A 115343-nucleotide genomic window follows, 5' to 3' on the forward strand; every position below is an offset into this window, starting at 1 on the left:
AGAAGCGCCGTCGCTTCGAGCAAGTGCTGGAAGCCGAGTGGGATCTGCTGGTTGTCGACGAAGCGCACCATCTGGAATGGAGTGAAGAGGCGCCGAGCCGCGCCTATGAGATGGTGGAAGCGCTGGCCGAACAGGTGCCGGGCGTGCTGCTGCTGACCGCCACCCCGGATCAGCTGGGCCACCAGAGCCACTTTGCCCGTCTGCGCCTGCTCGATCCCGAGCGTTTCTACGACTACGAGGCCTTCCTCGCCGAGGAGCAGGCCTATGGTCAGGTCGCGAGCGCCGCGCAAGAGCTGCTGGATGGCGAGACCCTGAGCGATGAAGCCAAACAGATCCTCGCCAGCCAGCTGGAAGGGCTGGACTTGAGCGATGCCGCCGCCCGTCAGCAGGCGGTCGCCAAGCTGCTGGATCAGCATGGCACCGGCCGGGTGCTGTTCCGTAACAGCCGCGCCAATATTCAGGGCTTCCCCGAGCGTCACCTCAACGTCTACCCCATGCCGCTGCCGGAGCAGTACAAGACTGCCATCAAGGTGATGGGCATGATGGGTGGCAACGGTGGCGATCTGCAGACCCGCGCCCTGCGCTACCTCTATCCCGAGAAGATCTTCCAGCAGTTCGAAGGCGACAACGCCACCTGGACCCAGTTCGACCCACGCGTTGAATGGTTGCTGGAGCTGCTGCTCTCTGCCCGTCAGCAGAAGGTGCTGGTGATCTGCTCCGAAGCAGCAACCGCCATCGCGCTGGAAGAGGCGCTGCGCACTCGTGAAGGGATCCGTGGTGCCGTGTTCCACGAAGGGATGTCGATCCTCGAGCGGGACAAGGCCTCCGCCTATTTCGCCCAGCAAGAGGGTGGCGCCCAGGTGCTGCTCTGCTCCGAGATCGGCTCAGAAGGCCGCAACTTCCAGTTTGCCAGCCATCTGGTGCTGTTCGATCTGCCCCTCAACCCGGATCTGCTGGAACAGCGGATCGGCCGACTGGATCGTATCGGTCAGCAGAACACCGTCGAGATCCATGTTCCCTATCTGGAAGGGACTGCCCAGCGCGCCCTGCAGCTCTGGTATCACGATGGTCTGGACGCGTTCGAGCAGACCTGCCCGACGGCCCGCCCGGTATTCGAAGCGGTACGTGAAGAGCTGTTCGAGCTGCTGGCTGCCAACACCGGCGATCAGGCAGCCCTCGACGCCCTGCTGGTCAAGACCCGCGAACTGCACGAGCCGCTCAAGGCTCGACTGGAGCAGGGCCGCGATCGCCTGCTGGAGATCCACTCCAGCGGTGGCGCCGCCGCCCAGCAGCTGGTCGACAAGCTGGCCGCTGAAGATGACGACACCGGCATGATCTCCTTCGCTCTCAAGATGTTCGACGAGATCGGCGTCAATCAGGATGACCGTGGCGAGAACGCGCTGGTGCTGACCCCCGGGGATCACATGCTGGTCTCCAGCTTCCCGGGCCTGCCGCAAGACGGCATGACCATCACCTTCGATCGCAACACTGCCCTGTCGCGGGATGACATGGCGCTGCTCTCCTGGGATCACCCCATGATGCGCGGCGGTATCGACCTGATCCTGGGCTCCGAGATCGGTGCCACCTCGGTCGCACTGCTCAAGAACAAGGCACTGCCCATCGGCTCCATCCTGCTTGAGCTGATCTTCGTTGCCGAGTCTGCGGCCCATCCCCAGCTCTACCGCTTCATGCCGCCGACGCCGATCCGTCTGCTGATGGACAAGAACGGCCAGAATCTGGGTGAGAAAGTGGCGTTCGATGCCTTCAACCGCCAGCTGACGCCGGTCAATCGCCACCTCGGCAGCAAGCTCGTGACTGCATCCCAGCCGGTGATCCACGGTCTGATTGGCCAGGGCCAGGCAATTGCCGAAGAGCTGAAAGCCGGGATTGTCGACAAGGCCCGTGCCCAGATGGCGCAGACCCTGCAGCAGGATCTGGATCGTCTGGAAGCGCTCAAGGCGGTCAACCCGAACGTGCGAGACAGCGAACTGGATTATCTGCGCAATCTGCAGGCAGAATTGCACCACCTGATCGATCAGACCCAACTCAAGCTGGATGCCATCCGCTTTATCGTGGTCACCCATAACTGACAAGCGAGTGAAGTGGCATGACCGGCTCACGCGGGATCTCATGCCCTTTATGATTGTGGTTATCTATAACTGATGGGGCTTGCCCCCACCTTCTGATGCGAGACATTTATGTTTGAATACTCACCGCCTCTGGAACCCTGGCTCGATATCCTGTTCAAGGACAAGGACATCATGGTGGTCAACAAGCCCACTGGCCTGCTGAGCGTCCCCGGGCGCGGCCCCGAGAATGAAGACAGCGTCCTGCATCGGGTGAAGCAGCAGCACCCCAAGGCGGCGGCGGCTCATCGCCTCGACATGTCCACCACTGGCGTCATTGTCATTCCCCTCAATCCCAACTCTCATCGGGAGCTGAGCCGGCAATTTCGCGAGCGGGAGACCGAGAAGCACTACCTCGCCTGGGTGTGGGGCGAGCCGGAAGCAGAGTCGGGACAGGTTGACCTGCCGCTCTGCGTCGACTGGCCCAACCGCCCGAAGCAGAAGGTGGATCACGAGGAGGGGCGTCACGCTCTGACCCTGTGGCAGAAACTGAAAGTGGAGAACGGCAACAGCCTGATCAAGCTGACTCCCATCACAGGTCGCTCGCACCAGTTGCGCATCCATATGCTGGAGCTGGGGCATCCGATCCTGGGTGACAACCTCTACGCCCATCCGGATGCGCTGGCGGCGGCACCCCATCTCTACCTGCATGCGGCCATGCTGACCATCAGCCACCCCCGTAGTGGCGAGCGGATGACCTTCGAGGCGCCGGCTCCTTTCCCGGTCTGATCCCGCAAATCGCAGAGATAAAAAAGCCCCCATCGCGAGATGGGGGCTTTTTCATTAGGGTCAGACGCGAATATCGATCTTGCTTCCCAAAGAAGCGCTGGCCGATGTCGGTGTAACCGGCGCTGATTGCGCTGCGTTTTGCAGCAGCTTCAGCGCAGCTTCGCCCTCTTGGGTCTGCTGTTTCTTGGCCAGACTGGCCGTCATCAGAGCAGAACCAAACGACGCATTTGCAGAACTTGATATATCCATAGGGTTCCTCCTGCACTCAACAGTATCGACCAAGCGGCCCCGAACATAAGCACTGAATGCAAAACAATCTGAAATTCGCTTTTCTATCAATCAGATAGCAATAGCATTCATGGTCCCTGTTCACCGCTGGATGACGCCTTCAAGCTCCTGTGCCGTCATCGGCCGAAGCACCTTGCAAGGGTTACCAGCCGCCACCACGTTGGCGGGCACATCTTTGGTCACCACCGAACCGGCACCGATGACGCTGTTGTCACCGATAGTCACACCGGGGCAGATAACCGTGCTGCCGCCCATCCAGACGTTGTGACCGATCCGCACCGGCTTGCCGAACTCGACACCCTTGATACGTGGCGCCACCGCCACCGGGTGAGCGGCGGTGTAGATCTGCACCCCGGGCGCCAGCAGCACGTTGTCGCCGATGTGCACCTCGCAGACGTCGAGGATGGTGCAGCCCACGTTGGCGTAGAAGTTCTCGCCGACGAAGATGTTGGCGCCATAGTCGCAGAAAAACGGCGGATTGATGGCGCACTCCTGGCCGCGGCTACCGAGCAGTTCATGGAGCAGGGCATCCCGCGCCGGTTTCTCCTGCCAGCGGGTGTTGAAGGTGTGGTAGAGCCGGCGGCAGCGCTCGCGCTCCGCTTTCAGCTCAGGGTCGCCCGCATCATAAGGCTCCCCCGCCACCATCTTCTGCCACTCGGCACCGCGCACCACCTTCTCCATTACCTACTCCATCAGCCAGATCAGGGATTCATAAGGGCGCAGCATACCCGATTGCGGTCGGGCCGGGCTATCCGGGTAGTTGCCGAGCAGCAGCCGACCTTGCCCGCTTTGCAGCTCGGCAGGCAAGGCAAACTCCACCGGCTCGCCGTAGAAGTTGCTCACCACCAGCAGGGTCTGACCGTTGGCGCGGCGGGCATAGGCCCAGATCTGCGGGTGCCCGGTCAGCAGCTCCTGATAATCCCCCTGAGTGAAGATGGGGTGCGCCTTGCGAAGGGCGATGAGATCCCGATAGTGCCAGAACACCGAGTGCTGGTCGGCCAGCGCCGCCTCGGCATTGATCTCGGGATAGTTGGCGGCTGGCTTGAGCCAGGGCGTCCCGCTGGTGAAACCGGCGTTCGGGGCGGCGCTCCACTGCATCGGAGTACGGGAGTTATCCCGGGACTTGGCACCGAGAATGGCGAGGATCTCGGCCTCGCTCATCCCCTCCGCCTGCTTGATGGCGAAGATGTTGCGACTTTCCACATCCTGATAGTCATCGATGCGCTGATAGCCGGGGTTGGTCATGCCGATCTCCTCCCCCTGATAGATGTAGGGGGTGCCCTGCAAACCGTGCAGCGTGCTGGCCAGCATCTTGGCGGCTACAACTCTATGCTCGCCCTCATCGCCGAAACGGGAGACGATGCGCGGTTGGTCGTGATTGCACCAGAACAGCGCCGACCATCCCTTGCCTTGCATACCGCTCTGCCAGTGGTTGAAGATGCGCTTGAGTTCGAGGAAATCGAACGGTGCTTTCGTCCACTTGTCGCCGTTGGGGTAATCCACCTTCAAATGGTGGAAGTTGAACACCATGGAGAGCTCTGAGCCGTCCAGCGCGCCGTAGCGCTGGCAGTGTTCCAGCGAAGTGGAGGACATCTCCCCCACCGTCATGGCGCCCACCGGGGCAAAGACGTCGCGGCTCACATCCTGCAAGAATTCGTGGATGCGCGGCCCGTCGGTGTAGAAGCGGCGGCCATCGCCAATCTCGTCGTCCGGGAACGCCTGATCCTTGGAGATGAGGTTGATGACATCGAGGCGGAACCCGTCCACCCCCTTCTTGGCCCAGAAGTGGATGATCTTTTTCACCTCGGCGCGCACTGTGGGATTTTCCCAGTTGAGATCCGCCTGCTCGCGGGCAAACAGGTGCAGGTAGTACTGACCGGTAATCTCATCGAGCTCCCAGGCGCTGCCACCAAACTTGGATTGCCAGTTGTTGGGCACGCCGCCATCCACCGGATCGCGCCAGATGTAGTAGTCGCGGTAGGGGCTGTTCTTGTCCCCCAGCGCAGACTTGAACCAGGCGTGCTCGGTGGAAGTGTGGTTGACCACTATATCCATCACGATGCGGATGTCGCGCGCGTGGGCGGCGGCCAGCAGCGCCTCGAAATCTGCCATGGTGCCGTAGGCGGGATCGATGGCAAGGTAGTCGGCGATGTCGTAGCCGTTGTCCACCTGTGGGGAGACGTAAACCGGGGTCAGCCAGAGGGCATCGACGCCCAGGGTCTTGAGATAGTCGAGGCGGGCCATGATCCCCTTGAGATCACCGGTGCCACGGGCAGCGGAATCCTGAAAGCTCTTGGGGTAAATCTGGTAAATCACGGCACTCTGCCACCAGGGTGTTTGGCTCATGGGTCTTTCTCTTGTCTCGAATAGAAAATGGAGAGGGCGACCCACGGGTCGCCCTGATAATCAGTGTCAGGCGCTGGCTTGGGCCAACTTGCCTGCGGCTTGCTGGCGCTTGTAGACCAGCAGGGTCAGCACCACCGGCACCACGATGGCGACCAGCATGGCGATGGCAAACACCGCCCAGTATTGCGGCTGGATGGAGAGGATGCCGGGCAGGCCGCCTACCCCGATGCCGTTGGCCATTACCCCGGCGAAACCGCAGATAAGGGCCGCAAGGCTGGAGCCCACCATGGCGCACAGCATGGGGAACTTGTACTTGAGGTTGATACCGTACATGGCCGGTTCGGTCACCCCGAGGTAGGCGGAGATGGCGGCAGGCACCGAGATCTCCCGTTCGTTCTCCTTGCGGCTAATCAGAATGATGCCGACGACTGCAGAAGCCTGAGCGATGTTGGAGAGGGCGATCAGCGGCCAAATCGGGGTGCCCCCCATGCTCTGCATCAGCTGCAGATCCACTGCGTTGGTGGTGTGGTGGATACCGGTAATGACCAGCGGTGCATAGAGGAAACCGAACAGGGCAGCACCGATGGGAGCGAAGGAGCCGGTCATCGCAGCCTTGGCCGCGAAACCGACGCCATCACCAATCCAGCGACCGAACGGGCCGATAAAGGCGTGGGCCACGATCACTGCCAGCAGCAGCGAGACAAACGGCACAATCACCAGATAGAGGTAAGCCGGAATGATCCGCTTGAGGTTGGTCTCAACCCAGGCCAGGAAGACACCCGCCAGCAGCGCCGGAATGACCTGGGCCTGATAACCCACCTTCTGGATCACGAACAGGCCGAAGTCCCACACCTCGGGAGTCTGCTGGCCGATGCCGTAGGCGTTCATCAACTGCGGCGACACCAGCGTGATACCGAGCACGATACCCAGGATCTCGGAGCCACCCATCTTCTTCACTGCAGACCAGCAAACACCGACCGGCAGGAAGTGGAAAATCGCCTCGCCCAGCAGCCAGAGGAAGGCGTGTACCTGAGCCCAGAACTGGCTGATCTCGGTGAGGGTGTGAGTACCATCGTCGAACATCTTGATGTCGCCGATGACGTTGCGAAAGCCCAGGATCAGACCGCCGGTGATGATGGCGGGCAGCAACGGTACGAAGATCTCCGCCAGATGGGAGATGCCCCGCTCCAGCGGGTTCATGTTCTGGCGCGCCGCCTGCTTGGCGGTCTCCTTGCTGCCACCGCTAACGCCGAGCTGCTCGGTCAGCGCCTTGTACCACTGCTCTACCTCGTTGCCGATCACCACCTGGAACTGACCGCCCTGGGTGAAGCTTCCCTTCACCGCCGGGATGGTTTCGATGGCCTTGCTGTCGGCCTTGGCCGGATCGTTCAGGACGAAGCGCAACCGGGTCAGGCAGTGGCTGACGGTGGCGATGTTCTCCTTGCCGCCGATCTTGTCGATCAGGGTGGCAAGCTGCTGTGCGTTGATCTTGGACATGGGTCTTCCCTCTGTGACGCCATTGAATAGTGGTCTGTATCGCCCTTTTGAGCCAGTCTGTCGGCCGGAGCGTTTTTGGTATCGTTCCCATTTAGCATGCCGACAATCTGGCCAGATCGAAATGGGAACGTTCCCAATTCATGGCCAGCATCACAAAAAGCGTACTTTTTGTTCAGTCCGGAGTGATGGGGCTCACAGGGTTCGACAGGGGGCGATTGTCACCAGCGGAGGCTGATCCTGCTCAATCTGGTCGAGCAGCTGACGCGCCGCCTGCTCCCCCGCCCCTTTGTAACCAAGATCGAGACTGAGGGCGTTTGGGAAGAGGAAGCTGAGCATGGGATTGTTGCCAAGTCCGGTCACAAGCACATCGCTACGCCCTTGTTCTTGCAGATATTTTGCCGCACCGATGGCGAGGGTATCGCTGGCGCAGACCAGCGCCTGGGTGGAGGGCGTCAGCAGCTCGGCCGCCAGCCGGTAGCCGCTCTGCAGGCTGAGATCACCGAGGGCACTGCGCGGGCGCAACCCCTGCTCTGCGCAGTAAGCGAGATAAGCATCTAGGCGGCGCTGGCCTGTGGTGAGATCCGAGGTATCCACCCCCAGATAGGCGATGTCGCGGGCGCCACGGCTTGCCAGCTGCGCCAGCATGGTGCGCACCGCACCGGCGTCGTCGAAGCAGACCGAGGAGAAACCGGGGTATTCACGGGCGACCAGCACCAGCTTCTCTTGCAGCGGCGCCATGGCGGCATAGTCCAAGTCATTGAAGGCGAACAGGATAATGCCATCCACCCCGCGCCGCTCCAGCACCGCCAGATGCTCCTGTACCTTGGCGGGGGAGAACTTGCTCTCCATCAGCACGGCATCGTAGCCACGCAGGTAGAGGGTCTCCAGCATGCCGCGCACCGCCTGATTCTCCGAGCTGGAGTCGAGCCGCGAGACGATGATCCCCACCACCTGCTGGCTCTGGCTGCGCATGGCCCGCGCCGATTTGCTCGGCACGAAGCCGTGTTCGGCGATGATCTGCTCCACCCGCTCGCGGGTCTCCTGCTTCACCTTGGGATCCTGATTAAGCACCCGGGAGACGGTCGACTTGCCGACGCCACTCAGTCTGGCGATATCGAGGATGGTCAGTTTCTTGTCCATGAATTGGCTCACAGGAGGCTAGGCGGTGGAATTGCCCACATTGTTGTGATTAACCCCTGTGAATACAAGCCCATGGCGTTAGAATGCCCTTTTTGCCCCGCCGTCAGGGTGTGTGGGCACAGCACAGGATGCCCATCATGGATCTGCTGGCCAGTCTGCTCTTCTCCCTCTCCATCACAGGCCCCATCTGCGTGGTGCTGCTGCTCGGCATCTTGCTCAAGCGGTTGGGGCTGCTGCCGGATCCCTTTACCGAATCCGCCTCGCGACTGGTGTTTCAGGTCACCCTGCCCGCTCTGCTCTTTCTCAGTATTCTGGGTACCAACTTCGCCACCATGCCGAGCCTCTGGTTTATCGGCTATGGCCTGCTCGCTACCGTTATCAGCTATCTGGTGCTGGAACTGCTGGCCGGACGTTTTATCGGGGAGCAGCGGCTGCGCGGCATCTTCGTGCAGGGGAGCTTTCGCGGCAACAGCGCCATTATCGGGCTCGCCTATGTGCAGAACGCCTACGGCCACGAAGGGTTGGGGGCGGCAGCCTTCTATGTCGGTGCGGTGACCGTGCTCTACAACATTCTCGCGGTGATCACCCTCACCCGCAGTCTCGGCGGCGCCACAGGCATTCGCCCCATCCTGCTCGGCATCATCAAAAACCCCCTGATCATCGCCATTGTGGCGGCGCTGCCGTTTACCCTGCTCGGTATCAAGATGCCGCAACTGCTGCTCACCACCGGCAGCTACTTCGCCAACATGACGTTGCCGCTGGCGCTGCTCTGCACCGGCGCCTCCCTCAGCCTGGATGCTCTGCGTGGTGGTGCAGCCATTGCCGGGTGGGCCAGCATCATGCGGCTCTGTCTCATTCCAGCAGCTTTTACCCTGGGGGCGGCTCTGCTCGGCTTCAGCCATCTGGAGCTGGGTATTCTGTTCCTCATCAGCGCTACCCCGACTGCCGCCGCCAGCTATGTGATGACCCGTGCCATGGGGGGCGACAGCGTGCTGGCCGCAAACATCATCGCCACCACCACCCTCGGTTCGCTGGTCACTACCAGCCTCGGGGCAACTCTGATGAACTACCTAGGGTTGATGTACTAACGGCTTGACCTTGCCGGAGGCGGCAGCTTTAGGCTGGCGCCCATCAACAGAGGAGATATTCCATGACCATCGAACTCACAGTGTCCGGCATGTCCTGTGGTGGCTGCGCCGCCAGTCTGCAAAAAGCCCTGCTGGCCCAGCCTGCAGTCACTACCGCGACCGTCGATTTCGCCAACAGCAAGGCCGTCATCGAGAGCGAGCTGAGCAAGGCCGAGCTGATCGCCCTGATCGAAGCCAAGGGTTTCTCTGCGAGTTAAATTATCTCCATAGAGGTATAAAACAGGTTAAAAATCTGTACTCACCTGTCTTTTGGTGAGTTTTATCACAGACCCAGGTTATTAAACGGGCAAACTTGCTGCGATTATTCCAACCATAAGGATTTGCAGCATGACCCTACCGATCCGCAAGACCCTGCTCGCCGCCGTCGTCGGCCTGACCCTCTCCCCCATGGCGATGGCCCTGCCCAACGTCCATATTCTGGCAACCGGCGGCACCATTGCCGGGGCAGGCCAGTCGGCTACCCAGTCCAACTACGAGGCTGGCAAGGTGGCCATCGAAACCCTGATCGCCGCGGTGCCCGAGATGAAAAACGTGGCCGATGTGCAGGGAGAGCAGGTGGTGAAGATCGGCTCCCAGGACATGAACGACGAGGTGTGGCTCAAGCTGGCCAAGCGGGTCAACGAGCTGCTGGCCAAGGATGACGTGGATGGCATCGTCATCACCCACGGCACCGACACCATGGAAGAGACCGCCTACTTCCTCAATCTGACCGTCAAGAGCGACAAGCCGGTGGTATTGGTTGGCGCCATGCGTCCCTCCACCGCCATGAGTGCCGATGGCCCGCTCAACCTCTACAACGCCGTGGTGACCGCCTCCGACCCCGCCTCCAAGGGCCGTGGCGTGATGGTGGCGATGAACGACACAGTGCTGGATGCCCGCGACGTCACCAAGACCAACACCACCGGGGTGCAAACCTTCGCCTCCCCCAACTTTGGCCCGCTCGGCTACATCCACAACGGCAAGATCGACTATCAGCGCAGTCCGGCTCGCCTGCACACCAGCAAGACCCCGTTTGATGTGAGCAAGCTCGACAAGCTGCCACAGGTCGGCATCGTCTACAGCTACGCCAACGCCACCGATCTGCCGGCCAAGGCGATGGTGGATGCCAAGTTCGACGGCATCGTCAGCGCCGGGGTGGGCAACGGCAACCTCTACCACACCCTGTTCGACACCCTGGCTAAGGCGAGCAAGGACGGCATCCGGGTAGTGCGCTCCGCCCGCGTACCGACCGGCTCCACCACTCTGGATGCCGAGATCGATGATGCCAAGTACGGCTTCGTCGCCGCCGAGACCCTCAACCCGCAGAAGGCGCGGGTGCTGCTGATGCTCTCCCTGACCCAGAGCAAGGATCCGGCCCAGATCCAGCGCTGGTTCCAGCAGTTCTGATAAGGGTTGTCTGACAAGTGATAAGCAAGGGCGGGACTTCCCGCCCTTTTCACTCCTGCAATGCTGCCTCGCCCATTACGCCGTTTGGCGGGGTCGTCCCTCTCTTTTCCGGCCATCTTTTTCAGCCATCGCAAAGCGCTGTCATCAAATTAGCGAGCCGGATCACCCGCTTTCACAAGCGCATCGCCGCCAAATTCATTACACTGCCAGCGATCTTATCCACTCAAGGAGTGCTGTTGCTGTATGGAAATATTGATCCTGCTGGGATTGATTTTGCTTAATGGCGTCTTCGCCATGTCAGAAATCGCCATCGTCACCGCACGCAAGGCTCGCCTCGGCAAGCTTGCCTCTGAAGGCAACCGCTCCGCCGCCATTGCCCTCAAACTGGGCGAAGACCCGACCCATTTTCTCTCTGCCGTCCAAATCGGCATTACCAGCATAGGTTTGCTCAACGGTATCTACGGCGAATCCCTGCTGGCCCAGCCCTTCTCGCTCTGGTTGCAGGAGTGGGGACTATCCCCCAAGAGCAGCGGCCTGATCGCCACCGTCATAGTAGTGGTGGTGGTTACTTACCTCTCCATCGTGGTGGGGGAGCTGGTGCCCAAGCGGCTCGGCCAGCTCAATGCCGAGCGCATCGCCTGTCTGGTCGCGCGCCCCATGCACTGGCTCGCCACCCTGACCCGCCCCTTCGTCTGGCTGCTGTCGGCCTCTACCAATGCCAGCCTGCGGCTGCTGCGGGTCAACCAGAACGGCAGCGCCAACGTTACCGAGGAGGAGATCCACGCCATGCTGGTGGAGGGCTCTGAAGCCGGGGTGATCGAGGATCATGAACACACCATGCTGCGCAACGTCTTCCGTCTCGACGAGCGCAGCCTCTCCTCCCTGATGGTGCCGCGCAGCGATATCTGCTATCTGGATCTGGCGCTGCCGCTGGAGACCAACCTGCAGCGGCTGGTGGAGTATCGCCACAGCTATTTTCCGGTCTGCGACGGCAACCTGTCAGAATTGGTGGGTATCATCAATGTCAGCAAGGTGCTGCACGCCTATATCAAGGGGGAGCCCATCGATCTGGTTGCCCTGACCCAGGAGGGCAGCCTGCTGCCCGAGACCCTCAACGGCGTCGAGCTGCTCAACCACTTCCGCACCCACAGCGAACAGATGGCGCTGGTGGTGGACGAATATGGCGAGTTGCAGGGACTGGTCACCCAGCAGGATCTGCTGGAGGCGCTGGCGGGGGATTTCCAGCAGGAGGATGGCGAGGACAACTGGGCATTCCGGCGCGCCGACGGCAGCTGGCTGCTCGATGGCCTGATCCCGCTGCCCGAGTTGAAGGACTGTCTGGAGCTGGTTCGTCTGCCAGAAGAAGAAAAACATCACTATCACACCCTCGGAGGGCTTATCATGCTGCTCCTTGGTCGTGTTCCACAAACCGGAGACCTGGTGACACTGGAACAGTGGCAACTGGAAATTGTTGACATGGATGGCCTGCGCATCGACAAGGTGCTCGCCATGCCCTTGACCGATCAACCCAGCTAACCTGCGGAGTTTGCAAGTATGGAGCAGTTTTACCAACTGGCTCACGCCTTTATGAATCACGATCTGAACACACTTTCCGATCCCAAGATGGCCTTCATGATCTGTGGTGTGATTCTGACGTTTCTGGTACTGGAAAACGGATTCATCCCTACCGCCTTTCTGCCCGGTGACAGCCTGCTGATCCTCACCGGCGTGCTCATCTATCAGGATGTATTGTCTCTCGGGGTGATCCCGCTGTTGATCATGGCTACCTTTGTCGGCACCTGGCTCGGTTACATGCAGGGGCGCTTTCTCGGCCACACCCAGCTCTACCATCGGCTGATGTCCCATGTGGAAGAGCGGCACCAGCAGAAGGTCTACCACCTGCTGGACAAGTACGGGATCATCACCCTGATCACCGCGCGCTATATCGCCTTCGTGCGCACCGCCTACCCCTATATCGTGGGTGCCACCGAGCTGCCCCAGGGGCGCTTTCTCATTGTCAATCTGATCAGCTCCATCATGTGGATCTGCCCGTTGGTCGGGTTTGGCTACTACCTGAGCCACACCAAGTTGGCAGCCGAATACCAGACCCAGTTCTTCAACATCATCATCTATCTGCCGGTGGCCCTGCTGGTGGGTGGCATGGTGGCGCTGGTCTGGCGCTGGATCAGCAAACGCAGGGCCGCGCAGCCGCGGGATTGACCCCTCGCCCAACGCCCGACCCGAAAGCCCTCGCCAGAGGGCTTTTTTGATCGCCAATTTCACGCAAATAGCAGAAATAGTCCCGCACCACCCTTGTAAAGCCGAGGTAAAAATGAGTGAATCTAGCGCCTTTTTTTGGATGGGAATGGAGTCGGTTGTATGTGGTGTCGGATTCGCGCAGCAGCGCTGGTTGTCGGGTTGATGGGAATGCTGGGATTGCCTGCGGTCAGCGCGGCACCTAACCCAGCCAAACTGGAAGTACGCTCGAGCAGCGCTCTGGTCGTGGATGTAAAAACGGGCAAGACGCTCTACCAGAAGAATGCCACCAAGGTGCGTCCCATCGCCTCCCTCACCAAACTGATGACAGCGCTGGTGGTGCTGGATGCCAAACAGAATCTGAACCAGACCATTACGGTCGACAAGAACGATCTGGATCGGGTCAAACACACTCACTCCCGCATCCGCATGGGCACCAAGGTGACCCGCCGCGACGCCCTGCATCTGGCGCTGATGTCCTCCGAAAACCGGATGGCCTCGGCACTGGCGCGTCACTATCCGGGCGGTCGCAGCGCCTTCGTGCGGGCCATGAACAACAAGGCCAGACAGCTGGGTATGCGTAATACCCACTTCTACGACTCCACCGGCCTCTCCACCCGCAACGTCTCCACCGCCCAGGATCTGGGCAAGCTGGCCGCCGCCGCCTATCGCCAGCCGCTGATCCGCCAGTTCACTCAGGATGAGAACCGGGAGATGCGCTTCAGCGCCCCCGCCTACAGCCTGATGTTCAACAACACCAACCCGCTGGTGAAAAACCCGGATTGGGACGTGCGCCTCTCCAAGACCGGCTTCACTGACGAAGCGGGTCGCTGTCTGGTGATGCGCGCCAAACCGGACAGCCGCGAGCTCGCCATCGTGCTGCTCAACTCGGTGGGCAAACGCACCCCCATCGGCGATGCCAACCGCATTCGCAAATGGCTGAAAAGCTGAGTAAATATCTCAACACAAAAGGATGCTGCGGCATCCTTTTTTATTGCCCGCAGAACGCCTCTGCAGGCCTTGCAGGATGTCGGTTAGCAAACACAGGGGGATGAGCGGCGTGGCATCTGCCGTTGCAACAGCAGGCATACAGCGCGCCTATAGATGAGGCAAAGGGTGGCAAGGGGTTGCACCGTTCAGAAGAACTGTGCGCAATCACAGAAAGGGGAAGAAATGAGGACAAGAACAGCCAGGTAAACGGGCGATCCACCCGCAACAGCGCACGGGGATCCGCACCAAAAGCTAAATATCGCCCATAAAAAACAGCCCCGACCGAAGTCGAGGCTGTCTGTATGGTGCGCCCGAGAGGATTCGAACCTCTGACCACCTGGTTCGTAGCCAGGTACTCTATCCAGCTGAGCTACGGGCGCTCATAAACTTTTGGTACTGCTTGAAATATGGTGCGCCCGAGAGGATTCGAACCTCTGACCACCTGGTTCGTAGCCAGGTACTCTATCCAGCTGAGCTACGGGCGCTCACAAACTTTTGTGTACTGCTTGAAAAATGGTGCGCCCGAGAGGATTCGAACCTCTGACCACCTGGTTCGTAGCCAGGTACTCTATCCAGCTGAGCTACGGGCGCTCATAAATCGTTGTGTCGTTTTAAATGGTGCGCCCGAGAGGATTCGAACCTCTGACCACCTGGTTCGTAGCCAGGTACTCTATCCAGCTGAGCTACGGGCGCCCTGTTTTAAAACGATAAAAAAAGCTTACTTATCAGTAAGCCTTTTCCAAAGTGTCGACTTGCTGATGGTCAACACATGACTCTTGCTTGAGTCGTAATATGGTGCGCCCGAGAGGATTCGAACCTCTGACCACCTGGTTCGTAGCCAGGTACTCTATCCAGCTGAGCTACGGGCGCAAATGGCGGAGAAGGGGGGATTCGAACCCCCGATGCGGGTATAAGCCGCATACTCCCTTAGCAGGGGAGCGCCTTCAGCCTCTCGGCCACCTCTCCGTTTGCGGGGCTGATAATACTTCACAGGGATTTTTAGTCAAACACTTTTTTGGAGAAAAAAGTGCGTTCGCTCAGCATTTGGTCAAAGCGTGGAATATTCAAACAATATCGGCACTTATCCCGCAGATTCGCGCCCTGCAGGGCGATTTCCGGGGGCCGGAAAAAACAAAAGGCGACACATAAGGTGTCGCCTTGTCACAGCCATGAAAGTGGCTTAGAAGCCCGGTTGGCCCGGAACTTTCTCGGCCTGGATGCGCTGGTAGATCTCTTCGCGGTGTACGGAGACCTCTTTCGGCGCGTTAACACCGATACGGACCTGGTTGCCTTTAACGCCCAGTACGGTGACAGTCACTTCATCACCAATCATCAGGGTTTCCCCAACACGACGAGTCAAAATAAGCATTCGCTTGCTCCTGTATCCTGTTTTGTTTTTATATCGATATGCGACATTATCTAACAAAGATACCGATATGGTAAATGGTTGAAACTAAATCAATCAGAGATTGTTAGCCCAAGGGCTGCTCTTGCGGTGCCTGATCCAACCCGAAAGCCGCGTGCAGGGCCCGCACTGCCAGCTCCAGATACTTCTCGTCAATCACCACAGAGATTTTGATTTCAGAGGTCGAGATCAACTGCATGTTGATCCCCTCCTCGCCCAATACCTTGAACATGGTGCGCGCAACACCGGGATGGTTCCACATGCCGACACCGACAATGGAAACCTTGGCAATTTCGCCATTTCCCTGCACGCAGGAGGCGCCAAGTTCGGTGGCGGTCTCCTCCAGCAGTGCCCGGGCGCGGCGATAGTCGTCACGATTCACCGTGAAGGTGAAGTCGGCGGTGCCATCTCCCAGGGTGTTCTGCACAATCATGTCGACATCAATGTTGGCGTCGCTGATCGGATTCAGGATCTGCGCGGCAACGGTTGGTCTGTCCGGCACGCCCAGAATGGTCAGGCTGGCCTCGTTGCGGTTAAAAGCGATCCCGGATACCAGGGGAGCTTCCATCCTATCACCTCCATATGTGATTAAGGTTCCCTCTCCATCGATAAAGCTCGACAGCACCCGCAGCGGGACGCGGTACTTGCCCGCAAACTCCACCGAGCGGATCTGCAACACCTTGGCGCCGAGACTTGCCATCTCCAGCATCTCCTCGAAGGTGATGGTGTCGAGACGACGCGCCTTGGGCTCGATGCGCGGATCCGTGGTGTATACCCCATCCACATCGGTAAAGATCTGGCACTCATCGGCCTTGATGGCCGCCGCCACAGCAACCGCCGTGGTATCCGAACCGCCGCGGCCCAGGGTTGTGATGGCGTTATGCTCGTCACGGCCCTGGAAACCGGCGATCACCACCACCTTGCCCGCAGCCAGTTCGGCATGAACCAGCTCGGTGTCGATGTGGGTGATGCGCGCCTTGCCATAGGCGGAATCGGTATGAATCCGCACCTGATCACCGGTCATTGAGACCGCGGGACAACCGCGTTTGTTCAACGCGATCGCCAGCAGCGCTATGGTGACCTGCTCACCGGTGGAGACCAGTACATCCATCTCCCGCCGGTTGGCATCAGGATCCAGTTGCTGGGCCATGCCCAGCAGCCGGTTGGTTTCGCCCGACATGGCGGAGACAACCACCACCACGTCGTGTCCCTGGGCGCGGGTCTGCTCGACCCGCTCAGCTACCGCCTCGATCCGCTCCAGTGTGCCGACCGAGGTGCCGCCGTACTTCTGTACATAGAGTGCCACAGATCACCTCGCCCGATTACAGGCGCTCTTCCAGCCAGGAGTGAACGGATTGCAGCGCTGCCGGCACCGCCTCAGGCTGGGTACCACCCGCCTGTGCCATGTCCGGACGGCCACCGCCCTTGCCACCCACCTGCTGGGCAACCAGATTGACCAACTCACCGGCCTTGACCTTGCCGGTCAGATCGTTGGTGACGCCCGCGATCAGGTTAACCTTGCCATCGGCACAGGTGGCCAGCAGCACGACACCGGACTTCATCTGGTTCTTCAGCTCGTCCAGCATGCCGCGCAGGGATTTCGGATCGGCCCCTTCCAGCGCTGCAACCAGCACCTTCTGACCGTTGATCTCGATCACCTGACCCAGCAGATCGTTACCAGCCTGAGCGGCCAGCTTGGCCTTGAGCTGCTCCAGCTCGCGCTCCATCATCTTGGCCTTGTCCAGCATCTGGCGAACCTTGTCGGCGATGCAGAACTGGTCACCTTTCACCAGTGCAGCAGCCTCTTCGATCTGCTCGCCAACCTGATGCATGAAGTCGATGGCGGCTTTGCCGGTCACCGCTTCGATACGGCGCACGCCAGCTGCGATACCGCTCTCGGCGATGATCTTGAAGAAGCCGATATCACCGGTGCGCTTGGCGTGAGTACCGCCGCACAGCTCGGTGGAGTAATCGCCCATGCGCACGACACGCACGTCGTCTTCATATTTCTCACCAAACAGCGCCATGGCACCGGCGGACTTGGCTGCTTCCAGATCCATCAGCTGGGTGGTGATTTCGTGGTTGGCGCGGATCTGGTTGTTGACCAGCTCCTCGACCCGGCGAATGGTCGCCATGGTCAGCCCCTCGAAGTGGGAGAAGTCGAAACGCATGCGCTCGGCTCCAACCAGAGAACCTTTCTGGGTGACGTGCTCGCCCAGAGCCTGACGCAGGGCAGCGTGCAGCAGGTGAGTCACGGAGTGGTTCAGGGCGATGGCCTGACGACGATCGCCATCAACCACGGCTTCCACTTCGGCGCCCTTCTCCAGGGTGCCCAGCTCCATGTAGCCCTTGTGGATGATCGCCTTACCCGCTTTCAGGGTGTCGGTCACGGCAAAGATGCCGTCGTCCACTTTCAGGGTACCGCTGTCGCCGATCTGGCCGCCGGACTCGGCGTAGAAGGGGGTCTCTTCCAGCACGATGACCGCTTCGTCACCGGCGATAAGACCGCTCACCTCTTCCACACCCTTGTAGATACCAACCACGCGGGTACGCTCGGTCAGGGTCTTGTAACCGGTGAAGGGGGTCTCGAAGTCGAGCTTGAGCATTTCGTTGTAGTTCACACCGAAGCTGGAGGCCTCTTTGGCGCGAGCACGCTGCTTCTCCATCTCAGCCTTGAAGCCCTCTTCATCGATGCCGATCTCGCGCTCGCGCACCACGTCGGCAGTCAGGTCGGCCGGGAAGCCGTAAGTGTCATAGAGCTTGAACACCACCTCGCCCGGAATAACCTTGGCATCACCCAAGTTGGCCAGAGCGTCTTCCAGCAGCAGCAGACCGCGATCCAGCGTGCGGACGAACTGCTCCTCTTCGATGCGCAGCACGCGCTCGACCAGCGGCAGCTGGGCGATCAGCTCGGCAGCGACATCCTTCATCTGCACTGCCAGCTCGGCAGCCAGTTTGTAGAAGAAGACATCGGTCGCGCCCAGCTTGCGACCGTGACGCACGGCGCGGCGGATGATGCGACGCAGCACATAGCCACGACCTTCGTTGGACGGCATCACGCCATCTGCCACCAGGAAGGCGCAGGAGCGGATGTGGTCAGCGATGACGCGCAGGGACTGGTTGCTCAGATCGGTGGTGCCGACAATCTCGGCCGCTTTCTTGATCAGCGCCTGGAAGATGTCGATTTCGTAGTTGGAGTGGACACCCTGCATGATGGCGGAGATACGCTCCAGACCCATACCGGTATCAACAGACGGACGCGGCAGCGGCTCCATGGTGCCGTCAGCCTGACGGTTGAACTGCATGAAGACCACGTTCCAGATCTCGATGAAACGGTCGCCATCCTCTTCCGGTGAGCCGGGACGGCCACCCCAGATGTGATCGCCGTGGTCATAGAAGATCTCGGTGCAGGGACCGCACGGGCCGGTATCGCCCATCGCCCAGAAGTTGTCAGAAGCGTAAGGGGCACCCTTGTTGTCACCGATGCGGACGATGCGATCGGCCGGCACACCGACCTCTTTTTCCCAGATATCGAAAGCTTCATCGTCAGTCGCGTAGACGGTCACCAGCAGGCGATCTTTCGGCAGCTGCAGCACCTCGGTCAGGAAGCCCCATGCAAACTTGATGGCATCCTGCTTGAAGTAGTCACCGAAGCTGAAGTTGCCCAGCATTTCAAAGAAGGTGTGGTGACGAGCGGTATAGCCGACGTTTTCCAGATCGTTGTGCTTACCACCGGCACGCACGCAACGCTGGGAAGTCGTCGCGCGATTGTAGGCACGCTTGTCTGCGCCAAGGAACACATCCTTGAACTGGTTCATACCCGCGTTGGTAAACAACAGGGTAGGGTCGTTATGCGGTACCAGCGAGCTGGAGGAGACAACCTGGTGCCCCTGGGAACGGAAATACTCGAGAAACGCAGCGCGAATCTCTGACGTGGACATATACATGGAAAATCCTGCTTGATTCGAATACGGACTTTTAACCGCATTAATGTAAGTTTTCTGCGGGGTAAAGTAAAACGGACAGGGCCGCCACGGGCGAAAAAGCGCACATAAACGGGCCAGAAAAGAGCGCCACTGCTCACAGTGGCTTTTTCCACTGTCGAGAGGCAAAAAAGCAGCGCATAAAGAGGGATGAGATGAACAAAAGGCGGCTTTTTCGGGATTGCTTACGCAAGCTACTGAGCGGGCAGGGAAAACCTGCCACAAGGAGAGGTGAAACGACGTTTGTCACGCAGTGGCGTTACTCCTCCCGCTCCTGCAGGGCAGAGATGGCATAACGGGCCTGATCCTGGGTAAAGCCGCGCCCCAGCAGATACTTGAGCCACTTCATCCGCAGCTTGAAATCCGCCAGATCGGCCACCCGGGCGCGCCGTTCGAGCAGGGCAAACGCCAGTTCGAACCAGTCCAGCTCCGGCTGATCGAATGCGGCATCAATCTGCATATCGTCGAGCCCCTTGCGGCGCAGATCGAAGCGGATCTTGATGGGGCCATGGCCCTTGGCGGCACCGGCACGTACAGCCATTCCGCCGTAACGTTCGTCATTGACCCAGTTGTAACCGCGGCAGTAGTCGACCACCGCCTCGATCACCTCTTCATTGAAACCCTGCTGGCGCAGCCGGTTGGCCAGCTCCGACTCGGCGCTCTCGCGACGGGCCAGACTGCGCATGGCAAAGGCGCGGGCGGCGACAAGCTGCTCTGCAAAGGTCGGTTCGGCAGGCTCGACCGGTTCGGTAACGGATTCATCAACCATCATAAATAACAAGGCCGGGTATCTACCCGGCCTTCCTTTGTTCCTTATTCGAACTCTTGTTCACTTTCGGCATCGAACTCGTCTGCCTCAACCGGTGCAGCCTTGTCATCGACTGGCACGGCACCGGAGAGCAGCAGCTCGCGCAGGCGGGCTTCCACTTCACCAGCCATCACCTTGTTCTCGGCGAACAGCTTCATCACGTTGGCCTTGCCCTGGCCGATCTTCTCGCCGTTGTAGCTGTACCAGGCGCCGGCCTTGTCGATCAGCTTGTGCTTGACACCGAGATCCACCAGCTCGCCCTCTTTGGAGATACCGGCACCGTAGAAGATCTGGAATTCGGCCTGCTTGAAGGGCGGGGCAACTTTGTTCTTGACCACTTTGACGCGAGTCTCGTTACCGACCACTTCGTCGCCTTCCTTGATGGCGCCGATACGACGGATATCCAGACGCACGGAGGCGTAAAACTTGAGCGCGTTACCACCGGTAGTGGTCTCCGGGCTACCGAACATGACGCCGATCTTCATCCGGATCTGGTTGATGAAGATGCACAGGCAGTTGGCGTTCTTGATGTTGGCGGTCAGCTTGCGCAGCGCTTGGGACATCAGACGGGCCTGCAGGCCAACGTGGGAGTCACCCATCTCCCCTTCGATTTCCGCTTTCGGCGTCAGGGCCGCCACGGAGTCGACGATGATGACGTCAACCGCGTTGGAGCGAACCAGCATGTCGCAGATCTCCAGCGCCTGTTCACCGGTATCCGGCTGGGAGATAAGCAGGTCGTCGACGTTGACGCCCAGCTTGGCGGCATAGATGGGATCCAGCGCGTGCTCCGCATCGACGAAGGCACAGGTCTTGCCCTTCTTCTGGGCTTCGGCGATCACCTGCAGGGTCAGCGTGGTTTTACCGGAAGATTCCGGGCCGTAGATCTCGACGATACGACCGCACGGCAGACCACCGATCCCCAGCGCCACGTCCAGAGAGAGGGAGCCGGTGGAGATGGCTTCGATATCCATGGTCTTGCTGTCGCCCAGACGCATGATGGAGCCTTTGCCGAACTGCTTTTCAATCTGACCCAGCGCAGCCGCCAGTGCCTTCTGTTTGTTCTGATCCATGCCAATCTCCGCTGGAAATCGTGAGTAAGAAGTGAAGTTGGGCTAAGTATACTGTCTATTCATACAGTATCAAGCCCAATTTATCTGAGCAGGGCCAACAGACCCGACAAGGCCTGTCTCACCGCCTGCTGGCGTACCTGTCGGCGATCCCCGTCGAAGCGGGCGAGCAGGGAGTGGTGACGACCGTTGCGGTCGGCCCAGGCGAACCAGACGGTGCCGACTGGCTTGCCCTCGGTGGCGCCGCCGGGGCCGGCGATGCCACTGATAGCAACGCTGATGGAGGCAGACGAGTGGGCCAGCGCGCCGCGTGCCATCTCTAGCACCACGGCTTCACTCACTGCACCGTGCTGTTCAAGGCTATCGCTGCTCACCCCCAACATCTGCTGCTTGGCCTCGTTGGTGTAGGTGACAAATCCGCGATCGAACCAGCCGGAGCTGCCCGCGATGTCGGTGATGGCGCTGGCCACCCCGCCGCCGGTGCAGGATTCGGCGGTCGCCGCCAGCCAGCCCCGCTGACCGAGGGCCCGTCCCAGCTCGATGGCAAGGTGCTCTATCTCTGCATCCAGTTTCATCACGACTCCTTCTGATCCGCTCAAGAGGCACATTATGCGATCCCGCTAGCGCCGCCCGCAACCACGGCAGACCGCCCTTGCCTGCCGCAATGTGAGGTGCCGCACCTGTGCCATGTCTTCAATAGTGCAGAACAACCGCGCCCGGAACACCCGCTCCCCCGCCGCGGCGCTTATGTGTAGAATGGCGCCATCAAGCTCAAGGCTAATCACCGCAGACACTGGCTCGCAGAGGCCCCTTCTGGAACAGAACATGACCGCACAACACCAAGCCAGCGGCGCCACAAGCTCCGCTCCCGGCGCCAATCTGAGCGCCCACACGCCCATGATGCAAGGGTGTTTACATTTTGATTTTAATGCGTTTTTTTTGAAATTCATTTACCTACCTACGCTTTAACCTACGCTATAAACACCCTTCATGATTGAGCCTCTTTTACCAATCCTGCACCCACATCTCCAATGAAGGGCATTGTCCAAACATAAAAACCTGTATGCTGCTTAACAGCACACACAAATAAAAACACGACTACATCCTATTCAATAAACTTTCAAACCTACATCACCTCCATGAGTTAGCAGGCTGATGTCTGCATTTCACAATTCCTGGAGGAGATATGGCTCACCTGATTGACACCATGGCCTACACGGGCCAAACCCCTTGGCATGGCCTTGGCAATGTTTTGCCCCCGCAACAATCTCTCGATATCTGGCTACAGGCAGCTGGGATGGATTGGACCATCGAGCAGAGCGACGTGATGTTTAACGTCGCCTCCGATGCGTTGCATATTCGCCCCTACAGCGACAGCAAGGTGCTGTATCGCTCCGATACCCTCGCCCCCCTGTCGGTGGTCTCAAGCCGCTACAACGTGGTACAGCCTCACGAGGTGCTGCACTTCTATCAAGATCTAGTGGAAGCCGGTGGCTTTGAGCTAGAGACCGCGGGCTCGCTCAAAGGTGGCCGCAAGCTGTGGGCTCTTGCCAAAACAGGCCAGGATCTCAAACTCAAAGGCAATGACTTGGTAAAGTCCTATCTGCTGTTGGCGACCAGCTGCGACGGCACACTCTGCACCACGGCGCAGTTCACCTCGCTGCGAGTAGTCTGCAACAACACCCTGCAGATGGCACTGCGCAGCGCTACCGGAGCCATCAAGGTGCCCCACTCCACTCAGTTCGATGCGGCGACCGTCAAAGAGTCGCTCGGGCTGGGGCTCTCCCATTGGGATGAGTTCAAGGCACAGACCAAGGCGCTGGCACAGCGGCCCGTCGCCCCCGAAGAGGCGCTGCGCTTTTTCAGCGATCTGTTGGCGCAACCGCTCGATGAGGAGAACATCGTTCTCACCAAGCCGGTACAACGACTGCATGAGCTCTATCAGGGCGCAGGCATGGGCTCAGAACTTACGAGCTCCCGCAATACCGCCTGGGGGCTGGTCAATGCGGTCACTGAATACGTGGATGTGCGACGTGAGGTCGCATAAATAACTGATTTGCACATGAGGATTAGCCTCAAGACAAATCCTGCGGTTCCTCCCGCAGTAGCCTAGGAGTGCAGGCGTTGCTGGTAACGGCGGGGTCTGAAGCCACTCTGACAATGTAGCCCATCCCTGTAAGGGTGAAACTGACCCCGTGAGGGCAAGGTGGAACTGCGAGCATCACGCGGTGGGGAGCTAGGCTTGGAAGTATGGTGAACACATGTGAATCGATGGTAAACCTCGTGAATTCGAAGAAGCCAAAGATGCTGGGCTTCAGCCAAAATGGCACGCAGACTGGTACTGGATCTGTCGACTATCCAGTCGAGGACTTTGTTCTGCCGGGGGAGTATCGACACCTAACCTTCCGACGTTATTTATGTGAAACACGGTAAACCCGTATCTTCGCCTAACCGGGCAGGCAGACCGTAAGGAACGCTGTTGGAGGTGCGGGCATAGGATGCCGGAAAAAGCGAATGTCGGCCTGTAATGGGCCGGATAGGGATTGAGGGGTCACCCGATATTATCCCGCCCGAAAGGGAGCAGACTTCCGGCGGGTCTCTCTTTGCAAGAGAGTTTGTGGAACCCTCTACACGGAGGACAGGCAAATGATGACTGCATCGTCAGTTAGTGCGGCCTCCGGCTACGTTACATGGCACCAGATCGAATGGTCAGGTGCTCATCGCGTGGTTGGAAGGCTGCAAGCACGTATTGCAAAGGCGGTTCGGGAACGGCGCTGGGGCAAGGTGAAAGCCTTGCAATGGCTCCTGACCCACTCGTTCTCTGGACGAGCAATTGCTGTCAAGCAAATCACTGAGAATCAAGGTAAGAAAACACCTGGGGTAGACAAGGTAACTTGGCAGACCCCAGAAGCGAAAGCCCAAGCTATAGGGTCGCTCAGGCGCAAGGGGTACACCCCCCAGCCTCTGAGAAGGGTATTCATCCCAAAAACGAACGGAAAGCTACGTCCTCTGGGTATTCCCACGATGAAGGATCGGGCAATGCAGGCGCTACACCTGCTAGCTCTGTCGCCCATCGCGGAAACTCAGGCAGACTCAAACTCATACGGCTTCAGGGTCGGAAGAGCAACGAGAGACGCCGCTGGGCAATGCTTCATCGCACTGGCAAAACGCCACTCACCGCAGTGGGTGTTGGACGCAGATATCTCCGGTTGTTTTGACCATATAAGCCACGAATGGATGCTGGCCAACATTCCTGTTGATAAAGCCATTCTCCATAAGTGGTTAAAAGCTGGTTTCGTCTGGCAAGGCGGGTTGTTTCCAACTGACGAAGGGACGCCGCAAGGCGGCATAATCTCTCCGACACTGGCAAATATGACACTGGACGGTATTGAAGCGCTGCTACACAACCGTTTTAATGTTCGTTTGCAAGGGACAAGGAAAAGCAACCCGCACAAAGTGCACCTGATCCGATATGCAGATGATTTTGTCGTCACCGGGGCGACAAAAGAAACGCTGGAAACAGCCAAAACGACGATTGAGAATTTCCTACAGGAGCGAGGCCTTAAGCTCTCTGCCGAGAAAACTCAGATCGTGCACATCGAGGACGGCTTTGACTTTTTGGGTTGGACCATTCGCAAGTTCGATGGGAAGCTTCTCATCAAACCGGCGAAGAAGAATGTGAAAACATTCGTCCAGAAAATTCGAAAGGTCATTGAGACACACAAAGCGGCGAAACAAGAGGCGGTGATCACCAAGCTCAACCCGATGATTCGGGGCTGGGCGTACTATCATCGCAACCAAGTAGCAAAGGAAACCTTCTCAAGGGTTGATTTCGCTATCTGGCAAAAGCTATGGCAATGGGCTCGCCGGAGACATCCCAACAAATCCAGTTCTTGGGTGAAATCTCGCTACTTCATCCGGCTCGGGATGCGTGATTGGGTATTCAGCTGCGAGGTACAGAACGAGGATGGTTCAACGCGAAGGCTGGCTCTGGCATTTGCCAACAGCATAGCGATTGAACGTCATATCAAAATCAGAGGGGAGGCCAATCCCTTCGACCCCGCTTGGGCGACATACTTCGAGGATAGGCTTGCTCTAACCATGAAGAATACCCTGACGGGCAAGAGACGGCTATTTCACCTCTGGACCAATCAGGCTGGCCGATGCCCGCACTGCAGAGCGCTGATCACAAAGGAAACGGGTTGGCATTTGCGCCACATCGTTCCAAAAGCACTCGGTGGAACGGATATCTCCTCCAACCTGATCTTGATGCATCCGACCTGCTATCGGCAGATCCACCACCTTGATTCGAAACAAACCGCCGGCTCTACCTAAGGTAGGGCTTTGAAGAGGCCTGAGCCGTATGCGGGGAAACTCGCACGTACGGTTCTTCGGGGGAAGTGGAGTAGTAATGCTCTGCTTCTACCCTACCACCATCGCCGTGCCCGCAGCCAGGATCACCGGCTCGATTCTGCCTGGTTCGGTCAGGGTGCCCAACTCAAATCCCAAGCCCTGAATCAGGCACTCAATTTGTTGCAGTAATAGCCGCATCGATTGAAAGAGCGGCCTGTATCCGTTTACTGTCATGGCATACTGAGTGTCACTATTTGAGACAACGACGGCGTTTCGGCGTCTCACGATTAGACATAATAGCTATCAGTTAATTCGATCACCTCGCTCCACACAAAGGAAAACCGTAAAGGGAAAATTAATGGCACCAAAATTTGTTTCGATCCAAGGGCACTCCATTCGTTTATCAAACGTTAAGTCATTTGGCATTAGCGAAGCCGACCCAGCGCTTGACCCATTAACAGCAGCTGAAACAGCCAAGAAAATTGAGGATGAAAAGAAAAAGCAATACGAGCAAAAACTAAATGGAGGAAGTTGGCTTGTACTTGGTATAGCTCTTCTAGATAAATATCTAGAGAGTAAAAAGCCTCCAGAACCATCAAAACCTGCACGCTATTACTTTTATGTTACATCGTTCCAAGACGACAATTATCGTTTCTATGGTTACAAGACTGAAGTTGAGCGTTACCAGAAGATCGTAGAGGATGCCTTAGCGTCAGCCTAGTGAGAAAAGTCGATGAGGGTCAATCATAGGTACTGGTCCACCGCGGATATAGTCACCAGTCGCCAACTGCTGTATGCAGCAGTTGCGCTGAGAAGCCTTCCTCTTCCGGTGAGCAATGCTCTCAGTGTCAGCCTGCCGTTGCCATAGAGCAACATGGCAGTGAGATCAAGCTCTCCACATCGAAGTGATGGGCAGCAAACTTTGTGTGGATGTTGAAGTACCAGTTGAACAACAAAACCTGTAAATAATTCTGTGTAACTGCCCCACATCAGATTCGACATCTGACGGCGTTGCGATAACCCGATAACAAACATCTAGCGATTTGACTGCCCCCTTATGGGACTGCGTTTGTAGCCTCTTCTCATTTCATCAGATAGCAAAAATACCTTACCCGAACTGGTGCAAGCCAGTCCGGGCGTAGGTGTTTATGCCGTCAACAAGGAATAGTCATGAAAGCAAAAGCCAAATATGGCCAAGCCCTGCGGCTGGCATCCACTACCCAATTAACCCGCGAGCAGTGGCTCGCTATCCGCAAACTCGGCATTGGCTCCTCCGATGCCGCCGTGGCAGTAGGGCTCTCTCCCTACAAATGTCCGCTCAGCCTGTGGTTGGAGAAGACTGGTCGTAAGGAGCCGGAAGATATCTCCCACAAAGAAGCGGTGCTGTGGGGCATTGAGCTGGAGCCGGTGTTGGCGCAGGTCTACGCCAAACGCACCGGCTACAAGGTGCGCCGGGTCAATGCGGTACTGCAAAACCCCGAGCAACCCTTCATGCTCGCCAACCTCGACCGGGAGGTAGTCGGCCATCCCGATGGGCCGGGCATTCTGGAGATCAAAACCGCCAGCTATCACAGCGCCCCCCAGTGGGAGGAAGGGGTTCCGGTGGCTTACCAGTGTCAGGTGCTGCATCAACTGGCTGTTACCGGCCATGCCTGGGCTGAGGTAGCAGTGCTGATCGGCGGCCAGGATTTTCGGGTTTACCGCATCGAGCGCGATGAGGAGAAGATCCAAGATCTCACCGAGCGGGAAGCGCAGTTCTGGCAGATGGTGCAACAAGATCAGCAACCTGAACCTGACGGATCCAGTGATGCCGCCAACGCCCTGAGCTGGCTGTTTCCCCGCGATGATGGCCAGACGGTGGATCTCTCCGATTCTCCCGAGTTCAACAAGCTGTTTGGCGAGCTGCTGCGCTTGCGACAGCAAAAGGAAGCCGTCGAGCTGCAGGAGTCGCAGCTCAAGCAGCGGTTGCAAGCCACTTTGGGTGAAGCGACAGCCGGGCTGTTTGCCGATGGCAAGATCACCTGGAAGCGCAGCAAAGACAGGCTGGCACCTGATCTGGATAAGCTCGGTCAGGATCATCCCGACCTGCTCACCCGTTACGTCAAACCGGTACCCGGCGTGCGCCGTTTCACCATTCAACCCTTGAGGCAAACACCATGATCAAAGGACTGGCGATTACCCCGCCCGTGATCGGGCGGATCTGCATCGGCAAGCTGGTGCAAAAACAGGATAAATGGGTACCGGAGAAGGACGACAGCTTCACCCTCACCACCCAGGTACAACAAAAAGGGGGATGGTTACTCCATCCCCTGCATCAACACTACTCATCGCAAAAGAGTGGCCAAGGGCAGGAACAAACCAAGATCCGCGCCATTCCGGTGCGGGTGCTGTTCAACGATAGCGACTTGAATCTACGGGCGGAATACAGCGCGTTTGACCGGCAAACCGGCAGGCCGCTCTGTGTCGGGAATGGGGAGGTGGCAAGACGTGTGGGGGCACAAGGCATGGAGGAGGTCAGCTGCCCTGGACCTGAGCGCTGCGCCTTTGCAGGCCAACAGGGTTGCAAGCTGTACGGACGACTGAACCTGTTTGTGGAGGGGCAAGGGGATGAGTTGGGTAGCTTTATCTTCCGCACCACCGGCTACAACTCGGTGCGCACTCTGGCTGCTCGGCTGAAGTACCTAGAGGCTTTGAGCGGGGGCCATACCCGCTATCTGCCGCTCACCCTACGGTTGCGGGCCAAGAGCACGGCGCAATCCTACCGCACACCGGTCTACTACGTGGATTTGACCTTGCGGGAAGAGACCAACCTGACCGAGGCAGTCAGACAGGCACAGGAGGCCGCCCAGCGTGACCAAGAGGCTGGCCTTGCCATCGACCAGATGGAGCAGGCTGCTCGTGATTTGCTGCGTAACGGCCAGTTTGAGGATATCGATGAAGAGGTGCCGATGCTGCTGGAGGAGTTCTATCCCGAAGCCTGCAGCGACGAGACGGCGAATAGTCACGCTGGTACGGAGGCGACTACCTCCCTTAACGCCCCTCAAAGCCAAGCAACCAGAACGCCACCGAAGCCGCAACCAAGAAGGAGCCCGCTCACCAATAAATTGGGGAAAGGGAACCCGCCCCCTCCCCAGTGAATGGTGGATGCTCAGCGGGGACGCGCCAACCGCTCCACCAACCGTTCTACCGTTTCCAGCAACAGGGTCCGGTCAGCAGCATCAAGCCGGGCCAGTTGCTGGCTCAGCACAATGCCCTGCTCGGTGGGCCGGTTACTGGTCTCACGCAGAAAATCCGCCAGCTCACAACCAAACAGCTGATCGAGCTCCGCCAGCCGCACCACGGTCGGCACCACAATTCCTCGCTCCATTCGTGAGACGGCTTCCATCCCGATACTGAGGTGTTCAGCCACATGCTCTTGCGTGAATCCGGCTTGAGTGCGCTTGTGGCTAATCGCTTTACCCACGCTCTTGGCTAACAGCTCAAGGTTGATATCTGTCATGGGTCCTCCAGTCAACGTCATGGTTGACCATGGACCCATTGACGATAAGGACTCAAAAGATAAACTAACGATTCAATGAGTCCACTCAACAGCAATTTTGCAGATTTGACAGAGATGTGAGGCCCTCGGCCAATAAATCATCGTGACCAACTCGCAACAGGTGGGCTCCATAAGACGCTTTCACTACACAACCAAGGAAACAAAACATGGAAAGACTGACTTATGAAGACCTGGATACTGACAAGCTGGCCTCACTGATCCGTGCACGAAAATCTTTCGAAGTCGTGGGGCTGTCGGGGCGAATGAGCGCCGCTGTCACAAAACTTGAAAACACCATCGAACCTGCCGGGTTGAAATGTCGGGTCTATACCAAGGGCCGGATCGCCGCTGCAGGAGCCAGCATCTTTGGCGGTATTACCGGTCTGGCCGGGATCGCATCAGCCGTCACCATCGCGGCACATAATCTCGCCACTTACAATCCAGACTATGAAATCGTCAAGCACTTGGTGGATAACTCCCTCAGCGTGCTTTACCAAAAATAACCATTCTAATGGCTCATCTAAATCCTTGAGCCTTCAGGAGTCACAGGGATGAACAAACTCTTCATTACCTCAACAGCACTGCTGCTGTGCGGCAACGCCCTGGCCTACGGTGAGGCCGGGCGCTGGAGCCGTGGCTGGGGTCAGGGCACCAGCGAATACACGGCGGTGGTCAACGAGAAAAACAACCTCTATATCGCCTGTAATGACACCCGCAAGGTCAGCATGACGGCCACCGTGCAGGGCAAGGAGTACGGCTCTTATGCCGGGCAGGCTTTCTCCATCGTCGTCGATGGCAGCCAATACGATGCGCCCTATGAGACCGCGTCCCGTGTCGGTGAGAACAATTTCTTCGACATGTGGGGCAAGCTACGTAAGGCCAAGTCGATCCGCATTTTGACGGCTGATGGCAAGCAGCTCGCACTGCCGACCCAAGAGGTCGCATCTGTGCTGCCAGCCACCAACACACCCGAGTTTGACTGCTTGATGTGGGACCAATAGGTCACACCCATTCCCATCCAAGAGGAGGCATTTGCCTCCTCTTTTTATTTCTGTAATTCACCCACCCGTGAAGGAGACGCACTATGCCCCCCTGCATTCCCCCCGAATGCGAGCCGTTCGATCACCAAGGTTTTTGGCACAAACTCTGGGCCTTTGCCAAACGTGCCGGTCGGCCCTTTATCGAGACCTGCCTGTTGCTCTACTACACCAGCCAGAAGGATGATCTGCCGCTTTGGGCCAAACTGCTGATCTACAGTGCGCTGGCCTACTTTATATCGCCCATTGATGCGATCCCGGATGTGTTGCCGATGGGACTCACCGATGACATCGCGGTACTGAGTGCAGCTCTCGCCAGTATTGCCGCCTTTATTGATGAACAGATCCGTGCCCGTGTGGCCAGAAAAATGCGCGAGCTGTTCGGCCAAGATTAACCCCCACAAGGAGTACACCATGACCATTCCCTTTTTCCGGGACGGCTTTGCCATGCCCGTTGCACAAGCATTGCTGGTTCAGCTTAACCAGGAAGTCGCTAAAACCGAGCTCAATCTTGAGCGCTTAACCCAACTGACCTTCAACTTTCGCAACCCCGGCTACAGTGCCGAGCAAGGCGGCGTGCACCCAGTCGAGATCCGCCTGATCCGTGGGCTCGATGGCTGGCTGTTCGATTACGTCACCGACTTCAGTTATCAAGGGCTGGGGCAGGATGCCGAGCTCTGCAAGGAGCTCGATTTCAACTTCCTCGATGGGGAACACACCATGTTGGGCTGGGGGCCACTGCGACTGGCCGAAGCGCGGGAGCTGTTCGATATCTGGCAGAGCAACTTCATTGCCTACTGCCGGTTGGAGTGTTTCAGCGCCACGGTCGCAGGAGATTAGGAGGACACGATGAGCCAAGAATTAGCGCTCTCCCACTACTCACGTCAGTGGTTGGGACGAGTCGCCACCAGCGCCAAGCTAACCCCCACTCGCAGTAGTCAGCGTTGGCTGCTGCACCTGACACCGGATAGCCCACCAGCCCGCACAGTCACCTTACAAGTGCGTTGGTCTGGCGTGCAGTGGCAACTGCTCTCCCTCACTAATGCTGAGGACTGGCACACCATGAGCCAGCCGAGAGATGAGATCTGCATCGACCCCAAACGCAATTGCTTCTGGCATTGCCAAGCAGGGCCGGTGCCGCTCACCGAGCAACCCCGCGTGCTGGCAAGCTTCTTGGCTGACCTGCAACGCATCTGCATCCATCGCGGCTATGCCGTGGAGAGTGACCCCATCCCTGACAAGGAGACCGAAGATGATTAACGCCGTGATCGCTATCGAGCTGGAGGCTTACCTTGAGCACAATGGCCAAATTGAAGTGGTGCATGACCAAGGCCAGCCGGTGAACGGTTATGCCCTCTACCTGCGCTATGAAAACGAACGGGGCGACGCCCTGGCACAATGGCTGTGCGACCACCCGGATCACCGCTGGCTAACCCAGTTCGGCACCCTGCTGGCGACCAGTTACCACGTTCCGTTGCACGACTACACCCCGCACACCTTGGCGGCCTGAACACAGCCAACCAAGCCTGCGGTCACACCCCATTCAGTAACCCATTAACCAAATAGCTCGCCTACCCTGCTGCATCCAACGCGGTGGGGCGATGGCGTATGGAGCCTAATCATGTTGCATCACAAACTGATCGCCGGGGAGACCCCCGGCACCTACCGGGTGACTGACCTTGTCACCGACGATGATTTGCTCACCATCGCCCAAGCTGTTGCCCGGCAGAAACTGGCCAAGGGAGAAGCTATTACCGATAAACACTTGGCCCATCAGGCCCTGCAAGGGCTGCTGCAAACACGGGATCGCGAAGTTTTTGCGGCACTGTTCCTTGATAACCAGCACCGAATCCTGACCTACGAGGAGCTGTTTCTTGGCACCCTATCTGCTGCAACCGTCTACTCCCGTGATGTCGTCAAGCGGGCTCTACACCACAATGCTGCCGCCCTGATGCTGGTGCATAACCACCCGTCAGGATACCCGGAACCCAGCCGAGCAGATATCGAGATCACCCACCGTCTGCAGAGTGCGCTGGAGCTGGTCGAGATCCGGCTTCTAGATCATCTGGTGGTTGCCACAGAGGGAATTGTATCGCTTGCGGAGAGAGGGTACTTGGGTTAAGCGCTGTGGTTCTGTCACCATTTTTGCTAGAATCAGTCGTTTGATTTCTACCAAAATATCCGATTATGAAACTGTTAAACACCTACGATGACAAAGATGAAGCTGAAGAAGCGCTGACCAAGCTCCTCGGTGAAAAGCGCCTAGCCAGTGAACGAGATAGCACTGTGGTGATCTACAACCTATTTGGCCAGCCTACCTGGGGCAACTTCCATCGTCTTGGTATGTTCAACCTACCGGAGCTACAGATGATGCTTGAGCAGCGCAAGGCTGGGCATGTCATCGATCAAGCACGGCATAGCGAAATGTTGAGCATGCTACGGTATGCAGCCCGGTCGTTCGAGCTCACCATTCCCGAACATTGGGTGTAAAAAGGCCGGAAGATCCGGCCTTTTTTGAGCTGTAGAAGATGTTGTCATCCGTCGATTAAGAATGGTTTTTAAACAAATCATCCAATTGAGGATTACCGTTAATCAGCAAAAGCTTCTTAATCATAGCTGTTTGATTGATCTCTAGACGAGCGAAATGTTCTCCGCCCGCAGAGGTCATTTTTCGGATTAACTGAATACGCCCGAACTGCGCTCCGTGCTTCTCCGCAAACTTAGCTAGACCAACAGCTTTCTCAAAGTTATCGCTCAAACTAGGATCATGAGGCTCCAAAATATCGATCTCAAACTTGCAGCCAACTTTCCTGACTACAACAAGGTCAGGGAACATAGACCGCACGCTCCCCCCTGTTTCATACGGAATCTCTAGTGACCATAACTTTCGATCCAAATTTCGCAACCAGCCCACCACATCAGGTTTAGCAAGCTCCTCTTTCAATACTTCTGCTTCCCAGCTGCCTAACTCGGCACGGAACAGACCATTATTTTCAACATAGAGATGGCGTTCCCACACAGGGTCAGTCTGCTGACGCTTGAAGTCAATGGATGCAGGCAAATGCCAAGGCACCTCGGTGGGTTTAGCTGTTGCCAGACGTAGCTTATCGTAGCTTGAACGACGCTGCTCCTTAAGTTGGTAAATCGCTTTTTTATGCAGATCATAAAGATTGTCGAAAGCAGACTCCGCCTTTGACTCCAATGCCGCCATTTCAGCAGAATTACGCGCCAAGACAATTACCTCAACCTTGACTTCCTGCGCATCTCGCTCCGCGTTGGTTCGCCAGTACTCCATTTGCAAACCATTACTGAAAACTCGTCCGGCCTCTTCAAAAAGCCGGTCAATATCAACACTCGTCGCATCAATGTTGTAATCAGCTGTAGGCTCTGCAATGCCGGTACCATTGTTTACAGTCAGGGTGCGCAAACCAACTTGAGTTATCGTGTTGGCAGATACATTAAACTGGTCGGCAGTCTTGATCGCTATAATCCTTTCGCCCATCCACTCGACAATCTGACGTTTGGCGACAGCCCATGCGCGGTCATCAATCTCATCAAGGGTCAAGCTGCGTGAAATCGCCATTAAGCGTCGTAAAGGGCTTTGTGCGCGAGCAGCATTCACGCGGTAGGTTACTGTTTCAACTAGCGAGTTAAAAATATCCTCTGTCCCTTCGCGCCGCTTCAGTATCACCAGATTGTGACTAGAACCAGTCTCAGCAGGTGGCACATCTTCGGCATTGTGTAACGAGGCAACCACACTTTTCACAGCATTCGTATCGAAGTATGGAAGAAACAGGTGAACGTCGTTTAACGCTGCATCTTTCTCGATCCGACGAGCCAATGGCGTGCGCACCATTCTGCCCAACAGCTGAGCAATATAGGTGTGGTCTTCCGCTCGACGGAATGACATCATCACCTCAGCACGTGGGCAATCCCACCCTGTGGATAAACTGGTCTTGAAAAAAACAACACCAATATTCTTATCCGCATCTATGCGTGAAGCATCCACCTTTCGCACACGGCGGCCACCAATATCCAGATCTCCAGTATCATGCATCGCATGAACGACCTCGCCTTCATTAAGACGACGGCCGATCGCACTCTCGATCACTGTTAGCGCAGCGCCAAGATCAGTCTTGGTCAGTTGTCTGTCTGAACCGTTTTCGACCTGAACCACCAACACTGGCCAAACAAATTGTTCATTTTCTTCATGACAATAAGTACTCCATGAAGTCGTCATCTGACCCCATCGCCGAGCAGCCTCTTCCAACAGCGCCATCTCAGCTGTCGTAGCAGTCTCAGGATGATGAATTAGAATGCGGTCTTTCAACAAACCTGACTTACGCACTTCTTCTGCAGGGACTGCAACCTTGTGCGTGGTCACAGAATGCTCAGCTGCGGCAATTAAATCTAGAAAACGTCTGGGCGTAGCCGACACACCGATCACCATCGGCATCTTAACCAAACCCGAGTCAGGATGACCTAACAAGAAACGTTGCATCAAAGTCTGAGCCGCTTGAGCCCCTCTACCCGAGATCATACCGCGGTGAGCCTCATCAATGACCACATAAAAACGATCAGGGATGGCCCTAGCTGTGTTGGTAAGCGTTTCCCAAATCAGATGCTGACGGCCATCACCACGGTTAGTCAGCGGTTGATTAACCGCCAACTTTTGTGTGTTGATGAAATAGATACGCCCGCCATCCAGCCGGGGTGCATCGAAATGTGCATCAATTGTAATAAGTTGATTAACCCGGTACACCCTGTCTGACTTGCTCTCGATCTTGAGCTTGGTCTGCTCGTTCAGTTCTGGCATATCAGATACCCACAAAATCACAGCATCTGGTTGTGGAACCCAGTCAAGTGGCCAAGCCAGTTGATCGTCAGGCTCATCAAGAATAGCCTCAAACAAGGCCGTCATCATGATCGTCTTACCGCTACCAGTAGCAGCCGAGAAAGCAACCACATGCTGATCGTCAGACGACACCCCTTGGCGTGCTTTCACCAACGCCTTGCGCAAATCGTTCAACGCATCTTTCTGAAAATCAAATAGTGTAACCTTCATACCCGATCTCCCAGTACCGCAGCCTGGCCGGCTGCTCGGTCCTGGTTTTTGTTAATCATGAAATTGAGCAGGTAATCCCGATATAGCTGCACTACCTGCAACTCAGGGTTTTCCTTGCCCGCGACCTCGTGTACATTCTGAGCCATTGTTTTGAAAGACTCGTCCGCATCAGTAACGATGAACACCTGCGACACGCTGGTTCGACCTTCCAGCGACTTTAGCAAGCGGGCTATGCAGGTCTCCTCAAGCAACACAACGAAATTGCTGCCTTCCGGCATAAACAGGGCTGGCTCAGGCTCACCTTGTTTCAACTCAGGACGTGGCCCAATGGCGCCAGCCTTCAACCACAATAGCGGTAAAATCTCGCTGAAGGCTTTGCGGAGCGATACACGCTCCCGATCTAAAAAGTCCAGTTTGAAGTAGGCGAGGTTGGCGGCAAAACCAGCGCTCATCGGCCGTTTTTCTTCCTCTGGCACCAGGATCGGCCCGAGCAACTCCGCCACATGCGCCTTCAACTGGTCGAACAGGCGTTTGATGGGCGTGACGATGTAGAAGTCGGTGATGTGCACTTGTCCGTCCAGCGCCTCCATCCAATCCTCCGCGGCAGCCGGATCAAACAGCACAGTGGCCTTGTGGTCCTCCGACACGATGAAGGTACACGGGTCTTTCACCAGCGTTTGAGGCAATCCATCGATCAGCGCCACCACCTGTTTCTTTTTGGCGCTCGTATCGAGTTGTGCCGGATCGACAAAGCCGATCTGCGTGAAGCTGCGCGCTTTCTCACGCTCCACCGTTTTGCCGGTCAGGTATTCACCCGACAGCACCGAGCCATCATCACGCTGGCCGAGGATGGTGTACTTGCTGCGCGGCCAGGTCACCGAGCGGCAGATACCCTGTGCTTCCCATTCCACATCACCGGGTTGCAGGCCACGGGCGCTCAGGGTTGCGGCCTCCTCTGCGGAGACTTCGTTATTAGTGACCAGAATGCAGCGCCGCTGGCCGCCGTCGGTAGCGTTGAGCAGGTTGACGGCATTTAGCGTGGTGCCACTGCCGGCGAAGAAATCTACGACTAGGGCGGTGGGTTTTTCTTCCAAGTAAAACCTGATCGTGTCCCGCACTGCATAGAGGCTTTTCGGAAATGGGAATCGCCGGTCAGGAAGAATATCTCCAAGCAACCGTGATCCATATTGGGTTGCATCATGACTCGAAATACGCCACTGGCTTCCAGGCACGGCAATCACAAAGCTTGCATCGGCATCATCGACGATGATGGAACCATCTGCCGCACGTCCTGCCTCTTGAAATTCACCGCGCTGAATTTTGGCGTACTCTCCGTCCTTCAAGATGTAAATGACGAAACCACGTTTTTCGTTGCCTCCAACTCGGACACGTCCAAGTGCCATGCGCCCCTTGAACGTGTCAGGCGACCACTGCCAGTTGCCTTCACTCCCGTTCTTTCTAATTGGCAGAACTGCTACCAGCCCTTTCATTTTCGGTGCTGCGGACTGCCCAGCAGGCAAGGGATCTCCAATATGCTCAATTGTTTTCTTTTTCGGGTCCACGTAGATCGGATAAAAACACCCAGGCGAATGGCTCCGTTCGGCATTTGTCCCTGAGCGCCGCAGCAAATCCCAGCGGATATTCCCAGTGTGAGTCCGCCCCTTGCCTGAAACCCACTCCCGACCGAGGCGAAGTCGACTTGGAGCTGCTGTGCCCAACATCACCACGAATATGTACTCATCACTTCGACCAAATCCGCCAACCCTGGCAACACTTGCTGGATTGATCATCGTGCTGATCATTTGAATACGTGCATCCGGGAACCCCTGCTCAAGCAACATACCTAGATGCAGATACTCTTTTTCATCGATGGTTACGATCAGCACTCCTGTGTCCGGCTTGAGCAGCCGCTTCGCCAGCTTCAGCCGCTTTTCCATAAAGGCCAGCCACTTGCTGTGCCGCCAGCCATCGTTGCCATCCACGTAGTCGTTGTTGTATTTCCAGTCGCGCGCGCCGGTGTTGTAGGGCGGGTCGATGTAGATGCAATCCACCTGACCGGCATACAGGTAATCCAACAACTGCAGCGCGTGGTAGTTGTCAGCCTCAATCAATGTGTGCCATGGCGCATCCTCAGCACCGTTTGCCACTGCATCCACCGGTATCAACGCTGGAAAGATTGGCTCGCCAAACTCACGCACCACCAGCAGTTCATCCATCGAAAATTGCACCGGTTCAACTACAGCGCGAGTGGGTTCACTGGGGTGTGCCTCGTTACTAGGTTTCACACAAGTGGCGATACCAGCATGGATGGACTTGATTTGCCACACATCTTTCAGCGCCCCCTGACGGCGACACACCAGATCGCCCTTGCGGGGTTTGGCACCGTAGAGCGGCAACAACTCGGGCAGGTGGTCTTCGAACACTAGGCCGAATTTCTTTTCTTTGGCAGCATTTGCCCACTCGGCAGCTAAACGCTCACGTAGACGGGGATCGCTAACTTGAGCAATCAAGTCGTGTATAGCAGACAAGGTATATTCTCCTCAGCCTTCCATTCATCTGGAAAAGACCGGCAACTAAAGGTGAGACCCGAAGCCCCTTTTTGGTTAAAAAGCAATCACCAGCCATAAACGTTTTGTTGTTTGGAAGACTAATGACAAAGAAGCCGATTGGCCCAGCTACAGCCCGGCTTTTACGGGTGATTAGACAGCAGCAACAGGATAACGAGGTCTTGCTGTGCTAACGCATCCTGTTCAGCAATGTGGTGTTCAAGTTTACTGACTTGATGCAACGTCGACTAGGAGTTAACTCACATTGAAAGCTAAACATTGAGTATCTGGGCAGCAATCACTCAATTGTTAGGCCGTATTGCTAGCACTGATGTCGTATATCAGCCAGCATCACCAAAAAAGTGGTGATGCTGAACGAGCTTCCCGACGGGCAACAACAGGCCGACCTGTTTGTCCCGCCATCTGCTCAATCGGATACGCTGATGGCCGTGATGGACAAGATCAAAGCCAAGAGGTTGGGGCGCGTAGGCTTTGCCAGTCAAGGCACGAGGTCTGCCGAGTAGATGATGTGACAAGAGCACCTGAGCCGTTGAACGCCATATCAACAATCTTGTCTTTGACGCCAGGCTTGCGGGCTTCATAGGTGTAGGTGAGCTGAAACACGTGCGGACAGACGGGGCAACGATAGCGAACATGGCCAGCAGGGGTCTTACCATGGCGATATACGTGGTCAGAGTTGCAACGAGGACAGTGAACGGGGATGGATGCCATGAAGCTGTCGGTCTCAAAAGAGTTCATCATATCAACTCAACCGATCGGATGCATCACCCACAAAAGCAAGCAGACCGAGCGATGGTTGAAGAAGAACCCCAAGTTCTGCTTGGTGTTCCAGCCAGTTTACAGCCCTTGGGTTAATCACATAGAACGGCTGTGGCACAAGTTACATGAAACCATCACGCGCAATCATCAATGTAGAGGAATGGCCAGCCTGCTGGCCCGAGTGAAACACTTCATGGATACCGTGTCTCCTTTCGCCGGGAATGGCTATGGCACAGCGAAGGTGTTTAGGGAGGGTGCGAATAAGCACCCTCCACAACGAAACTGAAAAATTTAGTTTATTAAATTCAAATGCTTACAAGGGCGCATTTTTATGTTTGGTGACTTATTCGCACCTTCCTTAGAGCCCATGAATTAAGTGTAAACATTACCTTATCAGTTGACTACGCCCGAAATTACGCTCACCTCGTACTTTCGAACGTAATTTAAATAAATACGCAGTCCTCTCCAAGAATTTATAAAAATTCTCGTTGTGTAGGTCAGCATCTCGGCGATCAAATCGATACTCTGCATCATCAGGGAAATGCACCAAAGATGCATAATCAGGGTATGCGAGCCTCAATGCACTACACCAAGCTTTACGGATACGCGTAGCCATGTTATCTCCATCGAAATTAGAGTAATCCCCAAGATGACCGTAATCATCTCTGTTAAATAGTAGCACCACGTGATAATGAGGGTACTGGCTTGTTACTTGCTCCTTCACCCAGATAAATCCAAAGAAGAATGGTTTACCCGTCTTACCCTTACGGTGACGTGCCGCCTGTATTTGGCTTTTTAGTGAAGCTATAAAGCGCTTAATAACCTTTTCCTCCTCTACCTCCGGTGGAAAACTTGTCGGCATGTCCGGATCATCCATAACTGGTATCTGGGGAAAGCGTAGGTCAACACGCACTGCAAACACTCGTGGGTGTTTATTCAAGAAGTTAGCGATTACCTCCACGGATGTTTTCAACTGCTCAAAAGATATTGAACCATACTTAGCCTCAGCCACAACTCGTAAGTTTTCTAGCTCGTCGGCTATTAAATGATACCCGACTTTTGATTTCATATAAGTTCCTATAGCTCGCATGGAATACCTATAACCGTTGGTTAGATACTCAGGTGACCCCACTTATCGTAAGTAATTAAGATTGCTACGTAAAACTTTACGGACAACTGATACTGTTCTCTCTTATCAAACCACTAGGTTGATATACCAACCTGCATTTAGCACTCTGTGCATTACATATACTTTGCTATGCAGATCTATACAGCTAATGGCTTATATCTGATGTACAAGCCTGATGTGCATCTGATTTGTATACACGATGTGTATATATCACATATTCTCGTTCACATACCCTGTGATACACTCTGATGGTGTATCACTCTCACCCTCGATATATCTCCTACCCCCTCTGCCTTGTTATACACCTTGTGTGTATATGTAATACTATTACCGAACTAAGTAGCCGACTAAATCACCGAAAAGAATCGTAGGTATTTTCGATAAGGTCTCGATAATACCGAGCATTAGAATAAAAAACTTACTCTGAACTTAGCCTCAACGATCAAGCAATTATTCTATGCCATAAACTTAATCTGCACAGCAGATTGACAGCCTTCATTTACTGGCTCCAAATAGACCATAATGAAACCATTAAACTTAAAAAACAGCTCCCAAAAAAGGGAGCCAAGATATTATTAGTTATGATTTTTTCGCTCCATTACCAATTTGCGAATCCAGTCTTCTACTTCTGATTTTTCCCATGCTACCGTCTTTGGCGATGTTTGGAGTTGTGAAGGGAACTTCCCTGCCTTGATTAGCCGATAGATTGTTGGGCGAGATAGCTTAGTCATCGCGATCAATTCATTTATTTTAATGAGACCCATTTTACTCTCCTTAAGTTTTTTCATACCTAAGGTGCTCTGTGTTCATTTTTACATATCCCAGACTCCATCATCACAGCAGCTTCATTGCCCCACCATTTATACTCAATAATCCACAGCCAATACCAAATCATCAACGACTCATCGATGCTACTACAGGTCTTCACATACAAGCTCTCTGTAAAAAACAATGATGAACAGACTCACACCAATCACGAGCCCCCAGTGGCAGGGGAGTTGTCGCCTGATTTTTTCACTGGGGGACGAGAGGCTACACACAACACTCTCTAACTCATAAAAAATGCATACATATCAATGAAAATCGACAAAACACTGGGCTGGGAGCCCATAAAAAACACTATTTATAGACTAGAAAAACCCTATAAAAACCCTACAATGACACTTGACTGACACTAGAAAAACACTAGTATCAAATTTAAACAATATTTAACGCGAGTGGATTTATATGAAATTACCAAGCCATGGGCTACCAATAGAAAATGAATCTAAATACCCATGGGGCGATCGCTTCAATAGACTGAAAGCTACGGAGGAAATGAGAAGATTTGCAGAATATACTCTGTATCAACTACATTTTGACACCATCAACACTGATTCCGACTCAATTTTATTAATTTTTAATGACTATTTCAAAACCAAACAAGATTATGTTGTCGCAAACTACATTCGGAAAATAGATAACGCCATCCAGTTAGAGAACACTGACGCAATCGCAGAATTTCTATTCAAACAGTTCAGTAGAAGCTGTCTAGAAATGGAGCACTTTTGCTGGATACAGGTAACGAACCAAAGAGTGTGTAATTTTGCATTCGCTATAATCAATAATTGGAGTTATTTTTTTGATAAAGACAGTGACCTTTACAAAAAAACCATCCCAAATCTTAGTCAACCAGGGCCAGCTTATTTTAGAAGCAATTCTTTTGAAGATGCAATATCATTAAGTCACATGCGTTTTACCAATAGCCACCCAAGAGCCAAAACCTCTCGTCAAAAAAAAGAAAGGGTAATTGAGTATTTTGATCGCTTAGACGATGGCATCGCTATAAAGTCCAAACACCTTCAGTTTATTGAATTGCTTTGGAGTAAAATAATTAAAAAACAAAAACCTAAAAGCTGGTTGAACTTTAAAGGATTAGATAATGAAGATTTGTTATGGATAAAAGACCAGATAGATCAAGATGACATTTTTTTAAAAATAATTGACGGCAATAGCAATGATGATATTTCTGAAGCCATTACAACTTACTTTGATTTACTCTTCATATTTAAAGAAAGTGACTGTATAGTTAAATTTGATAGACTTAAAAAATCCCTAACCCAAAAAAAATACAGAAAAAACAATCCAGACAGCAAACAATATAATTTTATCATGAGTGTAGACATTGAAAGAAAATTAAAAGAAATTACAAAGGCAAAGGGAATAAAAAGAAATGCAGTCATAGAAAAACTAATTAACGATGCGTACTGCAGTATCAATCCTGATGGGTAGTTACATCAATGTTTAAGCTAGCTATAAAAATTGTATGTTACATGGGGGCACTTACGCCCCCACGGAAAACTATATTTAATCGAGGAAAATCATCTATATCGCAGTTAATCTGTCTAAATGATCCGCCCACTTTTGCAACCACTCTTTGCACTCATCATTGTATCTGTGGAGGTTGTATGTTCCTTCTATGCCCTTTGGGGCATGACCTAATATTGCCTCTGCAATATCACTTGGACATTTCAGCTTTGCAAGCCCTGTTCTAACGGTACGCCGAAGGTCATGTGGTGTCCACGAAGGTATATCAATCATTACATTGTCTTTGCGCAGTCGCCACGCAGTTTCAGTTAACAATTTTTGAGGTATCGGCTTTTTAGTCAAAAGCGATGGAAATAAACAATCACCTGTAATTAATTTCAGTGAATGAAGAAAGTCGATAGCTTGTCTTGGAAGCTGAACATATCGCTCGGTATCAGTTTTCGTTTCTTTTAAATGGAATGTGCCATTACTTAGATCAATATCTCGCCAATAAGCACCACAGATTTCTCCGGTACGACATCCTGTCCATAACGTCATTCTGAGCACGTTTTTCTGTGGAATAGTAAAACCAGAACTTGGTAACCAGAGAAGAAATTTTTTTAGCTCTTCATCACTAAAAATTCGAGTTCCTTTTTGACATGTTAAACGCACTTTCGCTAATTTTAATCTTTTCTTTGCGTTCGTAACTGGGTTTACAAAGTGCTCATCCAGTTTGCCCGTTCCAATTGCATAATCGAAAGCAGCTGACAGCTCACGCAGAACACTACCAGCTTGCACATTCGCTCCCCGCGCAACAATCTCCATGACCAAAGCCACGATATCGTTAGCTGGCACCTCTGTGGCTAACCTCTCTCCGAATGCACGCACAGGATCGTTATAGAGAGTCCTTCGTGTTTCTGCTTGCCCTTTGGGTTTACGGGCTCCAAGTAAAATTCCTCCTTCCTTGGCATGCCGATCTTCGATGTGCTCAGTCAGGTAAAGCTCGATCATGTCAGTGATGGTAAACGGTGCAACGACTTCAGATTCTTGGTCGCGCTTGACTTTAACTGCGCTCAGCTCTGTAGCCGGACAGACACCTTGATGCCTCATGAGCTTCAATTCCTTGAACTTGGTCCTGGCCTCCTCCAAGGACATGGCAGGAAAGACACCTAAGGTGACTTGCTTTTGCTTACGCGGATTCAAAGGGTCGTTGTAGCGATAGTAAAAGCTTTTCTTTCCCGTTTTTCCACACGCTACTCGCAATCCTCGGTAATCACCGACGTCGACTTTATCTTTGTCTCCTGGCTTCATCGACTCAATTGCCTTGTAAGAAAGCGGTTTGCTATTCTGGGGCGCGGCCATCACTTACATCCTTTCATATCGTTTTTTATGAGAGCAAAAGCGTAGGTTTTCATTTCAACCACGTTCATCATCACATAAACCTACGCTTTGACCTACGCTTTAAAGCAAGATTTAGTGAGCTTTGATGAGACAAACTGAACCATGCTGAGCCTTAACAATGAAAAAGATAAGTGCAATAACAGCAACTTAATGGCGAACAGACATTGATAACAATAGAAAATTTACACCAGCACACACCTATGATGCAGCAGTACCTTGGCCTCAAGGCCGAGAACCCGGAGATCCTGTTGTTCTACCGGATGGGCGACTTCTACGAGCTGTTCTATGACGATGCCCGCAAGGCCTCCCAGCTGCTCGATATCTCCTTGACCAAACGCGGCCAGTCGGCGGGCAGCCCCATCCCGATGGCGGGTGTTCCCTATCACGCTATCGAAGGGTATCTGGCCAAGCTGGTGCAGCTCGGCGAATCCGCCGCCATCTGCGAACAGGTGGGGGATCCCGCCACCAGCAAGGGGCCGGTCGAGCGCAAGGTCATTCGCATCATCACCCCGGGTACCGTCTCCGACGAGGCTTTGCTCAGCGAGCGGCAGGACAACCTGATCGCCGCCGTCTATCACGATGGCCGCCGCTTCGGCTACGGCACCATGGACATCGGCTCCGGCCGCTTCTTCATCAATCAGTTCGAGAAAGAAGAGACCCTGCTGGCAGAGCTGCAGCGCACCAATCCGGCCGAGCTGCTCTATCCAGAATCCTTCGAATTTCTGCACCATATCGAGGGTCGCCGCGGCCTGCGTCGCCGCCCGGAGTGGGAGTTTGAGCTGGGCACCGCTCGCAAGCTGCTCTGCCAGCAGTTCGGCACCCAGGATCTGGTGGGCTTTGGCGTAGACAAGAGCGAGACCGCCCTGTGCGCCGCTGGCTGCCTGATGCAGTACGTCAAGGACACCCAGCGCACCGCCCTGCCCCACATCCGCAACGTGCGCCTCGAGCAGCCGGATCACGCGGTCATCATGGATGCCGCCACCCGCCGCAATCTGGAGCTGACCCAGAATCTGGCCGGTGGCTATGAAAATACCCTGGCCGAGGTGCTGGATCGCACCGCCACTCCCATGGGCAGCCGCCTGCTCAAGCGCTGGATCCACCAGCCGATCCGCGATCGGGTGATCCTGAAAGGTCGCCAGAGCACCATCAAGGAGCTCATCGAGCAGAACCTCTACGACGAGTTGGGCAACCTGCTGCGTCAGGTGGGTGATGTGGAGCGGGTACTGGCCCGTCTCGCCCTGCGCTCGGCCCGCCCGCGCGACCTCACCCGCCTGCGTCAGGCCTTCGCCCAGTTGCCCGAGCTACAGCGCCTGCTGGCGGACAACGAGCACGAAGCGGTGCAACAGCTGGCCGAGCGGGCCAGCACCTTCCCCGAGCTGCTCGACCTGCTGGAGCGTGCGGTGATGGAGGTGCCGCCGGTGCTGATCCGCGATGGTGGTGTCATCCGTGACGGCTTCAATCAGGAGCTGGACGAGCTGCGGGATCTCGCCAACGGCGCCACCGCCAGCCTCGCCCGCATCGAGGAGCGGGAGAAGCTGCTGACCGGCATCAACACCCTCAAGGTGGGTTACAACAAGGTGCACGGCTTCTATATCGAGGTGAGCCGCGCCAACAGCCATCTGGTGCCGGCCCACTACATCCGCCGTCAAACCCTCAAGAACAACGAACGCTACATCATCGATGAGCTGAAGAAGTACGAGGACAAGGTACTCACCGCCCAGTCCCAGGCGCTGGCGCTGGAGAAACGGCTCTACGAAGAGCTGCTCGATACTCTGCTGCCCCACCTCGGCGATCTGCAGGATTCCGCCGCCGCACTGGCGGAGCTGGACGTGCTGGCCAATCTGGCCGAGCGGGCCGAGACCCTCGACTATCGCTGCCCGACCCTCATCGACGAAGATCAGATCATCATTGAAGCGGGCCGCCATCCGGTGGTAGAGCAGGTGATGACAGCTCCCTTCATTGCCAACCCCATCCGGCTGGAGCGGGAGCGACGGATGCTGATTATCACGGGTCCCAACATGGGCGGTAAATCCACTTACATGCGCCAGACTGCACTGATCGTGCTGCTGGCCCATATCGGCGCCTTCGTCCCCGCCGACAGCGCCCGCATCGGCCCCATCGACCGTATCTTCACCCGCATCGGGGCATCGGACGATCTCGCCTCCGGCCGCTCCACCTTTATGGTGGAGATGACCGAGACCGCCAATATCCTCAACAACGCCACCGCCCGCAGTCTGGTGCTGATGGACGAGATTGGCCGCGGCACCAGCACCTACGACGGTCTCTCGCTGGCGTGGGCCTGCGCCGAACAGCTGGCGAGCAAGATTGGCGCCTACACCCTGTTCGCCACCCACTACTTCGAGCTGACCCGCCTGCCCGAGCTGATGAGCGGGCTGGCCAACGTCCACCTCGATGCGGTGGAGCACGGCGACACCATTGCCTTTATGCACGCGGTGCAGGAAGGGGCGGCCAGCCGCTCCTACGGTCTGCAAGTGGCAGCGTTGGCCGGGGTGCCGAAATCGGTGATCCAGCAGGCCCGTCACAAACTGCATGAGCTGGAGAGCGCCACTCCGGTCGCCGCCGGTGAAAGCCGCCCGGCCCCGGTGGCCCTCGCCCCGCAGCCTCATCCGGTGGTGGAAGAGCTGGAAGCAATGCGCCCGGACGAGCTCACCCCCCGTCAGGCACTGGATCTGCTCTATCGCCTCAAGCAGATGCTGTAATCAGCGACTACCGCACAAGCATGCAAAAGGGGAACCGCGAGGTTCCCCTTTTTATATTCAGCACCCGGCAAACCAGTCAGGCCACCGCCCGCACCTCTCCACGGGCCCGCAACAGACTCTGGCGCCCCTGCCAGTAACCCTGCAGATAGCCGGACTCCAGCTTGACCGGATCCTGGGTAAAACGGGAAACCATGAAATCGGCCGGTGGCGCGATCACCTCGATCTCGCAATCGGCAGGGGGATTGGCAATGAAATCGAGTGCCCGGTTGTAGGCGAGATCCCGCTCCAGCATGGCTTGCGCCAGCGCTGGCTGGGTTTTCAGCAAGGCTTTGACCATCCAGCAGAAACGGGCCGGCTTCTTGCGATAGCCCCAGGGCTCCGACAGCACCACTGTCATCCGCCGCGCCCCTCGCCGATAGGCCTCTATCACCGGAATGGAGTCGCTGATCCCGCCATCGGCCATGGGGCGACCATCGACGCAGGGGGTATCGTGCTGCACCACCGGCAGAGCGCAGGTGGCGGTCAGCACCTCATCCATGTTGTCGGGCCGCACCGGCAGATAGATGGCCTTGCCGCTCGCCACATCGGTCGCCACCGCGTAGAAGGGAATGTCGCGGGCGCAGAAAGTGTCGAGATCGAGCGGGAAGTGATGGCGACTGGCCTGCCACAGCCAGCCGATATCCACCAGATCGCCCCCTTTGACGAAACGCAGGGGATCGAGAAACCGGGAGCTGCAAGCCAGCTCGGTGATGATGTGGTGACTGCGGCGCGGCTGCTCGCTCAGATAAGAGACCAGATTGGTCGCCCCGGCCGAGACGCCTATGACGAAATCGAACGGATAGTGGTGACTTTCGACAAACGCATCGAGCACGCCGCTGGCAAAGATGCCGCGCATCGCGCCCCCTTCGACAATCAGGGCGCAAGAGTGGGAATTAAACATAACAAGGCTCCGTCAGCTGTAATACCTGCCGGGATCGATCCCGGCCCAGTGATGGACGCCTTCATGCAGAACATCAAGACGCCGCAGCAGGACGATTCAGGCTCACTCGCACAAGCCAGAAGCGGGCAGGAGCAAACCTGAACCGTGAAGCGACCCCCAGTATATGCAGCGCACCAACCTTCAAAAAATGAATTTAAATAATAAAAAACATGCCTTTTTGGCATGCTTAAGCACATCAGCAGAGACGGCCCTTTATCCGGGAACAACACCATCAGGATCAAGGCAGCCCGGGTCCGAACGTCCCGTCGACGGGGTTGTAGTGGTAGGCCCGATAATCAAAATCCACCTTATCAAGGCGCGGATTGGCCAACTCGAACAACAGGCGCCTGGGGAGCTGCGCATGCTCGAGGGAAGGTTTGAAGTGGCGCAGCCAGAGCTGTTGCAGCGAGCCATCCCGCCACGCCAGCTTGAGGCCGACCGATAGGCGGCGGATGGCGGCCTGATTATCCTTGTGGGTGTAGAAGAGGTGGAGGAAGGGATAGTGCAGCGCCACTCGCCGATCCACGGTGAGACCGGGCAGATCACTGTGCTGCTCCTGCTCGATAAAGAGCTCGTTGGCCCCGCGGCAGAAGAGGTCGATGCGACCGCGCGCCACCAGCTTGAACAGCCGCTCGTAACCGTCGATTTCCTGCACCTTGAATCCCCCATGACGCAGGATCTCCGCATCCTGCCAGCCACGTCCCTGCCCGTGCAGAAATTGCTGCAGCTCGTTCAGGGTATTGACCCTTGCCACCGCATCGGCCTGCTGCGGACTGACAAAGCAGATGCGATAACCGAGGATGCCCAGCTCCACCGGAAAGCGGACGTAATCCAGCGCTTCGCTCTCTGCGGCCGGGCGCAGACTGTCGGCCACAAACAGATTGGGGTATTGCTGAGTCTGCACAATCTGTCGCATCCGGATACGGTTCATCGGCGGCGCGGTCCGCAGCTCGTAGTCACCGAAGCTGTCGCGGGTCTTCTCCAGCGCCAGCTGCAACAGATCGCGAAAATAGAGGGTACGCAAGTCCCGATCGCTCTCGGGGCTGATATGAGTGATGACGTCGCTCGCCCGTAGGGGAGTGGCAAGGAAGGAAAGGCTGCACAGCAGCAAGCAGGAAGCGAGGCGATGAAAGGTCATACTGCTCATCCCGGAAATACACGCTCACTAGAGTGTAGCGCCGGGACGAGCCGCCTTCTAAAGGGAAGCCAGGCCTACCAGAACATCCGGCCCAGCAGGGGCGCCAGCAGCACGGTCACCATACCGGCGATCATCATCACCATGCTGGAGACCACCCCTTCTTCGTTGCCCATCTGATAGGCCTTGGCGGTACCGGCACCGTGGGCCGAGGCGCCAAAGCCCGCCCCCTTGCCGAGACGGCTGCGAATGGCCAGCACGGTGAGCACGCTCTCCCCCACCGCCATGCCGATGACACCGGTGAGCACCACAAACAGCGCGGTGAGGTCGCTCTGACCGCCGATGGCGCGGGTCGCCTCCACCGCAAACGGCGTGGTGATGGAGCGCATCGCCAGACTGCGTTGCAGCATGTCGGAGAGATCCAGCCAGCGAGCCAGCAGCACGGTACTCCCCACTGCCATGATGACCGAGGCGACCACCCCGACCGACAGCGACAGCCAGTGGCGGCGAATGAGCTGGCGGTTCTCGTAGACCGGCACCGCGAAGGCAACGGTCGCGGGGCCCAGCAGCCAGAGCAGCCAGTGGGATTCCGCCATGTAATCCTGATAGGGGATGTGGAACAGCAGCACCACGGCCACCAGCAGGGTCGGCGCCAGCAGCAGCGGCATCAGCGGCAGGATCCGCTTTTTGCCGTAGAGCCATTTGCTGGCGTAGTAGAAGAGCAGGGTGAGGGCGAAACAGATCAGCCCGAGCAGGGTATCAGACATGACGGCGACTCCGGCGGGCCAGTTTCAGTTCGAGGCGGTAAACCCGATCCACCACCAGTGCCGTGGTGCCGAGTACCAGAGTGGTGCTCACCAGCAGCACTACCATGATGCGCCACCCCTCTTGCAGCAGCAGATCCTGATAGTTGACCACCGCGACTACGGCGGGCACGAAGAAGAGCAGCATCTCCGCCAGCAGCCAGCGAGCCCCCGCGCTGAACCACTCGGCCTTAACCACCCCGAGCAGGATGCAGGCCAGCAGCAACAGCATGCCGGTGAGGTTGGCGGGCAGCGGCAGATGGAGGGTACGCACCGCGGTATCGGCCAGCAGCCAGATGGCGGCCAGCAACACAATCTGGAAGGGAGTCTGTAACCAGCGCAAGCAGAGGGCTTTCATGATCATCGTCTTTCTGTGAACCGGCTCACAGTATAGAGTTGAGCAAAACCTGCCAGAAATGAATTAAAATTATCAAATTCATGCCGCATTGGCATACTTCATCCCGTACCCGCCAACACGAGACGAGAGAGTCCATGGATATTCGCGCCCTGCGCTATTTTGTCGAACTGGTGCGGGAAAAAAGCTTCACCCGCGCCTCTGAAAAGCTGTTCGTCACCCAGCCCACCATCAGCAAGATGATCCGCAATATCGAAGAGGAGCTGGGCCAACCCCTGCTCAACCGGGAAGGGCGCCGCTTCACCCTGACCGACAGCGGCCAGGTGCTGTTCAACCGGGCCCAGACCATCTTGGCTGAGATGCAGCAGCTGGAGGCCGAACTGGCGGATCTGCAGAGCCTGCAACACGGTCGCCTCACCCTCGGCATTCCCCCCATGGTGGGTCACGTCTATGCAGATCTGATCCGCGCCTACCGCACCCGCTATCCCAAGGTGGAGCTGATCTTGGTGGAGTACGGCGGTCGCCGCATCGAACAGGCGGTGCTGGAGGGGGAGCTGGATCTCGCCATCACCATGCTGCCGACCAAAGAGGGAGGCGCCCTCAGCGCGCTGGAGCTGGATCAATACCCGATCCGGGTGGTGCTGCCAGATCAACCCCGCTGGCATGGCGAGGCGCCGCTGCGGCTGGAGTCCCTGCAAGAGGAGCCCTTCCTGCTCTATACCCAGGCGTTTACCCTGAGCGAGCGACTGGAGCAGGCGTGTCAGGAAGCGGGCTTTGTGCCTCAGGTGGCAGCACGCAGCAGCCAGTGGGATTTTCTCACCGCCATGGTACGCAGCGGCATGGGGGTCGCCTTCTTGCCGGAGCCGGTCTGCAACCGGCTGACTCCGGATGGTCTGGTGCTGCGGCCACTGGAGCCCGAATTGAGCTGGCGACTCGGGGTGATCTGGCCGAGCGAGCGCTATCTGTCGCGCACAGCCGAGGCCTGGCTGGCCCTCTGCCGCCAGCGGCAGGCACCTCAATAATCGCCGAAGCGATCGGTTTGCGGATTGTAGAAGTAGGGGCGGTAATCGAAGCTGATCCCGTCGAGGAAGGGATTATCCAGTCGCAGCAGTCGGCGCTGGGAGAGTTTGGCAAAGGCGATGGCCGGGCCAAAGCTCTTGCGCCACAGCGCCTGTAGCGAACCATCCTGCCACGCCAGCTGCAACCCCCGCTCGACCCGCTTGAGCGCCTCGCGATTGTTGGGATTGGTGTAGAAAACCCGGGGCAGCGGGTAGTAGATCAACAAGGCATCATCCACCAGCAGATCCGTCATCTCCTTGTGGGTAAGCTGCTCGCTGCGCAGCTCGCTCACCCCGCGGCAGAAGAGATCGAAGCGGCCCCGCGCCACCATTTTGAACAGCTTCTCGTACCCCTCCACTTCCACCACCTCCATCCCGGCGTAACGCAGGATATCCACATCCAGCCACCCTTTGCCCTGACCGAAGGTGAACTGGCGCAGCCCCTTGAGGTCGGTCACTTTGCTCACCGCCGCCTTTTGCTGCGGGCTGACAAAACAGATGCGGTAGCTGACGATGCCCAAATGGATGGGAAAACGGACATAGGTAAGCCCCAGCTCCTCGCGGGTGCTGCTGTAACTGTCCATTACAAAGAGGTTGGGATAGCTGTCGAGCTGCATGCTGAGCCGCTCGCGCGCCTTGGTCATGGGCGGCGCAGGCTCCAGTAGATAGTCGCCAAACTGGTCGCGGGTCTTGTCGAGGGCGAGCCGCAGCAGCTCCCGATCATAAGTAGTGCGCGGATCCCGCTCGCTCTCCGGGCTGATATGGGTAAACCGGGTGGCCGCCTGTCCGGTCAGCGACAACATGCAGAACAGAGCGGCAGCCAGCAGATGCAGGGGTGACATAAACCGCGCCTTGGCTGAAAGGGTACTTTCAGTGTAGCCCTGAGCGTGGGTGCCCCACCTTGGCGCGGCCTATGACGAGGATAAGCAACACGACAAACAGGGGGACACAGGCAGATATCCTCACGAGTCACATCGCCCTCGGGCCGCCACAGGCCCGGAGAGCAGGTTCACACCGTGCCCGGTACTACTCTTCGCCGATAGGTGCGGCGATCCACTTCATCAGCGTCAGCATATCCTGCGGCGCCACGCCGACCGAGAGGCCGCGCTTGCCGCCGCTCACCAGGATCTCGTCAAACTGCAGCGCCGACTCATCCAGTACGGTGGGCAGCAGTTTCTTCTGGGCCAGCGGGCTGATGCCGCCCACCTTGTAACCGGTCAGCTTCTCCGCTTCCGCCGGTTTCATCATCTCCACCTTCTTGAGGCCGGTCGCCTTGGCCAGCTGTTTCAGACTGCACATGCCGGATGAGGGAACGATGGCCACCACCGCCTGCTTGTCGTGATGGGCAACCAGAGTCTTGAACACCTGTGCCTCCGGCAGCCCGAGCTGGGTCGCGGCATGCTTGCCGAAATCGTCGTGGGCTTCGCACTCGTAGGGGTAGAGCTTGTGGGGGATTTTGAGCTTCTTCAGCAGGCTGATGGCAGGAGTCATGATGGTTGCCTTGAATCGAATCGCATAAAAACAAGGCCAAACAGTCTGCGCCTGCATGGCGGGGGATGCAAGCCGGAGCGGCTACGTTGAATGTCGGGAAGCAATCGTATCTTTCTCTTCACCCAAACAAGTAGGGCCCCTAAAATCCACTCATCACAATGGCAAGCATCATCTCCTAGACTGATGACTTAATGACGAGAAACATCCAACACAAACACGTCAATTAGCCCCAATAACTCTGCGGGGAGTTTTTCTTCAATATCTATTTTCAGCATTTCGGCAGATTCAATTCCGTGCTTCTTTCGTCCTGCAACCTCTTCATTCGCACCAAACCAGATAACTAAAAATATTCCTTGCTGTTCGGCATCTGGGTGGATGGAATAACGCTCATAGAGCTGAGCTGATGCGGCCTTGTAAAGTTCTCGATGCCATTGCCCTTTTACCTCAGTCACTAATAGGCGCCTCTGACCAGCAATAATTTTGGTGAAAGTGAAATCACTCCGATTTCGATCCTTTAGCTGATGTTCTGGCGTGACTGTGATGTTTTGCGGCTCAAGGCGCAACTTGATACGTTCAGCAATGATCTCGGTTGAACGCACTTCATCCAACCTTTCACCTTTCTCGTAAAAGCGCTCTGCTGAATTGAACTCTCCCCCATAGATATGTTGTTGATATCGGTGCAATTCATAAAGAACCAGCTTGCGTAAGCCCTCCACTGTGACGACTTCATTACCATCCAGCAACTTGATAATTTCATGTGGCAGCGGAGGTGTGAAGTCTCGCAATGCCCTCTTCCTAATTAAGGAGGCATTAATACTCTGCAAGTCCATATGGAAGTCAGAAAAGCGAAGGTCAGAAAGCAACAATCTAATGTATGATGCTCCATCATCTGTATTGAATGACCAGAGTAATTCTTTTAAAAAGCGATAGGCTTTCTCATCTGCTGGACTGTCACTTCCCCAACCACTAGGCAACTCTACCTTTGGCCATCGGGTAATGACTCCAATCAGTTGAAATGGTGTCTTTCTATAAAGGCACCAATCACTTTCTCGTGGAGCTCAACGGAACGAGAGAAGCAGATGGTCTTGCGAGCCAATCGCTTGATGCGCGTTCTGAGCGTCAGGTTGTTACGCTCGATACGCTGGGTGAATATCTTCCCGGTCAGATGCATCTCGCTCGGCACCTCTCTGGCATAGCTTCCCCAGTCATCACTGGTGATAAAGCCTATCTGGAACGGAGAAAGCAGGCTCAGCAACCGACGGCATGTCTCATCGTTGCGTGGGCCAAAGGTATAGGCCACGACTCGTTTTCTCTTGGTATCAAAAGCATACCAAAGCCAATGTTGATGCTGTTTGTTGCCAACATAGGCCCACTGTTCATCAAGTTCACAGATAAGCGCCACGTCATAGAGCACCACCTTTTCGGAGGTTACTTGCCTTGGGGCGAGTTTTTTAGGGTGCGTATGACGGTGTTGATGCCAATCTTGAGGATGCGAGCAGTATCACGAACACCTGAGCCGTTGAACGCCATATCAACAATCTTGTCTTTGACGCCAGGCTTGCGGGCTTCATAGGTGTAGGTGAGCTGAAACACGTGCGGACAGACGGGGCAACGATAGCGAACATGGCCAGCAGGGGTCTTACCATGGCGATATACGTGGTCAGAGTTGCAACGAGGACAGTGAACGGGGATGGATGCCATGAAGCTGTCGGTCTCAAAAGAGTTCATCATATCAACTCAACCGATCGGATGCATCACCGTCGAGCGAGCGGCGCCGGGCCATGGATGGCCCGTCGCCGCGTGCCGTCGGACAAGCGGGTGAGCCGAAGGAACCCGACAACGTCGGGCGAATAAGCGGGGGAGAAGACCTTTGGTGACTTTGGGTCTTTCCAAAGTCACTCGCCCCGGCCCGAAGGGCGGGCGAAACCCCTTCGAGGCCAGCGGCCTCGCGTCCTGCACGGCGAAGCCGTGCCAATCCACCATCCCCACACAAAAAAGTGGACGATTACGCCTGACGGCTAATCGACCCTACGATTCCATAGCAACCCTGGCGGACAATGTTCTTACAGCAACATGGCTCAAACCGTCCCTGTAGATATGACAAAGGGCGCCGGGGCGCCCTTTGTCATTGAGGGGGAGCTTGATAGCCCCGACTATCAACCGGTGTTGCGCATCCCTGCGGCAATACCGGCGATGGTGACCATCAGCGCCTTGTCCAGCTCGGGGTGCAGGGTCTCCGGGTGGTTGCGGGAGCGGTTGAGCAGCTCGGCTTGCAGCACGTTGAGCGGGTCTGTGTAGGGGTTGCGCAGCTTGATGGACTCCTTGATCCAGGGCTGATCCTCCAACAGATCCCCGCGCGGGCTCAGTTTCAGCACCACCTCGATGGACTCGGCGAGCTCCTGACGCAGCTGTTTGCCAAGGCCCCACAGCTCCTGCGGCACCAGACGGGTGTCGTAGTATTCGGCAAGCCAGACGTCCGCCTTGAGGAACACCATCTCCAGCATTTCGAGACGAGTGCGGAAGAAGGGCCACTGGGCGCTCATCTCTTCCAGCACCGCCAGCTTGCCGCCGTCGATCGCCTGCTGCAGCGCCTTATGGGCACCGAGCCAGGCTGGCAGCATCAGGCGGTTCTGGGTCCAGGCGAAGATCCACGGAATGGCGCGCAGGCTCTCGACGCCGCCGTTGGGCTTGCGCTTGGAAGGACGGGAGCCGAGCGGCAGCTTGCCGAGCTCCATCTCCGGGGTGGCGGCACGGAAGTAAGGGACGAAGTCCGGATGACCGCGCACGATACTGCGGTAGTGCTCGCAGGAGTCGGCGGCCAGCTGTTCCATCACCTCGCGCCAGCACTCTTTCGGCTTGGGCGGCGGCAGCAGGTTTCCTTCCAGCACGGCGCTGGTGTAGAGCTCCAGACTCTTGATCGCCACTTTCGGCAGACCGAACTTGAAGCGGATCATCTCCCCCTGTTCGGTGGTACGCAGACCGCCGCGCAGGGATCCCGGCGGCTGGGAGAGGATCGCCTGATGGGCAGGCGCACCGCCACGACCGACGGTACCGCCACGGCCATGGAACAGGGTGAGGCGAATATTGTTGGCTTCGGCAAGTCCCACCAGGGATTCCATGGCGGCGTACTGGGCCCAGCCGGCGGCCATCATGCCCGCATCCTTGGCAGAGTCGGAGTAACCGATCATCACGTACTGACGGCCCTGAATGTAGCCGCGATACCAGTCCACCGAGAGCAGACGCTCCATTACGGCGGTGCCTGCCATCAGGTCATCCTGGGTTTCAAACAGCGGGGCGACCGGCATGCGGAACTTGCAGCCTGCCTCTTTGAGCAGCAGTTGCACCGACAGCACATCGGACGGCGCACCTGCCATGGAGATGATGTAGATACCGAACGCATCGGGGTCGTGCTCGGCGATAACCTGACAGGTATCCAGCGTCTCGCGCACCTCGGCGCTCGGCTCCCAGTCGTGGGGAATGAGCGGGCGACGGGAGTTCAGTTCGTTAAGCAGGAAGGCCTGCTTGTCATCTTCGCTCCACTCGGCGTAGTCACCCAGACCCAGATAGCGGGTCAGCTCGGAGAAGACCAGCCCGTGACGCTCGCCATCCTGACGGATATCCAGCTTGACCAGATGGATGCCGAAACAGGCGACCTTGCGCAGCACGTCCAGCAACATGCCATCGGCGATATTACCCATGCCACAAGCGTGCAATGAGTGGTAGCAGAGCTCCAGCGGCTCGCGCAGCTGGGCGGTGGTCTTGACCAGATCCTGGCTCTCGCTCGCCTGGCCCTGCACCTTGGCGGTCAGGTGTTCCTTGGTTTCGCGCAGCGCTTCACGCAGCTCGCGCACCAGCGCGCGGTAGGGCTCAGGGTGATCGCCAACGCGAGCACGCACGGCGTCGGTACAGTCGGACATGGAGAGCTCGGAGGTGAGCTCCTTGATGTCTTTGTAGAACAGGCTCACCGCCATCCAGCGGCCCAGCTCCAGCACTTCGGCAGTCACCTTGGCGGTGACGAAGGGGTTGCCGTCGCGGTCACCGCCCATCCAGGAGGTGAACTTGACCGGCGCGGCATCCAGCGGCAGCCGCACACCCAGATGGTGTTGCAGACGCTCGTCCAGATTGCGCATGAATTCGGGAATGGCGGGCCACAGGCTGTTCTCCACCACGGCGAAGCCCCACTTGGCCTCGTCGACCGGTGTCGGGCGCTGTTCGCGGATCTCGTTGGTGTGCCACGCCTGATTGATCAGCTGTTCGATGCGGTTGAGGATCTTGTCCCGCTCGCGGGGCAGCAGGTCGGAGAGCTCCAGCGCCTCGAGGCAGTCGTTGAGCTGCACGTGCTTGTGGATCAGGGTACGGCGGGTCACCTCGGTGGGGTGAGCGGTCAGCACCAGATCGATATCCAGCTCGCGCACGGCCTGAATGATGGCCTCTTGCGACAGGTTGGACGCTTTCAGTTTGTCGAACATCTGCTCCAGCGGGTCTGGGGTGCAGACCTGCTCTTCGCAGCGACGGGAGATGGTGTGGAACTGTTCCGCCACGTTGGCCAGATTGAGGAACTGGCTGAAGGCGCGGGCCACCGGCAGCAGTTCATCATCGCTCAGGGTGCGCAGGGTATCGAGCAGACGTTCCCGGTCTGATTCATTGCCCTTGCGGGAGGACTTGGCCAATTGGCGAATGGTTTCGATCTTGTCGAGAAAGGCCTGACCCTGATGATCCTTGATGGATTTACCCAGCAGCTGACCCAGCATACCTACGTTGGCGCGTAGTGCGGCGTACTTTTCGTTCATTCCACATCCTTATCTTGTTGGTGCCTGACACCCATTCGGGGTGCTAGACGACCTCACTTATTGTTGTGCGATTACAACATATGCTCCGTCATCTTAGGGTGACAATCTACCCAGATTGTCTGCGCAAGGTCAAATAACAGGCCGATTCAGAACATGTATTTCCATCACCACTCCACAACCGGCTTGTTATGTAACTTACTTACAGTTTTTACGCCCCTTTCACCGCCGCCGCTACAGGCAAAAACGTCTGATCAGGTGCTGCAACACCGAGGTGGTCGGCTTGACGAAGGAGAGGTCGAGATACTCATCCGGCTGGTGCGCCTGGGTGATATGACCGGGGCCCATCACTATGGTCTCGCAGCCAAGCTGCTGGATAAACGGCGCCTCGGTGCAGTAGTTGACCGACTCGGCGGCGCGACCGCTCGCCTTCTCAGCTTCGCGTACCAGCACAGAGTCATCGGCGCAGGCGTAGGCGGGAATGGGCTCATGCAGATGCTGCAGATGCAGGCAGCCCGGCTGGTGGATCTCGATGGGCGACAGCGCCTCTTTGAGCATCCCCATCAACTCATCCGGCCCCACCTGCGGAGTGGGTCGCAGGTCGATATGCAGCTCGCAGCAGCCGCAGATACGGTTCGGGCTGTCACCGCCCTGAATGTAACCGAGGTTCAGGGTTGGCTGCGGCACGGCAAAGCGGTGGTCGGCGTAGCGATCTTTCAGATCCTGCTGCAAGCGCAGCACCTGTCCCATCGCCTTGTGCATGATCTCCATGGCGTTGACGCCGTTGGCGGGATCCGAGCTGTGACCGCTCTTGCCGGTAATGCGGATCGCCTCCGACATATGTCCCTTGTGGGCCACCACAGGCACCAGCCCGGTCGGCTCGCCAATCACTGCATAGTCGGGTTTCAGCTCGGCCGCCGCGGCGATGGCGCGGGCCCCCGCCATGGTGGTCTCTTCATCGGCAGTGGCGAGAATGCGCAGCGGCTTGGTCAGCTTGGTGAGGTCAATATCTTTGAGCGCCTCGACGATAAAGGCGAAGAAGCCCTTCATATCGATGGTACCGAGACCATAGAGGCGGTTGCCCTCTTCGGTCACCTTGAAGGGATCCTTGCTCCAGCCCCCCTCATCGAACGGCACAGTATCTGTGTGACCCGCCAGCAGCAGACCGCCCTCCCCCTGACCGACCGTCGCTACCAGATTGAACTTGCCCGGCAGGTCGGGGAGCGCCGTCACCTCGCACTGAAAACCGAGCTGACCGAACCAGTCGGCCAGCAGCCGGATCACCGCCTCGTTGCTCTGATCCCACTTGGGATCCGTGCTGCTGATAGAGGGAATCGCAATAATATTCTTATAAAGTGAAAAAAAATCCAGATTGGCCATCAGCTCCTCCTTGCGTCCCCGGAATGTTTCTGTTAGAAAATACAAATGCAAAGTGAGTGCATGAATATTCTGTAATTTTACCTGAATATCTGGCTCATCAACAAAGGCTTCTAGTTGTAAGGGAAAGTTAATGTTCTGTCACCTGATCTATAACCGACGACACACACCCGCCTGAATTGCCCCTCCGCACTTGTGCAAAGGGGCGATCGAACACCCTTGTGCACTGCAGCGTCATGCTGTGAATCTCGAACTCTGACTTGGAATATTCAACATGCTTAACACCGTTATCGTCGGTGCCAGTGGCTACGCGGGAGCCGAACTGGCCGCACTGGTACAGAACCACCCACAACTCAAGCTGTTCGGCCTCTATGTCTCCGCCGGCAGTCAGGATGCCCACAAGCGCTTCTCTTCCCTGCATCCCCAATGGGTCGGCGCCCTCGATCAGCCGCTGCTGCCGCTGGACGACGACGGCATGACCCGGATCCTGACCCAGGCCGATCTGGTGCTGCTGGCCACCGCCCACGAGGTGAGCGCCGAGCTCGCACCCAAGTTTCTCGCCAAGGGGCTGCCGGTGTTCGATCTCTCCGGCGCCTTCCGGGTCAAGGATCAGGGCTTCTACGACAGCTTCTACGGCTTCACCCACGACAGCGAGCAGTGGCTGGATCAGGCCGTCTATGGCCTGGCGGAGTGGAATGCCGATGCCATCGCTACCGCCCAGCTGATTGCGGTGCCCGGCTGCTACCCGACCGCATCGCTGTGCGCCCTCAAGCCGCTGCAGCAGGATGGCCTGATTGCCAAGGGGTGGCAGCCCATCATCAATGCCGTCTCAGGGGTTTCCGGCGCCGGGCGCAAGGCGGCCATCAACACCAGCTTCTGCGAAGTGAGCCTCAATCCCTACGGCACCTTCAATCACAGACACCAGCCGGAGATCAGCCACCACCTCGGCAAGGAGGTGCTGTTCCAGCCCCACCTTGGCAACTATGTGCGCGGTATTCTGGCCACCATCTATGTGCAGCTGGCGGACGGCGTGACGCCGACCCAGGTGGATCAGGCCTTCCTCAAGGCTTATGAAGGCAAGCCGCTGGTGCGCCTCACCGGCCAGATGCCCTCCATCCGTGGCGTAGCAGGCACCCCTTACTGCGATATCGCCTGGCAACAGCAGGGCAACATGCTGGTGGTGGTGTCTGCCATCGACAACCTGCTCAAGGGCGCCGCCTCGCAAGCCATGCAGTGCATAAATATCAAATTTGGTTTTGAACCGGCCACCGGCCTGATTTAAGGACTTAGGAAGGATCTCGAACATGGACAAACAGACGTTGGTAATCAAGCTGGGCGGCGCCCTTATCGAGAACGACGAGGCGCTGACCGCCCTGTTCGCCACCCTCAAAACCTTTCTCGACGATCAGCACCGCCCGCTGGTGTTGGTGCACGGCGGTGGCTGTCTGGTGGATGACCTGCTCAAGGGGCTGGGTCTCACCTCCACCAAGAAGAACGGCCTGCGGGTAACCCCGTTCGAGCAGATCCCCTTTATTGCCGGGGCGCTGGCAGGAACCGCCAACAAGCAGATGATGGCCAAGGCGATCGCCACCGGCATTCCGGCGGTGGGGCTCTGCCTCGCCGACGGCGGCCTCTGTCAGGTGACCCAGCTCGACCCGGATCTCGGCGCGGTCGGCGAGTGCAAGCCGGGCAACCCTGCGCTGGTGGCGGGCATCCTCGGTCAGGGCTTCCTGCCGGTAGTGAGCTCCATCGGCATCACCGCCGAGGGGCAGCTGATGAACGTCAACGCGGATCAGGCAGCCACCGCCATTGCCGAGGCGCTCGGTGCCGATCTGGTGATGCTCTCCGACGTGAGCGGCATCCTTGATGGCAAGGGCAAGCTGGTGCCCCAGCTCGACAAGCTGACCGCGCTGGATCTGATGGAGAAAGGGGTGATCCGCGATGGTATGGCGGTCAAGGTAGAAGCGGCCCTGCACGCTGCCGAGACCCTCGGCAAGCCGGTCTGTGTCGCCAGCTGGCGTTACCCGGATCAGCTGCTCAAGCTCCTGGCTGGCGGCGCCGTCGGCACTCAAGTGGCCATTTGATCTCCACCGGAACAAGGAACATCCGATGCAACATCTTCTGAAAGACAGTGATCTGAACAAAGCCCAGATTGAAGCGCTGATTGCGCTGGGCAAAGCGGTCAAGGCCGACCCGAAGAAGTACAGCCAGGCGCTGGCGGGCAAGAGCGTGGTCACCCTGTTCGAGAAACCCTCCCTGCGCACCCGGGTCACTTTCGACATCGGCATCGCCAAACTGGGCGGCCACAGTGTCTATCTGGATCAGCAGAACGGCGCGCTGGGCAAGCGGGAGTCGGTGAAGGATTTCGCTGCCAACCTGTCGCGCTGGTGTGATGCCATCGTCGCCCGGGTGTTCGATCACCAGACCCTGGTCGAGCTGGCGGAGCACGGCACAGTGCCGGTAGTGAACAGCCTGTGCCATCTCTACCACCCCTGTCAGGGGCTGGCCGACTTTATGACCATTGCCGAGCACTACGACGACCTGTCGAAGGTGAAGCTTGCCTACCTCGGTGATGGCAACAACGTCAGCCACTCTCTGCTGCTGCTGGGGGCGACCCTCGGCACCGACGTGACCCTGATCTGCCCGAAAGGCCACGGCCCGGATACCCAGATCTTCCTGCAGGCGCAGGCGCTGGCGGCCAAGTCGGGGGCAACCATCCACATCAGCGATGACGTGGCAGATATCGAAGGGTTCGACGTGGCCTACACAGATACCTGGGTCTCCATGGGCGACAACACCCCGATGGAGCAGGTCAAAGACCTCTTTATGCCTTACCAGATCAACCAGGCCCTGCTCGACCGCACCGGCATCCAGCACGTGCTGCATTGCCAGCCGGCTCATCGGGAGCTGGAGATCACCTCGCAGGTGATGGATGGCCCCGCCTCCCTCATCATGGACGAGGCCGAAAACCGGATGCATATCCAGAACGCCGTGTTGCTGACCCTTCTCGGCAGCAAGTAACGCGGCACTCAACCTGAATCACGACACTTTTATTGAATCATCATCGAATCATCACGGAGAGAAGTAACATGAGCGGAATCAACAAGATCGTACTGGCTTACTCGGGTGGACTGGATACCTCGGCCATCATTCCCTGGCTGAAAGAGCACTATGACGCCGAAATCATCGCTTTCGTGGCCGACGTCGGTCAGGAGCGCGATGATCTGGAAGGGATCGAGCAGAAGGCGATCGCCTCCGGCGCCACCAAGTGCATCATCAAGGATCTGCGGGAAGAGTTCGTCAAAGAGTACGTCTACCCGACCCTGAAGACCGGCGCCGTCTATGAAGGCACCTATCTGCTGGGCACCTCAATGGCCCGTCCGGTGATCGCCAAGGCGATGGTCGAAGCGGCGCTGGCGGAAGGGGCCGATGCTATCTCCCACGGTTGCACCGGCAAGGGCAACGATCAGGTGCGCTTCGAAGGTGCGGTCGCCGCGCTGGCACCCCAGCTGAAAGTGATCGCCCCGTGGCGGATCTGGGACATGCGCTCCCGGGAAGATCTGCTCTCCTATCTGGAGACCCGCAACATCCCCTGCAAGGCGACCCTGAAGAAGATCTACAGCCGCGATGCCAACGCCTGGCACATCTCCACCGAGGGTGGCGAGCTGGAGAGCACCTGGAACGAGCCGTCCGAAGCGGTCTGGCAGTGGACCGTACCGGCCGAACAGGCACCGGATCAGCCGGAGTACGTCAAGCTGACCGTGGCGCAGGGTGAAGTGGTGGCCGTGGATGACCAGCCGCTCAGCCCGCACCAGATCCTGATGACCCTGAACGAGCGTGCCGGCAAGCACGGCGTGGGCCGCATCGACATCACCGAAAACCGGATGGTGGGCATGAAGTCCCGCGGCTGCTACGAAACCCCGGGCGGTACCGTGATGGTCGCCGCGCTGCGCGCCGTGGAAGAGCTGGTCTTGGATCGCCCGACCCGCGCCTGGCGGGAGAAGCTGGGTGCCGAGTTCTCCCATCTGGTCTATGACGGTCGCTGGTTCACTCCGCTGTGCAAGGCGATCCTCGCCTCTGCCAACGCCATCGCCGAAGATCTGGATGGTGAAGTGGTGCTGAAGATGTACAAGGGTCAGGTCACCGCGGTGCAGAAGAAGTCGCCGAACAGCCTCTACTCCGAAGACTTCGCCACCTTCGGCGCCGACGAAGTGTATGACCAGAGCCATGCCGAAGGCTTTATCCGTCTCTACACCCTGGCCAGCCGGATCCGCGCCATGAAGGAGCAACATCAGGCTATCGGTGGCGATCACACCCACGGCTAAGCAAGCGCGATAACCCGTTGATTCCGTTGAGGGGGCATGGCCCCCTCTTCTACAGGCAGAGAGCATAGCCCCCTGACCCATCATCGGCGGTGTGACAAGAGCGGCAGCGCCTCGGCCGCTTCTGTGAGATAACAGACTCGCAGAAAAACTGGGCACGATTTCAAGCTCGGTGGCCAGGGCGCCACCGACAACGCATTCAAGGAGAGCAGTATGGCACTTTGGGGTGGACGCTTCAGTCAGGGAGCCGATAGCCGGTTCAAGCAGTTCAACGATTCGCTGCGGTTCGATTACCGGCTGGCGGAGCAGGATATTCAGGGCTCCATGGCCTGGGCCAAAGCGCTGGTGAAGGTGGGCGTGTTAACCGAGGGTGAACAGGGCAAGCTGCAGCAGGCGATGGAAGTACTGCTCGCCTCTGTGCAGCAGGATCCCCAGCAGATCCTGAGATCGGACGCTGAAGATATCCACTCCTGGGTCGAGAGCCAGCTTATCGCCGCCGTCGGCGATCTTGGCAAGAAGCTGCACACCGGCCGCTCGCGCAATGATCAGGTCGCCACCGACCTCAAACTCTGGTGCAAGGCGCAGGGTGAGCTGCTGCTCGGCTCCATCACCGCCCTGCAACAGGGGCTGGTGGCCTCCGCCCGCGCCAATCAGGCCGCCGTGCTGCCGGGCTACACCCATCTGCAGCGGGCCCAGCCGGTCACCTACGCCCACTGGGCGCTGGCCTATGTGGAGATGCTGGAGCGGGATTACTCCCGGCTGCAGGATGCCCTCAAGCGCCTCGACACCAGCCCGCTCGGTTGCGGCGCACTGGCGGGTACCGCCTACGCCATCGACCGCGAAGCCTTGGCGCTGGACATGGGCTTTGCCGGTGCCACCCGCAACAGTCTGGATTCGGTCTCAGATCGGGATCACGTGGTGGAGCTGATGCATGTAGCATCCCTCTCCATGACCCACCTGTCGCGCTTTGCCGAAGATCTCATCTTCTACAACACCGGCGAGGCTGGCTTTGTCGAGCTCTCCGATGCGGTCACTTCCGGCTCGTCGCTGATGCCGCAGAAGAAGAATCCGGATGCGCTGGAGCTGATCCGTGGCAAGACCGGCCGGGTGGTCGGCGCCCAGATGGGCATGCTGATGAGCCTCAAGGCGCTGCCGCTGGCCTACAACAAGGACATGCAGGAAGACAAAGAGGGGCTGTTCGATGCCCTCGACACCTGGCACGACTGCCTCGACATGGCGGCCCTAGTGCTGATCGATCTGAAGGTCAATGGCGAGCGCACCATGGCGGCGGCGCAGGGGGGCTACGCCAACGCCACCGAGCTGGCGGACTATCTGGTGGCCAAGGGGATTCCGTTCCGTGAAGCGCACCATATCGTCGGTGAAACCGTGGTCTTTGCCATCAGCGTGGGCCGCCCGCTGGAGGAGCTCTCCATCGGCGAGTTCCAGCGTTTCAGCCCGGTGATCGAGTTCGACGTCTACCCCAATCTGGAACTGGAAGCGACCCTCGCCAAGCGGGTCGCCAAAGGCGGCGTCGCCCGCGAGCAGGTAGAAGCGGCCCTTACTGCCGCAGAGCAGTGGCTGGCCAAACGGGTGGGTTAATCCACGGTAATAGTCATCCGAAATAGAAAGAAAAACGGCAACCTCGGTTGCCGTTTTTTATTGCTCACCACAGTTCAGGCGCTGGCATTGAGCAGTTTGCCCACACCCTCCCCCTTGCCATTGGGCAGGGTCTGTTTAAAGGTGCCGAGCAGCTGATCGAGATTGAGATTGCTGGCACCGAGGGAATCCTTGAGGGTATCGAGCTCGCTTTGCAGGGCATCGAGGCGGGTGCTCTGGGTGCCGCTCGCCAGCTGGTTGCGGGTGCTATCGATGGCGGCAGGGAGGGATTGGCCGCCATTTTCCTGCCCCAGGGTCTGCATCAGCTCCCCCATAAAGTGGTTGATGGCCGAGCGGTTCTGTTCGCTATCGGCATCCTTGATACCGAGTCGCTGGAACAAGCTCTGGACAGTCGGGGCAAGGCGATCCTCCTGTACGGCAGGCTGCACAGGCTCAGGTTTGCTACTGCTGCCAAGCAGCTGGCTGCCCAGCTTGAGGGCGATCGAGGCAAGGGGAAGCAGGCTGCTGATCATGATATCTCTCCGCGACAACGACCCTTGATGGTGTTGCCAGGAGGAGTGCATAAGCGGGGCCAGCACGATGATAAAACGCACCGCACCGGCTAATCCCTTGAATGGCTGATCTATTTATTCAACCAGCACGCAGGAGATAGCCGAGCGCAAAGGGGAGTCAGGCGGCCAGTAGCTGCCGCCACGGGCGGTAGTGGCAATATGGTGGCAAAGCGTTTTGCCGCCCACCCGAGCCGCGCCCCCTTCCTTTCACACCCTGCTCGCCAACTCTTTGAGCCACTTGCGCAGCCGCCCGTTGGCGTTGAGATAGGGGGAGGCGCTATTGAACTGGATCATCCGCCCGAGCGTCCACTTCTCATACCAGAGGCAGCCATACAGCTGCTGGTCGCTGCGCGCCTCCACCAGTTCGATGATGTGCCCTCTGGCGGCAGCCAACCGCTGCAACAACGCCGGATAGCTGAGCCCCTCGTAATCCCGATAGAACTTTTGGGCCAGCCCGCCCAACTCGTTCCACTTAAAACCGGTTTCGGGAAAATCCACTGGCAGACCTGCCGCATCCCGCTCGATCCAATTGATCAACAGTTCGTTCCAGCCGATAAGGTAGGCCAGCAGATTGACGACGCTCATGGTGGTTCCCTTGCTGTGCCCTGCCAGGGTCGGCTCCCGCACCCGGCTCTCGGGGACGGCCTGCAACGCCTTGAACAACTTGCTGAAATTTGTATCGATCGCGAGTAGCAGCTCGGCCTTGTTTTGCGGGATCCCCATTGCTCTCCCCTTTTCAGATTTGCTTGCGGCGCAGCCGAGGCGATTGCCGCAACCCCGGCAGCACGTTACGCTAGCCCTCTTCCATCCTGTGCAGCTCATCCAGTGCAGGCCAACCATCACGGCAAGATCGGCAATGAATCAACTAATCAGCTATATCAGGGCCATTCATCGACAGGCGAGCCCCGTCACCCTCACCCGCCAAGAGAGTGAACACTATAGCGAGCATGATGAGAGCGGCACTGTGATCCAGCACCAGATAACCACCAGCTGGTTTGCCAATGGGGTCGTCATCCGCCAGCAAACCGAACAGGACGAAGCGCCATCGCAGCAGCTTTGTGCCGAGTGCTGGATCAGCTATCGGGTCATCGCCAGTCCCATCCCCATCACTCCGGCCAGCAAGCTGTTTCACAACCACTGTCAGGAGCGATTCTGGTTGAAGGTGCAGGGCATCACGCCGCAAGGGTGATTGGTGCGCCCGTGAGCAGGGCGCGGCAGGGGGAAACGCAAAGAGGCTCCGAAGAGCCTCTTTTTGTTTCCGTGTCTGAACCCGACTCAGCCCAGCAGTAAATAGAGCTGGTGCGCTGCCACACCGGCGCACAGGCCGCCGATGGTGTGGGCGACGATGGCGCGGGAGGTGAGGTGGCGATAACCGAGAGCATCCAGCATGGCGGTGTGGGTGCTCAGGAAGCCACTCCAGCACATCCCCATGGCGGTAAACACCGCGACCTCGTTACCGGTGATCCACCCTTTGGCGATAAAGGGGGGCACCAGCGACATGGCGGCACCGACCGCACCGAGCGAGGTGGCGGGGAAAGCGACCAGCTCCGGCTGCTGGAAGCCAAACAGCAGGTCAAACAGCCAGCCAGCCTTGGCAGCCAGCACCGGCAGCAGGGCTACCCCCTGGAAGGCTTCGCCGGTATAGCCCTTGTCGCCGGGGCCGAAGGTGAGCAGCATGACGAAGGTACTGATGATGAGCACACCCGGGATCACCGCCATCCCCAGCTCCACACCGGATTTGCCGCCATCGAGCAGAGAGTTGAGGATCCGCAGCCAGCCGGGAGCCGCCTCTTTGGTCACCCCGACCTTGTGCCCCTTGGCAACAGTCGGCTCATCGTCCAGCACCTCGCCCACCAGCGGGCGGATCATCCGTTGCATCAATCGGGTAGAGACCACCGAGCCTACCAGAGCGCCGAGCAGCCCGATGAGCGCCGCGCTGGCCGTGGATTCACCGCCCGGCAGCTGCAAGGTGGCCATAAAGGTCACCACGATCAGCCCCATGCCAAAGGCTGTGCCGAAGTTGGTGAGCGACACTAGCTGCCAGGGGGTGAAGCCCTTGCGAAAGCGGCTGTCCTTGGCGAGGCTGATCACCGCCGGGTTGTCGGAGAAGAAGGTCATCAGCGCCGCCAATGCGGTGCGACCGGGCAGACGAAACACCGGTTTCATCAGGGGTGCCAGCAGCACCTCCAGCAGTCGGATCACCCCGAATTCGCTCAGCAGCTGGCTGAGGGCGCCGGAAAGTACGGTGATCCCCATGATAAAGAGCACGGTATTGAGCAGCAGCTGGTGGGCGGTATTGAACAGGGTGTTGACCATGGCGGAGAGGCCCATCTGGCTGCCGAGGTAGCCAAACAGGCTGCCCAGGATCAGCAGCACCAGCACGGGCTCAAGCCACTCGCGGATGGTGGCCAGTCGCCCCTTTGAGTCTATAACTACTTGATTTTCCATATCTATCCTGCCGTCATTCTGTGCGTGTGTGATTGTTGTTATGGTAAAAGAGCGGTGTTGAACCAATGAAAAAAAGCCCTTGTCTTGCGACAAGGGCTTTTCGGTTTGGCTCCTCCTGCTGGGCTCGAACCAGCGACCTGCGGATTAACAGTCCGTCGCTCTACCGACTGAGCTAAGGAGGAATTATTCGTGGTGCCCAGAGACGGAATCGAACCGCCGACACGGGGATTTTCAATCCCCTGCTCTACCGACTGAGCTATCTGGGCAAATGGTGCCGGCTACCGGAATCGAACTGGTGACCTACTGATTACAAGTCAGTTGCTCTACCTACTGAGCTAAGCCGGCACACTTTAAACCATTGTGCATGAACAAATTTTTATTTCATGGCACCAAATTTTGGTGCCCAGAGACGGAATCGAACCGCCGACACGGGGATTTTCAATCCCCTGCTCTACCGACTGAGCTATCTGGGCGTGGGCGCTATTAAACGGATTTTAAGGCGGATGGTCAACGGGAAATTTCACTTTTTGTCTCGTTCGTCTCTTTTTTGCGCAACATCGTCCATTTCTGCCACTTCCTCGGCACAGGCCGCGCGTTTTCGCCCCCAGACTCTGGGTTCTTCCCCCTTGAGCAGGCGGGAGATGTTCTCGTGATGGCGGAGCAGGATAAGGCAGGAGAGCAGCGAGACTGGCAGGGTATATTCGGGTTTGAGCAGGTAGGTAAAGAGCGGCGTCAGCAGCACGGTAATGATGGAGGCCAGCGAGGAGTAGCCGCTCACCAGCAACACCAGCAGCCAGGTGCCAATCACGGCGCCCCCCATGGTAAAGCCGATGGGCATCATGGTCCCCAGTGCCGTGGCGACTCCTTTGCCACCACGAAAATGAAAGAAGATGGGGTACATATGGCCGAGACAGGCGGCGACCCCGATAAAGCCGAGGTAGACGGGTTTGATCTGCAGATACCAGGCGAGATAGACGGGCACAGTGCCCTTAAGCACATCGAGCAGCAGCACCACCAGCGCCGCCATCCGGCCACCGAGGCGCAGCACATTGGTTGCCCCCGGATTGTGGGAGCCATGATCCCGCGGGTCGGGCAGACCGGTGCAACGGGAGACCAGCACAGCACTGGATAGTGAACCACCCAGGTAGGCCAGAATAATCATCAAAATCGTCAGGGCCGTCATCTTGGTCGTTTTTACCACGATATGAATGGGGTATGATGCGGGCCACATACGCTGGCATGGGCCCATGCCCACCCAGAGCGCCTCGGCAAGCCTGTTGCCCGGCCAGCATCCCTGCGCTGTCATCACAGCCCATCAAGAGTAAAGAAGAAGTACAGTCATGGACAAGGTGTTTATTCGCGGACTCGAAGTTTTGACCACCATCGGTGTATATGAGTGGGAGAAGGGCATTCGCCAAAAGCTCCGTTTTGACCTCGAGATGGGGTTCGACAACCGCCCCGCGGCAGCAACCGACGACATCAATCTGGCACTGGATTATGCCGACCTCTCCAACAAGATTTGCGAGCATGTCAGCGGCAAGGTGGTCGAGCTGGTCGAGACCATGGCCGAGCAGGTTGCCATGCTGGTGCTCGCCGACGAGCGGGTGCAGTGGGTCAAGGTGACCCTCACCAAGCCAGGCGCCGTGCCCAATGCCGCCGGGGTCGGCGTCGAGATCCTGCGCCATCGCACTCCGGCCGCGAGCAGCAACTGATGACCACCATCTATATCAGCCTCGGCTCCAACATCGAGCGGGATCGCCATATCCGTGCCGGACTCGATGCCCTGCACGCCGAATTTGGCGAGTTGCGGGTCTCCCGGGTATTCGAGAGCGAAGCGGTCGGCTTCAACGGCCGCCCCTTCTACAATTTGGTGGCGGCTGCCGAGACCGATCTGCCGCTGGCCACCGTCTGCCAGCGACTGCGGGCCATGGAGTTCGCCCACGGCCGCGAGCCGGATGCCAAGAAGTTCGCCCCGCGCACCCTGGATCTCGACCTGCTGCTCTATGGCGATCTGGTCTGCGACACCCCGCTGGTGCTGCCGCGCGGTGAAGTGCTCACCAACGCCTTCGTGCTCTGGCCGCTGGCCGAACTGGCCCCCAATCTGCGCCACCCCGTCGATGGCCGCACCATGGGCGAGCTGTGGCAAGCCTATGACAAGGCCTCCCAGCAGCTGTGCCCTATTCCCTTTCACTGGGAAGCGTGCGAATTGCAGCATCACTGATCCGCAAGGGCGCCTCACGGCGCCCTTGTTGTTTCCACAGACAGGGTTGCTTATCACGGATAAGAAAGTGTCATTGGGCCTGACCCTGCGAGGCTGGCAGGATAGCGCCCACTACAGGAGAACCCCATGCCACTCGATACCATTCACCATTTCAACTGCCAGTTGCTGGCTGAACTGCCCCACCAGCGCTATGAGCATGAACCCATCCTCGACTACGCCACCGATGAAAAGGTCAAGGCCCGCCTCGGCTGGCAGGCGGAGTTCAGCAAGACCCTGTTTCTCAAGTTCAAGGATGGCCGCTTCGCCCTGCTGCTGACCCACAGGGACGGGCGGCTCGACAACAAGGCGGTCAAGGCCGCACTCGGTGCCAAGCCCTCCATCTGCACCGCCGAAGAGATGCAGGCGGAGATTGGCTGCCTGCCGGGGGCGGTCTGCCCCTTCCTGCCCCGTGCCGATATTCCGCTACTGGTAGACCCACAACTGCTCAACCACACCGCCTTCACCTGGACTCCGGGCCACCCGGAGCAGACCTTTCTGCTGGCGACCGAGCATCTGGCCGAAGTGTTGTCGCAGCTCCCCTGCGAGGTCAGCTATCTGCCCGCGCCGACGGCGTAGCCCCATCGCGCGCCAGCTGGGCGAAGATCAGCGCCGCCAGCATGGAGAGCAACCCGACACAGAGGTAGGTAAGGTGGAACCCGGCCAGCCACTGCCCCTCGGCCACTAAGGTGCCCGCTGAGGTGCCCGCCGAGAAGAGCCCGAGCAGGCTGGCGGCAATCGCCACCCCCAAGCTCATGGAGAGCTGCATCACCACCGAGAGCAGACCGTTGCCACTGCTGGCCAGGGTCGGGCTGAGATCTTGCAGCGTGAGAGTGTTCATGGCGGAGAACTGCAGCGAGTTGATGGCGCCGAAGATCGCCAGCCAGCCCAGCAAGACCCCGTAGGGGAGCTGGTTGTCGATAAAGTAGAAGCTGGCAATCATCGCCCCCAGCAACAGGGTGTTGCCGATCAGAATGCGGCGATAGCCCACCTTCGGAATCAGCTTGTTCACCAGCGTCTTGGTCAGCATGGCGCCAATCACGGTGGGGATCATGGTCATCCCCGCCTTGCTCGGGGAGAAGCCGAGCCCCAGCTGCAGAAACAGCGGGGTGAGGAAAGGCATGGCGCCGCTGCCAAGGCGGGCAAACAGGTTGCCCCAGATGCCGATGGCAAAGGTGGTGGTCTTGAACAGGTTCAGACTAAAGAGCGGCTGCGGTGCATTGGCGGCATAGAGCCAGTAGCTCGCCATCGCCGCTAAGCCGAAGATCAGTGCAAACAACGCCCAACCAGTGGAGATGCTGTGCTCCCCCAGTCCCTGCAAGCCGACCGACACCAACACCATGCCGACGCTGAACATCACAAAGCCCTGCCAGTCGAACCGGGCGGTCTGCTGCCGCAGCTCCGGCATAAAGTGCCAGCTGGCGATAAAGCCGAGCAGCCCCACCGGCAGGTTGATGAGGAACACCCAGTGCCAGCTCGCCACTTCCACCAGCCAGCCACCGAGCGCCGGCCCCATCAACGGGCCGAGCAGCCCAGGGATGGTGACAAACGACATCACCCGCAGCAGCTCGTGCTTGTCATAGACACGCAGCACCGCCAACCGCCCCACCGGCATCAGCAGCGCACCGCCAATCCCCTGAAGCACCCGGGCGGCCACCAGCATGGAGAGGGAATTGGAGGCGGCACAGGCGAGAGAGCCCAACGTGAACAGCGAGATGGCGGCCAGATAGATACGGCGGGTGCCGAATCTGTCAGCCAGCCAGCCGGAAGCCGGGATCAGCAACGCCACCGTCAACATGTAGGCAATGATCACCGACTGCATCTGCAGCGGGCTCTCTCCCAAGGTCTCGGCCATGCTGGGCAGGGCGGTGTTGAGAATGGTGCCATCCAGCGCCTGCATAAAGAAACCGACCGCCGCCAGCAGGGGCAGCCACTTGCGCTGGGCATCTGTCACTGTGTGGCTCATTGCCACCTCCATTATTTTTGCGGGGGAGCGGCGGCGGTCAGGAAGAGATCGACACAACTCAGGGTCCAGGCATCCTGCTCGGCAGCACTCTGGGTCAACGGCAGACCCAGCTCACGGAGCATTCGCTCCTTGCCCTGCCACATCAGCAACAGCTGCAAGGCGGCCTGTTCGCTGTCTTGATGGCAAAGCAGGCCTTGCTGCTTCTGCTGCTCCAGCCAGTTGGACAGCATCTCGGTCACATAGAGCGGGCCCGCCTCGAAAAAAAGGGTGGCCAGCTGGGCATCGTTGCAGCTGATGCAGGTGCGAAAGATATTGATGGCATCATCGCTCAGGATCAACTTGCGAAAGCTGCGGCCAAAGGCAATCAGGCTCTCCCGCACATTGTTGCCACGCAACAATACCTCCGGCATCAGCTCACTGCTGACGCACTTGCTGCCCACCGCTTCGGCAAATAGCGACTCCTTGTTGGCAAAATGGCTGTAGACCGTCTGCTTGGAGACGCCCGCTTCACTGGCCACCATGTCCATGCTGACCAGATGCAGACCGTGCTGACAGAAGAGCCGCCCGGCAGCATCGAGGATCGCAGCCCGCTTCTGCTGACTACGGGGTGAAATGTTCATTTTTCCTCCACAATCAAACTGGACAGTCTAGTTTCGAAAAACTAGACTCACCGGTGTGATTTGATGTTATGTCAACCAGAGGATGATGTCATGACACTTTGCTTAATCCTGCTGGCGCTGTTACTGAGTGGCTGCAGCCCGGTCACAGAGTCAGAAGAAACACCCGCCCTGACCCGGGTGATCGCCCAGCCGCTGCAAGCCAGCGATCACTACCCGGTGCTGCACCGTTTCAATGGCCGGGTGATCGCTCCCGAGCACAGCCAGATAGGCTTCGAGCTGGCAGGGCGGATCGCCACTCTGCACAAGGGACGCGGAGAGCCGGTCGCGGCCGGCGAACTGCTCGCCACACTGGACACCCGGCTGCTGGCAGTGGAAGCCAAAGAGCTGGCCGCCCGGGCTGCCCAGAACGAGGCCGAGCTGACCCTTGCCCGGCAGACGCTCGACCGGCTCACAGCCCTGCGCCAGCAGCAGTTCAGCTCCCGTCAGGCGCTGGATGAACAGCAAGGCAAAGTCCGCATGCTGGAGGCAAGCGCCAACCAGCTGGCCGCCGCCCTCGAAGCCAACCGGGTCAAACAGGAGAAATCACAGCTGCGCGCCCCCTTCAACGGGATTGTGGTCAGCCGCGAGCAGGCATTGGGGGCCGTGGTAGCCGCAGGCCAGCCTCTCTTCTCCCTGACCCGCAGCGGCCAGTGGGAGGCCGATATCGGCGTGCCGGTGAAACAGGCCGAGTCCCTGATCGTCGGCCAACACTACCCCCTGCAAAGCGGGGAGCAATCACTGGAGGGGCGCCTGCTTAATCTGGGGGTACAAGTGGACGGGCAGACCCACACCCGCACCGCCCGCTTCCAGCTGATCCGGGGCGGCGAACAACTGGCAGAGGGGCAACTGATCACCCTGCTGCATCAGACCCGCGAGCCCACCCGCGCTTACGAAGTGCCGCTCACCGCACTGACCCAGGGATTGCGCGGCAGCTGGACCCTCTACCTGCTCAACGACGAAACGCCACCCCGAGTGGTCAGTCGGGACGTCACCCTGCTGCAGCAAGATGGCGAGCGGGCCTGGATCAGTGGTGCCCTGAACGGACAAGAACAGCTGGTGACCGATGGCCTGCATAAACTGGTGCCGGGCCAGCAGGTCACCCTGACAACCAGCGTGGATCATCAGGCAGGCCATCCGGAGCCACAGTCATGATCCGCCCGTTTATCGAGAATGGCCGCCTGCTGCTGTTGACGGTCGCGCTGCTGCTGACGGCCGCTCTTGCGGCATTGCAGATCCTGCCCAGAACCGAAGATCCCCAGCTCACCAGCCGCTTTGCCAGCGTGGTTACCCACTTCCCCGGGGCCAGCGCCGAGCGGGTGGAGGCGCTGGTGAGCGAGCCCATCGAGAACCGGCTGCGGGCCCAGAGCGAGATCAAGCTGATCGAGTCGAGCTCTCGCCCCGGTCTCTCCATCATCAATCTGGAGCTCAAGGATGAGGTCAGCGATGTCGAGCCTGTCTGGTCCAGAGTTCGTGACCGGCTGGCAGATCTGGCCGCCGGACTGCCAGCAGGCGCCAGTGCCCCCAAGCTGGATGACGAGAAGGGCTACCCCTTCACCCGGCTGGTCAATGTGGTCTGGCGCGGGCCGGGCCAGCCGCAGCTGGATCGCCTCGCCCGCTACAGCGCCGAGCTGGAACGCCGGGCTCGCCAGCTGCCGGGCACCGAATACGTCGAGCGGGTCGGGGCACCGCAGGAGGAGATCGAGGTACGGTTCGATCCCCTCGCCCTCAGTGCCAGCGGCATGAGTGGCGAACAGCTTGCCCAGGCGCTGAGTGGTGCCGATGCCAAAGTGGCCGCCGGGGAGTTGCAGGGCAGCCACAATCGCTTTCAGGTGGAGATCCGCGGTGCCCTCGATACCCTGGAGCGGATCCGCCAGATCCCGCTGCGTACCGGCGAGCAGGGCCAGACCCTGCGCCTTGGCGATCTGGCTGAGGTGAGACGTACCCTGCACCAGCCGGAGAGCCAGCTGGCCTTTGCCAATGGTGAGCGGGCCGTGGTGGTCGGCCTGCGCATGGCACAGGATCACCGCATCGACCTCTGGTCGGCACGGGTCGACTCCATGCTGACCCAGCTGCAACAGGACTTGCCGGATAATATCGGCCTCGTCACCAGCTTCGATCAGCAGCGTTATACCGATCAGCGGCTCGACACCCTGCTCATCAACATTGTGCAGGGCTTCCTCATCATAGTGGCTGTGCTGCTGGTGACCTTGGGGGTCAAGGCCGCCATTATCGTGGCCCTGTCGCTGCCGCTTACCGTGGCGTTCTCATTCGCCTGCATGAACCTGATCAATCTACCCATTCACCAGATGTCGGTCACCGGTCTGGTGGTGGCGCTCGGGATCATGGTGGACAACGCCATCGTCATGGCGGATCGGGTGCAGTATCAGCGCCGCCGCGGCATGGCCATGAGTGCCGCCGCACTGGAAGCCATCGGCCACCTCTGGCTGCCACTGCTGGGCTCCACCCTCACCACCATGCTCGCCTTTATGCCGATCATTCTGATGCCGGGCCCGGCGGGCGAGTTTGTCGGCGGCATCGCCTGGGCGGTGATCTGCTCGCTGCTGGGATCCTACCTCATCGCCCACACCCTGGTGGCTGGCCTCGCAGCCCGCTGGATTGGCAGTGACCAGGGGGGACGCTGGTATCAGGATGGCTTGCACCTGCCCCGGGTGAGCGCACGTTTCCAGCAGAGCATCGCCATGGCGTTGGCTCACCCCTGGCGAACCCTGCTGCTGGTCAGTCTGCTGCCCCTGCTCGGTTTCTGGGTGGCAGGCCGCCTCACCGAACAGTTCTTTCCCCCTGCCGACCGGGACATGATCCACATCGAGGCCAGCCTCTCCCCACAGGCGAGCCTGGCGCGCACCCGCGAGCTGGCACTGGGGATCTCCGCCGAGCTGGCCAGTCTCCCCGAGCTGGTTCGCCAGGATTGGGTGGTGGGCGACAACGCCCCCAGCTTCTACTACAACCTGGTGCCCAGAAAACAGGGGCGGGCCGATTACGCCCAGGGGATGATCACTCTGCAGGATGCCGATGCCGCCGAGCGGCTCATTCCACAACTGCAGCAGCGGCTCGATGCAAAATTTTCCGAAGCGCAGATCCTGGTGCGCAAGCTGGAACAGGGGCCGCCCTTCAATGCCCCGGTCGAGCTGCGGCTGTTTGGCCCCGACCTTGAACAGCTGCACCGTCTGGGAGAGGAGCTGCGCAGTCTGCTCGCCAATACCCCGGCCGTGGTGCAGACCCGCGCCACCTTGCAGGCCGGGGCCCCCAAACTCTGGTTGCAGGTCGATGAGGAGGCCGCCCGACTGGCAGGCATGAGCCTGACCGATGTTGCCTCCCGGCTGGCTGGCGCACTGGATGGCAGGTTGGGCGGCACTGTGCTGGAAGGCACCGAGTCAATCCCGGTTCGGGTGCGACTGGCCGAGCCCTTGCGTCAGGATCCGGATGCGCTGCTCAATGTGCCGCTATCGCTCACCGGCACCGGCCAGCAAGGGGCTGCCAATCTCACCTTGCGGGCACTGGCCACTCCCGAGCTGCTGCCAAGCTGGGGGGAGATCAGCCGTCGGGATGGGGAGCGGGTCAATGTGCTGGAGGCCTATCTGGCGGTCGGCGTACTGCCGCAAACTGTGCTGGAGCAGGTCAAAGAGAGGCTGGCCGCCAAGGCGCTGGCGTTGCCGCCGGGCTATCGACTGGAGTTTGGCGGGGAAGCCGCCAAGCGGGATGAATCGGTGGGTAATCTGATGGCCCATGTCAGCCTGGTCGCCGTGCTGCTGGTGGCCGTGCTGGTGCTCAGCTTAAACTCGTTCCGGCTGGCAGGCATCGTCACCCTGGTGGCGATCCAGTCGGCGGGGCTCGGGCTGCTGTGGGTCTGGCTGCTGGGCTACCCCTTCGGGTTTACGGTGATCATCGCCCTGCTGGGGCTGATGGGGCTGGCCATCAACGCCGCCATCGTCATTCTGGCTGAGCTGAAGGCAGACCCGCTGGCACAGCAGGGCAATTTGCCGCAGATCCGCGATTTGGTGGCCGGTTGCAGCCGCCACATCGTCTCGACCACCATCACCACGGTGGGCGGCTTCATCCCGCTATTGCTGGGGGGCGGCGGCTTCTGGCCCCCCTTTGCCATCGCCATCGCCGGTGGCACAGCGCTGGCGACCCTGCTCTCGTTCTACTTTGTGCCGGTGGCCTTTGTGTTGTTCAACCGCCGCCGTCCTGACCCGGTGCAGGAGAGCGGCAACGCGCAAGATCAGTTGTCGGGCTGACCCAGCATGGCTTTGAGCCGCTCTTCCAGAGTGGGCTCCGGGGCCTTGAGGGTCGCCATAAAGAGCTGCTCGATACCGGCCTTGTCCTGACTTTTCACGATAAACACCAGTCGGGACTGGGCTTTGCCCTCCGGCCAGTCGCCCAGTGCCTGCAGCGGATAGAGCTGACCGTGGACGCCGTGGATCACCACCGGCTGGCTCTCCCCTTCCAGCTGCAAGATCCCCTTGAGGCGCAGCAGGGCATCGCCGTATTGGGCCTGCACCGCATCGATGGCGGCCAGCAGGCGAGAGGGCTTGAGCGGCTCACCGATACGCAGGGAGAAACTCTCGATGTTGCCGTGCTCGAAGTGGGTGGGCGCAGCTGTGCCCACCTTGGCGGCGAACGGTTGCATCTTCGGCTGCATGGGTGATGCCAGCCCCTGCTTGGGGGATTCGGTGCGCAGCCAGGCCAGCAGCTGGCGCACATCGCGCCCCGCCGCTTCGTTGTAGGCGCCGAGCTTCTCCAGCACTGCTGGCGACAGTTCGCCATTGGTCACCTGCTGGATCGGGGCCGCCGGATTGAGTGTCGCCAGCTGGGCTTCGACCCGCGCCAGCTGCTCGCCATCCACCAGATCGCCTTTGCTCACCACCAGCAGATCCGCCAGCGCCACCTGTTTTACCGCCTCATACTGGGCCGCCAACTGCTGCTCGATATGGCCGGCATCCACCACGGTGACAGTGCCATCGAAGCGGTAGCGCTGGGCGATAAAGCCCTCTTCGCGCAGGGTAAAGAGCACGGGGGCAGGATCTGCCAGACCTGTGGTCTCGATAATCAGCCGCTTGAACGGTTTGATCTTGCGCTGGATGGCCTTCATAAAGAGCCCCTGCAACGCCTCCACCAGGGAGCCCTGCACCGAGCAGCAGATGCAGCCGGAGTCGAGCAGCATCACCTGCTCATCCACCTGTTGCACCAGATGGTGATCCAGCCCCACCGAGCCGAACTCGTTGATCAGCACGGCGCACTCACCAAGCTCCGGCTGCTTGACCCAGTGATTGAGCAGAGTTGTCTTGCCGCTACCGAGAAAGCCGGTCAGCAGGGTCACTGGGATACGGGTATCTTGCATATCGGTCATGTCAGATCCTTACCGGTTGGCAAACAGGTCGCTGAGCCAGCGGTTTTCAAAGCGGCCGTGGGGGTCGAGCTCGGCTTTTAACGCCACGAAGTCGTTCCAGCGCGGCAACAGGGCCGGGAAGTCGTAGAGATCCATCGCCAGATGCTTGCCGAAGTGGGGAATGCCGCCAAGCGGCGCCAGCAGTTGTTGCAGCTCGCGCATCTGCTCCATGGAGCCGTTGACGAAGGTGCCGTCCGCCGCCAGATAGACCAGAAAACCGATCCAGCAGACCGACTGGCCATAGGCGGCGCTGAGCCAGGCCTCGGAAGGGCCGGTGCAGCGCAGGATAAAGGGGTAGTGCAGCACGCCCGGATTGGCCTGCTGCCACGCCTGCAGGGTCTCCAGCGCCTCGTTCATGCGATTAAGCGGCACCGCCACCTCACAGTTGATCTGGGGTGCCGGGATCCCCTTGCAAAGAATTTGGTAGACGTTGCCCACCAGATCGGAGGCATCCTTGAAGCGGCGCACCGTCTCGAAGTGCTCGCCAGCCAGCGCCTCATCCTTGGTGTCTTTCGCCATCTTCTGCAGGGTGGCATCTATGGTGGCGTTCATGCGGGCGTCGATATCGCCATCCAGCAGCAGCGGCTCGCTGCCACCGGCGCGGTAGCGGGCCACCTCCTCATCAGAGGCGGGATCCACCAGCCAGATGTGGCTCTCGCCGGTCCAGGCAAACCACCAGCTCTTCACAAAGCCGTGCTCGCGGTTGAGCCGCTCGTTGTGCTCCAGCAGGAAGGGGTAATCGGTGGTGAACTTGGTGCAACGCATGATGCGGTTGGGCACGGTACGCAGGGTGACGTCGAGCAGGATGCCGAGCATCCCCATCCCCATCACGAAGGCGCCGAAGCGCGGATCGGTGCGATCCACCCGGATGATGTCGCCATTGGCCTGCATCACCGTCATCGCCTCCACCGCATCGCAGAGGGCAGACTGGTGCAGCCCCTGACCGTGGGTACCTGTGCTGAGGGCGCCGCCCAGAGTCTGGATGCCGATGACACCGGGGGATGCGGGCAGCATCCGCTCCATGGCGATCAGCTCGGCATAAACGGTATCGAGCGGCGTCCCCGCCTGATAGGTGACGGTATCGGCCGTTTTCGCCAGCTGGCCGCGCAGGTGGTGCAAGTCCACCAGCAGCGCCTGACTACCTTCGGCATAGACGCTGTGGATGGGTTCAAAAGAGAGGCCGGAGCCGATAAGGCGCAGCTTGCGCTCGGGGTGTTCCCGCAGCAGCGCCTGCAGCTCGTCGCGGCTTTTCGGGCGCCACACCTGATCCAGCGCACCGAGGGGATTGGTTCTCGACCAGTTGAACAGCACCTCCCGATTACCGATCGCCTTGATGCTGTGAAATGCCTGGAACTGAACCGTCATACCGCGCCTCATCTTTTACTGACGTCAAAATGAGCGCTGATTCTACCGAAAAGCGAGCCGCAAGGCATGAAAAACAAGCCCCTGCACTCGAGGGGGGATAGGGAGAGAGCACTTCCCTACCCTGCCAGACAGGAACGTGTCCGCCCGTCTGTCACCGATAAATCAGGTCGCATTCGGGATGCCTCGCACCCCATCTGGCTGGCGGGTTTGTGCCTCTTCCGGCAGCAGCTCCTCGCAGAACTGGCGCAGCGGCATGGGGCGGGCAAACAGGTACCCCTGCAGATAATCGACCCCTTTGGCCCTGAGGTAGTCAGCCTGACGCTCGCTCTCCACCCCTTCCGCCACCAGCGCCAGACCGAGCCGGGTCGCCAGATCGATCACGTTGTCCACAATATGTTCCGAGAGCGACTCGGTACCGATGCGGGCGATAAAGGATTTGTCGATCTTGAGGTAATCCACATGGAACTGCTGCAGGTAAGCCAGGCTGGAGTGGCCGGTACCAAAGTCGTCGATAGCGAGTTTGACCCCCATCTCGTCCAGCTGGCGGAACAGGGAGAGGGTCTGGGGATCTGACATCAACAGCTCCCGCTCGGTCAGCTCCAGCACCAGTACCACCTTGCCGGGGAGGAAGTGGCCGAGAAAGGCGCGGCACTCGGCCAGCAGGGCAAAATCGTGGCAATGAGCGGCGCTGATGTTGAAGCTGATATGAAACCCATCGGGCAACTGCTCCTGAGAGCGGTTCAACCGTGTCGCCACCTGCTTCATGATATGGGTGGTCATGGGGACGATCAGTCCCGATTCCTCCGCTTGCGGAATAAAGAGATCGGGCCGAATCACCCCTTCATTGACATGCTCCCAGCGCATCAGCACCTCGGCGCCCATCATCTTGCCGTCGTGGCTGGCAATCAGCGGCTGCAAGTAGGGAACAAACTCCCTGGCTCGCAGGGCCCGTCGCAATTCATCTGTTGGCGAGCCGGGGCGCCCCAGCACCCACCACACCAGCCAGGCCAGCAAAAGCGAGGAAACCGCCAGCCACGACAGCGCCACGTACCGCGCGGCCCACAGCGACTTCCAGTAGACCGGCATGGCATAACCGGCATGGATGGTGAAAGGATAATGGGATGAGGTGAGGGCCTGGCTGATCCCGCGATGGAGGGTGGGCGCCTCGCTCAGATAGCGGCCAGACTCATTGAGCCAGGCCGACCCCACCTGCAGATAGAGCGCACTGGATTTTCCGCTCATGGAGAGCATGAAGCTGAGCTGGGTACTGTCGATGGCGCTCAAGGCGGCATCCTTGCCCTGTTCGGTGCGCACCACCAGCAGCGGGTGATTTTGCCGCACCCGGTTGCCACTCATCAGCAGCAGCTTGCGGCCAGTGTAGATGGAGCCGTCATCGGCATCATTGGCCTCACCAAACAGCGAAGTGCAATTGATGATGCCGTTTCGCACCAGATTGACCGAACGCAGGAAAGGCTCGATGGCGACCTTCTTGCGCAGCACCAGCAGGTTGTCGCGACAGGGAGCATTCACCAAGGGCAGCACAGAGCGATTGGCCTGCTCCGCATGATCCAGCATCGACTCCATCAGGGTTCTGGCCTTGTGGGCCGAAGCGCTGGATTCCGCTTTCAGCTCCTGCACATAATTGCTGTGGATGAGCCAAGCTCCCACCAGCAGCGGCAGGGTAAAGACCAGCAAGGCACCGCCGAAGCGTAACCCGGTTCGGGAGAGATCGATCCTGAACAGAAACATAAAGAACCACGCCGCAATTCGTCAGGCCTGCCAACGCAAGCACCCAGTGAACAGATATCCACTTTCCCTCGATAACGATGCCTCATCATTACCGCACATAACCGAACAACATAACCCAAAGCGTTTATAAAACGAACCACCAAACAGGTGGTTGGATCTCTCTAGCAAGGATCGTGCAAACAATCTTCAAAAAAGACCGTGAATAACACACAAATAAATAATGCCGCGTAAATACGCGGCATTATTGGCTTCTTATCGCGCAAATCGCGCAAGAACTCAGTTAAACGGCTTGCTGCAGGATCACCGCATCGGCCTTCTTGGTGTAGGAGGCGATCTCGTTGAAGTTGAGGTAGCGGTAAGTATCTGCCGCAGTGGCATCAAGCGCCTTGGCGTACTGCAGGTACTCCGCCACGGTCGGGATCTTGCCGAGGATGGCGGCAACGGCGGCCAGCTCCGCAGAGGCCAGATAGACGTTGGCACCTTTACCCAGACGGTTCGGGAAGTTACGGGTGGAGGTGGAGACCACCGAGGCCCCTTCCGCTACTCGCGCCTGGTTACCCATGCACAGAGAACAGCCCGGGATCTCGATGCGGGCACCGACGCGACCAAAGATGCCGTAGTAGCCCTCTTCGGTCAGCTGATCCTTGTCCATCTTGGTGGGCGGCGCGATCCACATGCGGGTCGGCAGCTCGCCCTGATACTTCTCGAGCAGTTTGCCGGCGGCACGGAAGTGGCCGATGTTGGTCATGCAGGAACCGATGAACACCTCGTCGATCTTGTCGCCAGCCACGTCGCTCAGCAGACGGGCATCGTCCGGATCGTTCGGCGCACACAGGATCGGCTCCTTGATGGTGGCCAGATCGATCTCGATGATTTCGGCGTACTCGGCATCCTTGTCCGCTTCCATCAGGGTCGGGTTGGCCAGCCACTCTTCCATCCCCTTGATGCGACGGGTGATGGTGCGCGGGTCACCGTAACCTTCGGAGAGCATCCATTTCAGCATCACGATGTTGGACTTCAGATACTCGATGATCGGCTCTTTATCCAGCTTGATGGTGCAACCGGCAGCGGAGCGCTCGGCACTGGCGTCAGCCAGTTCGAACGCCTGCTCTACCTTCAGGGTCGGCAGACCTTCGATCTCGAGGATACGGCCGGAGAAGATGTTCTTCTTGCCCGCTTTCTCGACGGTCAGCAGCCCTTTCTGGATGGCGGCGTAGGGGATGGCATGAACCAGATCACGCAAGGTGATGCCCGGTTGCAGTTCCCCCTTGAAGCGCACCAGCACGGATTCCGGCATGTCCAGCGGCATCACGCCGGTGGCGGCGGCGAAGGCCACCAGACCGGAGCCCGCCGGGAAGGAGATCCCGATGGGGAAACGGGTGTGGGAGTCACCACCGGTACCCACGGTATCCGGCAGCAGCATGCGGTTCAGCCAGGAGTGGATGACGCCGTCACCCGGACGCAAGCTCACACCGCCGCGGTTCATGATGAAGTCCGGCAGGGTGTGGTGGGTCTGTACGTCGATGGGCTTCGGATAGGCGGCGGTGTGGCAGAAGGACTGCATGGTCAGATCGGCGGAGAAGCCGAGACAGGCCAGATCTTTGAGCTCGTCGCGGGTCATCGGGCCCGTGGTGTCCTGAGAGCCGACCGTGGTCATCTTGGGCTCGCAGTAAGTGCCCGGGCGAATGCCCTTCACGCCGCACGCCTTGCCCACCATCTTCTGGGCCAAGGTGAAGCCTTTACCGGTATCGGCCACCGGCTGCGGGCGACGGAATACGGTGGAGAACGGCAGCCCCAGCGCTTCGCGGGCCTTGTCGGTCAGGCCGCGGCCGATGATCAGCGGGATACGGCCACCGGCGCGCACTTCGTCGATCAGTACATCGGTTTTCAATTCAAACTGTGCCAGCACCTGTTCGGTGCCGTGTTTGCAGATCTTGCCGGCATAGGGGTAGATGTCGATTACATCGCCCATTTCCAGCTTGGAGACGTCCACTTCGATAGGCAGAGCGCCGGCATCTTCCATGGTGTTGAAGAAGATCGGGGCAATCTTGCCACCCAGACAGACACCGCCAGCGCGCTTGTTCGGCACGAACGGAATGTCGTCGCCCATAAACCAGAGCACCGAGTTGGTGGCGGATTTACGGGAAGAACCGGTACCGACCACGTCACCCACATAGGCAAGCGGGAAGCCTTTCTCTTTCAGGGCATCGATGGTCTTGATGGGACCGACGGCGCCATCCTTGTCCGGGGTAATGCCGGGACGGGCGTTTTTCAGCATCGCCAGGGCGTGCAGCGGAATGTCCGGGCGGGACCAGGCGTCCGGTGCCGGCGAGAGGTCGTCAGTGTTGGTTTCGCCAGTCACCTTGAACACGGTGACAGTGATCTTCTCGGCCAGTTCCGGGCGGGAGAGGAACCACTCGGCATCAGCCCAGGACTGCATCACCTGTTTGGCGTGGACATTGCCCGCCTTGGCCTTCTCTTCCACGTCGTGGAAAGAGTCAAACATCAGCAGGGTGTGGGAGAGCCCCTTGGCGGCAAGCGGCGCCAGGGTGGCATGATCCAGCAGGTCGATCAGCGGTTGAATGTTGTAACCACCCTGCATGGTGCCCAGCAGCTCGACAGCTTCGGCGGCAGTCAGGATGGGAGAGTGGGCTTCGCCCTTGGCGACGGCGGTGAGGAAACCGGCTTTGACATAGGCCGCTTCATCAACACCGGGGGGAATACGGGAGGACAACAGCTCTTTCAGAAAGTCTTCTTCGCCAGCGGGCGGGTTCTTGAGCAGCTCAACCAGGGCGGCGACCTGCTCTGCGTCCAGAGGTTTGGCAACCACGCCCTCGGCGGCACGTTCTGCGACGTGTTTACGGTATGTTTCAAGCACGACTAATTCCTCTTTGGTCTTTTTTTGGGGTTCGCCCACGCTCGCGGCGATCGTCCTTGCGGGACACCCCGTAGGGTGCTCCCCACTATATAAGTTTTAACGACTAATTAAAATCCAAACCCTGTTTACTTATTAACCACAAAATCGTAACCAATTAAACAGATTGGTGTTTTTTGAAAATTAATTGAACGCCATCAACCAGAGTTAACAAATTGGCATCATTTCGGCATTATTCGAACGTACTGCCCAATTGCAGATAGAAGACGTCATTGCCCCCCTCCGCCATGCCGTAGCCGAGGAACACAGGGCCGAGGAAGCTCTCCACCCCGACATAAACCGACCCGGCGGTAAACGAGCTCTCCAGACTGATATCCTCCCCCTTGTTCCAGACCCCACCCTGCTCCAGAGATCCGCCCAGATAGAGCGGCATCTTGAGGGCACCAAAGTCATTGTCTGCCACCCGATAGATGTAGCGCAGGCCACCAAACAGGCTGTAGCGACCGCTCAACTGGTAGCGCTGGAAACCGGAGAGGCGGAACAGTCCGCCCAGATCCTGAATATGCAGCGGTACCACCTCTTCACTGCCCGAGCCGCCCCCTTCGAGGATCAGGTTGAGGCTGTGCCTGTCCCATGACCAGGGTTTGATCATCGAGAGCTGATAATTCCAGCCTTCACTGCGCCCATCTGCCGACTCGAGCCCATCCACACTGACGTGGGAATGGCCCAGTTTCATGTCCCATTTCATCCCCTGATAGGGGAAATAGCGGCTATCCAGATTGTCGTGTTCAAAGCGGACATAGGGGCCCCACGCCGTGGCATCCATCTCCAGCCCCTTGAAGTTCTTCACATCAATCGTGCCCAGTTGTCCCTCCAGCCCCATCGACAACCTGCTCCAGGGCTGGCGGTTCCAGCCCACCGTCAGATCGCCGCTGAAGAAGGAGTATTCGGAGTCGAGATAGCTTATCGAAACCGCCTCGGGATCCGGATTGGGGAAAAACAGGCGGCGCAGGGTCTGGTCATAGGCCAGGCTCGCCTCACCATAGAAGGTCTGGGAGGGTTCGAGCGGGGTATAGAAGTCGGTCTTGATATGTTTGGCCGTGCCCAGCGACGCTTCGGTCAGCCACTCCGCCCCCCACTCGTTGACGTTGGTGAGGGTATAGGACATGCCGACGTTGTAGTTGGAGGTGTTCTCGAAGTCATCGGTGAAACCAAACTGGAAGTTGAGGTAGCCCGGCCCCCAGTTCTTCTCGCTGGCATCCACCAGCAGTACATTCTCCCCGTCACGCTCCTCCACCTCGTAGGTGATGCGATCAAAGGACTCCAGCGCGTAGAGGCGGCGAATGCCCGCTTCCAGACTCTCGTTGGTCTGTACCTTGTCCGGCCGCACTTTCAGCATGGCGCGCACCGTCTCATCGGAGAGGCGCGACTTGTTGATGATCTCCACCTTGTCGATGAAGTAGGCGGGCTGACCGCTACGCTCGGCACGGCGGCTCAGCTTCTGGTTGCGATAGGCGTTGTACTGCGCCTTGGTGAGCGACAGCTTATCGAGTTGCAGCGACACCTTGTCAGCCGCCGTCTCACCGATCTTGATCCCCTCCGGCATCCGGGCAAAGTCGGCGATCCCCATATCGCCAAACTCGGGGGCGATCAGAATATCCTTCGGTCCCATCAGCGCCTTCTGCTTGTCGGTGCCCACCTGGGTCATGTAGGTGGTGAGCTGGTCGATCATGGCTAACCCTGACTTGAGGGACTCCCGGGTACGCAGCTTGGCACCGATATCCACCGCGATCACCACGTCAGCCCCCATCGCCTTGGCGACATCCACCGGCATGTTGTTGACGCTACCGCCGTCCGCCAGGATGTGCCCCTCCCACTCCACAGGCTTGAGGGCGCCGGGAATAGACATGGAGGCCTGCATCGCCTTGGCCAGGCTGCCGTGATCCAGCACAAAGGGGGTGACCGTCTCCATGTCGGTCGCCATGGCGCGGTAGGGAATGGGGAGATCATCGAAGCTCTCCTGCACCGGCAGGTTGGAGGTGGCCCCCCGCAGCAGGCTGGCCATGGATTGGCCCTGGAAGAAACCGTCCGGCAGCTGGGTGGTGTCGCCATTCACCCCTATGTCGGTGCGCAGTTGGTACTGCTCGTTCTGCTGCTTTTTGCGCAGCGACAGCTCGTCGCGGCCAACCTTGTCCTGATACCCCTTGTTCCAGTCGATGGCCAAAGTGGTGCGCTCCACCTCCTCGGCACTAAGCCCCATGGCGTACATCCCCGCCACATAAGAGCCCATGCTGGTGCCGACTATGATGTCGACCGGAATCCGTTTCTGCTCCAGTACCTTGAGGATGCCGATATGGGCCGATCCCTTGGCGCCGCCGCCGCTGAGCACCACCGCAATTTTCGGGCGATCCCCCTGTGCCGCCACAGCCAGCAGCGGCATCGCCGCCAGCATCACCAAAAGCAGACGGGTCCATCCCGCACCTAAGCTGCGCATCATATTTTCCATATTATTCAGAGGGTCAGTCACCAAGGATGGCCTCTACTATAAGGGGCCCGGCAGTTAGCGCAACCGTCAATCCGCATCCCGCGAGTGCAGCATGGCAAAGGGGCACGCCGCCGCCCCTGTGAGCGCAAACGTAATCCGCAAATAAAGGGCTGCAAGCCTCATGGGTAGCGCCGCGCTGCCGCTAATATGAGGGTCGTCAATCTCAACCTTTTGAGCACCTTTATGCTGGCAACCCTCACTCTTAAACAGAAAATACTGGCCACGGTCACCCTGGCCGTGGTCGTCTCCTGCCTGCTGGTAGGCTACTTCAGCCAACGCTCGGCCCAGCAACTGATCGAAAACCGGATGTTCGAGCAGGAGCTCCCCAACCTGACCCAGCGGATCAGCAAGGAGATTGAACAGGATCTCCACGGCATCGCCCAGGCAGCCCGCCAACTGGCCACCGACCGCTTCATCCTCGACTGGGTGGATCGGGGCATGCCCAAAGAGCAGGAGCCAATCCTCATCAACCAGCTCAAGGATGTAGCCAACCAGTATGGTCTGGTGACCGCCTCCTTCGCCGATCGCCAGAGTGCAGCCTACTACAACCAGGATGGCTTTCTGCGCAACCTGACCCCCACGCAAGATGCCTGGTTCTATGACTACACCAAGAGCCAGAAGGAGATGACCCTCAGCATCTTCCGCGAGAGCAACGGCGAGGTGAAGCTGTTCGTCAACTTCCAGCAGCTCAACGGGCGCGGGCTGGCCGGCTTTGCCAAATCCCTCGACACCATGGTGACCATGGTCTCCAACTTCCGGCTGGAAGAGAGCGGCATCGTCTTTATGGTCGATGGCAGCGGCAAGGTGAAGCTGCACCCCGAGGCCAACCGCATCGAGCGTGACACGCTTGGCAACATTGCCAGCGGAGATACCGGCAGCCTGCTGGCCAAACGCCCCTTTGCCGTCATCAACGCCGAAGTCAATGGCGAGCCCATGGTACTGGCCAGCAGCTATATCCCGCTGCTCGACTGGTATCTGGTGGCCCAGGTGCCGCAAGCCGAGATCTATGCCGAGCTGGATCAGACCCGCAACGAGATCCTGATGATCTCGCTGGTGATTGCGCTGGCCATGGGGCTGATGGGGATGTTGCTGGCAGGCTCGGTCAGCCGCCCGCTCAACGAACTGGCCCGCCTGTTCAAGGAGCTGGGGAGCGGCGATGGGGATCTTACCCAGCGCCTGAAAGTGGAAGGACGCGACGAGCTGAGTCAGGTCGCCACCGGCTTCAACAACTTCGTCGCCAAGATCCACGGCTCCATCGAGCAGGTGGCGGAGAACTCCCGCCAGCTCGCGGCCACCGCCAACGAGGTGGCCAACAAGGCGCAGCTGACCCAGCATAACTGTACTGCCCAGCGTGACCGCACCGTGCAGGTGGCCACCGCTATCCACGAAATGGGGGCCACGGTGAGCGAGATCGCCGGTAACGCCTCTCTGGCAGCCGAAGTAGCCAGACAGGCCAACGATCAGGCCGATGCAGGTGCGGTAGTGGTGGCGCAGGCGCGCCACGGCATCGTCGACCTCTCCGGCGAGATTGAGCAGGTGGCAGGGGTTATCGAGTCGCTGGCGAGCCAGACCGACTCCATCGGCAGCATCCTCGAAACCATCCGCAGCATCTCGGAGCAGACCAACCTGCTGGCACTGAACGCCGCCATCGAGGCCGCTCGCGCCGGTGAACAGGGTCGCGGTTTCGCCGTGGTGGCAGATGAAGTGCGTAACCTCGCCAACCGCTCCGCCGCCTCGACCGCCGAGATCCAGGGGATGATCAACCGCTTGCAGGAGCAGAGTGCCCGCGCGGTCAGCGCCATGGCACAGGGACGCAACCAGAGTCTGGAGGTGGTGAGCCAGGCCGATGAGGCCAACGCCGCCCTCGGCCAGATCACCGCCCACATCACCCAGATCAACGACATGAATATCCAGGTCGCCACCGCCACCGAGGAGCAGTCCAGCGTGGTCGGCGAGATCAACCGCAACGTAGAAGACATCAACCAGCTCACCATGGAGACCGCCGACATTGCCCACCAGCTGACCGAATCGAGCCGCAGCCTGCAGCAGCTCTCCGGTCAGCTGGACAAGCTGGTTGGCAACTTCCGGCTCTGACCCCGACCTTGACCTGAGTCATCAACAACAGAGAGCGCCGTGGCGCTCTCTGTTGTTTTGGTGGCGCCTAATCCGGCATAGCAGTCAGCCCTTGCCATCCCGTTTGCGCTGATACATCAGCTCATCTGCGCGGGTGAGCAGCTCGGCCAGGGAGACACAGCCGTGCCCGTCATAGCAGACAATCCCGGTGCTGCAGGTCAGCGCATAACCGCAACCACTGTGCTGATTGTGCTCGGCCAAGATGGCATTGAAACGCTCATAAGCCAGTTGCGCCTGCGCCTCCACCACATTGGGCAGCAGGACTGCGAACTCATCGCCGCCCATGCGGGCAAACACGTCGGCGCCCCGAAAAGCCTGCTTGAGCAGAGTGGCAAAGGCGATCAGAGCCCGATCCCCTTCCGCATGCCCCCACCGATCGTTGATCCCCTTGAAGCCATTGAGATCCAGATAGAGCAGCGCCAGCGGCATCTGCAAGCGACTGGCCAGCGAGAGGCTCTTCTCCGCCAGCATCACGAACCCGCGCCGATTGGAGATCAGGGTCAACTCATCAATGGTGGCCAGCTGCACCGCTTCGAGCTCCCGCACCACCATCGCAGCCAGATCCTTGAGCAGCCCGACATCCTCCTCACTCAATTCCCGCGGCACCGTATCGATGATGCAGAGTGTCCCAAGTTTGCAGCCGTTGGCGATCCGCAGTGGCTGTCCGGCATAGAAGCGGATGCCGGGCCCCCCCACCACCAGCGGATTGTCGGCAAAGCGGGGATCCTGCGAAGCATCCGGCACGATAAAGGTCTCATTGCCCATGATGGCGTGGCCACAAAACGAAATGTCCCGGGCGGTCTCACGGACCTCCAGACCAATACAGGATTTGAACCACTGGCGATCTTCATCTACCAGACTCACCAGCGCGATGGGGACATTGAACACCCGTCGGGCCATGCGGGTCAGCCGATCAAACGGCTCCTCGGCCTCGGAATCCAGCAAAGAGAGCCGCCGCAGGGTCTCCAACCGCAATGCCTCATCGGGTGGAATGGGTGCTTCTAGCATCGTGCCTCTCTCATCAGTGCCAAAACCTATCTTTAGCATATTGGGCTTTGTCGAAGTAGGGGCAGCAAGGAGAAAACAAAAAGCCGCTCATTCGAGCGGCTTTTTAGACAAGCGGGGAAGAAAATTACTTTTTCTTCTTGGCCTTGGCGTTCGGCAGGTCGGTGATGGAGCCTTCGAATACTTCGGCAGCCAGGCCCACAGACTCGTGCAGAGTCGGGTGAGCGTGGATGGTCAGCGCGATATCTTCGGCGTCAGCACCCATCTCGATGGCCAGACCGATTTCACCCAGCAGTTCACCGCCGTTGGTACCCACGATGGCACCACCGATGACGCGGCCGCTCTCCTTGTCGAAGATCAGCTTGGTCATACCGTCGGAACAGTCGGACGCGATGGCGCGACCGGAAGCAGCCCACGGGAAGGTAGCGACTTCGAAGTTCAGGCCCTGTTGCTTGGCTTCCTTCTCGGTCAGACCAACCCATGCCATCTCTGGCTCGGTGTAGGCGATGGACGGGATCACTTTCGGGTCGAAGTAGTGCTTCTTGCCAGCGATGACTTCGGCAGCAACGTGACCTTCGTGAACACCTTTGTGCGCCAGCATCGGCTGACCCACGATGTCACCGATGGCGTGGATGTGCGCCACGTTGGTACGCAGCTGCTTGTCCACCTCGATGAAACCGCGCTCGGTCACGGCAACGCCTGCCTTCTCGGCATCCAGCATCTTGCCGTTCGGCACACGACCTACGGCAACCAGCACGTTGTCGTAACGAACCGGCTCGGCAGGAGCGTGCTTGCCTTCGTAGGAGACGTACAGGCCGTCTTCGCGCGCTTCAACTGCGGTGACCTTGGTCTCCAGCATGATGTTGAATTTCTTGGCGACGCGCTTGGTGTAGATCTTGACGATGTCTTTGTCGGCAGCCGGAACCAGCTGGTCGGCAAATTCCACCACGTCGATCTCGGAACCCAGAGAGGAGTAAACGGTACCCATCTCCAGACCGATGATGCCGCCACCGATAACCAGCAGTTTGCCGGGAACGGTTTTCAGCTCCAGCGCATCGGTAGAGTCCCATACGCGCGGGTCATCGTGGGGGATGAACGGCAGCTTCACCGGACGGGAACCGGCCGCGATGATGGCGTTGTCGAAGGTCACGGTAGTCTTGCCGTCTTCCCCGGTCACTTCGAGCGTGTTCGGGCCGGTAAATTTACCCAAGCCGTTAACAACCTGAACTTTACGCATCTTGGCCATGCCAGCCAGACCGCCGGTCAGCTGGTTGATAACCTTCTCTTTCCACAGACGCACTTTGTCGATGTCGGTCTGCGGTGCACCGAAGACGATGCCGTGCTCGGCCAGCGCCTTGGCTTCTTCAATCACTTTGGCAACGTGCAGCAGCGCCTTGGAGGGGATGCAGCCCACGTTCAGGCAGACGCCACCCAGGGTGGAGTAACGCTCGACGATAATAGTATCCAGACCCAGATCGGCTGCACGGAAAGCAGCGGAATAACCGGCAGGGCCAGCACCCAGTACTACGACCTGGGTTTTGATTTCTTTACTCATCATGACCTCTTTGTCGTTCTTATATCCCCGGACAGCGCAGTCTTATACCGAAACGGGTGGCTGCAGCCGTGAAAAAAACGGGGCAAGTTTACGATCATGTTAATGAAATGAGAAGTAAAAAGGGCAGGCTCTGGGCCCGCCCTCTCACTTACAGGACCAGTCGACGAATGTCGGACAGCACGCCGTTCATGGTGGTGATGAAGCGAGCCCCATCGGCACCATCGATCACGCGGTGGTCGTAGCTCAGAGCCAGCGGCAGCATCAGGCGCGGCGCAAACTCTTTGCCATTCCACTTCGGCTTCATCTCGGACTTGGAGACACCGAGGATGGCCACTTCCGGCGCGTTGACGATCGGGGTAAAGCTGGTACCGCCGATGCCACCCAGGCTGGAGATGGTGAAGCAACCGCCCTGCATGTCGGCAGCGGTCAGCTTGCCGGCACGGGCCTTCTTGGAGATCTCGGCCAGATCGCGAGACAGCTCCATGATGCCCTTCTTGTTAACATCGCGCACCACGGGCACAACCAGACCGTTGGGGGTATCTACCGCCACACCGATGTGGATGTACTTCTTCATGATCAGCTTGCTGCCATCTTCGGACAGGGAGCTGCAGAAGCGTGGGTGAGCTTCCAGCGCCTTGGCGGCGGCTTTCAGGATGAACACCAGCGGGGTGATCTTCACGTCTGCCTTCTGCTTCTCGAGCATCGCATTCTGCTCTTTGCGGAACGCTTCCAGCTCGGTGGTATCGGCTTCGTCGAACTGGGTGACATGAGGGATCATGACCCAGTTGCGGTGCAGGTTCGGACCGGAGATCTTCTGGATGCGGGTCAGCTCGACCTCTTCCACATCACCGAACTTGCTGAAGTCTACCTTCGGCCACGGCAGTACGCCCAGACCGTTGCCACCGGCTACGCCGGCAGAGGCAGGAGCGGACTCGGCACGCTTGATGGCATCCTTCACGTAGGCTTGCACGTCTTCTTTGACGATGCGACCCTTACGACCGGAGGCTTTCACCTTGGCCAGGTTGACACCGAACTCGCGCGCCAGACGGCGTACCGCCGGAGAGGCGTGTACATAAGCGTCGTTGGCAACGAAATCGGTCGCAGCGGCAGCAGCCTGGGCAACCGGAGCCGGAGCAGCGGCAACAGGGGCTGCAGCGACCGGGGCGGCAGCTTGAGCAACCGGCGCGGCGGCAGGAGCAGCGCCAGCTACTTCGAATACCATAATCAGGGAACCGGTGGAGACCTTGTCACCCGCCTTCACCTTGATCTCTTTGACCACACCGGCGAACGGTGCAGGCACTTCCATGGAGGCCTTGTCACCTTCCACGGCGATCAGGGACTGGTCGGCTTCAACCTTGTCACCCACGGCAACCATGATCTCGGTGACTTCCACTTCGTCGCCACCGATATCCGGTACGTTGACCTCTTTGGCAGCAGCGGCAACCGGGGCCGCAGCCACGGGCGCAACAGCTTGAGCCGGAGCAGCAACGGCAGCAGGCGCAGCGCCAGCCACTTCAAATACCATCACCAGAGAGCCGGTAGAGACCTTGGCACCAGCGGCAACCTTGATCTCGACCACGCGACCTGCGAACGGCGCAGGCACTTCCATGGAGGCCTTGTCACCTTCCACGGCGATGATGGACTGGTCAGCTTCTACCATGTCGCCCACGGCAACCATGATTTCAGTCACGTCCACTTCGTCGTCACCGATGTCCGGCACGTGCACATCTTTGCGCACGGCAGCGGCAGGTGCGGCGGCCGGAGCAGCAGCAACCGGTGCAGCCACTTCTGCAGGGGCGGCAGCGCCTTCGGCTTCGAAGATCATGATCTGGGAACCGGTGGCAACCTTGTCGCCCACCTTGATCAGGATCTCTTTGACGATACCGGCGGACGGGGCCGGTACTTCCATGGAGGCCTTGTCGCCTTCTACCGCGATGATGGACTGGTCCAGCTCGACCTTGTCACCCACGGCCACCATGATCTCGGTGACTTCAACTTCATCGGCGCCGATATCCGGCACCATAATCTGTTTGGACATTGTGCTTTATCCTCTTGCGTCGATCCGCGTGGCTGGCTGATGCCGCCACGCACATCTCGCGTTAACCGTTTTAAATCCTGGCAGGGTCGCGCCGTCATACGACGCGACCCTTGATCCACTTACGCGTACAGCGGGTTGACCTTGTCGGCATCGATGCCGTACTTGGCGATGGCGTCGGCCACAACCTGCTTGTCTACCTCGCCGCGCTTGGCCAGTTCGGTCAGAGCAGCAACCACCACGTAGAACTCGTTCACTTCGAAGTGACGACGCAGGTTGGCACGGCTGTCGGAACGGCCGTAACCGTCGGTACCCAGCACGCGGTAGTTCTCGGTCGGAACGAAGGCGCGAACCTGATCGGCGAAGGACTTCATGTAGTCGGTCGCAGCGATGGTGGCTTCGGAACCCAGTACCTGAGCGATGTACGGTACGCGAGCTTCGGCAGTCGGGTGCAGCATGTTCCAGCGATCCGCGTCCTGACCGTCACGGGCCAGCTCGTTGAAGGAGGTGACGCTGAACACATCGGAACCGATGCCGTACTCGCTGGCCAGGATCTGGGCAGCCTTGCGCACGTGACCCAGGATGGAACCACAACCCAGCAGCTGAACTTTCGCCTTGGCACCGGCGACGGATTCCAGCTTGTAGATACCCTTGCGGATGCCTTCCTCGGCGCCTTCCGGCATAGCCGGCATGGCGTAGTTCTCGTTCAGGGTGGTGATGTAGTAGAACACGTTCTCCGGGTTCTCACCGTACATGCGGCGCAGGCCGTCCTGTACGATCACCGCCACTTCATAGGCGTAGGACGGGTCGTAGGAGATGCAGTTCGGGATGGTGTTCGCCAGGATGTGGCTGTGACCATCTTCGTGCTGCAGACCTTCGCCGTTCAGGGTAGTACGACCGGAGGTTGCACCCAGCAGGAAGCCACGGGCTTGCTGGTCACCGGCTGCCCACGCCATGTCGCCGATCCGCTGGAAGCCGAACATGGAGTAGTAGATGTAGAACGGGATCATCGGGCAGTCGTTGGTGCTGTAAGAGGTCGCAGCAGCCAGCCAGGAGGACATGGCGCCCAGCTCGTTGATACCGTCTTGCAGAACCTGACCCTGCTTGTCTTCCTTGTAGTAGGAGACGATGTCGCGGTCTTGCGGGGTGTACTGCTGACCGTGCGGGCTGTAGATACCGATCTGGCGGAACAGACCTTCCATACCGAAGGTACGGGCTTCGTCGGCCAGGATCGGAACGATACGCTTGCCGATGGACTTGTCTTTCAGCATCACGTTCAGGGAACGCACGAACGCCATGGTGGTGGAGATTTCGCGCGCCTGCTCACCCAGCAGCGGACCGAAGGCATCCAGTGCCGGGATTTCCAGCTTGGTGGTGCTTTCGCGCAGACGGGTCGGCACATAGCCTTTCAGGGCGGTGCGACGGTCGTGCAGGTATTTGTGCTCGGCAGAACCGGCTTCGATCTTCAGGTACGGCAGATCGGCCAGCTGCTCGTCGGCCACCGGCAGGTTGAAGCGGTCACGCAGGTGACGCACGGAGTCCAGCTCCATCTTCTTGACCTGGTGAGCGATGTTCTTGCCTTCGGCCGCTTCACCCATGCCGTAACCCTTGATGGTCTTGGCCAGAATAACGGTCGGCTTGCCCTTGGTCTGGGTCGCCTTGTTGAATGCGGCGAACAGTTTGCGAGGATCGTGACCACCGCGGTTCAGGGCGAAGATCTCCTCGTCGGTCATGTCTTTGACCAGCGCGGCAGTTTCCGGATAACGGTTGAAGAAGTGCTCGCGGATGTAGCCACCGTCGCGGGACTTCATGGTCTGGTAGTCACCGTCCACGGTCTCGTTCATCAGCTGGATCAGCTTGCCGGAAGTGTCTTTCTTCAGCAGCTCATCCCACTTGCGACCCCAGATCACCTTGGTCACGTCCCAACCGGCGCCAGCGAACAGGCCTTCCAGCTCGTTGATGACCTTGCCGTTACCGACAACCGGACCATCCAGACGCTGCAGGTTGCAGTTGACCACGAACACCAGGTTGTCGAGCTTTTCACGCACGGCAACGGTCAGAGCGCCCTTGGCTTCCGGCTCGTCCATCTCGCCGTCACCCAGGAAGGCGTAAACGGTCTGCTCGGAGCAATCCTTGATACCACGGTCGGTCAGGTACTTCAGGAAGCGAGCCTGATAGATGGCGGCGATGGGGCCCAGACCCATGGAGACGGTCGGGAACTGCCAGAAGTCCGGCATCAGTTTCGGGTGCGGATAGGAAGGGATACCCTTGCCGTCCACTTCCTGACGGAAGTTGTCCAGCTGCTCTTCGGTCAGACGACCTTCAGCAAAGGCGCGAGCATAGATGCCCGGGGAGATATGACCCTGGAAGTAAACCAGATCGCCACCATCCTTCTCGTTGCGAGCACGGAAGAAGTGGTTGAAGCAGACATCATAGATGGTCGCAGAAGAAGCGAAGGAAGACATGTGACCACCCAGGTCCAGGTCTTTCTTGGACGCGCGCAGCACGATCATCATGGCGTTCCAGCGGATGATGGCGCGAATGCGGCGTTCCATCTCCAGGTCACCCGGGTAGTCCGGCTCGTCGCTGGACGGGATGGTGTTGATGTAATCGCGATTTGCCTTGGCAGCCACGTCCACACCGCTTACGCGGGCTTTCTCGGCCAACTGTTCAAGGATGAACTGAGCGCGTTGCGGACCCTCTTCACGCAGCAGGGATTCCAGAGAGGCAAGCCACTCCAGCGTTTCTATCGGGTCCACATCGTTCTTCAGGATATCAGACATGGCTGGTTCCTATGTTGTTGTGATTGCACGGCATTGCACGGCGAAGGGCGCAAGCATTCGACAATAAAGCCTTGTGGGATTAGTTTTCCTGCTGACGGATCCGACGCATGGATCGCTGGATCCGGCTGTCTTCCCTCTGCATATCCAACAAGGTGTCCTCGATAAAGGCCAGATGCTCATGACAAGCTGTTCTGGCCCGCTCCGGAGCCCCCGAAAGAATAGCCTCGATCAGATTCGCGCGATGGCGACGTATCTTGGCTACCACTCCCGGGCGGCGATTCAAAATCTCGTTATTCTGCAGAATGTTCTGTTCGAGCATCGGGCTCATGGCCCGTAGCAGGTGCAGCAGCACCACGTTGTGGGACGCCTCGGCCACCGCCAGATAGAACTGGGTCACGGCTGCCGACTCGGCCACCAGCGAACCGAGTTGGCCCGCCTCTTCGATGGTGGTTTGCACCTGACGAATGCGCTCGAAATCAGACCCGGTTCCCCGCAAGGCCGCGTAGTAGGCACAGATGCCTTCCAGCGCATGGCGAAACTCCAGCAGGTCATACTGGGCTTCCGGGTGGGTACTGAGCAGTTCGAACAGAGGATCAGCGATCCCCTTGCTCAGGGCATTCTGCACATAAGTGCCGCCGCCCTGACGGCGATAAAGCAATCCGCGCGCTTCCAGTCGCTGGATGGCTTCGCGCAGGGAGGGGCGCGATACCTGAAACTGGATGGCGAGTTCCCGCTCGGGAGGCAATTTCTGCCCCGGTTGCAGGCTGCCTTCCAGAATCATCTGTTCCAGCTCGGCGACAATGGAGTCGGCCAACTTGGGTTGCGTAATCTTGCGATAGGGCATGAGGCTACTTTGTTAAATTGGTATTACCAATTTTATGGATGGGGCGAAAATTAGCAGAGGCCTTTTGAAAAGTCCACTCAAAAGATGATCTGAGTCAAGAATCAGCCCCACCACTTAAGAGGTAAAGCAGGGGAAACATGATTTAGCTCATAGAAAATGGTCTGACCAATATTCTTGACCTCGCTCACAAATAACATTTGTGCAACCAGAGACAAAAATGGCCTGCCAGATAGGCAAGCCATTGATTTTATAATCCAAACTAAATTTTAATATTTACTTTAGCTGTTTAGTAATTGCCGGTAGTAATCCCACTGAAAACTGGCACCGGGATCCGTCTTGCGCCCTGGTGCGATATCGCAATGGCCGACAATTTTTTCGTGGGTGATGGCCGGATAGCGCTCAGAGATGGCTCGGGTGAGCCCCGCCAGCGCCCGGTATTGAGCCTCGGTATAGGGGATCTCGTCAGTCCCTTCCAGCTCGATGCCAATGGAGAAGTCATTACATGCCTCCCTCCCCTGCCAGCTCGAGACACCTGCATGCCAGGCGCGCGCGCCGAATGGCACATACTGCACCAACTCGCCATCACGGCGGATCAGGCAGTGGGCCGAGACCCGCAACTGATGGATACCGGCAAAATAGGGGTGAGCCTCGGGGTCGAGTCGCCCCATAAAGAGATCGTCGATAAAGGGGCCACCAAACTCTCCCGGCGGCAGGCTGATGCCATGCACCACCAGCAGGGAGATATCGTCCGGCGCGGCCCGTTCGTTGTGATGGGGAGAAGGCACCCGGCGCGCCTGCTGGCACCAGCCAGCGGCATCGATAGAGAAACAAGGTTGTGAAGCGAGTTGAGTCATCGGCTACTCGAATTGGCTGATAAATGGCGAGAAAACGAAGATACCTGATAGGCAACCCGACACCAACTCACTGAATCAAAGGGAAATGGTATGTTAGGCTGAGTCATCTTCCGCTCGATATGGATGGGGTATGCAGCACATGGCACGCTGGATGTGGTTACTGGCCTGGCTCTCTTTGATGGGCCTGCTGACCCTCTATTTTCACTCCCGCAACCAACCAAGCGTCACCGCCAGCGGCGAGCTGTTGCTGCGAGCCGACCAGAGCGGCCACTATCGTCTGGAGGGTGCCATCAACGGTCAGCCGGTGCAACTACTGCTCGATACCGGCGCCACCCGTATCACCATCCCGCAGCAGGTTGCCGAGCGGCTCGGCCTGACCGCTCATGGCAGCAGCCAGGTCAATACCGCCGCGGGGCAGATCCGGGTCGGCAACGGCACCATCGAAACGCTGGCGATGGGGCCATTGACCTTGTACGATCTGGCCATCTTTATCAATCCGGCGGCAGACGGTGACGAAGTGCTGGTTGGCATGAACGCCCTCGGTCGGCTGGAGCTGGTTCAAAAAGAGCGGCAACTGCTGCTCAGACCCTTGCAGGAATAAGGCATGTTTCAACAGGATGTCAGCCGCGCCGTGCGCGCCGCACTACTCGAAGATCTGGGCGATGCCCTCACCGCACTGGACCAACCGGACGCCAGCGCCGATATCACCGCCCAGCTGATCCCGGCGGATCGGATGGCCACTGCCCGGGTCATCACCCGCGAAGCCGGCGTATTCTGCGGCCAGCCATGGGTCGATGAAGTGTTCGTACAACTCGGCGGCGACGTGAAGGTGGAATGGAAGGTGCAGGATGGGGAAGTGCTCTCCCCCAATCAGGAGCTGTTCCGCCTCCACGGCCCTGCCCGCCTGCTGCTGACCGGCGAGCGCAATGCGCTGAACTTTGTCCAGACCCTCTCCGGCGTCGCCACCCTCACCGCTCGCTATGTGGCGGAGCTGGAGGGCACCGACTGCCGTCTGCTCGACACCCGCAAGACCATCCCTGGGCTGCGCACCGCCCAGAAGTACGCGGTCACCTGTGGCGGCGGCAAGAATCACCGCATCGGTCTCTACGATGCCTATCTCATCAAAGAAAACCATATCCTCGCCTGCGGCGGCATTGCCGAGGCGATTAATGAGGCTCGTCATCTCAATCCGGGCAAACCGGTGGAGGTGGAAGTGGAATCACTGGCAGAGCTGGAGCAGGCGCTGGCGGCAAAGGCCGATATCGTGATGCTCGACAACTTCGACGTGACCATGATGCGCGAAGCAGTCGCCATCAATCAGGGCCGCGCCAAGCTCGAAGTCTCCGGCAATGTGACGCTGGATACCCTGGCCGAGTTTGCCGCCACCGGTGTCGATTTTATCTCTGTCGGTGCGCTCACCAAGCATGTGCGGGCGCTCGATCTCTCCATGCGCTTTATCCAGCAGTGAGATTCACCCCGCAGGCCTGAGCAAATACTCGACCTAACCGGATAAACAACTTGCAAAAGGCGCCATGGGCGCCTTTTCTTTATGCAGGATCCCTCAGCAAAGGAGTGTAATGACGGACCCGCTTTCACCCGTAACAAAGAGTCATAAGAAGCCACTTATTTTATGACTCGCATCAAGTTTTTGGTAAATGACATGAAAGTGGTTAACAAAGGCAGCAATCTCTGTTGCCACCCCTGACAGCTCGGATAAGATACTGACGTGCGGATGATTTTCCACCGACACTTCCCAGGAACCAAGGATAAAAGGATATTTCAAATGAAGAAACAATCGGGTTTTACCCTTATTGAACTGATGATCGTGGTCGCAATCGTGGCCATTCTGGCGGCAGTCGCGCTGCCGGCTTACCAAAGCTACACCCAGAGAGCAAAATTCTCCGAAGTCATCGCAGCAACCGGTCCAGCAAAAACTGCTGCAGAAGTATGCGTACAAGGATACACAGGAGTATCTTCAGCACTAGGAACTACATGTGCATCTGCTAGTAATGCTGCTATGTCAGGCGCGATAGCTACCGGAGGTGTAGTTTCTAGCGTATCCGCGTCTTCTCCTTCCAATACGGAAATTACGATTACTGGTACAGGTACCGCTGAAGTCGGTGGTTCTACTTATTCCATTATTGCTACAGGCTTGACTGCTGGTGGAGCTGTAAGATGGACTGTTTCAGGGTCATGTAAAACTGATGGTAAATGCTAACGCATGACCTCTAGCCCTAATAGCGGCCTGGCGTTAAGCCTGGCCGCCTCTTCACTGATCAGTGAAGAGGACTCCCAGCGCTATCTGAGCCAGGCCAAGGCCCAGCGCAAACCCTTTGTGACATTTCTGATAGAGAACGAGATCCTCGACAGCAAGGCGCTCGCCGATTTTTGCGAGCTGGAGTATGGGGTACCTCTGCTGGATCTTGCCGCCTTCGACTTGGCCGAGATCCCGCAGAAGTACCTCAATCAGAAGCTGATTGAGAAGCACCACGTCCTCCCTATCTACACCCAGGGCCACACCCTATACATCGCCATGTCGGATCCGACCAATGTCTCGGCATTGGAGGACTTTGGCTTCAGCTTCGGCCTTCATACCGAAGCGCTGCTGGTGGAGGAGAATAAGCTCACCGCCGCCATCGGCAAGCTGCTGGAGAGTGAAAACGACGCCCTCGGCATGGAGGATATCGACGAATCCGAAATTTCGGATCTCGAGGTCTCCGACGAGAACAACCGGCTGGATGAAAGCGTCAATACCGCCGATGACGATGCACCCATCGTCAAGTACATCAACAAGATCCTGATGGATGCCATCAAGCGTGGTGCCTCCGACCTGCACTTCGAGCCCTATGAGTTCAAGTATCGGGTCCGCTTTCGCATCGACGGCATTCTGCATGAAATTGCTACGCCGCCGGTCAACCTCTCCAACCGCTTCTCCGCCCGCCTCAAGGTCATGGCACGACTCGATATCGCCGAGCGGCGGCTGCCACAGGATGGCCGCATCAAGTTGAAGCTGTCGCGCAACAAGTCGATGGATATGCGGGTCAACACCTTGCCCACCATGTGGGGGGAGAAGATCGTTATCCGTCTGCTCGACTCCTCGGCGGCACGCCTCAATATCGAGCAACTCGGCTTTGATGACCGGCAGAAGGCGCAGTACCTGCGCGCCCTCTCCAAACCGCAGGGGATGATACTGGTCACCGGCCCCACCGGCTCGGGCAAAACGGTCTCGCTCTATACCGGCCTCAATATTCTCAACACCACCGAGGTCAATATCTCTACCGCCGAAGATCCGGTGGAGATCAACCTGCCCGGCGTCAATCAGGTGCAGGTCAACCCCAAGGCGGGGCTCACCTTTGCCAGCGCCTTGCGCTCCTTCCTGCGGCAAGATCCGGATGTGGTGATGGTGGGGGAAATACGGGATCTGGAAACTGCCGAAATCGCCATCAAGGCGGCCCAGACCGGCCACTTGGTGCTCTCCACCCTGCATACCAACTCCGCCGCTGAGACCCTGACCCGGATGATGAACATGGGGGTTCCGGCCTTCAACATCGCCTCCTCGGTCACCCTGATCATGGCCCAGCGGTTGGCCCGTAAACTGTGCGACCACTGCAAGGCGCCGGAAGTGGTGCCGGAAGCCGAACTGCTGGAGCTGGGCTTTACGCCGCAGCAGCTGGCAGCCGGACTGCGACTGTTCAAACCGGTCGGTTGCAAGGAGTGTTCCGGCGGCTACAAGGGGCGGGTCGGCATCTACGAAATCATGTTGATGTCGGAGAACATCGCCAAATTGATCATGCAGGGCGCAAACTCCCTGCAAATCGCCGCTATCGCGCAGAAGGAGGGGATGCGCACCCTGCGCACCTCGGGACTGGAGAAGGCCCGGCTCGGGGTCACCAGTCTGGCCGAAGTCAACCGGGTCACCACCAACTGATCCGTGTGACGTAACGACCCGCCGGTTTGGTTGACAGAACGAATTCGTCGTTCACGAACACGGAACGGATGATAGTCCGAACGACAGAGTAATCAGATATTCAAGTGACCGGGCTGGCGCCAAGAAGGTACCACCCACCCTATCAGTACCCCGCAGGCATCAAGCCAGTCGGGCACCTTGACCAGGTTGGTGACACGCAGAGCCCGGATCTGACAACCAACCCCATTGCAGGATGCAAAGATGGCAACCCTAACGAAAAAGAACAATGCCCCCAAGAAAGTCTTCGCCTTCCGCTGGCACGGGGTAAACCGCAAGGGGCAGAAGGTCTCCGGCGAGCTGCAGGCCGACAGCATCAACACCGTCAAGACCGAACTGCGCAAGCAGGGGGTCAACGTCACCAAGGTAGCCAAGAAATCCCAGGGACTCTTCTCCAAGGGCGGCGCCAAGATCAAGCCGATGGATATCGCCATCGTCTCACGCCAGATCACCACCATGCTCTCCGCCGGCGTACCACTGGTGCAGAGTCTGCAGATCATCGCCCGCAGTCACGAGAAAGCCTCGATGCGCGAGCTGATGGGGCAGATTGCCGCCGATGTGGAGACCGGTACCCCCATGTCGGAGGCGCTGCGCCGCCATCCTCTCTATTTCGATGATCTCTATTGCGATCTGGTGGAAGCCGGTGAGCAATCCGGTGCACTGGAGACCATCTACGACCGTATTGCCACTTACCGGGAAAAGTCGGAAGCGCTCAAGTCGAAGATCAAGAAGGCGATGTTCTACCCCACCATGGTCATTCTGGTCGCCATCGTGGTCACCTCCATCCTGCTGCTGTTCGTCATTCCGCAGTTCGAGGATATCTTCAAGAGCTTTGGTGCCGAGCTGCCGGTGTTCACCCAGTTTGTTATCGGCATCTCCCGCTTTATGCAGAACTGGTGGTATGTCTTCTTTGGTGGCACGGCCCTTGGCATCTTCCTTTACGTGCGGGCCTGGCGGGCCTCCCAGAAGGTAAAAGACAACACCGACAAGTTCGTCCTCACCATTCCGGTAGTCGGGATGATCCTGCACAAGGCGGCGATGGCCCGCTTTGCCCGCACCCTGTCTACCACCTTCTCCGCCGGTATTCCGCTGGTGGATGCGCTGATTTCGGCGGCTGGGGCCTCGGGCAACTATGTCTATCGCACCGCGGTCATGGCCATCCGCAACGAGGTGGTGGCCGGTATGCAGATCAACGTTGCAATGCGCACAGTCGATCTCTTCCCCGACATGGTGATCCAGATGGTGATGATCGGTGAGGAGTCCGGTGCCATCGATGATATGCTCTCCAAGGTCGCCACCATCTTCGAACAGGAGGTGGATGATCTGGTCGATGGCCTCACCAGCCTGCTGGAACCCCTCATCATGGTGGTGCTCGGGGTGCTGGTCGGCGGTATGGTTATTGCCATGTACCTGCCCATCTTCAAGCTTGGCGACGTGGTAGGCTGATTTATCAGGGCATGGCACCACAGCCATGCCCTCTCCCTCATTCAATAACTGACGGTTGGTTATGACACTTCTTCTCGAGCTGGCTCACAGCTTGCCCTGGCTCTACTTCTCGCTGGTTTTTCTCTTCTCCCTGATGATCGGCAGCTTCCTTAACGTGGTCATCCACCGCTTGCCCATCATGCTGGAGCGGGAGTGGCAGGCCGAGTATCGCAGCTACTTCGCCTCTGATGAGGAGGCCACTGCGCCAGAGCGCTACAACCTGATGGTGCCGCGCTCCGCATGCCCTCACTGTGGCCACGCCATCACTGCGCTGGAGAACATCCCGCTGTTGAGCTGGCTCTGGCTCAAAGGGCGTTGCCGCGACTGTCAGGCCCCCATCTCGGCCCGCTATCCGCTGGTAGAGCTACTGACCGCCCTGCTCTCGGTGGCCGTAGCCATGGTCATAACACCGGGCTGGGGCACACTGGCCGCCCTATTGCTGACCTGGGTGCTGGTCGCCCTTACCTTCATCGATCTCGACAAGATGTTGCTGCCCGACCAGCTCACCCTGCCACTGCTGTGGGGCGGGCTGCTGTTCAATCTGGCAAGTGGCTTCGTCCCCTTGGCTGATGCAGTGAGCGGCGCCATGGCGGGCTATCTGGTGCTCTGGAGCCTCTACTGGGCTTTCAAGCTGCTAACAGGCAAGGAGGGGATGGGCTATGGCGACTTCAAGCTGCTGGCGGCGCTGGGCGCCTGGCTCGGCTGGCAGGCGCTGCCCATAATTCTGCTGCTCTCATCCCTGGTCGGCGCCGTGATCGGCATCAGTCTGATCGCCTTGCACAAACACCATCAGGGCAAGCCAATCCCCTTCGGCCCCTACCTCGCCATCGCGGGCTGGATCGCCCTGCTGTGGGGCGATACCATCACCCGCTGGTATCTCTCTACCATGCTTTGAGCAAGAGGCCCCCATGTATGTAGTTGCTATCACAGGTGGTATCGGCAGCGGCAAGACCACTATCGCCAATCAGTTTGCCGCGCTGGGTATCGAGGTGGTGGATGCCGATGTGATCGCCCGCGAAGTGGTCGAGCCGGGTACCCCGGCCCTTGCCGCCATCACCGACCATTTTGGCCCGAATGTGATTGATCCGAGCGGTCAACTCGACCGTCGCGCCCTGCGCGAGCGGGTCTTCAGCGACCCACAGGCCAAGGGGTGGCTCAATGCCCTGCTCCACCCGCTAATTCGCAGCGAAATGCTTCGCCAGTGTGCCGCAGCCAGTTCTCCTTACTGCCTGCTGGTGGTGCCGCTGCTGGTGGAGAACAAACTCACTGGCCTCGCCAACCGGGTGCTGGTGATCGATGTGGATGAAGCGACCCAGATTGAGCGCACCTGTCGCCGTGATGGGGTATCGGCCGAGCAAGCCAAGGCCATCATCGCCGCCCAAGCGAGTCGGTCGGAGCGCCTCGCGGCGGCGGATGATGTCATCGAAAACTACAATGGCAGCGAAATGGCGATTAAAACGCGGATTTTGGCGCTGCACGAGACATATCTGGCAATTGCCTCTCAACAAGGCCACCAAGTGTGAGTACACTAGGCCGGTTTATGGCTGGCCAGGATTAGGCATGATTTACGATTTCCCCCTCAATGAAAAAAGCCGGACCTATCTTCGTCTGGAGTCCCTGTTTTCCCAGATCCGCGACAATCTGGAGAGTGAACAATCCTGGGCACATATCGCCTTCTTCAAGGGGCTGTTCGATCTGCAGGAGTTGCTGGAGCGTGGTGACCTGCGCGCCGACCTCATCAAGGATCTGGAGCGTCTCGGCCAGCGTCTGAGCCACTGGGCCAGCCTGCCCGATGTCGATCTGGAGCAGATCAAACTGATGCAGCAAGAGAGCAGCCAGCTCTCTCGCAACCTGCTCAACTCGCCACGCCCGGGTGCCCGCCTGAAAGAGGATCGTCTGCTCGGCTCCATCCGCCAGCGCTTCTCCATCCCGGGTGGTCTGTGTGCCTTCGATGTGCCACAGCTGCACCACTGGCTCGGCACCCCGGCCATCACCCGTCACCAGCAGATGCAGGGCTGGCTGAGCGATATCAACCTACTGATGAATGCCATCACCCTGCTGCTGCGCCTGTGGCGCGAATCTGGCAGCTTCAGTGAGCAGGTTGCCAGCAACGGTTTCTTCCAGGACACCGCCGAGAGCGCCGAGCTGATCCGCATCAAGCTGCCGGGCAATCTGTTCTGCTACCCGACCCTGAGCGGCCACAAGAACCGCTTCGCCCTGCGCTTTCTGCCCACCGCAGAACAGCCGATTGGCGACGTGCCGTTCCAGCTCGCCTGCTGCTAAGGAGGGCTTATGGTCACCAAGGTAAAGTGTCCGACCTGTCAGAGCGAAGTGGAGTGGGGCCCGCAGAGTCCGTTCCGCCCCTTCTGCAGCAAGCGCTGCCAGCTGATCGATCTCGGCGAATGGGCCGATGAAGAGAAGCGGATCCCGGGGGAGATCAACCCGGATCTGCTGCCTGAGCCGGAAGAGGGCGAGCAGTGGCTATAAGCCTCTGGTCACTCACCTCTGTAATATCAAAAAAGGGCCTATTGGCCCTTTTTTGATGCTTGTTGATTACTACCGGCTCAAGCAAGCAGGCCCTGTAGGCGCGCTACAATCGGGCCATTGGCATCGGGGAAGTGGTAGTTGTTCAGCTCGGCCACCGGCACCCACAGGCACTCCTGCCCCTCCTTGCCGAACGGCTCGCCGCTGAAACGGGTCACCTTCCAGATATCCAGTAATACCTGCTTCTCGGGGTAGTCGTGCTGCAGTTCCATGAAGGGGGCACAATCCAATACCCGGATGCCGATCTCTTCCCACAGCTCCCGATCCAGCGCGGTGAGCAGATCCTCACCGGACTCCACCTTGCCACCAGGAAACTCCCAGCGATCCCCCTGATGGCGATCGGAGGAGCGTCTGGCGATGAAGATATCGCCCCGTTCATTCTCGATGACGCCAACCGCCACCCAGATCCGTTTTTTCTGTTCCATCTTGGTACCTTTACACGCAATACATGACCGGGCCGTTCGATGCGCCCAACCTCTGGCTGGGTGAACGACCGATAATGCCTGATATCCGATAATCCTTTGCAAAGTGGCGCCACTACAGTGACTTCGCCACCTTCTGACAAAAACAAGGCGGGCACTTGGCCCGCCTGTTATGGCATAGCGTCGATCAGGTCAACTGACCGTGGCAGTGCTTGTACTTCTTGCCGGAACCGCACGGGCAGGGATCGTTGCGACCGACCTTCTGCTCGTCACGTACGAAGGTGGTGTGCCCCTCTTCGCCTGCGGCCTGTTCATCGGCCAGCTGGCTCTCGGCAGCGGCGTGGGTATAGGTGCGGGGAGCGGCTTCCGCCTGCTGGCGTTGCTGCTCTTCCATCGCTTCCACATCGCGCTCCTGCACCTGAACACGGCTCAGGATGCTGACCACGTCGCGCTTGAGGGTTTCCAGCATCTGGGTGAACAGATCGAAGGATTCGCGCTTGTACTCCTGCTTGGGGTTCTTCTGGGCGTAACCGCGCAGATGGATGCCCTGACGCAGGTGATCCATGGCCGCCAGATGCTCTTTCCACAGACCATCCAGAGTTTGCAGCATCACTGCCTTCTCGAAGTTGCGCAGCACCTCTTTGCCGACCAGCTCTTCCTTGTGGGCATAGAGCTTGGTGGCTTCGTCCAGAATGCGCTCGCGCAGCTTCTCTTCATACAGCTTGTCATCTTCCGCCAGCCACTGCTGCAATGGCAGATCCAGCGCGAAGTCTGCCTTCAGGCGCGCTTCCAGGCCCGGCACGTCCCACATCTCTTCCAGAGACTGGGGCGGAATGTACTCGTCGATCACCGCGCCGTAGACGTCGTCACGGATAACGTGAATGGTCTCGGAGATGTCGCTGGTATCCAGCAGCTCGTTGCGCTGCTCGTAGACCACCTTGCGCTGGTCGTTGGCAACGTCATCAAACTCCAGCAAACTCTTGCGGATGTCGAAGTTGCGACCTTCCACCTTGCGCTGGGCATTTTCGATCGCCTTGGTGACCCACGGGTGCTCGATGGCTTCGCCCTCTTCCATGCCCAGCTTCTTCATCATGCCGGTCACGCGATCGGAGGCGAAGATCCGCATCAGGGTATCTTCCATGGAGAGGTAGAAACGGGAGGAGCCCGGGTCACCCTGACGACCGGAACGGCCGCGCAGCTGGTTATCGATACGACGGGATTCGTGACGCTCGGTGCCGATAATGTGCAGACCACCGGCGGCCAGCACCGCATCGTGACGCACCTGCCAGGCAGCTTTCAGCTCTGCAATCTGCTCGCTGGTCGGGTTCTCCAGCTTGGCAATCTCTGCCTGCCAGTTACCGCCCAACACAATGTCGGTACCACGACCGGCCATGTTGGTGGCGATAGTGACCGCGCCAGTCTGACCGGCCTGGGCGACGATCTCCGCTTCCATGGCGTGGAACTTGGCGTTCAGCACCTTGTGCGGGATCTTCTCCTTGGTCAGGATGCCGGAGAGCAGCTCGGAGTTCTCGATAGAGACTGTACCAACCAATACAGGCTGGCCCTTGGCCACGCACTGACGGATATCTTCGATGATGGCGGCATACTTCTCATTGGCGGTCAGGTAGACCAGATCGCCCATGTCCTTGCGCACCATTGGCTTGTTGGTCGGGATAACTACGGTATCCAGGCCATAAATCTGCTGGAATTCAAAGGCTTCTGTATCCGCAGTACCTGTCATCCCCGCCAGCTTGTTGTAGAGACGGAAGTAGTTCTGGAAGGTGATGGATGCCAGCGTCTGGTTCTCGTTCTGGATCTTCACCCCTTCCTTCGCTTCAACGGCCTGATGCAGACCATCTGACCAGCGACGACCCGGCATGGTACGGCCAGTGTGCTCGTCAACAATGACGATCTCGTCTTTCTGGACGATGTAGTCCACGTTGCGCTCAAACAGGGTATGGGCGCGCAGACCTGCGTTGACGTGGTGCAGCAGGCTGATGTTAGAGGCGGAGAACAGGGAGTCGTTCTCGTCCAGCAGCCCCTCTTTCTTGAGCAGCTCTTCCACGAAGATCTGACCGTTTTCGGTCAGCAGGGCCTGACGGTTCTTCTCGTCTACTGTGTAGTGACCGTCGCCGGTGTACTCTTCGGTGTCTTCCTTGTCCTGCTTGACCAGCAGCGGGATCAGCTTGTTGACGCGGATATAGAGCTCTGAGCTGTCTTCAGCCGGGCCGGAGATGATGAGCGGAGTACGGGCTTCATCGATAAGCACCGAGTCCACCTCATCCACCAGCGCGTAGTTGAGCGGGCGCTGTACCCGCTGCTCCGGCGAGAACGCCATGTTGTCGCGCAGGTAGTCAAAACCGAATTCGTTGTTGGTACCATAGGTGATGTCGGCGGCGTAGGCGTCACGCTTCTGGGACGCATCCATACCGGGCACATTGCAATCGACTGTCATGCCGAGGAAGGCGAACAGCGGGCGGTTCGCCTCCGCATCACGCTTGGCCAAATAGTCGTTCACCGTTACCACGTGCACACCACGGCCGCTCAGGGCGTTCAGGTAAGCTGGCAGGGTGGCGGTCAGGGTCTTACCTTCACCAGTCTTCATTTCCGCGATGCGGTTGGAGTTCAGCACCATGCCGCCGATCAGCTGCACATCGAAGTGGCGCATGCCAAACACACGCTTGGAGGCTTCACGCACGGTCGCGAACGCTTCCGGCAGCAACTGCTCCAGGGTCTCACCCTGCTCGATACGCTGACGATATTCAGCCGTTTTGGCCTGCAACTCGGCATCGGAGAGAGCCTCGAACTGCGGCTCCATGGCATTGATCTGTTTTACAATTTTGCGCAAAGCCTTGAGCGTTCTGTCGTTCCGGCTGCCGATAATCTTGGTAAGCAGTGTGCTAATCATGGGTACCAACTATTTCTGGTTATAAAAGCGTTCCGTCACTGGAACCTGAAGAAAAAACCTAACCCCGTCTGGCACTGAGAAAGCGTGCGGGGTTGACCTGACGACCATCTTTCAACACTTCGTAATGCAGATGGACCCCGGTCGCGCGACCGGTGCGTCCCATCAAGGCAATCTTCTGACCCTGATCAACCAGGGTGCCCACCTCGACCAGCAACTTGGAGTTGTGGGCATAGCGGGTGACCAGGCCATTGCCGTGATTAATCTCCACCATATTGCCAAATTCCGGATGACGGCCCGCCCAGCTGACAATGCCGGGCCCGGTAGCCAGAATCGGGGTTCCGGGTTTGCCACGGAAATCGACCCCTTTGTGCATCTTGGCACGCCCGTTGAACGGGTCGACCCGTCCACCAAACCCGGACGAGACCCAAACTCGCTCCTGTTTGACTGGCGTGCCGGAAATAAAACCGGCATCGGTGATATGGTGATTCATGATGAAAGATTCAAGTACCGACAGCTGCTCTTCGCGGCTGCTGAGCTGCTGGCTGAGGTGTTTCATCGAGGCTTGCAGCTCGTTGAGGCTCACTTCCAGCTCTTCATCATAAGAAGGGCCGCCCATGGGGGGCAGCTCTTTGAAATTGAACTCGTCGGGATCGAGATCGGCCTGCTCGGTCAATCGTTCGCCGAGGGCATTGAGACGGCCAAGCTGGCCTTGCATGGTGCCCACCTGAGCTGCCAGCATTGCCAACTGTTCACGGGCTTCGTCGCCACTCTGGTCAACGGACTGTTGCTCGGCAACGGCAAGCGCCACTTCCAGCGCCTCCATTTTCTGGTGCCAGCTCTGCCAGAGCCAACCACCACCAAGGGCTAACAGGGAGAAGAGAATACCGCCGACCCAGGCCAGACGTTGTTTGGGCAGGTGCAACTTGCGTCGCTGCTTGCCGTGGAGGATCAGGGTAATGCTCATAGAAATCAGTCTGCTCGGTCAGGTGCGGCCAGGAGCCTGCACGGGAAATAAAACCGGGAGATAATCGGTATTAAAGGATGGAGTAAACAAATGACGGAACGTCGGTGCGGAGAGAGGACCGACGTTCCGTTGCACAGCTATCAGGCCAGAACCAGACCGTTATCGTAGTAAGCGATAGGCGCTTTGTCGCCCTCACCCTCGAAGGTCACCAGTTCCCAAGCCTCCTGCTCGGCCAGCAAGGCACGCAGCAGCTTGTTGTTCAGGGCATGTCCGGTCTTGTAGGCACGGAACTCACCGATGATGCTGCGGTTACACATATAGAGGTCACCGATCGCGTCCAGCATCTTGTGCTTGACGAACTCGTCCTCATAACGCAAACCGTCTTCGTTCAGCACCCGATAGTCGTCCAGTACCACGGCGTTTTCCAGGCTTCCGCCCAGCGCCAGGTTCTGGGAACGCAGGTACTCGATATCACGCATGAACCCGAAGGTACGGGCACGGCTGATCTCTTTCACGAAGGAGGCACCGGAGAAGTCCAGTACGCAACGCTGATTGCGCCCTTCAAAAACCGGATGCTGGAAATCGATCTCGAGATCCATCTTGAAGCCGTTGCGATAAGGGTGGAATTCCGCCCACTTGTCGCCGTCTTCAACCCGGATGCTCTTCTTGATCCGCACAAACTGCTTGGCAGCATTCTGCTCACGGATCCCGACTTCCTGCAGCAGGTAGATAAAGGGATGCGCACTGCCGTCCATCACCGGGATCTCGGGCGCGTCAACCTCGACATAGAGGTTGTCGATCCCCATCCCGGCCAGCGCGGCGGAGAGGTGCTCAATGGTAGAGACACGGACACCGGCTTCGTTGACCAGAGCGGTACAGAGCACGGTATCGCGCACCTGATCGGCATTGGCTGGCAGCTCCACCACAGGATTCAGGTCGGTACGCAAGTAAACGATCCCTGTGTTCACAGGCGCCGGACGGAACGTCATGGTGACTTTCCGGCCCGAATGCAGGCCGACACCAGTCGCCTGTACACTCGTTTTCAAGGTTCTTTGTCTAATCATGGGTGTACCCTAAACAGCTTAAAAACGGACCAGATGGTCGTTGGCAGGCCATCTTAGCACATTCCTTGAACAACAAACAAACGAGAGCCATAAGAGGCTTAGTCAGCTTGCTTGCGCAGGAACGCCGGAATATCCAGGTAATCCGGTTCACGACGAGCTTGCGGCTCGGCGTTGACCACCTTGGCCGGGGCTTCGTCCATCACGCGGCCTTGCATCATGTCGCTAACCAGCGGCTGACGCACCGGGCGCTCTTGCACCTGGCTGCTCTTGACCAAAGTGATGTCCGGCTTGCGCTCGGCACCGATACCGGTAGCAACCACGGTCACACGCAGCTCGTCGTGCATTTCCGGATCGATTACGGTACCCACAACTACAGTGGCGTTCTCGGAAGCGAAGGCCTTGACCGCGTTACCTACGGTTTCGAACTCTTCGATGGTCATGTCCATACCGGCGGTGATGTTGACCAGGATGCCACGGGCACCAGCCAGATCCACGTCTTCCAGCAGCGGGCTGGAGATGGCTTTCTCGGCCGCTTCTTCAGCACGGTCATCACCGGAGGCGGAACCGGTACCCATCATGGCGGTACCCATTTCACGCATCACGGTACGCACGTCCGCGAAGTCGACGTTGATCAAGCCCGGACGGGTGATCAGCTCGGCAATGCCCTGTACCGCGCCAAGCAGTACATCGTTGGCCGCCTTGAAGGCATCCAGCAGGGAGATACCGCGACCCAGCACCTTCAGCAACTTGTCGTTGGGGATGGTGATCAGGGAGTCGACGTTTTTGGAGAGCTCTTCGATACCGTGGGCGGCGAAACCCATCCGCTTCTTCCCTTCAAAGGAGAACGGCTTGGTCACCACAGCAACGGTCAGGATGCCCATCTCGCGCGCCACTTCGGCCACGATCGGCGCAGCACCGGTACCGGTACCACCACCCATACCGGCGGCGATGAACACCATGTCGGAACCGGTCAGCAGCTCACGCAGCGCTTCGCGATCTTCCATGGCCGCATCACGACCCACTTCCGGATTGGCTCCGGCACCCAGACCCTTGGTGATGCCACCGCCGATCTGCAGGGTAGTGTTGGCGCTGGAGTTACGCAGTGCCTGGGCATCGGTGTTGACGGTAATAAACTCAACACCCTCAATATTTTGACGAACCATGTGTTCGACAGCGTTACCGCCGCCGCCACCTACACCGATCACTTTAATGACGGCTTCGTCAGTGTGGCTATCCATAAATTCAAACATGTTGTCTCTCCGCTTTATTTGCCTGACTCAGCAAAATTCTTAGAACTCGCCACGCAGCCAGTTGCTAACCCGTTTGACCAGGCCACCGACGCTTGCCTTGGCGGCATATTCTTTGTTGCTACCTGTGGCTTGATGGGTGCGGCCATATTGCAGCAACCCGACCGCAGTCGAGTACACCGGTGCCTGCACGTAATCACTCAAACCACGTATGTTCATGGGCTCTCCCACCCGGACCTGGCTCTGGAAGATCTGCTCTGCACACTCCACAATGCCTTCAATCTGGGCAGCGCCGCCGGTCAAGACCACACCGGCTGCCAGCTGATGCTTGACCCCCTGCGCTTTCAACTCGCTTTGTACCCGCACCAGCTCATCATTCACCATGGAGAGCAACTCGGTGTAACGGGGCTCAATCACTTCAGCCAGTGTCTGCCGTTGCAGGCTGCGCGCCGGGCGACCGCCGACACTGGGTACTTCAATATTGTCTTCCTTGCTGACCAGACGGCCGAGGGCGCAACCGTAGCGCACCTTGATCGCTTCCGCGTCGAGCGGCGGCGTGCCGAAGGCGTAGGCGATGTCGCTGGTCACAGTGCTGCCAGCGTACGGGATCACCTTGGTGTGGCGCAGGGCACCGCCGGTAAACAGCGACATGTCCATGGTACCGCCACCGATGTCCACCACACAGACACCCAGCTCTTTCTCGTCTTCGGTCAACACCGCATAGCTGGAGGCCAGCGCGGAGAAGATCAGTTGATCCACACGCAAGCCGACCTTCTCCACACATTTCTCAATGTTGCGAGCCATGTCGTTATGGCAGGTGATCAGGTGAACCTTGGCAGCCATCCGTACACCGGAGAGGCCGACCGGATTCTTGATCCCTTCTTGATAATCGATGGCAAACTCTTGCGGCAGCACATGCAGCACCCGCAGTTCATCGGAGAGGCGAACCGACTTGGCAGTGTGGATCACGTTGTCCACATCCTCCTGAGTCACCTCTTCATCGGAGATGGGCACCATACCGGTCTCGTTGCGGCAATCAATATGCTTACCGGACAACCCCAGATAGACCGAGCTGATCTGGCAATCTGCCATCATCTCGGCCTCTTCCACCGCGCGGCGCAGTGACTTGACCACGGAGTCGAGGTCATTGACCCCGCCCTTCTCCATTCCGCGAGAAGCGTGACTGCCCATACCGATGACGTTCAGTTCACCGTCCGGCAATACTTCCCCGACCAGAACCGCCACCTTGGTTGTGCCGATATCCAGTCCGACAATCAAATTCCTATCTGCGGTGTTGGTCATGCACTTTCTCTTCGCTCTTCTTCCAGCCAACTGCCATTCCGGTGTCATATCGAAGATCCACGTAGGCGACTTGCGCACGGGGTTCGATAACCGGGAAGGCATCGATAAACCGCTGCAGCCGGAGCGCAATGTCATTGCGTCCCAGGAACAGCTTGATATTGCCATCCAGGGTCAGTTCCCAGGCATGGCGGGGGGTCAGATTCACCCCCAGCAACTTGTATCCCTTGGCAGCCAGTTGCGACTCGTACTGCCGACTCTCTTTCAACACCCGGGCGGCCTGGTCATCCGGCCCTGACAGCTGCAACAGCGGCGTCTTGACCCGATCCGGGGCACTGAATACCTTGCCCTTGGTGTTGACGAAGCGGTTGCCATTCCAGCGCGCCGCCACATCTTGTTCCGTGAGGTAGATCTTGATCTTGTTCGGCCACTTCTTTCGTACCGAGACCGAGGCCACCCATGGCAGGGCGTTGAGCCTTGCCTGCAATTCGTTGACGTCCAATTCGAAGAAGTTGCGCAGCTCGGCGCCATCCAGCACGGCCATCCGCAGCTCTTCGGTTTGCAAATACTGGTGTTGCCCCTGCAGCAACAGCTCGCTCATGGGCAACCGGTTGGCATCTGTCAGCCAACCTTTAACATCCAGCGCCGTCCGGTAGCAGCCCCATATCACCAGCAGGAAAAACGCTACCCCTGCGATGAAGCCACCCTTGGTGCGCCCCTGTGCCCTTGCCTCCACCCGATCGATCCCCGTGTAACGCGCTAAACCGGCCTTTGACAGACCGGTTCGCCATTATATAGGCCCCGGCTTGGCGGTCAAAATACTCATTGGGCCCTCAGGCGCCAGATTTCATGCTATCTATGCTCAATTTCATCTCTCCGAGACGACGGGCCAGTGCCCCGACGTTCCCGGCGCCTTGAGTCAACACCAAATCCCCCTCGCCGATCAGGTCGGCCAGCACGGCTGGCACATCATCCGGTGTAGCGACGAAGATGGGTTCCAGGTTGCCGCGCGAGCGAATGGAGCGGCACAGTGCCCGTCCATCAGCGCCCGGGATCGGCTCCTCACCGGCAGCATAAACCTCCAGCATCACCAGCACGTCTACCTTGGAGAGCACATCGGCGAAGTCCTCGTAGAGGTCGCGGGTGCGGGTATAACGGTGCGGCTGGAACACCATCACCAGACGCTTCTCGGGCCAACCGGCACGGGCGGCGTTGATGGTGACCTTCACTTCGCTCGGGTGGTGACCATAATCGTCCACCAGCATCGCCTTGCCGCGACCGGTTTCAAACTCGCCATACTGCTGGAAGCGACGACCAACCCCTTCAAATTTGGCCAGAGCAGAGATGATGGCCTCGTCGCTAACACCGTCCTCTGTCGCGACAGCTATCGCCGCTGCGGCGTTCAATGCGTTGTGAATACCCGGCAAATTGAGGGTCACCTGCAGCTCACCCGCCTCTTTGCGGCGAACACGGAAGCAGCTGTGGTTGGTGGTCTGGACAAAATCCAGCACCTGCACATCCGCATCGTCAGAGAGACCGTAGGTCAGGGTCGGGCGGGCAATCTCGGGCAACATGCCACGGATCACCGGATCATCGATGCAGACCACCGCCAGTCCGTAGAAGGGCAGATTGTGCAGAAACTCGATGAAGGTGGCCTTCAGCTTGGAGAAATCACCGCTGTAGGTGTCCATGTGATCCGCTTCGATGTTGGTCACGATAGAGACCATCGGCTGCAGATGCAGGAAAGAGGCGTCGCTCTCGTCCGCTTCGGCGATCAGGTAGCGGCTGCTGCCCAGCCGGGCATTGGTACCGGCACTGTTGAGCAGGCCACCGATAACGAAGGTCGGATCGCGGTCGGCTTCGGCATAGATGCTCGCCACCAAACTGGTGGTGGTGGTCTTGCCGTGGGTACCGGCAATGGCGATGCCGTGACGGAAACGCATCAGCTCGGCCAGCATCTCGGCGCGGCGCACCACCGGGATCCGCAGTTCGCGGGCAGCCAGCAGCTCCGGGTTGTCCTGCTTGATGGCGGTAGAGACCACCACCACGCTGGCACCCTCAACGTGTTCGGCACTGTGGCCGACGAAGATGTGGGCGCCCAGTCCGGCCAACCGCTCGGTCACGGCGTTGCGAGCCAGATCAGAACCCGTTACCTGATACCCTTCGTTGGCAAGCACTTCGGCGATCCCGCCCATACCGGCACCACCGATGCCGATAAAGTGGATGCGACGCACGCGGCGCATTTCGGGGATCACAGTACGCAGTTTTGCCAGTTCAACCTTGGTCATAATCGTCTCTTTAGTCTGCCGCAGGCCATGTGCCGTCAAAGCACGGCTGCACGGCGGCATCAATACATACAGGTACAAGGCTGCACGGTGTCACCGCTGCAACCTTGCTCATCAATCTTTACCACGCTGCCCGGTTGCGAGCTGTTTGCACTCATCGGCAACCCGCTCGGCCGCATCGG

General features: G+C 58.4%; 99 protein-coding genes, 10 tRNA genes and 3 pseudogenes (2 of these 112 only partly in view). 48 read left to right on the top strand and 64 right to left on the bottom strand.

Translation table 11 applies throughout. The features are described 5' to 3' along the window. Both rapA and rluA read left to right on the top strand, forming a co-directional pair. A protein-coding gene (gene rapA, locus ACTG2S_RS19655) for an RNA polymerase-associated protein RapA (RefSeq protein ID WP_274161764.1) crosses the window boundary here: on the top strand, positions 1-2090 show its 3' portion. It extends 778 nt beyond the left edge of the window; 2090 of the gene's 2868 nt are visible here — the last part of the coding sequence; the start codon falls outside the window, past its left edge; its stop codon occupies positions 2088-2090. Positions 2091-2198: 108 nt separating this feature from the next. After that, positions 2199-2855, top strand: coding sequence for a bifunctional tRNA pseudouridine(32) synthase/23S rRNA pseudouridine(746) synthase RluA (gene rluA, locus ACTG2S_RS19660; protein ID WP_274161765.1), 657 nt, complete (start codon positions 2199-2201; stop codon positions 2853-2855). A gap of 60 nt (positions 2856-2915) precedes the next feature. Here rluA and ACTG2S_RS19665 read toward each other — a convergent pair whose 3' ends face one another. The 5 genes from ACTG2S_RS19665 to treR form a co-directional block, all read right to left on the bottom strand. Further along, a complete protein-coding gene (locus ACTG2S_RS19665; protein ID WP_274161766.1) occupies positions 2916-3104 on the bottom strand; it encodes a hypothetical protein in 189 nt (62 codons plus the stop codon). Positions 3105-3224: 120 nt separating this feature from the next. Further along, a complete protein-coding gene (locus tag ACTG2S_RS19670; protein WP_274161767.1) occupies positions 3225-3824 on the bottom strand; it encodes a sugar O-acetyltransferase in 600 nt (199 codons plus the stop codon). Positions 3825-3827: 3 nt separating this feature from the next. After that, the gene (gene treC, locus ACTG2S_RS19675) at positions 3828-5489 is read right to left on the bottom strand and encodes an alpha,alpha-phosphotrehalase (RefSeq protein WP_274161768.1); all 1662 of its coding nucleotides are present in this window, start codon (positions 5487-5489) and stop codon (positions 3828-3830) included. Positions 5490-5555: 66 nt separating this feature from the next. Continuing rightward, on the bottom strand, positions 5556-6986 hold the full coding sequence (gene treB / locus ACTG2S_RS19680) for a PTS trehalose transporter subunit IIBC (protein ID WP_058059860.1): 1431 nt from the start codon (positions 6984-6986) through the stop codon (positions 5556-5558). A 192-nt stretch (positions 6987-7178) separates the two neighbouring features. Continuing rightward, entirely contained in the window at positions 7179-8126 is a 948-nt protein-coding gene (gene treR, locus ACTG2S_RS19685; RefSeq protein WP_236272803.1) for a trehalose operon repressor TreR, read from the bottom strand. Positions 8127-8263: 137 nt separating this feature from the next. Here treR and ACTG2S_RS19690 point away from each other — a divergent pair, with 137 nt between their 5' ends. The 6 genes from ACTG2S_RS19690 to pbpG all read left to right on the top strand — a co-directional run bounded on the left by ACTG2S_RS19690 (position 8264) and on the right by pbpG (position 13867). Further along, complete coding sequence (locus ACTG2S_RS19690; RefSeq protein ID WP_005336047.1) at positions 8264-9214, top strand: AEC family transporter; 951 nt, start codon at positions 8264-8266, stop codon at positions 9212-9214. A gap of 62 nt (positions 9215-9276) precedes the next feature. After that, on the top strand, positions 9277-9471 hold the full coding sequence (locus tag ACTG2S_RS19695; protein WP_041210890.1) for a heavy-metal-associated domain-containing protein: 195 nt from the start codon (positions 9277-9279) through the stop codon (positions 9469-9471). Between the two features lie 130 nt (positions 9472-9601). Further along, positions 9602-10660 (top strand): L-asparaginase 2, encoded by a 1059-nt coding sequence (gene ansB, locus ACTG2S_RS19700; RefSeq protein WP_064338868.1) that lies wholly within the window; start codon positions 9602-9604, stop codon positions 10658-10660. A gap of 243 nt (positions 10661-10903) precedes the next feature. After that, complete coding sequence (locus tag ACTG2S_RS19705) at positions 10904-12196, top strand: hemolysin family protein (protein WP_274161769.1); 1293 nt, start codon at positions 10904-10906, stop codon at positions 12194-12196. An 18-nt stretch (positions 12197-12214) separates the two neighbouring features. After that, on the top strand, positions 12215-12880 hold the full coding sequence (locus ACTG2S_RS19710; RefSeq protein WP_005343012.1) for a DedA family protein: 666 nt from the start codon (positions 12215-12217) through the stop codon (positions 12878-12880). Between the two features lie 159 nt (positions 12881-13039). Then, positions 13040-13867: a D-alanyl-D-alanine endopeptidase gene (pbpG, locus tag ACTG2S_RS19715; RefSeq protein ID WP_005348750.1), complete on the top strand. Its 828-nt coding sequence runs from the start codon at positions 13040-13042 to the stop codon at positions 13865-13867. A gap of 342 nt (positions 13868-14209) precedes the next feature. On the opposite strand, the gene ACTG2S_RS19720 is transcribed toward pbpG, so the two are convergent. From ACTG2S_RS19720 to pncC, 12 genes are all read right to left on the bottom strand, one after another. Continuing rightward, a tRNA-Arg gene (locus ACTG2S_RS19720) sits at positions 14210-14286 on the bottom strand. A gap of 28 nt (positions 14287-14314) precedes the next feature. Beyond that, a tRNA-Arg gene (locus ACTG2S_RS19725) sits at positions 14315-14391 on the bottom strand. A 29-nt stretch (positions 14392-14420) separates the two neighbouring features. Continuing rightward, positions 14421-14497, bottom strand: a tRNA-Arg gene (locus ACTG2S_RS19730). Between the two features lie 25 nt (positions 14498-14522). Beyond that, positions 14523-14599, bottom strand: a tRNA-Arg gene (locus ACTG2S_RS19735). A 100-nt stretch (positions 14600-14699) separates the two neighbouring features. Further along, positions 14700-14776: transfer RNA gene (locus tag ACTG2S_RS19740), tRNA-Arg, on the bottom strand. A gap of 3 nt (positions 14777-14779) precedes the next feature. Further along, positions 14780-14872, bottom strand: a tRNA-Ser gene (locus ACTG2S_RS19745). Between the two features lie 214 nt (positions 14873-15086). After that, positions 15087-15275 carry a carbon storage regulator CsrA gene (csrA, locus tag ACTG2S_RS19750; RefSeq protein ID WP_005336053.1) on the bottom strand — a complete coding sequence of 63 codons (189 nt, stop codon included), beginning with the start codon at positions 15273-15275 and terminating at the stop codon, positions 15087-15089. A gap of 103 nt (positions 15276-15378) precedes the next feature. Next, positions 15379-16617: an aspartate kinase gene (locus tag ACTG2S_RS19755; RefSeq protein ID WP_005336054.1), complete on the bottom strand. Its 1239-nt coding sequence runs from the start codon at positions 16615-16617 to the stop codon at positions 15379-15381. A 16-nt stretch (positions 16618-16633) separates the two neighbouring features. After that, a complete protein-coding gene (gene alaS, locus ACTG2S_RS19760; protein ID WP_005343004.1) occupies positions 16634-19258 on the bottom strand; it encodes an alanine--tRNA ligase in 2625 nt (874 codons plus the stop codon). Between the two features lie 295 nt (positions 19259-19553). Continuing rightward, positions 19554-20063, bottom strand: a complete 510-nt coding sequence (locus ACTG2S_RS19765) for a regulatory protein RecX (RefSeq protein ID WP_274161773.1) — start codon at positions 20061-20063, stop codon at positions 19554-19556. A gap of 44 nt (positions 20064-20107) precedes the next feature. Beyond that, entirely contained in the window at positions 20108-21172 is a 1065-nt protein-coding gene (gene recA / locus ACTG2S_RS19770; protein ID WP_005348744.1) for a recombinase RecA, read from the bottom strand. An 80-nt stretch (positions 21173-21252) separates the two neighbouring features. Further along, positions 21253-21744, bottom strand: coding sequence for a nicotinamide-nucleotide amidase (gene pncC, locus ACTG2S_RS19775; protein ID WP_005357800.1), 492 nt, complete (start codon positions 21742-21744; stop codon positions 21253-21255). 611 nt (positions 21745-22355) lie between these two features. On the opposite strand from pncC, the gene ACTG2S_RS19780 reads away from it, so the two are divergent. The 6 genes and pseudogenes from ACTG2S_RS19780 (at position 22356) to ACTG2S_RS19805 (ending at position 28659) form a co-directional block, all read left to right on the top strand. Then, on the top strand, positions 22356-23216 hold the full coding sequence (locus ACTG2S_RS19780; protein ID WP_439983143.1) for a DUF932 domain-containing protein: 861 nt from the start codon (positions 22356-22358) through the stop codon (positions 23214-23216). A gap of 599 nt (positions 23217-23815) precedes the next feature. Beyond that, a complete protein-coding gene (gene ltrA, locus ACTG2S_RS19785) occupies positions 23816-25504 on the top strand; it encodes a group II intron reverse transcriptase/maturase (protein WP_439982855.1) in 1689 nt (562 codons plus the stop codon). Positions 25505-25600: 96 nt separating this feature from the next. After that, a pseudogene (locus tag ACTG2S_RS19790) lies at positions 25601-25711 on the top strand (DUF932 domain-containing protein); the annotation flags it as partial. A gap of 169 nt (positions 25712-25880) precedes the next feature. Beyond that, positions 25881-26243 (top strand): hypothetical protein, encoded by a 363-nt coding sequence (locus ACTG2S_RS19795; RefSeq protein WP_198505440.1) that lies wholly within the window; start codon positions 25881-25883, stop codon positions 26241-26243. Positions 26244-26692: 449 nt separating this feature from the next. Then, positions 26693-27682 (top strand): YqaJ viral recombinase family nuclease, encoded by a 990-nt coding sequence (locus tag ACTG2S_RS19800; RefSeq protein ID WP_421314050.1) that lies wholly within the window; start codon positions 26693-26695, stop codon positions 27680-27682. Then, entirely contained in the window at positions 27679-28659 is a 981-nt protein-coding gene (locus ACTG2S_RS19805) for a recombination directionality factor (RefSeq protein WP_215805208.1), read from the top strand. Before ACTG2S_RS19800 ends, ACTG2S_RS19805 begins: the two co-directional genes overlap by 4 nt. Before the next feature lie 11 nt (positions 28660-28670). On the opposite strand, the gene ACTG2S_RS19810 is transcribed toward ACTG2S_RS19805, so the two are convergent. Then, positions 28671-29021 carry a helix-turn-helix domain-containing protein gene (locus ACTG2S_RS19810; protein ID WP_429060377.1) on the bottom strand — a complete coding sequence of 117 codons (351 nt, stop codon included), beginning with the start codon at positions 29019-29021 and terminating at the stop codon, positions 28671-28673. A 206-nt stretch (positions 29022-29227) separates the two neighbouring features. Here ACTG2S_RS19810 and ACTG2S_RS19815 point away from each other — a divergent pair, with 206 nt between their 5' ends. The 8 genes from ACTG2S_RS19815 to ACTG2S_RS19850 all read left to right on the top strand — a co-directional run bounded on the left by ACTG2S_RS19815 (position 29228) and on the right by ACTG2S_RS19850 (position 32587). Continuing rightward, positions 29228-29563 carry a hypothetical protein gene (locus tag ACTG2S_RS19815; RefSeq protein ID WP_010634549.1) on the top strand — a complete coding sequence of 112 codons (336 nt, stop codon included), beginning with the start codon at positions 29228-29230 and terminating at the stop codon, positions 29561-29563. Positions 29564-29611: 48 nt separating this feature from the next. Further along, positions 29612-30061 carry a hypothetical protein gene (locus tag ACTG2S_RS19820; RefSeq protein ID WP_421314047.1) on the top strand — a complete coding sequence of 150 codons (450 nt, stop codon included), beginning with the start codon at positions 29612-29614 and terminating at the stop codon, positions 30059-30061. Positions 30062-30144: 83 nt separating this feature from the next. Continuing rightward, positions 30145-30492: a YkvA family protein gene (locus tag ACTG2S_RS19825; RefSeq protein ID WP_076362326.1), complete on the top strand. Its 348-nt coding sequence runs from the start codon at positions 30145-30147 to the stop codon at positions 30490-30492. Positions 30493-30511: 19 nt separating this feature from the next. Further along, complete coding sequence (locus tag ACTG2S_RS19830; RefSeq protein ID WP_421314046.1) at positions 30512-30937, top strand: DUF2787 domain-containing protein; 426 nt, start codon at positions 30512-30514, stop codon at positions 30935-30937. Between the two features lie 9 nt (positions 30938-30946). Continuing rightward, entirely contained in the window at positions 30947-31357 is a 411-nt protein-coding gene (locus ACTG2S_RS19835; protein ID WP_429060376.1) for a hypothetical protein, read from the top strand. Then, positions 31350-31607 carry a hypothetical protein gene (locus ACTG2S_RS19840; protein WP_429060375.1) on the top strand — a complete coding sequence of 86 codons (258 nt, stop codon included), beginning with the start codon at positions 31350-31352 and terminating at the stop codon, positions 31605-31607. The genes ACTG2S_RS19835 and ACTG2S_RS19840 overlap by 8 nt, the downstream gene beginning before the upstream one ends. Positions 31608-31718: 111 nt before the next feature. Further along, positions 31719-32219 (top strand): RadC family protein, encoded by a 501-nt coding sequence (radC, locus tag ACTG2S_RS19845; protein ID WP_429072409.1) that lies wholly within the window; start codon positions 31719-31721, stop codon positions 32217-32219. A gap of 65 nt (positions 32220-32284) precedes the next feature. After that, positions 32285-32587 (top strand): hypothetical protein, encoded by a 303-nt coding sequence (locus tag ACTG2S_RS19850; RefSeq protein WP_408746387.1) that lies wholly within the window; start codon positions 32285-32287, stop codon positions 32585-32587. A gap of 55 nt (positions 32588-32642) precedes the next feature. Here ACTG2S_RS19850 and ACTG2S_RS19855 read toward each other — a convergent pair whose 3' ends face one another. Beyond that, positions 32643-35162: a DEAD/DEAH box helicase gene (locus ACTG2S_RS19855; protein ID WP_429072410.1), complete on the bottom strand. Its 2520-nt coding sequence runs from the start codon at positions 35160-35162 to the stop codon at positions 32643-32645. Beyond that, positions 35159-37690, bottom strand: a complete 2532-nt coding sequence (locus tag ACTG2S_RS19860) for a site-specific DNA-methyltransferase (protein ID WP_429072411.1) — start codon at positions 37688-37690, stop codon at positions 35159-35161. Before ACTG2S_RS19860 ends, ACTG2S_RS19855 begins: the two co-directional genes overlap by 4 nt. A 386-nt stretch (positions 37691-38076) precedes the next feature. Here ACTG2S_RS19860 and ACTG2S_RS19865 point away from each other — a divergent pair, with 386 nt between their 5' ends. Next, complete coding sequence (locus ACTG2S_RS19865) at positions 38077-38232, top strand: hypothetical protein (protein ID WP_438398022.1); 156 nt, start codon at positions 38077-38079, stop codon at positions 38230-38232. Here the strand turns inward: ACTG2S_RS19865 and ACTG2S_RS19870 are convergent. Next, positions 38219-38457, bottom strand: a pseudogene (locus ACTG2S_RS19870) (IS1/IS1595 family N-terminal zinc-binding domain-containing protein); the annotation flags it as partial. The gene ACTG2S_RS19865 and the pseudogene ACTG2S_RS19870 sit on opposite strands and share 14 nt — an antisense overlap. A gap of 35 nt (positions 38458-38492) precedes the next feature. Here ACTG2S_RS19870 and ACTG2S_RS19875 point away from each other — a divergent pair. After that, a pseudogene (locus ACTG2S_RS19875) lies at positions 38493-38774 on the top strand (transposase); the annotation flags it as partial. A gap of 99 nt (positions 38775-38873) precedes the next feature. On the opposite strand, the gene ACTG2S_RS19880 reads toward ACTG2S_RS19875, so the two are convergent. Next, a complete protein-coding gene (locus ACTG2S_RS19880; RefSeq protein WP_274161829.1) occupies positions 38874-39557 on the bottom strand; it encodes an inovirus Gp2 family protein in 684 nt (227 codons plus the stop codon). 635 nt (positions 39558-40192) lie between these two features. Next, the gene (locus tag ACTG2S_RS19885; RefSeq protein ID WP_042081333.1) at positions 40193-40381 is read right to left on the bottom strand and encodes a helix-turn-helix transcriptional regulator; all 189 of its coding nucleotides are present in this window, start codon (positions 40379-40381) and stop codon (positions 40193-40195) included. Positions 40382-40844: 463 nt separating this feature from the next. Here ACTG2S_RS19885 and ACTG2S_RS19890 point away from each other — a divergent pair, with 463 nt between their 5' ends. Further along, positions 40845-41888: a hypothetical protein gene (locus ACTG2S_RS19890; RefSeq protein ID WP_429059330.1), complete on the top strand. Its 1044-nt coding sequence runs from the start codon at positions 40845-40847 to the stop codon at positions 41886-41888. Positions 41889-41981: 93 nt separating this feature from the next. On the opposite strand, the gene ACTG2S_RS19895 is transcribed toward ACTG2S_RS19890, so the two are convergent. Beyond that, on the bottom strand, positions 41982-43265 hold the full coding sequence (locus ACTG2S_RS19895) for a tyrosine-type recombinase/integrase (RefSeq protein WP_429059331.1): 1284 nt from the start codon (positions 43263-43265) through the stop codon (positions 41982-41984). A 203-nt stretch (positions 43266-43468) separates the two neighbouring features. Between ACTG2S_RS19895 and mutS the strand changes: the two genes are divergently transcribed. After that, the gene (mutS, locus tag ACTG2S_RS19900; RefSeq protein WP_439983150.1) at positions 43469-46024 is read left to right on the top strand and encodes a DNA mismatch repair protein MutS; all 2556 of its coding nucleotides are present in this window, start codon (positions 43469-43471) and stop codon (positions 46022-46024) included. 76 nt (positions 46025-46100) lie between these two features. Here mutS and ACTG2S_RS19905 read toward each other — a convergent pair whose 3' ends face one another. From ACTG2S_RS19905 to ACTG2S_RS19920, 4 genes are all read right to left on the bottom strand, one after another. Then, positions 46101-46964, bottom strand: coding sequence for a patatin-like phospholipase family protein (locus ACTG2S_RS19905; RefSeq protein WP_201947244.1), 864 nt, complete (start codon positions 46962-46964; stop codon positions 46101-46103). 277 nt (positions 46965-47241) lie between these two features. Further along, positions 47242-48141, bottom strand: coding sequence for a hypothetical protein (locus tag ACTG2S_RS19910; RefSeq protein ID WP_201947242.1), 900 nt, complete (start codon positions 48139-48141; stop codon positions 47242-47244). Between the two features lie 74 nt (positions 48142-48215). Beyond that, positions 48216-48905, bottom strand: a complete 690-nt coding sequence (locus tag ACTG2S_RS19915; RefSeq protein WP_041210813.1) for an LrgB family protein — start codon at positions 48903-48905, stop codon at positions 48216-48218. Further along, a complete protein-coding gene (locus ACTG2S_RS19920; protein WP_040069042.1) occupies positions 48898-49299 on the bottom strand; it encodes a CidA/LrgA family protein in 402 nt (133 codons plus the stop codon). The genes ACTG2S_RS19915 and ACTG2S_RS19920 overlap by 8 nt, the downstream gene beginning before the upstream one ends. A 134-nt stretch (positions 49300-49433) precedes the next feature. Between ACTG2S_RS19920 and ACTG2S_RS19925 the strand changes: the two genes are divergently transcribed. Next, positions 49434-50318, top strand: coding sequence for a LysR family transcriptional regulator (locus tag ACTG2S_RS19925; protein WP_160880602.1), 885 nt, complete (start codon positions 49434-49436; stop codon positions 50316-50318). Here ACTG2S_RS19925 and ACTG2S_RS19930 read toward each other — a convergent pair. The 6 genes from ACTG2S_RS19930 to argE all read right to left on the bottom strand — a co-directional run bounded on the left by ACTG2S_RS19930 (position 50312) and on the right by argE (position 58012). Beyond that, positions 50312-51196, bottom strand: a complete 885-nt coding sequence (locus tag ACTG2S_RS19930; RefSeq protein ID WP_416004625.1) for a hypothetical protein — start codon at positions 51194-51196, stop codon at positions 50312-50314. The genes ACTG2S_RS19925 and ACTG2S_RS19930 overlap by 7 nt on opposite strands. Before the next feature lie 184 nt (positions 51197-51380). Then, entirely contained in the window at positions 51381-51845 is a 465-nt protein-coding gene (gene ybaK, locus ACTG2S_RS19935; protein WP_144716002.1) for a Cys-tRNA(Pro) deacylase, read from the bottom strand. A 188-nt stretch (positions 51846-52033) separates the two neighbouring features. Next, positions 52034-52819, bottom strand: a complete 786-nt coding sequence (locus ACTG2S_RS19940; RefSeq protein WP_439983152.1) for a hypothetical protein — start codon at positions 52817-52819, stop codon at positions 52034-52036. A 32-nt stretch (positions 52820-52851) separates the two neighbouring features. After that, a protein-coding gene (locus ACTG2S_RS19945; RefSeq protein WP_279499135.1) for an IS1 family transposase occupies positions 52852-53546 on the bottom strand; the annotation gives its coding sequence in 2 pieces (ribosomal slippage) (positions 52852-53300 and positions 53300-53546; 696 coding nt in all). A 455-nt stretch (positions 53547-54001) separates the two neighbouring features. After that, positions 54002-56635, bottom strand: coding sequence for a phosphoenolpyruvate carboxylase (ppc, locus tag ACTG2S_RS19950; protein WP_069554237.1), 2634 nt, complete (start codon positions 56633-56635; stop codon positions 54002-54004). A 231-nt stretch (positions 56636-56866) separates the two neighbouring features. Next, entirely contained in the window at positions 56867-58012 is a 1146-nt protein-coding gene (gene argE / locus ACTG2S_RS19955; RefSeq protein ID WP_274160597.1) for an acetylornithine deacetylase, read from the bottom strand. Positions 58013-58283: 271 nt separating this feature from the next. Between argE and argC the strand changes: the two genes are divergently transcribed. The 5 genes from argC (at position 58284) to argH (ending at position 63930) form a co-directional block, all read left to right on the top strand. Next, entirely contained in the window at positions 58284-59291 is a 1008-nt protein-coding gene (gene argC / locus ACTG2S_RS19960; protein WP_021231253.1) for an N-acetyl-gamma-glutamyl-phosphate reductase, read from the top strand. Positions 59292-59313: 22 nt separating this feature from the next. Next, the gene (argB, locus tag ACTG2S_RS19965; protein WP_005336097.1) at positions 59314-60093 is read left to right on the top strand and encodes an acetylglutamate kinase; all 780 of its coding nucleotides are present in this window, start codon (positions 59314-59316) and stop codon (positions 60091-60093) included. Between the two features lie 25 nt (positions 60094-60118). Continuing rightward, entirely contained in the window at positions 60119-61030 is a 912-nt protein-coding gene (locus ACTG2S_RS19970; protein ID WP_439983155.1) for an ornithine carbamoyltransferase, read from the top strand. 68 nt (positions 61031-61098) lie between these two features. Continuing rightward, positions 61099-62334 carry an argininosuccinate synthase gene (locus ACTG2S_RS19975; protein WP_033115910.1) on the top strand — a complete coding sequence of 412 codons (1236 nt, stop codon included), beginning with the start codon at positions 61099-61101 and terminating at the stop codon, positions 62332-62334. A gap of 210 nt (positions 62335-62544) precedes the next feature. Beyond that, complete coding sequence (gene argH / locus ACTG2S_RS19980) at positions 62545-63930, top strand: argininosuccinate lyase (protein ID WP_439983157.1); 1386 nt, start codon at positions 62545-62547, stop codon at positions 63928-63930. Between the two features lie 74 nt (positions 63931-64004). On the opposite strand, the gene ACTG2S_RS19985 is transcribed toward argH, so the two are convergent. Both ACTG2S_RS19985 and ACTG2S_RS19990 read right to left on the bottom strand, forming a co-directional pair. Beyond that, entirely contained in the window at positions 64005-64460 is a 456-nt protein-coding gene (locus tag ACTG2S_RS19985) for a hypothetical protein (RefSeq protein WP_274160600.1), read from the bottom strand. Positions 64461-64706: 246 nt separating this feature from the next. After that, positions 64707-65222 carry a ClbS/DfsB family four-helix bundle protein gene (locus ACTG2S_RS19990; RefSeq protein WP_274160601.1) on the bottom strand — a complete coding sequence of 172 codons (516 nt, stop codon included), beginning with the start codon at positions 65220-65222 and terminating at the stop codon, positions 64707-64709. 133 nt (positions 65223-65355) lie between these two features. Between ACTG2S_RS19990 and ACTG2S_RS19995 the strand changes: the two genes are divergently transcribed. Continuing rightward, complete coding sequence (locus ACTG2S_RS19995) at positions 65356-65688, top strand: hypothetical protein (RefSeq protein WP_058053389.1); 333 nt, start codon at positions 65356-65358, stop codon at positions 65686-65688. Positions 65689-65774: 86 nt separating this feature from the next. Here the strand turns inward: ACTG2S_RS19995 and ACTG2S_RS20000 are convergent, their stop codons facing one another. The 6 genes from ACTG2S_RS20000 to plsY form a co-directional block, all read right to left on the bottom strand. After that, positions 65775-66947, bottom strand: coding sequence for a CD0519/CD1768 family membrane protein (locus ACTG2S_RS20000; RefSeq protein ID WP_439983160.1), 1173 nt, complete (start codon positions 66945-66947; stop codon positions 65775-65777). A 106-nt stretch (positions 66948-67053) separates the two neighbouring features. Next, positions 67054-67129, bottom strand: a tRNA-Asn gene (locus tag ACTG2S_RS20005). A gap of 8 nt (positions 67130-67137) precedes the next feature. Beyond that, positions 67138-67213, bottom strand: a tRNA-Phe gene (locus ACTG2S_RS20010). 3 nt (positions 67214-67216) lie between these two features. After that, positions 67217-67292 (bottom strand) — tRNA-Thr (locus tag ACTG2S_RS20015). Positions 67293-67344: 52 nt separating this feature from the next. After that, positions 67345-67420: transfer RNA gene (locus tag ACTG2S_RS20020), tRNA-Phe, on the bottom strand. A gap of 47 nt (positions 67421-67467) precedes the next feature. Continuing rightward, positions 67468-68130 (bottom strand): glycerol-3-phosphate 1-O-acyltransferase PlsY, encoded by a 663-nt coding sequence (gene plsY, locus ACTG2S_RS20025; RefSeq protein ID WP_429108596.1) that lies wholly within the window; start codon positions 68128-68130, stop codon positions 67468-67470. Between the two features lie 157 nt (positions 68131-68287). On the opposite strand from plsY, the gene folB reads away from it, so the two are divergent. The 3 genes from folB to ACTG2S_RS20040 all read left to right on the top strand — a co-directional run bounded on the left by folB (position 68288) and on the right by ACTG2S_RS20040 (position 69783). After that, complete coding sequence (gene folB, locus ACTG2S_RS20030) at positions 68288-68659, top strand: dihydroneopterin aldolase (protein ID WP_005355064.1); 372 nt, start codon at positions 68288-68290, stop codon at positions 68657-68659. Beyond that, positions 68659-69168 (top strand): 2-amino-4-hydroxy-6-hydroxymethyldihydropteridine diphosphokinase, encoded by a 510-nt coding sequence (folK, locus tag ACTG2S_RS20035; protein WP_139435022.1) that lies wholly within the window; start codon positions 68659-68661, stop codon positions 69166-69168. The genes folB and folK overlap by 1 nt, the downstream gene beginning before the upstream one ends. A gap of 126 nt (positions 69169-69294) precedes the next feature. Then, positions 69295-69783, top strand: a complete 489-nt coding sequence (locus tag ACTG2S_RS20040) for a YbaK/EbsC family protein (RefSeq protein ID WP_274160603.1) — start codon at positions 69295-69297, stop codon at positions 69781-69783. Here ACTG2S_RS20040 and mdtD read toward each other — a convergent pair. Then, a complete protein-coding gene (mdtD, locus tag ACTG2S_RS20045) occupies positions 69755-71170 on the bottom strand; it encodes a multidrug transporter subunit MdtD (RefSeq protein WP_150995450.1) in 1416 nt (471 codons plus the stop codon). The two genes, ACTG2S_RS20040 and mdtD, sit on opposite strands and share 29 nt — an antisense overlap. 11 nt (positions 71171-71181) lie before the next feature. Next, positions 71182-71790: a TetR/AcrR family transcriptional regulator gene (locus tag ACTG2S_RS20050; protein WP_005355070.1), complete on the bottom strand. Its 609-nt coding sequence runs from the start codon at positions 71788-71790 to the stop codon at positions 71182-71184. Positions 71791-71880: 90 nt separating this feature from the next. Here ACTG2S_RS20050 and ACTG2S_RS20055 point away from each other — a divergent pair, with 90 nt between their 5' ends. Both ACTG2S_RS20055 and ACTG2S_RS20060 read left to right on the top strand, forming a co-directional pair. Beyond that, complete coding sequence (locus tag ACTG2S_RS20055; RefSeq protein ID WP_429108598.1) at positions 71881-72981, top strand: efflux RND transporter periplasmic adaptor subunit; 1101 nt, start codon at positions 71881-71883, stop codon at positions 72979-72981. Further along, positions 72978-76085, top strand: coding sequence for an efflux RND transporter permease subunit (locus ACTG2S_RS20060; protein ID WP_439983163.1), 3108 nt, complete (start codon positions 72978-72980; stop codon positions 76083-76085). The genes ACTG2S_RS20055 and ACTG2S_RS20060 overlap by 4 nt, the downstream gene beginning before the upstream one ends. On the opposite strand, the gene ACTG2S_RS20065 is transcribed toward ACTG2S_RS20060, so the two are convergent. The 5 genes from ACTG2S_RS20065 to ACTG2S_RS20085 form a co-directional block, all read right to left on the bottom strand. Then, complete coding sequence (locus ACTG2S_RS20065; protein WP_166740598.1) at positions 76070-77197, bottom strand: CobW family GTP-binding protein; 1128 nt, start codon at positions 77195-77197, stop codon at positions 76070-76072. The genes ACTG2S_RS20060 and ACTG2S_RS20065 overlap by 16 nt on opposite strands. Positions 77198-77206: 9 nt before the next feature. Beyond that, positions 77207-78601 carry a D-arabinono-1,4-lactone oxidase gene (locus tag ACTG2S_RS20070; RefSeq protein WP_274160608.1) on the bottom strand — a complete coding sequence of 465 codons (1395 nt, stop codon included), beginning with the start codon at positions 78599-78601 and terminating at the stop codon, positions 77207-77209. Between the two features lie 162 nt (positions 78602-78763). Then, entirely contained in the window at positions 78764-80350 is a 1587-nt protein-coding gene (locus ACTG2S_RS20075) for an EAL domain-containing protein (RefSeq protein WP_075115839.1), read from the bottom strand. A 280-nt stretch (positions 80351-80630) separates the two neighbouring features. Next, complete coding sequence (gene acnB, locus ACTG2S_RS20080; RefSeq protein ID WP_043821991.1) at positions 80631-83228, bottom strand: bifunctional aconitate hydratase 2/2-methylisocitrate dehydratase; 2598 nt, start codon at positions 83226-83228, stop codon at positions 80631-80633. Positions 83229-83457: 229 nt separating this feature from the next. Further along, on the bottom strand, positions 83458-85719 hold the full coding sequence (locus tag ACTG2S_RS20085; RefSeq protein ID WP_236301942.1) for a patatin-like phospholipase family protein: 2262 nt from the start codon (positions 85717-85719) through the stop codon (positions 83458-83460). A 234-nt stretch (positions 85720-85953) separates the two neighbouring features. Between ACTG2S_RS20085 and ACTG2S_RS20090 the strand changes: the two genes are divergently transcribed. Then, positions 85954-87864 carry a methyl-accepting chemotaxis protein gene (locus tag ACTG2S_RS20090; RefSeq protein ID WP_129503161.1) on the top strand — a complete coding sequence of 637 codons (1911 nt, stop codon included), beginning with the start codon at positions 85954-85956 and terminating at the stop codon, positions 87862-87864. Positions 87865-87948: 84 nt separating this feature from the next. Here ACTG2S_RS20090 and ACTG2S_RS20095 read toward each other — a convergent pair whose 3' ends face one another. The 6 genes from ACTG2S_RS20095 to ampD form a co-directional block, all read right to left on the bottom strand. Further along, positions 87949-88911: a sensor domain-containing diguanylate cyclase gene (locus tag ACTG2S_RS20095; RefSeq protein WP_439983167.1), complete on the bottom strand. Its 963-nt coding sequence runs from the start codon at positions 88909-88911 to the stop codon at positions 87949-87951. A gap of 124 nt (positions 88912-89035) precedes the next feature. Next, positions 89036-90463: a dihydrolipoyl dehydrogenase gene (lpdA, locus tag ACTG2S_RS20100; RefSeq protein ID WP_279499126.1), complete on the bottom strand. Its 1428-nt coding sequence runs from the start codon at positions 90461-90463 to the stop codon at positions 89036-89038. 148 nt (positions 90464-90611) lie between these two features. Continuing rightward, complete coding sequence (gene aceF / locus ACTG2S_RS20105) at positions 90612-92501, bottom strand: pyruvate dehydrogenase complex dihydrolipoyllysine-residue acetyltransferase (RefSeq protein ID WP_279498785.1); 1890 nt, start codon at positions 92499-92501, stop codon at positions 90612-90614. A 119-nt stretch (positions 92502-92620) separates the two neighbouring features. Further along, on the bottom strand, positions 92621-95281 hold the full coding sequence (gene aceE / locus ACTG2S_RS20110; RefSeq protein WP_005355086.1) for a pyruvate dehydrogenase (acetyl-transferring), homodimeric type: 2661 nt from the start codon (positions 95279-95281) through the stop codon (positions 92621-92623). A 79-nt stretch (positions 95282-95360) separates the two neighbouring features. After that, entirely contained in the window at positions 95361-96125 is a 765-nt protein-coding gene (gene pdhR, locus ACTG2S_RS20115) for a pyruvate dehydrogenase complex transcriptional repressor PdhR (protein WP_005336127.1), read from the bottom strand. Between the two features lie 278 nt (positions 96126-96403). After that, positions 96404-96979 carry a 1,6-anhydro-N-acetylmuramyl-L-alanine amidase AmpD gene (ampD, locus tag ACTG2S_RS20120; protein WP_069554218.1) on the bottom strand — a complete coding sequence of 192 codons (576 nt, stop codon included), beginning with the start codon at positions 96977-96979 and terminating at the stop codon, positions 96404-96406. Between the two features lie 130 nt (positions 96980-97109). Here ampD and ACTG2S_RS20125 point away from each other — a divergent pair, with 130 nt between their 5' ends. The 9 genes from ACTG2S_RS20125 to yacG all read left to right on the top strand — a co-directional run bounded on the left by ACTG2S_RS20125 (position 97110) and on the right by yacG (position 104915). Continuing rightward, positions 97110-97580, top strand: coding sequence for a retropepsin-like aspartic protease family protein (locus ACTG2S_RS20125; RefSeq protein ID WP_274160611.1), 471 nt, complete (start codon positions 97110-97112; stop codon positions 97578-97580). Between the two features lie 3 nt (positions 97581-97583). Beyond that, positions 97584-98447 carry a carboxylating nicotinate-nucleotide diphosphorylase gene (gene nadC / locus ACTG2S_RS20130; protein WP_268011569.1) on the top strand — a complete coding sequence of 288 codons (864 nt, stop codon included), beginning with the start codon at positions 97584-97586 and terminating at the stop codon, positions 98445-98447. Between the two features lie 315 nt (positions 98448-98762). Next, positions 98763-99197, top strand: a complete 435-nt coding sequence (locus ACTG2S_RS20135; protein WP_274160612.1) for a pilin — start codon at positions 98763-98765, stop codon at positions 99195-99197. A 3-nt stretch (positions 99198-99200) separates the two neighbouring features. After that, on the top strand, positions 99201-100907 hold the full coding sequence (gene tapB, locus ACTG2S_RS20140) for a PilB family type IVa pilus assembly ATPase TapB (protein WP_139411606.1): 1707 nt from the start codon (positions 99201-99203) through the stop codon (positions 100905-100907). Between the two features lie 240 nt (positions 100908-101147). Beyond that, the gene (locus ACTG2S_RS20145) at positions 101148-102389 is read left to right on the top strand and encodes a type II secretion system F family protein (RefSeq protein ID WP_005336136.1); all 1242 of its coding nucleotides are present in this window, start codon (positions 101148-101150) and stop codon (positions 102387-102389) included. A 61-nt stretch (positions 102390-102450) separates the two neighbouring features. Then, complete coding sequence (locus ACTG2S_RS20150) at positions 102451-103323, top strand: prepilin peptidase (protein WP_274160613.1); 873 nt, start codon at positions 102451-102453, stop codon at positions 103321-103323. 13 nt (positions 103324-103336) lie between these two features. After that, on the top strand, positions 103337-103951 hold the full coding sequence (gene coaE, locus ACTG2S_RS20155) for a dephospho-CoA kinase (RefSeq protein ID WP_201947199.1): 615 nt from the start codon (positions 103337-103339) through the stop codon (positions 103949-103951). Between the two features lie 37 nt (positions 103952-103988). Continuing rightward, a complete protein-coding gene (gene zapD / locus ACTG2S_RS20160; protein ID WP_005336141.1) occupies positions 103989-104711 on the top strand; it encodes a cell division protein ZapD in 723 nt (240 codons plus the stop codon). Positions 104712-104720: 9 nt separating this feature from the next. Next, complete coding sequence (gene yacG / locus ACTG2S_RS20165; RefSeq protein WP_120416066.1) at positions 104721-104915, top strand: DNA gyrase inhibitor YacG; 195 nt, start codon at positions 104721-104723, stop codon at positions 104913-104915. Between the two features lie 77 nt (positions 104916-104992). Here yacG and mutT read toward each other — a convergent pair whose 3' ends face one another. The 9 genes from mutT to murG form a co-directional block, all read right to left on the bottom strand. Beyond that, the gene (gene mutT, locus ACTG2S_RS20170; RefSeq protein ID WP_042053534.1) at positions 104993-105397 is read right to left on the bottom strand and encodes an 8-oxo-dGTP diphosphatase MutT; all 405 of its coding nucleotides are present in this window, start codon (positions 105395-105397) and stop codon (positions 104993-104995) included. 184 nt (positions 105398-105581) lie between these two features. Beyond that, entirely contained in the window at positions 105582-108302 is a 2721-nt protein-coding gene (gene secA / locus ACTG2S_RS20175) for a preprotein translocase subunit SecA (RefSeq protein WP_128816090.1), read from the bottom strand. Between the two features lie 58 nt (positions 108303-108360). Next, positions 108361-109266, bottom strand: a complete 906-nt coding sequence (locus tag ACTG2S_RS20180; protein ID WP_005355107.1) for a M23 family metallopeptidase — start codon at positions 109264-109266, stop codon at positions 108361-108363. A 140-nt stretch (positions 109267-109406) separates the two neighbouring features. Next, entirely contained in the window at positions 109407-110330 is a 924-nt protein-coding gene (gene lpxC / locus ACTG2S_RS20185; RefSeq protein ID WP_005336146.1) for a UDP-3-O-acyl-N-acetylglucosamine deacetylase, read from the bottom strand. A gap of 98 nt (positions 110331-110428) precedes the next feature. Beyond that, positions 110429-111580, bottom strand: coding sequence for a cell division protein FtsZ (gene ftsZ, locus ACTG2S_RS20190; protein WP_005336147.1), 1152 nt, complete (start codon positions 111578-111580; stop codon positions 110429-110431). Between the two features lie 39 nt (positions 111581-111619). Then, the gene (gene ftsA, locus ACTG2S_RS20195; protein WP_005336148.1) at positions 111620-112879 is read right to left on the bottom strand and encodes a cell division protein FtsA; all 1260 of its coding nucleotides are present in this window, start codon (positions 112877-112879) and stop codon (positions 111620-111622) included. After that, positions 112860-113612, bottom strand: a complete 753-nt coding sequence (locus tag ACTG2S_RS20200) for a cell division protein FtsQ/DivIB (RefSeq protein ID WP_005336149.1) — start codon at positions 113610-113612, stop codon at positions 112860-112862. The genes ftsA and ACTG2S_RS20200 overlap by 20 nt, the downstream gene beginning before the upstream one ends. 97 nt (positions 113613-113709) lie before the next feature. Continuing rightward, positions 113710-115164 (bottom strand): UDP-N-acetylmuramate--L-alanine ligase, encoded by a 1455-nt coding sequence (gene murC / locus ACTG2S_RS20205; protein ID WP_274160614.1) that lies wholly within the window; start codon positions 115162-115164, stop codon positions 113710-113712. Positions 115165-115275: 111 nt separating this feature from the next. Continuing rightward, positions 115276-115343, bottom strand: the end of a protein-coding gene (murG, locus tag ACTG2S_RS20210; RefSeq protein ID WP_274160615.1) for an undecaprenyldiphospho-muramoylpentapeptide beta-N-acetylglucosaminyltransferase. The gene runs 1015 nt beyond the window's last position; the window shows 68 of its 1083 coding nt (coding positions 1016-1083); its start codon lies beyond the right edge, outside the window; its stop codon occupies positions 115276-115278.

Source organism: Aeromonas sp. 82P (assembly GCF_051919365.1).
Lineage (GTDB): Bacteria > Pseudomonadota > Gammaproteobacteria > Enterobacterales > Aeromonadaceae > Aeromonas > Aeromonas veronii.

Excerpts from the sequence above, each read along its gene's own strand:
- rluA (WP_274161765.1), top strand. The coding sequence starts at position 2,199 with ATGTTTGAATACTCACCGCCTCTGGAACCCTGGCTCGATATCCTGTTC.
- ACTG2S_RS19665 (WP_274161766.1), bottom strand. The coding sequence starts at position 3,104 with ATGGATATATCAAGTTCTGCAAATGCGTCGTTTGGTTCTGCTCTGATG.
- ACTG2S_RS19670 (WP_274161767.1), bottom strand. The coding sequence starts at position 3,824 with ATGGAGAAGGTGGTGCGCGGTGCCGAGTGGCAGAAGATGGTGGCGGGG.
- treC (WP_274161768.1), bottom strand. The coding sequence starts at position 5,489 with ATGAGCCAAACACCCTGGTGGCAGAGTGCCGTGATTTACCAGATTTAC.
- treB (WP_058059860.1), bottom strand. The coding sequence starts at position 6,986 with ATGTCCAAGATCAACGCACAGCAGCTTGCCACCCTGATCGACAAGATC.
- treR (WP_236272803.1), bottom strand. The coding sequence starts at position 8,126 with ATGGACAAGAAACTGACCATCCTCGATATCGCCAGACTGAGTGGCGTC.
- ACTG2S_RS19690 (WP_005336047.1), top strand. The coding sequence starts at position 8,264 with ATGGATCTGCTGGCCAGTCTGCTCTTCTCCCTCTCCATCACAGGCCCC.
- ACTG2S_RS19695 (WP_041210890.1), top strand. The coding sequence starts at position 9,277 with ATGACCATCGAACTCACAGTGTCCGGCATGTCCTGTGGTGGCTGCGCC.
- ansB (WP_064338868.1), top strand. The coding sequence starts at position 9,602 with ATGACCCTACCGATCCGCAAGACCCTGCTCGCCGCCGTCGTCGGCCTG.
- ACTG2S_RS19705 (WP_274161769.1), top strand. The coding sequence starts at position 10,904 with ATGGAAATATTGATCCTGCTGGGATTGATTTTGCTTAATGGCGTCTTC.
- ACTG2S_RS19710 (WP_005343012.1), top strand. The coding sequence starts at position 12,215 with ATGGAGCAGTTTTACCAACTGGCTCACGCCTTTATGAATCACGATCTG.
- pbpG (WP_005348750.1), top strand. The coding sequence starts at position 13,040 with ATGTGGTGTCGGATTCGCGCAGCAGCGCTGGTTGTCGGGTTGATGGGA.
- csrA (WP_005336053.1), bottom strand. The coding sequence starts at position 15,275 with ATGCTTATTTTGACTCGTCGTGTTGGGGAAACCCTGATGATTGGTGAT.
- alaS (WP_005343004.1), bottom strand. The coding sequence starts at position 19,258 with ATGTATATGTCCACGTCAGAGATTCGCGCTGCGTTTCTCGAGTATTTC.
- ACTG2S_RS19765 (WP_274161773.1), bottom strand. The coding sequence starts at position 20,063 with ATGGTTGATGAATCCGTTACCGAACCGGTCGAGCCTGCCGAACCGACC.
- recA (WP_005348744.1), bottom strand. The coding sequence starts at position 21,172 with ATGGATCAGAACAAACAGAAGGCACTGGCGGCTGCGCTGGGTCAGATT.
- pncC (WP_005357800.1), bottom strand. The coding sequence starts at position 21,744 with ATGAAACTGGATGCAGAGATAGAGCACCTTGCCATCGAGCTGGGACGG.
- ACTG2S_RS19780 (WP_439983143.1), top strand. The coding sequence starts at position 22,356 with ATGGCTCACCTGATTGACACCATGGCCTACACGGGCCAAACCCCTTGG.
- ltrA (WP_439982855.1), top strand. The coding sequence starts at position 23,816 with ATGATGACTGCATCGTCAGTTAGTGCGGCCTCCGGCTACGTTACATGG.
- ACTG2S_RS19795 (WP_198505440.1), top strand. The coding sequence starts at position 25,881 with ATGGCACCAAAATTTGTTTCGATCCAAGGGCACTCCATTCGTTTATCA.
- ACTG2S_RS19800 (WP_421314050.1), top strand. The coding sequence starts at position 26,693 with ATGAAAGCAAAAGCCAAATATGGCCAAGCCCTGCGGCTGGCATCCACT.
- ACTG2S_RS19805 (WP_215805208.1), top strand. The coding sequence starts at position 27,679 with ATGATCAAAGGACTGGCGATTACCCCGCCCGTGATCGGGCGGATCTGC.
- ACTG2S_RS19810 (WP_429060377.1), bottom strand. The coding sequence starts at position 29,021 with ATGACAGATATCAACCTTGAGCTGTTAGCCAAGAGCGTGGGTAAAGCG.
- ACTG2S_RS19815 (WP_010634549.1), top strand. The coding sequence starts at position 29,228 with ATGGAAAGACTGACTTATGAAGACCTGGATACTGACAAGCTGGCCTCA.
- ACTG2S_RS19820 (WP_421314047.1), top strand. The coding sequence starts at position 29,612 with ATGAACAAACTCTTCATTACCTCAACAGCACTGCTGCTGTGCGGCAAC.
- ACTG2S_RS19825 (WP_076362326.1), top strand. The coding sequence starts at position 30,145 with ATGCCCCCCTGCATTCCCCCCGAATGCGAGCCGTTCGATCACCAAGGT.
- ACTG2S_RS19830 (WP_421314046.1), top strand. The coding sequence starts at position 30,512 with ATGACCATTCCCTTTTTCCGGGACGGCTTTGCCATGCCCGTTGCACAA.
- ACTG2S_RS19835 (WP_429060376.1), top strand. The coding sequence starts at position 30,947 with ATGAGCCAAGAATTAGCGCTCTCCCACTACTCACGTCAGTGGTTGGGA.
- ACTG2S_RS19840 (WP_429060375.1), top strand. The coding sequence starts at position 31,350 with ATGATTAACGCCGTGATCGCTATCGAGCTGGAGGCTTACCTTGAGCAC.
- radC (WP_429072409.1), top strand. The coding sequence starts at position 31,719 with ATGTTGCATCACAAACTGATCGCCGGGGAGACCCCCGGCACCTACCGG.
- ACTG2S_RS19850 (WP_408746387.1), top strand. The coding sequence starts at position 32,285 with ATGAAACTGTTAAACACCTACGATGACAAAGATGAAGCTGAAGAAGCG.
- ACTG2S_RS19855 (WP_429072410.1), bottom strand. The coding sequence starts at position 35,162 with ATGAAGGTTACACTATTTGATTTTCAGAAAGATGCGTTGAACGATTTG.
- ACTG2S_RS19865 (WP_438398022.1), top strand. The coding sequence starts at position 38,077 with ATGCTGAACGAGCTTCCCGACGGGCAACAACAGGCCGACCTGTTTGTC.
- ACTG2S_RS19880 (WP_274161829.1), bottom strand. The coding sequence starts at position 39,557 with ATGAAATCAAAAGTCGGGTATCATTTAATAGCCGACGAGCTAGAAAAC.
- ACTG2S_RS19885 (WP_042081333.1), bottom strand. The coding sequence starts at position 40,381 with ATGGGTCTCATTAAAATAAATGAATTGATCGCGATGACTAAGCTATCT.
- ACTG2S_RS19890 (WP_429059330.1), top strand. The coding sequence starts at position 40,845 with ATGAAATTACCAAGCCATGGGCTACCAATAGAAAATGAATCTAAATAC.
- ACTG2S_RS19895 (WP_429059331.1), bottom strand. The coding sequence starts at position 43,265 with ATGGCCGCGCCCCAGAATAGCAAACCGCTTTCTTACAAGGCAATTGAG.
- ACTG2S_RS19905 (WP_201947244.1), bottom strand. The coding sequence starts at position 46,964 with ATGTTTAATTCCCACTCTTGCGCCCTGATTGTCGAAGGGGGCGCGATG.
- ACTG2S_RS19910 (WP_201947242.1), bottom strand. The coding sequence starts at position 48,141 with ATGACCTTTCATCGCCTCGCTTCCTGCTTGCTGCTGTGCAGCCTTTCC.
- ACTG2S_RS19915 (WP_041210813.1), bottom strand. The coding sequence starts at position 48,905 with ATGTCTGATACCCTGCTCGGGCTGATCTGTTTCGCCCTCACCCTGCTC.
- ACTG2S_RS19920 (WP_040069042.1), bottom strand. The coding sequence starts at position 49,299 with ATGAAAGCCCTCTGCTTGCGCTGGTTACAGACTCCCTTCCAGATTGTG.
- ACTG2S_RS19925 (WP_160880602.1), top strand. The coding sequence starts at position 49,434 with ATGGATATTCGCGCCCTGCGCTATTTTGTCGAACTGGTGCGGGAAAAA.
- ACTG2S_RS19930 (WP_416004625.1), bottom strand. The coding sequence starts at position 51,196 with ATGTCACCCCTGCATCTGCTGGCTGCCGCTCTGTTCTGCATGTTGTCG.
- ybaK (WP_144716002.1), bottom strand. The coding sequence starts at position 51,845 with ATGACTCCTGCCATCAGCCTGCTGAAGAAGCTCAAAATCCCCCACAAG.
- ppc (WP_069554237.1), bottom strand. The coding sequence starts at position 56,635 with ATGAACGAAAAGTACGCCGCACTACGCGCCAACGTAGGTATGCTGGGT.
- argE (WP_274160597.1), bottom strand. The coding sequence starts at position 58,012 with ATGGCCAATCTGGATTTTTTTTCACTTTATAAGAATATTATTGCGATT.
- argC (WP_021231253.1), top strand. The coding sequence starts at position 58,284 with ATGCTTAACACCGTTATCGTCGGTGCCAGTGGCTACGCGGGAGCCGAA.
- argB (WP_005336097.1), top strand. The coding sequence starts at position 59,314 with ATGGACAAACAGACGTTGGTAATCAAGCTGGGCGGCGCCCTTATCGAG.
- ACTG2S_RS19970 (WP_439983155.1), top strand. The coding sequence starts at position 60,119 with ATGCAACATCTTCTGAAAGACAGTGATCTGAACAAAGCCCAGATTGAA.
- ACTG2S_RS19975 (WP_033115910.1), top strand. The coding sequence starts at position 61,099 with ATGAGCGGAATCAACAAGATCGTACTGGCTTACTCGGGTGGACTGGAT.
- argH (WP_439983157.1), top strand. The coding sequence starts at position 62,545 with ATGGCACTTTGGGGTGGACGCTTCAGTCAGGGAGCCGATAGCCGGTTC.
- ACTG2S_RS19985 (WP_274160600.1), bottom strand. The coding sequence starts at position 64,460 with ATGATCAGCAGCCTGCTTCCCCTTGCCTCGATCGCCCTCAAGCTGGGC.
- ACTG2S_RS19990 (WP_274160601.1), bottom strand. The coding sequence starts at position 65,222 with ATGGGGATCCCGCAAAACAAGGCCGAGCTGCTACTCGCGATCGATACA.
- ACTG2S_RS19995 (WP_058053389.1), top strand. The coding sequence starts at position 65,356 with ATGAATCAACTAATCAGCTATATCAGGGCCATTCATCGACAGGCGAGC.
- ACTG2S_RS20000 (WP_439983160.1), bottom strand. The coding sequence starts at position 66,947 with ATGGAAAATCAAGTAGTTATAGACTCAAAGGGGCGACTGGCCACCATC.
- plsY (WP_429108596.1), bottom strand. The coding sequence starts at position 68,130 with ATGACGGCCCTGACGATTTTGATGATTATTCTGGCCTACCTGGGTGGT.
- folB (WP_005355064.1), top strand. The coding sequence starts at position 68,288 with ATGGACAAGGTGTTTATTCGCGGACTCGAAGTTTTGACCACCATCGGT.
- folK (WP_139435022.1), top strand. The coding sequence starts at position 68,659 with ATGACCACCATCTATATCAGCCTCGGCTCCAACATCGAGCGGGATCGC.
- ACTG2S_RS20040 (WP_274160603.1), top strand. The coding sequence starts at position 69,295 with ATGCCACTCGATACCATTCACCATTTCAACTGCCAGTTGCTGGCTGAA.
- mdtD (WP_150995450.1), bottom strand. The coding sequence starts at position 71,170 with ATGAGCCACACAGTGACAGATGCCCAGCGCAAGTGGCTGCCCCTGCTG.
- ACTG2S_RS20050 (WP_005355070.1), bottom strand. The coding sequence starts at position 71,790 with ATGAACATTTCACCCCGTAGTCAGCAGAAGCGGGCTGCGATCCTCGAT.
- ACTG2S_RS20055 (WP_429108598.1), top strand. The coding sequence starts at position 71,881 with ATGACACTTTGCTTAATCCTGCTGGCGCTGTTACTGAGTGGCTGCAGC.
- ACTG2S_RS20060 (WP_439983163.1), top strand. The coding sequence starts at position 72,978 with ATGATCCGCCCGTTTATCGAGAATGGCCGCCTGCTGCTGTTGACGGTC.
- ACTG2S_RS20065 (WP_166740598.1), bottom strand. The coding sequence starts at position 77,197 with ATGACCGATATGCAAGATACCCGTATCCCAGTGACCCTGCTGACCGGC.
- ACTG2S_RS20070 (WP_274160608.1), bottom strand. The coding sequence starts at position 78,601 with ATGACGGTTCAGTTCCAGGCATTTCACAGCATCAAGGCGATCGGTAAT.
- ACTG2S_RS20075 (WP_075115839.1), bottom strand. The coding sequence starts at position 80,350 with ATGTTTCTGTTCAGGATCGATCTCTCCCGAACCGGGTTACGCTTCGGC.
- ACTG2S_RS20085 (WP_236301942.1), bottom strand. The coding sequence starts at position 85,719 with ATGCGCAGCTTAGGTGCGGGATGGACCCGTCTGCTTTTGGTGATGCTG.
- ACTG2S_RS20090 (WP_129503161.1), top strand. The coding sequence starts at position 85,954 with ATGCTGGCAACCCTCACTCTTAAACAGAAAATACTGGCCACGGTCACC.
- ACTG2S_RS20095 (WP_439983167.1), bottom strand. The coding sequence starts at position 88,911 with ATGCTAGAAGCACCCATTCCACCCGATGAGGCATTGCGGTTGGAGACC.
- lpdA (WP_279499126.1), bottom strand. The coding sequence starts at position 90,463 with ATGAGTAAAGAAATCAAAACCCAGGTCGTAGTACTGGGTGCTGGCCCT.
- aceF (WP_279498785.1), bottom strand. The coding sequence starts at position 92,501 with ATGTCCAAACAGATTATGGTGCCGGATATCGGCGCCGATGAAGTTGAA.
- aceE (WP_005355086.1), bottom strand. The coding sequence starts at position 95,281 with ATGTCTGATATCCTGAAGAACGATGTGGACCCGATAGAAACGCTGGAG.
- pdhR (WP_005336127.1), bottom strand. The coding sequence starts at position 96,125 with ATGCCCTATCGCAAGATTACGCAACCCAAGTTGGCCGACTCCATTGTC.
- ampD (WP_069554218.1), bottom strand. The coding sequence starts at position 96,979 with ATGACTCAACTCGCTTCACAACCTTGTTTCTCTATCGATGCCGCTGGC.
- ACTG2S_RS20125 (WP_274160611.1), top strand. The coding sequence starts at position 97,110 with ATGCAGCACATGGCACGCTGGATGTGGTTACTGGCCTGGCTCTCTTTG.
- nadC (WP_268011569.1), top strand. The coding sequence starts at position 97,584 with ATGTTTCAACAGGATGTCAGCCGCGCCGTGCGCGCCGCACTACTCGAA.
- ACTG2S_RS20135 (WP_274160612.1), top strand. The coding sequence starts at position 98,763 with ATGAAGAAACAATCGGGTTTTACCCTTATTGAACTGATGATCGTGGTC.
- tapB (WP_139411606.1), top strand. The coding sequence starts at position 99,201 with ATGACCTCTAGCCCTAATAGCGGCCTGGCGTTAAGCCTGGCCGCCTCT.
- ACTG2S_RS20145 (WP_005336136.1), top strand. The coding sequence starts at position 101,148 with ATGGCAACCCTAACGAAAAAGAACAATGCCCCCAAGAAAGTCTTCGCC.
- ACTG2S_RS20150 (WP_274160613.1), top strand. The coding sequence starts at position 102,451 with ATGACACTTCTTCTCGAGCTGGCTCACAGCTTGCCCTGGCTCTACTTC.
- coaE (WP_201947199.1), top strand. The coding sequence starts at position 103,337 with ATGTATGTAGTTGCTATCACAGGTGGTATCGGCAGCGGCAAGACCACT.
- zapD (WP_005336141.1), top strand. The coding sequence starts at position 103,989 with ATGATTTACGATTTCCCCCTCAATGAAAAAAGCCGGACCTATCTTCGT.
- yacG (WP_120416066.1), top strand. The coding sequence starts at position 104,721 with ATGGTCACCAAGGTAAAGTGTCCGACCTGTCAGAGCGAAGTGGAGTGG.
- mutT (WP_042053534.1), bottom strand. The coding sequence starts at position 105,397 with ATGGAACAGAAAAAACGGATCTGGGTGGCGGTTGGCGTCATCGAGAAT.
- secA (WP_128816090.1), bottom strand. The coding sequence starts at position 108,302 with ATGATTAGCACACTGCTTACCAAGATTATCGGCAGCCGGAACGACAGA.
- ACTG2S_RS20180 (WP_005355107.1), bottom strand. The coding sequence starts at position 109,266 with ATGAGCATTACCCTGATCCTCCACGGCAAGCAGCGACGCAAGTTGCAC.
- lpxC (WP_005336146.1), bottom strand. The coding sequence starts at position 110,330 with ATGATTAGACAAAGAACCTTGAAAACGAGTGTACAGGCGACTGGTGTC.
- ftsZ (WP_005336147.1), bottom strand. The coding sequence starts at position 111,580 with ATGTTTGAATTTATGGATAGCCACACTGACGAAGCCGTCATTAAAGTG.
- ftsA (WP_005336148.1), bottom strand. The coding sequence starts at position 112,879 with ATGACCAACACCGCAGATAGGAATTTGATTGTCGGACTGGATATCGGC.
- murC (WP_274160614.1), bottom strand. The coding sequence starts at position 115,164 with ATGACCAAGGTTGAACTGGCAAAACTGCGTACTGTGATCCCCGAAATG.